General features: G+C 66.7%; 95 protein-coding genes, 3 tRNA genes, 1 pseudogene and 1 riboswitch (2 of these 100 running past the window's edge). Of the genes and pseudogenes, 69 read left to right on the plus strand and 30 right to left on the minus strand.

What is annotated here, in order from left to right; translation table 11 throughout:
* From Q8Z05_RS14270 to Q8Z05_RS14335, 14 genes are all read left to right on the plus strand, one after another.
* A protein-coding gene (locus Q8Z05_RS14270; protein ID WP_305940272.1) for an Ig-like domain-containing protein crosses the window boundary here: on the plus strand, positions 1 to 1731 show its 3' portion. The gene continues 4440 nt to the left of window position 1, outside the view; 1731 of the gene's 6171 nt are visible here — the last part of the coding sequence; the start codon falls outside the window, past its left edge; its stop codon occupies positions 1729 to 1731.
* A 175-nt stretch (positions 1732 to 1906) separates the two neighbouring features.
* The gene (locus Q8Z05_RS14275; protein WP_305940273.1) at positions 1907 to 8011 is read left to right on the plus strand and encodes an Ig-like domain-containing protein; all 6105 of its coding nucleotides are present in this window, start codon (positions 1907 to 1909) and stop codon (positions 8009 to 8011) included.
* A 100-nt stretch (positions 8012 to 8111) separates the two neighbouring features.
* The gene (locus Q8Z05_RS14280; protein WP_305940274.1) at positions 8112 to 9083 is read left to right on the plus strand and encodes an AAA family ATPase; all 972 of its coding nucleotides are present in this window, start codon (positions 8112 to 8114) and stop codon (positions 9081 to 9083) included.
* 53 nt (positions 9084 to 9136) lie between these two features.
* On the plus strand, positions 9137 to 10468 hold the full coding sequence (locus tag Q8Z05_RS14285; protein WP_305940275.1) for a DUF58 domain-containing protein: 1332 nt from the start codon (positions 9137 to 9139) through the stop codon (positions 10466 to 10468).
* A complete protein-coding gene (locus Q8Z05_RS14290; protein ID WP_305940276.1) occupies positions 10465 to 13002 on the plus strand; it encodes a transglutaminase family protein in 2538 nt (845 codons plus the stop codon). Before Q8Z05_RS14285 ends, Q8Z05_RS14290 begins: the two co-directional genes overlap by 4 nt.
* Positions 12999 to 14588, plus strand: coding sequence for an RDD family protein (locus tag Q8Z05_RS14295; protein WP_305940277.1), 1590 nt, complete (start codon positions 12999 to 13001; stop codon positions 14586 to 14588). Before Q8Z05_RS14290 ends, Q8Z05_RS14295 begins: the two co-directional genes overlap by 4 nt.
* Complete coding sequence (locus Q8Z05_RS14300; protein WP_305940278.1) at positions 14585 to 15613, plus strand: PP2C family protein-serine/threonine phosphatase; 1029 nt, start codon at positions 14585 to 14587, stop codon at positions 15611 to 15613. The genes Q8Z05_RS14295 and Q8Z05_RS14300 overlap by 4 nt, the downstream gene beginning before the upstream one ends.
* Positions 15600 to 17264, plus strand: a complete 1665-nt coding sequence (locus Q8Z05_RS14305; RefSeq protein ID WP_305940279.1) for an FHA domain-containing protein — start codon at positions 15600 to 15602, stop codon at positions 17262 to 17264. The genes Q8Z05_RS14300 and Q8Z05_RS14305 overlap by 14 nt, the downstream gene beginning before the upstream one ends.
* Positions 17261 to 18916, plus strand: a complete 1656-nt coding sequence (locus Q8Z05_RS14310) for a serine/threonine-protein kinase (protein WP_305940280.1) — start codon at positions 17261 to 17263, stop codon at positions 18914 to 18916. The genes Q8Z05_RS14305 and Q8Z05_RS14310 overlap by 4 nt, the downstream gene beginning before the upstream one ends.
* Before the next feature lie 44 nt (positions 18917 to 18960).
* Positions 18961 to 19665: a hypothetical protein gene (locus tag Q8Z05_RS14315; RefSeq protein WP_305940281.1), complete on the plus strand. Its 705-nt coding sequence runs from the start codon at positions 18961 to 18963 to the stop codon at positions 19663 to 19665.
* Positions 19662 to 24143, plus strand: a complete 4482-nt coding sequence (locus tag Q8Z05_RS14320) for an FtsK/SpoIIIE domain-containing protein (protein ID WP_305940282.1) — start codon at positions 19662 to 19664, stop codon at positions 24141 to 24143. Before Q8Z05_RS14315 ends, Q8Z05_RS14320 begins: the two co-directional genes overlap by 4 nt.
* Positions 24144 to 24278: 135 nt before the next feature.
* Positions 24279 to 24542: a hypothetical protein gene (locus Q8Z05_RS14325; protein ID WP_305940283.1), complete on the plus strand. Its 264-nt coding sequence runs from the start codon at positions 24279 to 24281 to the stop codon at positions 24540 to 24542.
* A gap of 148 nt (positions 24543 to 24690) precedes the next feature.
* Positions 24691 to 26982 carry an NAD-dependent DNA ligase LigA gene (gene ligA / locus Q8Z05_RS14330; RefSeq protein WP_305940284.1) on the plus strand — a complete coding sequence of 764 codons (2292 nt, stop codon included), beginning with the start codon at positions 24691 to 24693 and terminating at the stop codon, positions 26980 to 26982.
* Positions 26979 to 27791 carry an inositol monophosphatase family protein gene (locus Q8Z05_RS14335; RefSeq protein WP_305940285.1) on the plus strand — a complete coding sequence of 271 codons (813 nt, stop codon included), beginning with the start codon at positions 26979 to 26981 and terminating at the stop codon, positions 27789 to 27791. The genes ligA and Q8Z05_RS14335 overlap by 4 nt, the downstream gene beginning before the upstream one ends.
* An 8-nt stretch (positions 27792 to 27799) precedes the next feature.
* Here the strand turns inward: Q8Z05_RS14335 and Q8Z05_RS14340 are convergent, their stop codons facing one another.
* The gene (locus Q8Z05_RS14340) at positions 27800 to 29173 is read right to left on the minus strand and encodes an LLM class flavin-dependent oxidoreductase (RefSeq protein WP_305940286.1); all 1374 of its coding nucleotides are present in this window, start codon (positions 29171 to 29173) and stop codon (positions 27800 to 27802) included.
* Positions 29174 to 29455: 282 nt separating this feature from the next.
* Here Q8Z05_RS14340 and Q8Z05_RS14345 point away from each other — a divergent pair, with 282 nt between their 5' ends.
* Together Q8Z05_RS14345 and Q8Z05_RS14350 are read left to right on the plus strand one after the other, a co-directional pair.
* A complete protein-coding gene (locus Q8Z05_RS14345) occupies positions 29456 to 29959 on the plus strand; it encodes a GNAT family N-acetyltransferase (RefSeq protein ID WP_305940287.1) in 504 nt (167 codons plus the stop codon).
* Between the two features lie 47 nt (positions 29960 to 30006).
* Positions 30007 to 30390 (plus strand): RidA family protein, encoded by a 384-nt coding sequence (locus Q8Z05_RS14350; RefSeq protein ID WP_305940288.1) that lies wholly within the window; start codon positions 30007 to 30009, stop codon positions 30388 to 30390.
* Here Q8Z05_RS14350 and Q8Z05_RS14355 read toward each other — a convergent pair.
* Both Q8Z05_RS14355 and Q8Z05_RS14360 read right to left on the minus strand, forming a co-directional pair.
* On the minus strand, positions 30387 to 31049 hold the full coding sequence (locus Q8Z05_RS14355; RefSeq protein ID WP_305940289.1) for a response regulator: 663 nt from the start codon (positions 31047 to 31049) through the stop codon (positions 30387 to 30389). The two genes, Q8Z05_RS14350 and Q8Z05_RS14355, sit on opposite strands and share 4 nt — an antisense overlap.
* Positions 31042 to 32820, minus strand: coding sequence for a sensor histidine kinase (locus tag Q8Z05_RS14360; protein ID WP_305940290.1), 1779 nt, complete (start codon positions 32818 to 32820; stop codon positions 31042 to 31044). Before Q8Z05_RS14360 ends, Q8Z05_RS14355 begins: the two co-directional genes overlap by 8 nt.
* 191 nt (positions 32821 to 33011) lie before the next feature.
* Here Q8Z05_RS14360 and Q8Z05_RS14365 point away from each other — a divergent pair, with 191 nt between their 5' ends.
* The 4 genes from Q8Z05_RS14365 to gatB all read left to right on the plus strand — a co-directional run bounded on the left by Q8Z05_RS14365 (position 33012) and on the right by gatB (position 37995).
* Positions 33012 to 34487: a CitMHS family transporter gene (locus Q8Z05_RS14365; RefSeq protein WP_305940291.1), complete on the plus strand. Its 1476-nt coding sequence runs from the start codon at positions 33012 to 33014 to the stop codon at positions 34485 to 34487.
* A gap of 143 nt (positions 34488 to 34630) precedes the next feature.
* The gene (gene gatC, locus Q8Z05_RS14370; protein ID WP_028272567.1) at positions 34631 to 34927 is read left to right on the plus strand and encodes an Asp-tRNA(Asn)/Glu-tRNA(Gln) amidotransferase subunit GatC; all 297 of its coding nucleotides are present in this window, start codon (positions 34631 to 34633) and stop codon (positions 34925 to 34927) included.
* A 3-nt stretch (positions 34928 to 34930) separates the two neighbouring features.
* Positions 34931 to 36490, plus strand: coding sequence for an Asp-tRNA(Asn)/Glu-tRNA(Gln) amidotransferase subunit GatA (gene gatA, locus Q8Z05_RS14375; RefSeq protein WP_305940292.1), 1560 nt, complete (start codon positions 34931 to 34933; stop codon positions 36488 to 36490).
* Positions 36490 to 37995 (plus strand): Asp-tRNA(Asn)/Glu-tRNA(Gln) amidotransferase subunit GatB, encoded by a 1506-nt coding sequence (gene gatB / locus Q8Z05_RS14380; RefSeq protein WP_305940293.1) that lies wholly within the window; start codon positions 36490 to 36492, stop codon positions 37993 to 37995. Before gatA ends, gatB begins: the two co-directional genes overlap by 1 nt.
* Positions 37996 to 38076: 81 nt before the next feature.
* On the opposite strand, the gene Q8Z05_RS14385 is transcribed toward gatB, so the two are convergent.
* The gene (locus Q8Z05_RS14385; protein WP_305940294.1) at positions 38077 to 38985 is read right to left on the minus strand and encodes a LysR family transcriptional regulator; all 909 of its coding nucleotides are present in this window, start codon (positions 38983 to 38985) and stop codon (positions 38077 to 38079) included.
* Between the two features lie 147 nt (positions 38986 to 39132).
* On the opposite strand from Q8Z05_RS14385, the gene tdh reads away from it, so the two are divergent.
* The 4 genes from tdh (at position 39133) to hutI (ending at position 43832) form a co-directional block, all read left to right on the plus strand.
* A complete protein-coding gene (gene tdh, locus Q8Z05_RS14390; protein ID WP_305940295.1) occupies positions 39133 to 40179 on the plus strand; it encodes an L-threonine 3-dehydrogenase in 1047 nt (348 codons plus the stop codon).
* A 62-nt stretch (positions 40180 to 40241) separates the two neighbouring features.
* Entirely contained in the window at positions 40242 to 41450 is a 1209-nt protein-coding gene (locus tag Q8Z05_RS14395) for a glycine C-acetyltransferase (RefSeq protein ID WP_305940296.1), read from the plus strand.
* A 40-nt stretch (positions 41451 to 41490) separates the two neighbouring features.
* Entirely contained in the window at positions 41491 to 42618 is a 1128-nt protein-coding gene (locus tag Q8Z05_RS14400; protein WP_305940297.1) for an NAD(P)/FAD-dependent oxidoreductase, read from the plus strand.
* Positions 42619 to 42629: 11 nt separating this feature from the next.
* A complete protein-coding gene (gene hutI / locus Q8Z05_RS14405; RefSeq protein ID WP_305940298.1) occupies positions 42630 to 43832 on the plus strand; it encodes an imidazolonepropionase in 1203 nt (400 codons plus the stop codon).
* 21 nt (positions 43833 to 43853) lie between these two features.
* On the opposite strand, the gene Q8Z05_RS14410 is transcribed toward hutI, so the two are convergent.
* On the minus strand, positions 43854 to 44534 hold the full coding sequence (locus Q8Z05_RS14410; RefSeq protein ID WP_305940299.1) for a histidine phosphatase family protein: 681 nt from the start codon (positions 44532 to 44534) through the stop codon (positions 43854 to 43856).
* A 119-nt stretch (positions 44535 to 44653) separates the two neighbouring features.
* On the opposite strand from Q8Z05_RS14410, the gene Q8Z05_RS14415 reads away from it, so the two are divergent.
* A complete protein-coding gene (locus Q8Z05_RS14415; protein ID WP_305940300.1) occupies positions 44654 to 45421 on the plus strand; it encodes a CPBP family intramembrane glutamic endopeptidase in 768 nt (255 codons plus the stop codon).
* Positions 45422 to 45573: 152 nt separating this feature from the next.
* Here the strand turns inward: Q8Z05_RS14415 and Q8Z05_RS14420 are convergent, their stop codons facing one another.
* On the minus strand, positions 45574 to 46212 hold the full coding sequence (locus Q8Z05_RS14420; RefSeq protein ID WP_305940301.1) for a VOC family protein: 639 nt from the start codon (positions 46210 to 46212) through the stop codon (positions 45574 to 45576).
* A gap of 241 nt (positions 46213 to 46453) precedes the next feature.
* Here Q8Z05_RS14420 and Q8Z05_RS14425 point away from each other — a divergent pair, with 241 nt between their 5' ends.
* The 4 genes from Q8Z05_RS14425 to Q8Z05_RS14440 all read left to right on the plus strand — a co-directional run bounded on the left by Q8Z05_RS14425 (position 46454) and on the right by Q8Z05_RS14440 (position 51862).
* Entirely contained in the window at positions 46454 to 47770 is a 1317-nt protein-coding gene (locus Q8Z05_RS14425; RefSeq protein ID WP_305940302.1) for a bifunctional o-acetylhomoserine/o-acetylserine sulfhydrylase, read from the plus strand.
* Positions 47771 to 47861: 91 nt separating this feature from the next.
* Positions 47862 to 47977: riboswitch (SAM riboswitch) on the plus strand.
* A 12-nt stretch (positions 47978 to 47989) separates the two neighbouring features.
* The gene (metX, locus tag Q8Z05_RS14430) at positions 47990 to 49144 is read left to right on the plus strand and encodes a homoserine O-acetyltransferase MetX (protein ID WP_305940303.1); all 1155 of its coding nucleotides are present in this window, start codon (positions 47990 to 47992) and stop codon (positions 49142 to 49144) included.
* A 172-nt stretch (positions 49145 to 49316) separates the two neighbouring features.
* The gene (locus Q8Z05_RS14435) at positions 49317 to 50726 is read left to right on the plus strand and encodes an MFS transporter (protein ID WP_305940304.1); all 1410 of its coding nucleotides are present in this window, start codon (positions 49317 to 49319) and stop codon (positions 50724 to 50726) included.
* 17 nt (positions 50727 to 50743) lie between these two features.
* Positions 50744 to 51862, plus strand: coding sequence for a zinc-dependent alcohol dehydrogenase family protein (locus Q8Z05_RS14440; RefSeq protein ID WP_305940305.1), 1119 nt, complete (start codon positions 50744 to 50746; stop codon positions 51860 to 51862).
* A 13-nt stretch (positions 51863 to 51875) separates the two neighbouring features.
* Here the strand turns inward: Q8Z05_RS14440 and Q8Z05_RS14445 are convergent, their stop codons facing one another.
* A complete protein-coding gene (locus Q8Z05_RS14445) occupies positions 51876 to 52775 on the minus strand; it encodes a LysR family transcriptional regulator (protein WP_305943576.1) in 900 nt (299 codons plus the stop codon).
* A 160-nt stretch (positions 52776 to 52935) separates the two neighbouring features.
* Between Q8Z05_RS14445 and mmsB the strand changes: the two genes are divergently transcribed.
* From mmsB to Q8Z05_RS14460, 3 genes are all read left to right on the plus strand, one after another.
* Entirely contained in the window at positions 52936 to 53838 is a 903-nt protein-coding gene (mmsB, locus tag Q8Z05_RS14450; protein ID WP_305940306.1) for a 3-hydroxyisobutyrate dehydrogenase, read from the plus strand.
* Between the two features lie 31 nt (positions 53839 to 53869).
* Positions 53870 to 55354, plus strand: coding sequence for a CoA-acylating methylmalonate-semialdehyde dehydrogenase (locus Q8Z05_RS14455; protein ID WP_305940307.1), 1485 nt, complete (start codon positions 53870 to 53872; stop codon positions 55352 to 55354).
* Positions 55355 to 55934: 580 nt separating this feature from the next.
* On the plus strand, positions 55935 to 57182 hold the full coding sequence (locus Q8Z05_RS14460; protein ID WP_305940308.1) for an HNH endonuclease: 1248 nt from the start codon (positions 55935 to 55937) through the stop codon (positions 57180 to 57182).
* Between the two features lie 105 nt (positions 57183 to 57287).
* Here Q8Z05_RS14460 and Q8Z05_RS14465 read toward each other — a convergent pair whose 3' ends face one another.
* From Q8Z05_RS14465 to Q8Z05_RS14475, 3 genes are read right to left on the minus strand one after another with little or no spacing between them, the layout of a single operon-like run.
* The gene (locus Q8Z05_RS14465) at positions 57288 to 57854 is read right to left on the minus strand and encodes a hypothetical protein (RefSeq protein WP_305940309.1); all 567 of its coding nucleotides are present in this window, start codon (positions 57852 to 57854) and stop codon (positions 57288 to 57290) included.
* 13 nt (positions 57855 to 57867) lie between these two features.
* On the minus strand, positions 57868 to 59007 hold the full coding sequence (locus Q8Z05_RS14470; RefSeq protein WP_305940310.1) for a winged helix DNA-binding domain-containing protein: 1140 nt from the start codon (positions 59005 to 59007) through the stop codon (positions 57868 to 57870).
* A gap of 7 nt (positions 59008 to 59014) precedes the next feature.
* Positions 59015 to 59806: an SGNH/GDSL hydrolase family protein gene (locus tag Q8Z05_RS14475; protein WP_305943577.1), complete on the minus strand. Its 792-nt coding sequence runs from the start codon at positions 59804 to 59806 to the stop codon at positions 59015 to 59017.
* A gap of 148 nt (positions 59807 to 59954) precedes the next feature.
* Between Q8Z05_RS14475 and Q8Z05_RS14480 the strand changes: the two genes are divergently transcribed.
* Entirely contained in the window at positions 59955 to 60605 is a 651-nt protein-coding gene (locus Q8Z05_RS14480; RefSeq protein WP_305940311.1) for an alpha/beta hydrolase, read from the plus strand.
* A gap of 1 nt (position 60606) precedes the next feature.
* On the opposite strand, the gene Q8Z05_RS14485 is transcribed toward Q8Z05_RS14480, so the two are convergent.
* On the minus strand, positions 60607 to 60843 hold the full coding sequence (locus tag Q8Z05_RS14485) for an RNA-binding S4 domain-containing protein (RefSeq protein ID WP_305940312.1): 237 nt from the start codon (positions 60841 to 60843) through the stop codon (positions 60607 to 60609).
* A gap of 32 nt (positions 60844 to 60875) precedes the next feature.
* Between Q8Z05_RS14485 and Q8Z05_RS14490 the strand changes: the two genes are divergently transcribed.
* The 3 genes from Q8Z05_RS14490 (at position 60876) to Q8Z05_RS14500 (ending at position 64388) form a co-directional block, all read left to right on the plus strand.
* The gene (locus Q8Z05_RS14490; RefSeq protein ID WP_305940313.1) at positions 60876 to 61865 is read left to right on the plus strand and encodes a DMT family transporter; all 990 of its coding nucleotides are present in this window, start codon (positions 60876 to 60878) and stop codon (positions 61863 to 61865) included.
* Positions 61866 to 61989: 124 nt separating this feature from the next.
* Positions 61990 to 63375 carry a glycine--tRNA ligase gene (locus tag Q8Z05_RS14495; protein ID WP_043479986.1) on the plus strand — a complete coding sequence of 462 codons (1386 nt, stop codon included), beginning with the start codon at positions 61990 to 61992 and terminating at the stop codon, positions 63373 to 63375.
* A 2-nt stretch (positions 63376 to 63377) separates the two neighbouring features.
* Entirely contained in the window at positions 63378 to 64388 is a 1011-nt protein-coding gene (locus Q8Z05_RS14500; RefSeq protein ID WP_305940314.1) for a GNAT family N-acetyltransferase, read from the plus strand.
* 31 nt (positions 64389 to 64419) lie between these two features.
* Here Q8Z05_RS14500 and Q8Z05_RS14505 read toward each other — a convergent pair whose 3' ends face one another.
* Genes Q8Z05_RS14505 through Q8Z05_RS14515 form a run of 3 tightly spaced genes read right to left on the minus strand, consistent with a single transcriptional unit; the run spans position 64420 to position 66825 of the window.
* A complete protein-coding gene (locus tag Q8Z05_RS14505) occupies positions 64420 to 65268 on the minus strand; it encodes a lysophospholipid acyltransferase family protein (RefSeq protein WP_305940315.1) in 849 nt (282 codons plus the stop codon).
* A gap of 1 nt (position 65269) precedes the next feature.
* Positions 65270 to 66094 carry a DUF1295 domain-containing protein gene (locus tag Q8Z05_RS14510; RefSeq protein WP_305940316.1) on the minus strand — a complete coding sequence of 275 codons (825 nt, stop codon included), beginning with the start codon at positions 66092 to 66094 and terminating at the stop codon, positions 65270 to 65272.
* A gap of 2 nt (positions 66095 to 66096) precedes the next feature.
* Positions 66097 to 66825 (minus strand): alpha/beta hydrolase, encoded by a 729-nt coding sequence (locus Q8Z05_RS14515; protein WP_305940317.1) that lies wholly within the window; start codon positions 66823 to 66825, stop codon positions 66097 to 66099.
* A gap of 260 nt (positions 66826 to 67085) precedes the next feature.
* Here Q8Z05_RS14515 and Q8Z05_RS14520 point away from each other — a divergent pair, with 260 nt between their 5' ends.
* The 7 genes from Q8Z05_RS14520 to Q8Z05_RS14550 all read left to right on the plus strand — a co-directional run bounded on the left by Q8Z05_RS14520 (position 67086) and on the right by Q8Z05_RS14550 (position 74848).
* Positions 67086 to 68459: an FAD-binding oxidoreductase gene (locus Q8Z05_RS14520; RefSeq protein WP_305940318.1), complete on the plus strand. Its 1374-nt coding sequence runs from the start codon at positions 67086 to 67088 to the stop codon at positions 68457 to 68459.
* A 26-nt stretch (positions 68460 to 68485) separates the two neighbouring features.
* A complete protein-coding gene (locus Q8Z05_RS14525) occupies positions 68486 to 70015 on the plus strand; it encodes a YibE/F family protein (RefSeq protein ID WP_305940319.1) in 1530 nt (509 codons plus the stop codon).
* Between the two features lie 75 nt (positions 70016 to 70090).
* On the plus strand, positions 70091 to 71269 hold the full coding sequence (dusB, locus tag Q8Z05_RS14530; RefSeq protein ID WP_305940320.1) for a tRNA dihydrouridine synthase DusB: 1179 nt from the start codon (positions 70091 to 70093) through the stop codon (positions 71267 to 71269).
* On the plus strand, positions 71262 to 72551 hold the full coding sequence (locus tag Q8Z05_RS14535) for a deoxyguanosinetriphosphate triphosphohydrolase (RefSeq protein ID WP_305940321.1): 1290 nt from the start codon (positions 71262 to 71264) through the stop codon (positions 72549 to 72551). Before dusB ends, Q8Z05_RS14535 begins: the two co-directional genes overlap by 8 nt.
* A gap of 16 nt (positions 72552 to 72567) precedes the next feature.
* Positions 72568 to 74463, plus strand: a complete 1896-nt coding sequence (gene dnaG / locus Q8Z05_RS14540) for a DNA primase (protein ID WP_305940322.1) — start codon at positions 72568 to 72570, stop codon at positions 74461 to 74463.
* A gap of 113 nt (positions 74464 to 74576) precedes the next feature.
* Positions 74577 to 74649: transfer RNA gene (locus Q8Z05_RS14545), tRNA-Asn, on the plus strand.
* Between the two features lie 126 nt (positions 74650 to 74775).
* Positions 74776 to 74848, plus strand: a tRNA-Asn gene (locus Q8Z05_RS14550).
* 89 nt (positions 74849 to 74937) lie between these two features.
* Here Q8Z05_RS14550 and Q8Z05_RS14555 read toward each other — a convergent pair.
* From Q8Z05_RS14555 to Q8Z05_RS14565, 3 genes are all read right to left on the minus strand, one after another.
* Positions 74938 to 75351, minus strand: a complete 414-nt coding sequence (locus tag Q8Z05_RS14555) for a hypothetical protein (protein ID WP_305940323.1) — start codon at positions 75349 to 75351, stop codon at positions 74938 to 74940.
* Positions 75352 to 75417: 66 nt separating this feature from the next.
* Positions 75418 to 75597 (minus strand): hypothetical protein, encoded by a 180-nt coding sequence (locus tag Q8Z05_RS14560; RefSeq protein ID WP_305940324.1) that lies wholly within the window; start codon positions 75595 to 75597, stop codon positions 75418 to 75420.
* Between the two features lie 46 nt (positions 75598 to 75643).
* The gene (locus Q8Z05_RS14565; RefSeq protein WP_305940325.1) at positions 75644 to 76867 is read right to left on the minus strand and encodes a multidrug effflux MFS transporter; all 1224 of its coding nucleotides are present in this window, start codon (positions 76865 to 76867) and stop codon (positions 75644 to 75646) included.
* A gap of 184 nt (positions 76868 to 77051) precedes the next feature.
* On the opposite strand from Q8Z05_RS14565, the gene Q8Z05_RS14570 reads away from it, so the two are divergent.
* The 6 genes from Q8Z05_RS14570 (at position 77052) to Q8Z05_RS14595 (ending at position 82440) form a co-directional block, all read left to right on the plus strand.
* Positions 77052 to 77909, plus strand: a complete 858-nt coding sequence (locus Q8Z05_RS14570) for a phage holin family protein (protein ID WP_305940326.1) — start codon at positions 77052 to 77054, stop codon at positions 77907 to 77909.
* A gap of 54 nt (positions 77910 to 77963) precedes the next feature.
* The gene (locus Q8Z05_RS14575) at positions 77964 to 78587 is read left to right on the plus strand and encodes a CDP-alcohol phosphatidyltransferase family protein (protein ID WP_305940327.1); all 624 of its coding nucleotides are present in this window, start codon (positions 77964 to 77966) and stop codon (positions 78585 to 78587) included.
* Positions 78587 to 79492 (plus strand): DMT family transporter, encoded by a 906-nt coding sequence (locus tag Q8Z05_RS14580; protein ID WP_305940328.1) that lies wholly within the window; start codon positions 78587 to 78589, stop codon positions 79490 to 79492. The genes Q8Z05_RS14575 and Q8Z05_RS14580 overlap by 1 nt, the downstream gene beginning before the upstream one ends.
* Positions 79493 to 79602: 110 nt before the next feature.
* Positions 79603 to 80799, plus strand: coding sequence for a glycosyltransferase (locus Q8Z05_RS14585; protein WP_305940329.1), 1197 nt, complete (start codon positions 79603 to 79605; stop codon positions 80797 to 80799).
* A gap of 134 nt (positions 80800 to 80933) precedes the next feature.
* A tRNA-Ile gene (locus tag Q8Z05_RS14590) sits at positions 80934 to 81007 on the plus strand.
* A gap of 242 nt (positions 81008 to 81249) precedes the next feature.
* Positions 81250 to 82440: an acyl-CoA dehydrogenase family protein gene (locus Q8Z05_RS14595; protein WP_305943578.1), complete on the plus strand. Its 1191-nt coding sequence runs from the start codon at positions 81250 to 81252 to the stop codon at positions 82438 to 82440.
* A gap of 58 nt (positions 82441 to 82498) precedes the next feature.
* Here Q8Z05_RS14595 and Q8Z05_RS14600 read toward each other — a convergent pair.
* Positions 82499 to 82861: pseudogene (locus Q8Z05_RS14600) on the minus strand (M23 family metallopeptidase); the annotation flags it as partial.
* Between the two features lie 527 nt (positions 82862 to 83388).
* Here Q8Z05_RS14600 and rpsB point away from each other — a divergent pair.
* The 6 genes from rpsB to Q8Z05_RS14630 all read left to right on the plus strand — a co-directional run bounded on the left by rpsB (position 83389) and on the right by Q8Z05_RS14630 (position 88371).
* Positions 83389 to 84261 carry a 30S ribosomal protein S2 gene (gene rpsB / locus Q8Z05_RS14605; protein ID WP_305940330.1) on the plus strand — a complete coding sequence of 291 codons (873 nt, stop codon included), beginning with the start codon at positions 83389 to 83391 and terminating at the stop codon, positions 84259 to 84261.
* A gap of 134 nt (positions 84262 to 84395) precedes the next feature.
* On the plus strand, positions 84396 to 85232 hold the full coding sequence (tsf, locus tag Q8Z05_RS14610) for a translation elongation factor Ts (protein WP_305940331.1): 837 nt from the start codon (positions 84396 to 84398) through the stop codon (positions 85230 to 85232).
* 148 nt (positions 85233 to 85380) lie between these two features.
* Complete coding sequence (pyrH, locus tag Q8Z05_RS14615) at positions 85381 to 86118, plus strand: UMP kinase (RefSeq protein ID WP_028272131.1); 738 nt, start codon at positions 85381 to 85383, stop codon at positions 86116 to 86118.
* A gap of 111 nt (positions 86119 to 86229) precedes the next feature.
* On the plus strand, positions 86230 to 86787 hold the full coding sequence (gene frr, locus Q8Z05_RS14620) for a ribosome recycling factor (RefSeq protein ID WP_305940332.1): 558 nt from the start codon (positions 86230 to 86232) through the stop codon (positions 86785 to 86787).
* Complete coding sequence (locus tag Q8Z05_RS14625) at positions 86787 to 87707, plus strand: phosphatidate cytidylyltransferase (protein ID WP_305940333.1); 921 nt, start codon at positions 86787 to 86789, stop codon at positions 87705 to 87707. The genes frr and Q8Z05_RS14625 overlap by 1 nt, the downstream gene beginning before the upstream one ends.
* A gap of 79 nt (positions 87708 to 87786) precedes the next feature.
* Positions 87787 to 88371, plus strand: coding sequence for a DivIVA domain-containing protein (locus Q8Z05_RS14630; protein WP_305940334.1), 585 nt, complete (start codon positions 87787 to 87789; stop codon positions 88369 to 88371).
* Positions 88372 to 88436: 65 nt separating this feature from the next.
* Here the strand turns inward: Q8Z05_RS14630 and Q8Z05_RS14635 are convergent, their stop codons facing one another.
* Genes Q8Z05_RS14635 through Q8Z05_RS14650 form a run of 4 tightly spaced genes read right to left on the minus strand, consistent with a single transcriptional unit; the run spans position 88437 to position 92270 of the window.
* On the minus strand, positions 88437 to 89933 hold the full coding sequence (locus tag Q8Z05_RS14635) for a sodium/solute symporter (RefSeq protein WP_305940335.1): 1497 nt from the start codon (positions 89931 to 89933) through the stop codon (positions 88437 to 88439).
* A 7-nt stretch (positions 89934 to 89940) separates the two neighbouring features.
* A complete protein-coding gene (locus tag Q8Z05_RS14640) occupies positions 89941 to 90291 on the minus strand; it encodes a DUF485 domain-containing protein (protein WP_305940336.1) in 351 nt (116 codons plus the stop codon).
* The gene (locus Q8Z05_RS14645; protein ID WP_305940337.1) at positions 90288 to 91007 is read right to left on the minus strand and encodes a LytR/AlgR family response regulator transcription factor; all 720 of its coding nucleotides are present in this window, start codon (positions 91005 to 91007) and stop codon (positions 90288 to 90290) included. Before Q8Z05_RS14645 ends, Q8Z05_RS14640 begins: the two co-directional genes overlap by 4 nt.
* A 45-nt stretch (positions 91008 to 91052) precedes the next feature.
* Positions 91053 to 92270 (minus strand): sensor histidine kinase, encoded by a 1218-nt coding sequence (locus Q8Z05_RS14650; RefSeq protein ID WP_305940338.1) that lies wholly within the window; start codon positions 92268 to 92270, stop codon positions 91053 to 91055.
* Positions 92271 to 92469: 199 nt separating this feature from the next.
* On the opposite strand from Q8Z05_RS14650, the gene Q8Z05_RS14655 reads away from it, so the two are divergent.
* Together Q8Z05_RS14655 and Q8Z05_RS14660 are read left to right on the plus strand one after the other, a co-directional pair.
* The gene (locus Q8Z05_RS14655; protein ID WP_305943579.1) at positions 92470 to 92850 is read left to right on the plus strand and encodes a DUF485 domain-containing protein; all 381 of its coding nucleotides are present in this window, start codon (positions 92470 to 92472) and stop codon (positions 92848 to 92850) included.
* Positions 92847 to 94466: a solute symporter family protein gene (locus tag Q8Z05_RS14660; protein ID WP_305940339.1), complete on the plus strand. Its 1620-nt coding sequence runs from the start codon at positions 92847 to 92849 to the stop codon at positions 94464 to 94466. Before Q8Z05_RS14655 ends, Q8Z05_RS14660 begins: the two co-directional genes overlap by 4 nt.
* A 104-nt stretch (positions 94467 to 94570) precedes the next feature.
* Here the strand turns inward: Q8Z05_RS14660 and Q8Z05_RS14665 are convergent, their stop codons facing one another.
* A complete protein-coding gene (locus tag Q8Z05_RS14665) occupies positions 94571 to 95419 on the minus strand; it encodes a hypothetical protein (protein ID WP_305940340.1) in 849 nt (282 codons plus the stop codon).
* A 120-nt stretch (positions 95420 to 95539) separates the two neighbouring features.
* Positions 95540 to 96013 carry an Lrp/AsnC family transcriptional regulator gene (locus Q8Z05_RS14670; protein WP_305940341.1) on the minus strand — a complete coding sequence of 158 codons (474 nt, stop codon included), beginning with the start codon at positions 96011 to 96013 and terminating at the stop codon, positions 95540 to 95542.
* A gap of 196 nt (positions 96014 to 96209) precedes the next feature.
* Between Q8Z05_RS14670 and pdhA the strand changes: the two genes are divergently transcribed.
* The 3 genes from pdhA to Q8Z05_RS14685 are packed head-to-tail and all read left to right on the plus strand — an operon-like array spanning position 96210 to position 99777.
* Entirely contained in the window at positions 96210 to 97388 is a 1179-nt protein-coding gene (pdhA, locus tag Q8Z05_RS14675; RefSeq protein WP_305940342.1) for a pyruvate dehydrogenase (acetyl-transferring) E1 component subunit alpha, read from the plus strand.
* Positions 97388 to 98398, plus strand: a complete 1011-nt coding sequence (locus tag Q8Z05_RS14680) for an alpha-ketoacid dehydrogenase subunit beta (protein ID WP_305940343.1) — start codon at positions 97388 to 97390, stop codon at positions 98396 to 98398. Before pdhA ends, Q8Z05_RS14680 begins: the two co-directional genes overlap by 1 nt.
* An 8-nt stretch (positions 98399 to 98406) precedes the next feature.
* Complete coding sequence (locus tag Q8Z05_RS14685) at positions 98407 to 99777, plus strand: dihydrolipoamide acetyltransferase family protein (protein ID WP_305940344.1); 1371 nt, start codon at positions 98407 to 98409, stop codon at positions 99775 to 99777.
* A gap of 240 nt (positions 99778 to 100017) precedes the next feature.
* Here the strand turns inward: Q8Z05_RS14685 and Q8Z05_RS14690 are convergent, their stop codons facing one another.
* Positions 100018 to 100692 (minus strand): SACE_7040 family transcriptional regulator, encoded by a 675-nt coding sequence (locus tag Q8Z05_RS14690; protein WP_371745981.1) that lies wholly within the window; start codon positions 100690 to 100692, stop codon positions 100018 to 100020.
* A gap of 152 nt (positions 100693 to 100844) precedes the next feature.
* Here Q8Z05_RS14690 and Q8Z05_RS14695 point away from each other — a divergent pair, with 152 nt between their 5' ends.
* From Q8Z05_RS14695 to Q8Z05_RS14725, 7 genes are all read left to right on the plus strand, one after another.
* Positions 100845 to 102452, plus strand: coding sequence for a carboxyl transferase domain-containing protein (locus tag Q8Z05_RS14695; RefSeq protein ID WP_305940346.1), 1608 nt, complete (start codon positions 100845 to 100847; stop codon positions 102450 to 102452).
* 7 nt (positions 102453 to 102459) lie between these two features.
* Positions 102460 to 104664: an acetyl/propionyl/methylcrotonyl-CoA carboxylase subunit alpha gene (locus Q8Z05_RS14700; protein WP_305940347.1), complete on the plus strand. Its 2205-nt coding sequence runs from the start codon at positions 102460 to 102462 to the stop codon at positions 104662 to 104664.
* A 68-nt stretch (positions 104665 to 104732) separates the two neighbouring features.
* On the plus strand, positions 104733 to 105896 hold the full coding sequence (locus Q8Z05_RS14705; RefSeq protein ID WP_305940348.1) for an acyl-CoA dehydrogenase family protein: 1164 nt from the start codon (positions 104733 to 104735) through the stop codon (positions 105894 to 105896).
* A gap of 20 nt (positions 105897 to 105916) precedes the next feature.
* Complete coding sequence (locus Q8Z05_RS14710) at positions 105917 to 106735, plus strand: CoA transferase subunit A (protein ID WP_305940349.1); 819 nt, start codon at positions 105917 to 105919, stop codon at positions 106733 to 106735.
* Positions 106732 to 107505: a CoA transferase subunit B gene (locus Q8Z05_RS14715; RefSeq protein ID WP_371745861.1), complete on the plus strand. Its 774-nt coding sequence runs from the start codon at positions 106732 to 106734 to the stop codon at positions 107503 to 107505. The genes Q8Z05_RS14710 and Q8Z05_RS14715 overlap by 4 nt, the downstream gene beginning before the upstream one ends.
* Positions 107502 to 108041, plus strand: coding sequence for a MaoC family dehydratase (locus tag Q8Z05_RS14720; protein WP_305940351.1), 540 nt, complete (start codon positions 107502 to 107504; stop codon positions 108039 to 108041). Before Q8Z05_RS14715 ends, Q8Z05_RS14720 begins: the two co-directional genes overlap by 4 nt.
* A gap of 2 nt (positions 108042 to 108043) precedes the next feature.
* Positions 108044 to 108877, plus strand: coding sequence for an HpcH/HpaI aldolase/citrate lyase family protein (locus Q8Z05_RS14725; RefSeq protein ID WP_305940352.1), 834 nt, complete (start codon positions 108044 to 108046; stop codon positions 108875 to 108877).
* Positions 108878 to 108975: 98 nt separating this feature from the next.
* On the opposite strand, the gene Q8Z05_RS14730 is transcribed toward Q8Z05_RS14725, so the two are convergent.
* The 4 genes from Q8Z05_RS14730 to Q8Z05_RS14745 are packed head-to-tail and all read right to left on the minus strand — an operon-like array spanning position 108976 to position 112536.
* Positions 108976 to 109368, minus strand: a complete 393-nt coding sequence (locus tag Q8Z05_RS14730) for a universal stress protein (RefSeq protein ID WP_305940353.1) — start codon at positions 109366 to 109368, stop codon at positions 108976 to 108978.
* A complete protein-coding gene (locus Q8Z05_RS14735) occupies positions 109365 to 111017 on the minus strand; it encodes a tripartite tricarboxylate transporter permease (protein WP_305940354.1) in 1653 nt (550 codons plus the stop codon). The genes Q8Z05_RS14730 and Q8Z05_RS14735 overlap by 4 nt, the downstream gene beginning before the upstream one ends.
* Positions 111017 to 111529 carry a tripartite tricarboxylate transporter TctB family protein gene (locus tag Q8Z05_RS14740; RefSeq protein ID WP_305940355.1) on the minus strand — a complete coding sequence of 171 codons (513 nt, stop codon included), beginning with the start codon at positions 111527 to 111529 and terminating at the stop codon, positions 111017 to 111019. Before Q8Z05_RS14740 ends, Q8Z05_RS14735 begins: the two co-directional genes overlap by 1 nt.
* Positions 111526 to 112536, minus strand: coding sequence for a Bug family tripartite tricarboxylate transporter substrate binding protein (locus Q8Z05_RS14745; RefSeq protein WP_305940356.1), 1011 nt, complete (start codon positions 112534 to 112536; stop codon positions 111526 to 111528). Before Q8Z05_RS14745 ends, Q8Z05_RS14740 begins: the two co-directional genes overlap by 4 nt.
* 322 nt (positions 112537 to 112858) lie before the next feature.
* On the opposite strand from Q8Z05_RS14745, the gene Q8Z05_RS14750 reads away from it, so the two are divergent.
* Both Q8Z05_RS14750 and Q8Z05_RS14755 read left to right on the plus strand, forming a co-directional pair.
* Positions 112859 to 114466 (plus strand): sensor histidine kinase, encoded by a 1608-nt coding sequence (locus tag Q8Z05_RS14750; RefSeq protein ID WP_305943580.1) that lies wholly within the window; start codon positions 112859 to 112861, stop codon positions 114464 to 114466.
* Positions 114463 to 115140, plus strand: coding sequence for a response regulator (locus Q8Z05_RS14755; protein WP_305940357.1), 678 nt, complete (start codon positions 114463 to 114465; stop codon positions 115138 to 115140). The genes Q8Z05_RS14750 and Q8Z05_RS14755 overlap by 4 nt, the downstream gene beginning before the upstream one ends.
* Before the next feature lie 27 nt (positions 115141 to 115167).
* On the opposite strand, the gene Q8Z05_RS14760 is transcribed toward Q8Z05_RS14755, so the two are convergent.
* On the minus strand, positions 115168 to 115343 hold the final stretch of the coding sequence (locus tag Q8Z05_RS14760) for a lipase maturation factor family protein (RefSeq protein WP_305940358.1). It continues 1288 nt past the right edge of the window; the window shows 176 of its 1464 coding nt (coding positions 1289-1464); its start codon lies beyond the right edge, outside the window; its stop codon occupies positions 115168 to 115170.

Raw genomic sequence — 115343 nt, forward strand, 5'->3', positions numbered from 1 at the left:
CCTGACGCGCCGTCGGCGCCGTCCGCCACGGATGTCCGCAGCCGCACCGCCGTCCTCAAGTGGGCGCCGCCGTCGGACAACGGTGCTCCGATCACGGAGTACACCGTGCGTTCCAGCGGATTCACCCAGAAGTGCCCGACGACGACGTGCACCCTCAACGGGCTGACCAACGACGTCAAGTACGTCTTCACCGTTACGGCGACCAACGAGGTGGGCGAATCCGAGCCTTCGGTGCCGTCCAACGAGATCCGCCCTGACGAAAAGCCGTCCCCGCCGGAGGCCCCTGCCGTTAAAGCCGGTGACAAGGACATGGTGATCAACTGGCCGCCGGCCAAGACCGAGGGGTCCGCCGTCAAGAGCTACAACCTGGAGATCTCCCCGCCGCCGGCCAGCGGTATCGCCGTGAAGAACGGCGTGACCGGCCTGACCTATACCTGGCCCGGGCTGACGAACGGAGTGCGCTACAAGGTGCGCGCCCAGGCCGTGAATGAACTGGGCCCCTCGGACTGGGGTATTTACTCCGCCGAGGACAATCCGGCGGGTGTCCCGGCCGCGCCGGCCGCTCCCACCTCCGCTGTGGCGTCATCGGTGGGGACGCAAAACCAGTTGAAAGTTAACTGGACGGAGCCGAACACGAATGGTGACCCGATCCGGAATTACTACGTCACCATGGCCGGCGGCGGCATGGCTCCGCAGACCCAGGCCGTCCCGGGCACGGTGCGCACGGCAACGTTCACGGCGGCAAACTCGGAAACGGCCTACACCTTCACCGTGCAGGCGGAAAACAAGGCGGGAAAGGGCGAAGTGAGCGGTGAGTCGGCGCCACGGCGCGCCACTGGCAAACTCGGCCAGGTGACCGGTGTCTCCGTCACCGAGGCAGACACGGGCGGCGCAGGCCGGCAAGTCACCATTAACTTCAATCAGCTGACCGCCGGGCAACGGAACGGCTCCACGGCCAACGAGGTCAGCTACACGTTCAAGGCCTCCACCGGACAGTCCGGCCCGATTGCCCCCGGCCAGACCGTGGGCGGCTTCACTAACGGGAGCCAGACCCGGATCACCGTCACGGCGAATTCAAGCGTGGCACCGAGCTCCGACGCGAGTGCTCCGGCGGCGGCCACGCCGTACGGTTCGCCCGGCACGCCGTCCGCCTCCGGCACCAACGGCGGCATGAACCAGAAGTCGCTGACTTTGAACTGGAGTTCGCCATCCACCGCCACCAACGACGTCGCCTCCACCCGGATCAGCATCGACGGCAGTCCCAACTGGGAAACCGTTGCGGCGTCGGGCAGCCGCGTGATCAACACCGCAGGCTTTGAGGAAAGCCACAGCATCAGGGTCCAGACGTTCAACTCGCTGGGCCAGGGCGGCCCGGTTGCTGAAGCGAGCGCGAGGTCCGGCCAGCGCGGCGAGTGGACCACCACGCTCAGCTCTGCCGATCCGAAGTTCGTCCGGTCATGCACCTACACCCTGGGCGGCGCCAACTACCGGCCGGCGCCCTACTACGACTGCGACGGCATCAATGCCCACCGGGAACCGTGGGCGTATGTGGCCGACGCCGACCGTATGGTGGTGCGCTGCTACATCGTGCAAAGCGACCACTGGACCCCCAATCCGATCCGCACGTGGTACCGGCTTGAAGCGGGATCCACCCGCAACGTGGGCCGCTACGTGGTGGCAGGATCCACGACGCTGGGAGAACCCGGCAACGCGGGGGTGCCGCCGTGCTGAGCCCTGTTACGGACGGCTTTGCGGAAGGATGCGCAGGTCAGGCGGTCGGGGAGAGCTCCCCATCGCGGTCCCGCGGATGGTTGGGTAGGCTGTCGCGGGAAACAGAGAGCCCGGTACCGGGTCTTTGGAAACGCTGCCCTGGGGGCGGCCGCGATTTTGAGGGATTTGAAAACTTGTGACAACTCTGTTCGGCAGGCTGGGTCTCAGGGAGCGCCGCAGGAAGTTGGTTACCGGCACCGTTTTTGCGGTGGCTGGTGCTGCGCTGGTGGCCGGTGCGGTGATTTATCCGGGGTTTAAGACCACTGAGGTGGAATTGAACGACGGCGGCGTGTGGGTGGTCAGCAAGGCCAAGAATGCTGTGGGCCGGTTGAATTATCCCTCGCGGGTGCTGGATGGTGCGGTGACGCCTGCCAGCACTACCTTCGACATCCTGCAGAATTCCGGGAACATCTTCGTTGACGATGAAACCGGCTCCACCCTGAACCAGGTGTCCCCGGCCAGCATGCAGCTCGGCGGTGACAAGCAGCTGCCCGGCTCAGCCGATGTCAGCTTCGGTTCCAGTGTCATTTCCGTGACCGACCCTTCCAAGGGCAAGGTCTGGGCCCTCTCGCCGTCCACCGTCAACGGATTCGACGAGGAAGCCACCGAGCCCGCCCTGGTCGGTTCGGAAGGGCTGGTATCCGCAGTCGGTCCGGACAACAGGATTTACAGCGCCGATCCCAAGACCGGCGCCGTCACCATCACCGCGGTTGATGCCAATGGTGCGACCACCTCCACCGACTCCAGCACGTGGGACGGGCTGAAGGGTGCGGGGGATCTGCAGCTGGCTGTGGTGGGGGATGAGCCGGTGGTGCTTGATGCCGGGCGGGGGAAGCTGTTCCTGCCGGGCGGGCGTGAGTTGGCGTTGGCGGATGCGCGGGATGCGAAGTTGCAGCAGTCCGGGCCGGAGTCGGATGTGGTGGCGGTGGCGACGCCGAAGGCGTTGTTGAAGCAGCCGCTGGATGGTTCGACGGCGAAGGCGGTGTCGTTTGATGGTGAGGGTGTTCCGGCGGCTCCGGTGCAGCTGGGAGGGTGTGTCCATGCGGCGTGGTCGGGGGCGAACAAGTATGTCCGTGACTGTGTGAATGATGCTGATGACAAGACTGTGGACGTGCCTAAGGCGAGTGCGTCGCCGTCGTATGTGTTCCGGGTGAACCGGGACCTGGTGGTGCTCAATGATGTGAATTCGGGCAATGTGTGGCTGGTGAACCAGAACATGCTGCTGGTCAACAACTGGGACGACGTGGTCCCGCCCAAGAACCAGTCCGATGAGCAGGACCAGGAATCCGCGGACAACAACACCATCAACATCCTCCCGGACCGCACCAAGCCCAATCGGCCGCCGGAAACCAAACCCGACGTCGCCGGGGTCCGGCCGGGCCGCACCACCATCCTCAGCGTCCTTGACAACGACTCCGACCCCGACGGCGACGTCCTGACGGCGTCCGTCGGCGGCTCCGGCCCTGCCTCGGGCACCCTCCAGAACATCTACGGCGGCACTGCCTTCCAGATCACCGTGCCCGCCGACGCCAAGCCCGGCTCCGAAACCTTCGACTACAACGCTGCGGACGGCCGCGGCCTCTCCGCCGGCGGCCAGGTGTCCCTGAACATCGTCGGCCCGGACGAGAACAAGCCGCCGGTCTTCAAGCGCGGCGAACCCACCACCATGCTGGTGGAGCAGGGGAAAACCGTCAGCCAGAACATCCTCACGGACTGGACCGACCCCGACGGCGACGACCTCGTGCTGATGGACGCCAAGGCGGACAACGACCAGGACCAGGTCAAGGTCCGCCGCGACGGACTGCTCACCTACCAGGATTCCGGGGCAGCCCCCGGCAAGAAGACCGTCACGGTGTCCGTCTGGGACGGCCGCGACACCACCACCGGGCAGGTGGTGGTGAACGTGCAGCCGCCGGGCGCGTTGGTGCCGGTGGTCAACGCCGACCACGTCACCGCCGTCGTCGGCCAGGACCTGGTGATCGCACCGCTGAAGAACGACGTCGATCCCAACGGCGGCGCCCTCCGGCTCGCCCAGGTGGAAGCCTCCGGCCCCGCCGAACTCGGCCCCGTCACCGATGGCGGCACCTTCACCTTCCGGAGCGAGACCGCCGGCCCCGTCTACCTGACCTATATCGCCAGCAACGGTCCGCAGAGCAGCCAGGGCCTCATCCGTGTGGACGTGGAATCAGGCAAGGACACGGGCGACCCCGTGGCGGTCCATGACGTGGCACTCATGCCGACAGGCGGCAGCGTGCTCCTTGACCCGCTGGCCAACGACTCCGATCCCTCCGGCGGCGTGCTGGTGCTGCAGTCGGTCCAGCTCCCGGAAAACACCACGGCATCGGTCAGCGTGATCGACCACAGCGTGCTGCGGATCACCGACGTGCTCGGTACGAAGGAACCCTTCCTGTTCAAGTACACGATGTCCAACGGAAAGAAGTCCGCCACCGGCAGCGTCTCCGTGGTGCCCGTGCCGGCGCCCGCACTGGTCGAAGCACCCCAGCCGAAACCTGACGAAGTGAACGTCCGCGTCAACGACGTCGTCACCATTCCGGTGCTGGCCAACGACACCCATCCCCAGGGGCAGAAGCTGACCGTGGATCCGGTGCTGCCCCAGGCGGTGGCGGCCGAGGACGGCCAGAGCTTCGTATCCGAAAACACGCTGCGGTTCATCGCAGGTTCCACGCCCAAGACGGTCCGCGCCATCTACAACGCCGTCGATCCGCAGGGCCAGAAAAGCGCGGCTGCGGTGACCATCCATGTCCTGCCGCTGGAAGGCGCCGAAAACTCCCGGCCGCAGCCGAAGAACCTGACCGCGAGGGTGGTGGCGGCCGGTACCGTCCGGATTCCGGTGGAACTGGACGGCATCGATCCCGACGGCGACTCAGTCCAGCTGACCGGCATCGACAGTACCCCGAACATGGGCACCGCCATGGTGGGCAGCAACTTCATCGACTTCACCGCGGCCGGCGACGGCGCGGGCACGGACACCTTCCGTTATCGGGTGGTGGACCGGCAGGGCGCCGTCAACACCGGCACGGTCACTGTTGGCATCGCGCCCCGCGGCGACGCGAACCAGAAACCCACCCCCGTTGACGACGACGTGCAGGTCCGGCCTGGACGCCAGATTGCGGTGGACGCCGCCGGCAACGACACCGACCCCGACGGCGACCCCATCGGCATTGCCAGCGACGGCATCGAAGCGCCTGCGGAACTCCAGGCGACCGTCAGCAAGACGAGCGGGCGCATCATTCTGCAGGCTCCGGCCAGCGAGGGCACGGTCAATGTCCGCTATGCGGTGGCCGATGACCGCGGCGCCTCGGCCCAGGCCACCATCCGGGTGAACGTGCGCAACGACGTGCCGCTCCAGGCCCCGATTGCCCGGGACGACCGCGTGACCTCCGCTCAGACCCTTGGCAAGACCGCCGTTGACGTTCCCGTGCTGAAGAACGACGAAGACCCGGACGGCGTGGGCGAGAACCTGAAGATCGCTACCGATGCCACCACCGCCCGGCCAGGCACCGAGGGCAACATGGTGGTGGAGCTGACGGAGCAGCCGCAGCTCATCCCGTATACCGTCGAGGACGTGGACGGACAGAAGTCCACCGCCATCATCTGGGTGCCCGGCATCGGCCAGCAGGTGCCGACGCTGGCGAAGGACGAGGTCCTCGAGGTCATCGCCGGACAGTCCGTGACGGTGGACCTGAAGGAATGGGTGAAGGTCCGCGACGGACGGTCGCCCCGCCTGACGCAGACCGACCGGATTAAGCTGATCGGCTCCGACGGTGGCGACCCGGTGGCCGGAAACGGCGCGGCGATCAAATACACCGCCGGCCAGGACTATGTGGGACCGGGTTCCATCAGCTTTGAAGTCACCGACGGTACCGGTCCGGATGATCCTGCCGGGCTGAAGTCGACGCTCAGCATCCGGACCAAGGTGCTGCCGGATCCCGACCGGAACAACCCGCCCACCTTGCTGGGAAGCTCCGTGGACGTTCCGAAGGGCGAATCCGCCGAGACCGACCTGGGCAGGCTCACCTCAGACCCCGACCGCGACGACGTGGACAACATGACGTATGAGCTGGTGGGGGACGGCCCGGCCGGCTTCAACGCCCGCATCGACGGCAGGACCCTCAAGGCGTCGGTCGACGGCGCAACGGCCACCGGCACCGCAGGTGCCGTGCAGATCAAAGCCAAAGATCCCCGGGGACTCGAAGCCACCGCAACATTCCAGCTGGCCGTCACGGCCTCCAACCGGCCCAAGCCGGTGGCCAGCGACGACGTCGAGCCCAACGCGGCTGCCGGGAAGCCCGTATCCGTGAACGTCCTCGCCAACGACTCCAATCCGTTCCCGGAAACTCCGCTGAAAATCGTCACCGCCGCCACCGAGACCGGCAGCGGCGACGTCGAGGTGTCCGGTGGCGACGTGACCGTGACGCCGGCCTCCGGTTTCACCGGGACCCTGGTGGTGGCCTACACCGTCGAGGACAAGACGGGGGAGCGGTCACGGCAGGCTACGGCCCGGATCCGCCTCACTGTGAAGGATAAGCCGCTGGCACCTGCCACCCCGCAGGCCCAGAGTGTGGGCGACCAGACAGCCCTGCTGAACTGGACCGCACCGGCGGACCGCGGCTCACCCATTACCAAGTACACGGTCTACGGTGAGGGCGGCTTCCAGCAGGACTGCCCGGCCAATTCCTGCACCCTCACGGGCCTGACCAACAACACCAAGTACCACTTCCAGGTGACCGCCACGAACGAGTTCGGCGAGTCCGACAGGTCCCCTGCTTCGGCCGAGGTCCGTCCGGACGTCAAGCCGGACACTCCGGTTGCCCCGGCGCTGAAGTTCGGCGACAAGCAGCTCACGGTCACCTGGACGGCCCCGGCCAGCAAGGGTTCGCCCGTCAAGTCCTATGACCTGGAGATCTCCCCGGCGCCCGCCGGGCAGAACGCGCAGATCCAGAACCTGACCTCGCTCAGCTACGTCTGGAAGGGGCTGCAGAACGGAGTGTCCTACAAGGTCCGGGTCCTGGCGCGCAACGATGCCAAGGAGCCCTCCGAGTGGAGTGCCTACTCTGCCGCAGAAATCCCCGCCGGAGTCCCGGTCACCCCTGCAGCTCCCAGCGCGGCGGCGGCAGGTTCCGTCGGAACACAGAGCCAGCTCAGGGTGACCTGGACAGCCCCGAACAACAATGGCGACGCCATCTCGGCCTACACGTTGACCACGCTGCGGGGCGGCGCCGTCGTGGCTACGCAGCAGGTCTCCGGGACGTCGCAGAACGTCACGGTGGACAACTCCGAATCGGGCTATACGTTCACCGTGTCAGCCACCAACAAGGCCGGCACGTCCGGCACCAGCGCACAGTCTGCGGCCGTCCGCGCAGTGGGCAAGCCCGACATGGTGGGCCAACCGACCGCGACGTTGAAGGACACCAACGGCGACGGCGGCAAAATCGATGTCAGGTTCCCTGTGCTGACCGATGCCCAGCGCAACGGATCGACTCCCGGCGAGATCACCTACAAGTACCGGCTGACGTCCGGCGGCGGCAGCGGCAACATCGCAGCAGGCGGCGGCGTCGTGGCGGCAGCCAACGGCACGGATACCGCCGTGGTGGTGTGGGCGGTATCCTCCCGTAGTTCCACTGCGGGCGACGCCAGCCCGGCTTCCAACACTGTGAACCCGTACGGGCTGGCGTTTGCCCCCACCGTGACGGGCAGCAACAGCAGCGGCGTCGGGGACAGGACGGTTTCCTGGACCTGGAACCAGCCCAGCGGCAACGGCCGGGCAGTGACCGGCTACCAGTACAGCCTGGACGGCGGAAACTGGCAGGACACCGGGCAGCGGTCATTCTCGAAGAGCGTGGGCTTCAGCGAGACGCACACCTTGCGGGTCCGCGCCATCAGTGCCAACCAGCCGGGACGCATCGGCAGCGATACGTCCCGCAGCGGCGCAGAGCCGCCGCCCCCGGCGCCGACGTCGTGGGACATCCGGGCTACTCCGGTCCGAACCTGCACGGAGCCGAACAGCAGCACCGACAGCTACCGGAATACCAACCCGGACCAGTGCCTTAGCCCGGGCCGGTGGTTTGAGACCGGCTACACGGCACAGACGGACTACTACGTGGTCTGGAGCGGCCGGGTCTGGTACCACCTCACCTCGGGAGCGGCCGGCGGCAACTTCGCGCGCGGCGACACCACGTCGCTGGGCACCAACCCGCCGGGAGGCATGCCGCGGCGGTAGGGAGCGGTCATGACGGCACCACAAATAACAATTAGACTAATCGCTGGACTAAGCGGGCAGCGGCCCGAAGATTCACCCGAACCCGGAAGAGGATTCACCCATGACCATGACAACCGAGCAGGCCGACTGGTTTGCAGGCACGTTTGAGAAGCTCGTTGGCAACGTCGGCCAGGCCGTACTGGGCAAGTCCCACGTCATCCGCCTGACCTTCATGGCCATGCTCGCCGAAGGGCACGTCCTCTTCGAAGACGCACCGGGCACCGGAAAGACCTCCCTGGCGCGGGCACTCGCTGCCACCGTGCAGGGCTCCAACAACCGCATCCAGTTCACGCCGGACCTGCTTCCGTCCGACGTCACGGGCGTGACCATCTACGACCAGAAAACCCAGAAGTTCGAGTTCCACAAGGGCCCGATCTTCAACAACATTGTCCTCGCGGACGAGATCAACCGCGCCTCGCCCAAGACCCAGTCCGCCCTCCTGGAGGTCATGGAGGAGTCACGGGTGACCGTGGACGGCACCACGTACGAAGCCGGCCGGCCCTTCATGGTGATGGCCACCCAGAACCCGATCGAGCAGGCGGGAACCTACAGGCTGCCTGAGGCCCAGCTGGACCGGTTCCTGATCAAGACGTCCATCGGATACCCGGACCACGCGTCAACGGTGCAGCTGCTGGGCGGGGCCAACCTCAAGGACCGCTCCAAGGAGCTCTCCGCCGTCATCACCACACAGGCAGTGGCAGATATGGCCGACCTCGCAGCGACCACACACGTGGACACCGCGGTGCTGGAATACATCTCACGGCTGTGCGAGGAAACCCGCAACGCCCCCGAAACCCGGCTCGGCGTCTCGGTCCGCGGTGCCCTGGCCATGGTCCGGGCTGCGAAGGTCTGGGCAGCAAGCCAGGGCCGCAACTTCGTCCTGCCGGACGACGTGAAGGACCTCGCGGGCGTTGTCTGGACCCACCGCTTTGTGATGGACCCGGAAGCGGAATTCTCCGGCGCCACCGCGGAGGCCGTGCTGGCCCGTGTTCTGACGGACGTCGCTGCCCCGCAGCAGCGCGCCGCCGTCTAAAAGGTGCCCCTGCACCCTTCCGGCACATTCACCGCGCGAACAAAGGCACAGATATGTCCAGCAGCACTCCGTTGACCCGGCTTGCTGAACGCCTGAAAGGGCCGTTTTCAGGTGACGGGAAGGCCGCCCGGCTGCACCCCGCCGCCATGTGGTCCGAGGCCGTCAGCACCGCGGGCCTCGCCCTCGCACCCGCCTGGTCCACGGTCCGCGGGCTGTGGCTGAAGTACGTATGGCCGGTTCTTTCGGTGGTGAGCGTCCTCGGCTGGTCCGTCCTTGCCGCCTCTGTCCTGTTGTGGGGCGTGGGCCAGGCCTACGGCTGGCAGGAAGCGAAGGCCGCCGCAGTTGCGGCCTTCGTCCTGTTCGTCCTTGCCGTCGGATTCATCCTCGGCCGCTCCTCCTACGGCGTGGTGTTGGACCTCGCCAGGACCAGGGTGGCCGTGGGGGACAGCGCCGTCGGCAGCATCGCCGTCTCCAACACCTCCGCGCGTCCCCTCCTGCCGGCCGCGCTGGAACTGCCGGTGGGAGCCGCCACCGCCGTCTTCCACCTGCCACGGATGAAACCGCAGCAGGTCCACGAAGACCTCTTCACCATCCCTACCGCCCGCCGGGCCGTCATTGTGGTGGGCCCGGTGCGCTCGGTGCGGGCCGACCCCCTGCACCTGTTGCGGCGGCAGGTGCTCTGGACCGAGCCGGAAGACCTCTACGTGCACCCGCGGACCGTTGCCCTGGCGGGCTCCGCCGCCGGCTTCATCCGTGACCTTGAAGGCATGCCCACCACGGACCTGTCCAGTGCCGACGTATCGTTCCACGCCCTCCGCGACTACGTCCCGGGTGATGACCGGCGCCACATCCACTGGAAGACCACTGCGCGGACCAACAAACTCATGGTGCGCCAGTTTGAGGAGACACGCCGCGCCCACCTCGCCATCTCGCTGTCCATCAATACGGACGAGTACGACTCCGAGCAGGAATTCGAGATGGCCATTTCGGCCGCTGCGTCCATCGGCCGCCAGGCCATCCGCGAGCAGCGGGAACTGGATGTCCTCACCCAGAAGGGCCCGCTCCGGTGCGAGACCGGCCGGAACATGCTCGACGACATGACCCGGATCGTGGGATCCCCGATGCGGAAGACCGCCGTTGACCTCGCCCGGACACTGGCGGACACCGTTCCGAACGCCTCAGTGGTCTTCTTTGTCGTGGGCAGCCGGGTCACCCCCGCCCAGCTTCGTTCGGCAGCCGCCTCAGTGCCGCCGGGGGTCCGCAGCCTCGCTGTCCGCCTCCAGGCGGGCGCCGCGCCGGCACGCGCCAACATCGCGGACCTGACAGTCCTGACGTTGGGGGACCTGTCCGACCTTGCCATCATCCTCAGAAAGGCCGCTGCATGAGCTCCGCGCCTGCATTCCGCCAGCGCCGCCGGCCTGCGCCGTCCCCGTCGTCCGCCTTCAGGGACGGCCGGCCGGCCTGGCATTTCGCGCTCGACGCCGGCGCCCTGGTTGTCCTGCTGGGGCTCGGAGTCCTCGGGTTCAGCCTCAGCTTCGGCGGTGATCCCTATTACCTGATCGCCGGTTTCGGTGGCATCCTGCTCGGCCTCGGCATCGCCGCGGCAAACGCCCATTTCAGGCTCGGGGCGCTGATCACCGCCGCGGCAACGCTCGGCTCATACCTGGTCCTGGGAACCCTCTTTGCCGTACCGGACGCCGCCATCGCCGGGTTTGTCCCCACCTTCGAGTCGTTGCGGACCCTTCTGCTGGGCGTCGTTTTTGCCTGGAAGGACATGCTGACTGTCGGCGTCCCGGTTGGAACCGCCGGCGGCATGCTCATTGTCCCGTTCCTCAGTGCGCTCATCACGGCGCTGGCCGCAGGGCTGATGACGTGGCGGCTGAAGAGTCCCTACTGGCCGCTCCTGCCCGTCCTGGTGCTCTTCGTTACCGGCATCGCGTTCAGCACCAACGCGGGCTTCCTCAACGTGGAGCGGGGAATCTCCCTGACGGTGGTAGGCGTGGCATGGGCAACCTTCCGCCGGGACGCGCACCGCCGCAACGACACCCGCAAGGTGTCCGTCAACCGCCCGGAGGCGGATGCCGCAACTGCCCGCCGAGCCAAGGTCCGCCGGCTCGGATCCGCCGCCGGCGTCATCGCAGCCTGTGTTGCCATCACGGCCGTGGCGTCGCCCCTGGTCACCGCGAGCGACGACAGGACGGTCCTTCGCAATACAATCGTTCCGCCGTTCGACCCGAAGGACTACATCACTCCGTTGGCGAGCTTCCGTAACTTTGTCAAGGACAAGAAGGACGACAACCTGTTCGTGGTGAAGGGCCTGCCCCGGGACGGACGCGTACGCCTCGCCGCCCTGGACGCCTTTAATGGCACCAACTACAACATGGACCCGGACAGTTCCGGGAACTTCAGCAAGGTGGGGGATGCCAAGTCCCTGAATACGCTGGCTGACTCCGACGGCATCGTCCCCAGCAACGATTACACCCTGGACATCACCATCGAGGACTACCAGGGGTATTTCCTGCCCGGCGGACGCCGCACCACGGGCATCAGCTTCACCGGCGACTCCTCGGGAGCCGCCTCCGGGCTCTACTTCAACTCCGGAACGGACACCGCGGTGACCACCAGGGGCCTTGGGAAAGGCGATGCCTACAGCGTCCAGGTTTCCGATCCCGCCAAGCTTGAACATGGCCAGTTGACGCAGTACGACTTCGCCAAGGTGGCACTCCCGGATGCCTCGGAAGTGCCGCCCGTGGTCGGTTCCCAGGCCAACGACCTCTCCGCCGATGCACCCACCGCAATCGACCGCGTCCGGCAGATCGAAGCCCATTTCCAGAAGAAGGGCGCCTTCAGCAACGGCCTGATCGACGAAGGACAACTGCCCAGCGTCTCCGGGCACGGATCCGCACGAATCCGCAGCCTCCTGACCGCCAAGCAAATGCTGGGCGACGACGAACAGTATGCCGTGGCGATGTCCCTGATGCTGCGGCACCTCGGAATTCCGTCGCGGGTTGTGATGGGCTTCTATCCGGATCCGAAAAGCCCGGAGAACGGCGCCGGCGAAGTGAAGATCACCGGCAAGGACGTCCATGCCTGGGTTGAGGTGGCGTTCGACCGTGTTGGCTGGGTGTCCTTCGACCCCACGCCGCCCAAGGACAACGTCCCGATTCCGCCGGACCCCGAGAACAAATCCAAGCCGAAGCCCCAGGTCCTGCAGCCGCCGCCCCCGCCGCAGGAACCGGCTGACCTGCCCCCGGATTCTTCCCCCGACGCGCTGGACGCGGACGAGAAGAAGAACAACCCGTGGCTGTTCTGGGGACCCATCCTCACGGCAATCGGCATTGCGCTGATCCCCATCGGGATCCTGGCGCTGCCGCTGCTGCTCATCGCGTTGCTCAAGAGCCGGCGGCGCAAAGCCCGCTTCTCCGACGGCCACCCGGCCCAGCGCGTCGGCGGCGGCTGGAACGAAGTGGTCAGCCTTGCCACGGACATGGGCGCCGCAGTGGACACCCGGGCAACACGGCGGGAGTCCGCCGTCGTCCTTGGTGAGGCATTTCCCGGAACAGCCGGGACCACCACCCTGCTGGCGCACCGCGCCGACGCCTCGATTTTCGGTGCCGGCCAGCCAAGCGAAGCGGAGGTCCGGGAGTACTGGACCATCGTGGACGGCTCGCTGAAGGAAATGACGGCCACGGTGGGTTTCTGGAGGCGGCAGGCGGCCCGGTTCTCACCGCGATCGCTCCTGTCTGACGGCCGGACTGCCCTGCAGCTCAGGGGCCTGAGGCTGGTCCGGACAGCACCACCGGCCCCCGCAGGTAGGGTGGATAGCGGCCCGGCGCCGGCAAGTCCTGCCGCCTCCGGTCCGGACAACGAACAGACCGTGCTGAGGCGCAATCTGAGAGAGAACCGCAACGAACCATGACGCATGACGCCGAGCGCTGCCAGCGCTGCCAGCAGTTGATCCGTCCGGGAGCGACGTTTTGCCCGGCCTGCGGTGCTCCGCTGAGCAACCGGGCCGCCCGCAATGACCGGAACATCGATCACTCGCAGCGTGAACTCATGGCGCGGGCCGCCGCGCAGGGCAGCCCGATTCCCGGTAGTATCCCCGTAGCGCAGGCCCGGGCGGAAGCCGCCGGACCGGTGGCCACGGGCCAGGTCGCGCATGTACAAGGGGGAGGTGCCGGAATGGGTGGCAAGCTGGATGTGGTTCCCGCGGCGGCCGGACGGCGCCTCGGCGCCGCGGTGCTCGACTGGGTGGGGCCGGCAGCGTTGCTCGTGGTGATGCTGACCCTTGGATTCGCGAGTATCACGCGGACGCGGAGCGGCGGCTTCATCGTCTATGACACAGCCATGCTGGTGCTGCTCGGCAGCATCGCGGCCGGCATCACTGTGGTTTACATGCTGGTATTGCTCTCCGTTGAGGGCCGCTCCGGCAACAGCATCGGCAACCGGCTCATGGGAATCCGCAGCACGGACCAGGACGGCTACGCCCCCGGCGCGGGCGCGTTGTTCCTGCGCGGCCTCATCACGGGCGCGGGCCTGCTCCTGGCCGTGGTGGCTGCCGTATTGGTGGTGGTGTTCAAGTGGTTCGAAGCCGCACTGTGGATCCTTGGCCCCCTGGCACTGCTCGGTATCGCCTGGGCTTTCGTGGTGGTGGTGTCCAACACCTGGGACAAGAACGGCAAGCTCAGGGGCTGGCACGATGCCGCGGCCAAAACCCTCATGTTTGATGTCAACGCCGGCCGGAACCCGGTGACCACCGGAGGGATCCAGGGTCCGTACAGTTTCGCGCCGCTGGATCTTCCGCCCGTGCAGCAGGTTTCCTCACCCGTTGCGGGTGCGGCACCCAGGCCGGGCCAGGCAGTGCCCGGGCAAACCCCGGAACCGCAACGCGCCCCCAACCAGCCGGTCGCGATTCCGCAGCCGCCACTGAACCCGAACCAATGGCAGCCCCCCGCCATGCCGCAGCCCGCTCCCGCCCCGGTCCACGCGGCGGCACAGCCGCACCCGCATTCGCAGCCGCAGCCCGTGCCGGTCCAGACCAAGCCCCTGGCGGACCCCGAACCCCAGGTCCAGGTAACCCAGGTCCAGGAACCCCAGGTCAAGGCGTGGGTGCTCCACCCCGACGACGATCATGACCGGACCCGCATGCGTGGGCAAACCGTGCCCGCACCGGTGGCCGTGCTGCGGCTCAGGCTCGATGACGGCCGGGATTTCCAGCTGGACCAGTCGGTCCTAATCGGCCGGAACCCCAGCGGGCTCCCGGGGGAACAGGTTGCCCAGTTGCTGGCCGTGGCCGACCCCGGACGTTCCATCTCCAAGACCCACCTGCACCTGCGTGAGGACAACGGGGGAGTCTGGGTCACCGACCGCAATTCAACCAACGGCAGCGCCGTCACCACTCCGGACGGCATCCGAACTGCCTTGCAGGCCGGGGAACCCGCCTTTGTACGCCCAGGGTCCACCGTGCACTTCGGTGACCGCACCTTCCACCTAGGACAGGCATGAATCCCCAGCCGGCAGCAGCCACCTCCGCAACGGGCAGGGAGCCCGGACTCCAACTGAGCTGCGGCTACGGAACAGACCGTGGCCTCCGCCGGGAACTCAACGAGGATTCCTTCATCGCCTCCGACCCCGTATTCGCCGTGGCGGACGGCATGGGAGGCCACGAGGCAGGTGAGATCGCCAGCGGAATCTGCGTCCGGACGCTCGCCGGAATGCCGCAGCTGGCCACCGGCGAGCGGACCGCCACAGCCGCCGTCGTCCAGCAGTACCTGGTCAGCGCCGATGAGCGGATCCGCACCGCCACCGGGTCCCGGGCCGGCACCACCCTGTCCGGTGTGGTGCTGGTGGAACAGCAGGGTGTCCCGTACTGGCTGGTGGTGAACATCGGCGATTCCCGGACCTACCGGCTGAGCCAGGGTGAGTTCGCACAGGTCAGCGTTGACCATTCCGAGGTCCAGGAGCTTGTCGACGCCGGCGAAATCACCAGGGAACAGGCGGCCGTGCACCCCCGAAGGCATGTGGTCACCCGTGCCCTGGGCACCGGCGACGAAACCGAAGCCGACTACTGGCTGCTGCCCGTCGAGGAAGGCGACCGCATCATGGTCTGCTCGGACGGGCTGAACGCGGAGCTTACGGACGACCACATGTTCCGCATCCTGAGCACCGTGGGCCACCCGCAGGACGCTGTGGACGCCCTGATCCAGGCGGCGCTGCGCAGCGGCGGACGTGACAACGTCACCGTGATCGTCGTGGATGCCAAAAATGTGATGAACGACGCCGGGACGGACACCGCTCCCCGGCCCGCCGTGGGAGCTGAAGACGAGGACACCCTGCCCCGCACCCGCGTGACGGACAGGACTGACGTGCCGGACAGCACGGAAGTGGACACCGAGGAACTTCCCGAGGCTCCCGGTGCCGTGCAGCCCGCCGATGCGCCGGGTTCCGCGGAGCCGACGGCGGCGGACAACGCCGAACCCCTGCCTGACACCGCAGCCGACACCGAGGGCCGCCACGATGGGCTCAAGTAGCTACACCCCGGGGACCTGGCTGGGTGTTGTCCGTTCAGGCAGCGCAGTTCTGCTGCCGCCCGCGACGCCGCCCGCGCTCGTGGGCTCCCTGTGGGAGCTGCTGGCCCGCGAGACCGAGGTCCACGAGGTACTCCATGCGGTGACCAGCGCCTCCTCCGGCTCCCTGGCGCAGATCCCGTGGTTCGGCATTGTGGACTTCCGGGACTCACTGCGGGTGTTCCTCCGGGGCGACATCGAGCTGACAGCACATCTTGCCGCCGGTGCCGTGGAGCTGAATGGCCGCGACGTCACCACCTGGACCGAGCGCAGGCTCAGCGAACCCGAGTGGTACAGGATTGCGGTTCCCGGCGACGCGGCCGCCGCCGGCGAACTTCCGCTGGGCGAGGGCGTTGTGCTCCTGCAGAGCCTCACGGTGGGTTGCAGGGTCCCGCTCCCGGAGTCCCCGGTTGCGGACGTCCCTGTTATTGAAGTCCCTGTTGTTGAAGTCCCGGTCCTTCAGGTTCCGGTCCCGGAGGCCCCGGTTGCTGAGCCCGAACACGGGGTATCAGCCGAAACAGTGATGGGCATTCCCGAGGACGAACTCGAATACTCGGACGCCGAAATCACCGTCCTGCCGGAGTCGCCGGAGTCTCCGGGGACCGAAGCGCCTGAGGCAGTACCGGCGAACGAGCTGACGGGAAGCTACGACCACCTGTGGGACAAGACCGTGATGCGCCGGATCGAGGACGCCGCGGTCCGGGATGAGCCTGAAGACGTGGCTGCCGACGAGTCTGCTGCCGGGCGTGCCGCGGACCAGGGTAGTGCGGATGACGCTGCAGAAAAGACCGACGCTCCGGAGGCAGCAGCCGTACGCGAGCAACCGCCGGCCATGGAGGCCCCTGCACATGTCCCTGTGCAGCCCTCCGCTCCTGCCGTGCCCCTCATTCCTGCCCCGCTGCAGGGCGGGCTGATCGACTCCGTCCCCTGGAACACCGGCGGCGACAAGCCCGCCCGGCCGTCCGGGCCGCCGTCGTTCGTTCCGGCCCCTGCGTCCTCGGTATCAGGTGGCACACCGGACCGGTCCAGCCCGGCGGCGGTGCCGCCGGTGCCGGAAGGCGACCACGACGGCGAAACCATCATGAAGAGCGACCTCGCCGGGCTCGGAACCGCTCCGCACGAGCAGGCTGATGCGGGGGCAAACGGTCCCGCCACCGGTCCCATGGTCCTGGCGCGCGTCTGCCCCCAGGGCCACGCCAACCCGCCGACGCATTCGCAGTGCACCGGTTGCGGCGTGGCGCTGGCCGCCGACGCCGTGCAGGTCCGCCGGCCGCGGCTCGGACGCGTCCGGGTGTCCACCGGCGAACTGATCGACCTGGACCAGTCTCTGGTGATTGGCCGCCAGCCCTCGGTTTCCAGGGTGCAGGGCGGAGGCATGCCCCGGCTGGTGCAGGTGGCGAGCCCCGGCGGCGACATTTCCCGGTCGCACGTTGAGGTCCGCCTCGAAGGCTGGCATGTGATGCTGTGCGACCTTAAGGCCACCAACGGGACCGTCCTGGTGCGGGAAGGTCAACCGCCCAGGCGGCTCGCCCAGAACGAAATGGCCATCCTTCTTGACGGAGATATTGCAGAACTCGGCGACAACGTGTCGTTGCGGTTCGAGGAGATTGTATGAGTACCAAGCGGCCAGTAGCACCGCCGCCTGCCATTCCCGGATTCACGTATGTGAGCCTGCTCGGTTCGGGCGGGTTCTCCGACGTCTACCTCTATGAGCAGGACAGGCCGCGGCGCAAGGTGGCCGTGAAAGTGCTGCTCTCCGACCTGAAGACCGAGGGCGCGCGGCGCCGCTTCGAATCCGAAGCAAACCTGATGGCGCAGCTGTCCTCCCATCCGTACATCGTCACCATCTTCGAAGCCGAAGTGACCGACGACGGGCATTCCTACCTGGCCATGGAGTACTGCTCCCGGCCCAGCCTGGACGTCCGCTACCGCCGCCAGCGCTTCAGCGTGGACGAAGTCCTGGCCGTCGGGATCCAAGTGGCCTCCGCCGTCGAGACCGCCCACCGCGCCGGTATCGCCCACCGCGACATCAAGCCGGCCAACATCCTGGTGACTGACTACAACCGTCCGGCCCTGACTGACTTCGGCATTTCCGGCACGCTGGGCAGCGATACGGACGAGGACGCGGGAATGTCCATTCCCTGGTCCCCGCCCGAGCAGTTCCGGGACGGCCCGGTGGACGGTGTGAGGGTGGACGTGTGGGCACTCGGCGCCACGCTGTACACCCTCCTGGCCGGACGCTCCCCGTTCGTCCTGCCGGGTGCGGACAACTCCCAGCGTGAACTGATCTCCCGGATTACGAACTCACCCGTGCCCCGGCTGGGTCGGGCGGACGTGCCCGAATCGCTGGAACTGGCGCTGTCCACGGCGATGGCCAAGTCGGCTTCGTCGAGGTACTCCTCGGCCCATGCCTTCGCGCTGGCCCTGCAGCGGATCCAGGCGGAACTGAACCTGTCAGTGACGCCCTTCGAAGTGCTGGAGGACGCCCACGCAGAGGACAGCCACCCGGACGACGGTTTCGAGGAAACACGCGTCCGGAGCATCGCCTCCGTGGATCCCGACCAGACCGGGCATGCCCCGACGTTCCCGGCCAGGGTGCGTCCCGCGGCTCCGTCCGGGTTTACCCCCGCTATGCTTTCGGCTCCGCTTTCCGTTCCGGTCACTGGTCCCGTTCCGGGGCCTGCTGCCCGCCCGGACCACCACGACGACTGGTCGCAGGGCACCATGCTTCGGGGAAGCGTCGCCGCAGCGCCGCCGCATGGCGAGGCCGACGTGGCCGCCACAGTCCACCGGCCGGAGGCAGTGGAAGAGGCTGCTCCCGACGTCCCGGCTGACCACAGCAAGCGGAACCTTTGGCTGTCAGTAGCGGGCGGCGCGGTGCTGGTTGTCGCCGTCGTCCTCGGGGTGGTGCTGGGCGCGTCCCGGCCGGAGCCGGTAGTCGAACCCACCGGACAGGTTTCCACTCCGCCACCGGATGCCTTGGACAGCGGAACCGTTCCCGACGTTGAAGGTCTTGCCGGGGCGCGTGACGGCGGGGGTGGCAACATCATCGTCTTCAGGTGGACGAACCCGCAGGCAAAGGATGGTGACATCTACAAATGGCGAACCAAGACGGCAAAATCCGAGGGCACGTATGAAACCACACTGGCGACCAACGTCTGGGTTTCCGGTAATTCCCTGCCCGTCTGCGTGCAAGTCATCATTGTCCGTGCTGACGGCGCCGCCTCACCGGGAGGCCCTGACTCCATCGCTTGCCTGGAGAAGTAGTTGGTACATGAACAATCCCGCAACAGGCTGAGGAGGCACGGAAAATGGGGGATCTAGCAGTAGATTTCTGTGGCGAATGGTATGAGCCGACGGACGAGGACGTCTTCAACATCGGACGCGAGGGCGACCTCGAAGTCGACGACAACCCATACCTGCACCGGCGCTTCCTCCAGATCGCCCGCTACGACGGCATCTGGTGGCTCAGCAACGTGGGAAGCATGCTCTCGGCCACCGTGGCTGACGGCAGCGGCGGGATGCAGGCATGGCTGTCACCCGGCGCCCGGATTCCGCTTGTCTTCAGCCACACCAACGTGATCTTCACCGCGGGCCCCACCACGTATGAGTTCGCCGTCCATCTCAAGACACCCTCCTTCCGGCAGGAGGCCCCCGACGAAAAGAGCGGCGGAGACACCACCATCGGACCCGTGGTGTTCACCGACTCCCAAAAGGCGCTCATCGTCGCCCTCGCCGAACCCATGCTGCGGCGCGACGGCACCGGCTTCAGCGCCATCCCGTCGTCGGCCGCTGCCGCCAAGACCCTTGGCTGGGCGCTGACCCGGTTCAACAGAAAGCTGGACAATGTGTGCGACAAACTTGACCGCGTCGGCGTCGCCGGGCTCCGCGGCGGCGGCGGAAAGCTGGCCACCAACCGTCGTGCCCGGCTTGTGGAGCACGCCGTGACCTCGCACCTGGTGACAGCGGATGACCTGCACCTGATCGAGAAAATGAGGGGGGTCGACGAAGGGTGAAAATCCGACTGACACTGCGCCGCGACCCGGCCGACGCGAAGGACCTCGCCGTCACCGTCGACGGCCTGGCAACGGTGGCGGACATCGCCACCCAGCTGTGGGCTGCGGACCCTGAACGGCGCGGCACGCAGCCGCCGGAGAACCTGTCGCTGAGCATCGACGAGGCGTTCGTGGCCGGCGGCATGCGGGGCAACATCCTCAACCGTGCGGACAACCTGCTGGAATCGGGGCTCAGGCCGGGGTCCATCGTCTCGCTGGCACAGGTCAGCGAACAGTTCGCGGCACCGGGCGCCAACCGCGGGCCCGCTGCGGCGACCCTCCGAGTGTTGTCCGGTCCCGACGTCGGGCAGGAATTTTCCCTGCCCTTCGGCACCAGCTACATCGGCCGGGACCGGGACGTGGACGTCCGGCTTTCGGACCCGATGACCTCCAAGCGGCACGCCCGCATCACGGTGGGGGAGACCGTGGAGATCGTGGACACGAACTCCGCCAACGGGCTGATCATGGACGGACTGCCGGTCACCCGCGCCACGCTCAATTCCTCGGATTCGGTCACGCTCGGAGACACGACCGTCTCCGTGGTGAGCCTCGGGCACCACGGGGGTGCGCCGACGTCGCCGCTGGTGGACTTCAACCGCTCGCCGCGCGTGGTGCCGCGTTTCGCTCCGCCCAAGCGTGTACTGCCGGCCGGTCCAAAACGCCAGGAACACCAGCCGTTCCCCTACATCATGCTGATCGCACCGCTGATGATGGGCGCCATTCTGTTTGCCGTCACAGGCAACGTTCTCTCGGTCCTGTTCATGATGATGATGCCGCTGTTCATCATCGGCCATTACGTGGACCACAAAATGCAGAGCAAGCGCGAACGCAAAGAGCAGCTCAAGCAGTTCCGCGAAGCCATGGCCGCCTTCCGCAAGGACATCACCGAGCTGCAGAACATCGAACGATCCGTTCGCCTCCAGGAAGCTCCGTCGGTCAGTGACACTGTGGACTCGATCTACAAGCTGGGCCCGCTGCTTTGGACGCACCGGCCCGAGCACAAGGGGTTCCTGGGCCTGCGCTTCGGCCTGGGGACGTCGCCGTCCCGCATCCCGTTCGAAGAGCCGGGCAACAACGAAACCGAAGCCGAATACATGCAGGAAATCCAGGCCTGCCTCAAACAGTTCCAGGACATCGAAGGCGTGCCCATCGTCTCCCAGCTCCGCTCCGCCGGAGCCTTCGGGCTGGCCGGCGCCCGCGGCCTCGTAGACGACGTGGCCCGCGGCATGGTGCTGCAGACCGTCGGACTGCACTCCCCGGCCGAAGTGGTGGTCACGGCAATCACATCAGCCACATCGAGGGAACGCTGGAACTGGCTTCAATGGCTGCCGCACGTCGGTTCAGGGCACAGCCCGCTCAGCGGCGACCACCTGGCGGCGGGACCTGCCGGCGGATCCTCGCTGCTGGCCCGGCTGGAGGACCTGATCGACCAGCGCGAAGCCGGCGCACAGTCGCCGCGTCCCGTCCCGAGGCCCGGCATTGACGCCGAGAACGGCGAGATCCCCGGACCCGTCCTTCCGTCCGTGCTGGTCATCGTCGAAGACGACGCCCCGGTGGACCGCGGCCGCCTGACAAGGCTCGTTGAACGCGGCCCTGATTCGGGCGTGCACGTCATGTGGGTTGCCACGAGCGTCCAGTCGCTTCCGGCCGCGTGCCGCGACTTCATGGTGGTGGACGGCGATCACGGAACCACCACCGGCCAGGTCCGGCTTGGCCGCCACACGTACCCGGTCAGCTGCGAAAGCCTCGACGCCGAACTCGCCACCCAGCTTGCCCGGATGCTCTCTCCGGTCATCGACGTCGGAAAGCCCGTGGACGACGAATCCGACCTGCCCCGCGCAGTGTCCTACGTGAGCCTTATCGGCAAGGACTTCATGGACAACCCGCAGGCCGTGGCGGACCGCTGGAAGGAAAACAACTCGGTCCACGCCACCGCCGTCGCCAACCGCAAGGACAACGGCACCCTCCGTGCCCTGGTGGGCTCCAAGGGCATCGAACCGCTGTACCTGGACCTGAAAAACGAAGGTCCCCATGCCCTGGTGGGCGGCACCACCGGTGCCGGCAAGTCCGAGTTCCTGCAGTCGTGGGTCATGGGCATGGCCGCTGCCTACAGTCCGGACCGGGTCAGCTTCCTGTTCGTGGACTACAAGGGCGGTGCCGCCTTCGCCGACTGCGTCAACCTGCCCCACACCGTGGGCCTCGTGACCGACCTTTCCCAGCACCTCGTGCGCCGCGCCCTGACATCCCTCCGTGCTGAACTGCACTACCGGGAGCACCTGCTCAACCGGAAAAAGGCCAAGGACCTCCTGGGCCTCCAGCGCGAGGCGGATCCCGAGGCGCCGCCGTACCTCATCATCATCGTGGATGAGTTCGCGGCACTCGCCACGGAAGTCCCCGAATTTGTCGACGGCGTGGTGGATGTTGCCGCCCGGGGCCGGTCCCTGGGCCTCCACCTGATCCTGGCCACCCAGCGGCCCGCCGGCGTCATCAAGGAAAGCCTGCGCGCCAACACCAACCTCAGGGTGGCGCTCCGCATGGCCGATGAGGACGACGCCACCGACATTCTGGGCGTTCCCACTGCCGCGTATTTCGACCCCTCGATCCCCGGCCGCGGCGCTGCGAAGACCGGCCCGGGCCGGATCCAGGGCTTCCAGACCGGCTACGCAGGCGGCTGGACGACGGACAAGCCGCAGACCCCGCAAATCGACATCGTGGAGATGGCCTTCGGCTCGGGACCCGGCTGGGCGGCGCCGGCGCCTGAAAAGCCGGTGCGCGAGGAGCCTGCAGGGCCCAATGACATAGCCCGGATGACGGCCAACATCATCAAGGCAGCGGAGGCGCTTACCATCGCGCCGCCCCGGAAGCCGTGGCTCAACGAGCTGGCCAAAACCTACGATTTCTCCAAGCTCCCCAACCCGCGGACGGACGAACGGCTCCTCCTGGGCGTGGCCGACGATCCTGCCCGCCAGGACCAGCCCACCGTTTTCTATGAGCCGGACAAAGACGGCAACATGGCCATCTACGGAACGGGCGGTTCGGGTAAGTCGGCCGCGCTCCGTGGCATCGCCATCGCCGCGGCGGTCACCCCGCGCGGAGGCCCGGTCCACGTTTACGGCATCGACTGCGGCTCCTCGGGGCTGAAGATGCTTGACGGGCTCCCGCACGTCGGCGAGATCATCAACGGCGACGACGTCGAACGCGTCGGCCGTTTGCTGCGCTGGCTGCGGGACGTAGCCGACGACCGGGCCGCCCGGTACGCCGAAGTCCGGGCCTCCACGATCGTGGAATACCGCAAGCTGGCCAACGATCCGGACGAGAAACGGATCTTCATCCTGGTGGACGGCATGTCCAGCTTCCGCGAAGCGTACGAATACAGCCGCCTGTCCGCGCTCTGGGACATCTTCCTGCAGCTGGCAACGGACGGCCGGCCGCTGGGCATCCACCTGGTGGTCGCCGGCGACCGGCCCAACTCGGTCCCGGCCTCGCTGCTGGCTTCCATCCAGCGGCGACTGGTGCTGCGGCTCTCCTCCGAGGACGACTACATTTCGCTTGACGTGCCCAAGGACGTCCTGAGCCAGGCCTCGCCTCCGGGCCGCGGCCTGCTGGGTGCACACGAGGTCCAGCTGGCCGTGCTCGGCGGCAACTCCAACCTGGCCCTCCAGGCCCGCGAGGTGCACAAGCTCAGCGAGGCCATGCTGCGCCAGGGAGTGCAGAAGGCGCCGCAGATCGAACGGCTGCCCGAGCAGGTGGACCTGGACATCCTTCCCGCCGGGAGCCCGGACCTGCCGGTCATCGGCGTGGACGACGAGACGCTCCAGCCGGCTGAAATCATGGCCAAGGGACCGCTGCTCGTCGCGGGTCCCCCCGGAGCCGGCCGCACCGTGGCCCTGGTCACCATGGCCTATGCCCTGCGCCGGTCCAACCCCGGCACCGAGCTGGTCTACATCGGCTCCCGCCGGTCAGCCGTCGCATCGCTGAAGGTCTGGAACCGGTCTCTCGTCGGGGCCGACGACGTCGAAGAGGCAATCGACGCGCTGGTGGACTACTCCTCCGAGAACCCCGGCAGGCTGGCCATCTTCATCGAGGGCCTGACCGAATTCACGGACACCGGCGCAGAGTCCGGCATCGAGCAACTGGTCACCACGTCCATCAAGGCCGACCAATGGGTGGTGGGAGAGTCTGAGACCTCCACCTGGTCCTCCGCATGGTCGCTGTCCCAGCCGTTCAAGTCGGGCAGGCGCGGACTGTTGATCAACCCGGGCGACATCGACGGCGACACCCTGCTCAGCACATCTTTGGGCAAGATCAGCGCCGATTTCATCCCGGGCCGCGGCTACATCGTGGGCCGGGGCAAGGTCCGCAAGCTGCAGATTGCCTTGCCGCCGGAAAACCGCAGCCAGGCCGATCCCGACCTCAGCAGGGTGGGAGCGGCGAGGTGAACCTTCCATGGGGAGCGGTGCCCATCGACAGTGGTTTGGGCCGCGGGATAGTTTCTAGGTAATGGATCTTCCGGATGAGCCGGGGGCCGCTGGGGAGCCGATCGGATCGGGTCCGTTGACTGAAGGAGATAACTAATGGCTATTTGGGGTGCAGACATTGCCCAGCTCAAGGCGCTGGGAAGCAAGCTTCAGGCTGGTTCGTCCGAGATTGAGAAGGCGAAGTCGCAGCTGACGAAGGCTCTGGACAGCACTGACTGGAAGGGCCCGGACGCGGAGAAGTTCCGCAGCGAATGGTCCGGTTCGCATGTCACGAGCCTGACCAAGGTGGCGCAGGCGCTGGAGCAGGCCGGCAAGCAGGCAACCAAGAACGCTGCCCAGCAGGAAGAGGCTTCCCGCTAGGAACGCCGCACCGCTGAAGTGCTGGATCAAAGGTCCCGGATGCATCATTGCATCCGGGACCTTTGTTTGCTGCGCACGGGACTGCTGACCATGCCGGGAGCCGGAGCGCTGGCCAGACAATGTCGGAGATCTAAGGCAGGATAGGTCTGTGAGCACAGGGAACACGGCAGCAGACACTGAAACGCAACGCACATCCGGGGCAAACTCAAGTCAGGAAGGCGCCACCCGGGAAACGGTGCCTTCGGGGGCAGTGCGTGAGGAATACGAAAACCTGGTCGAAGAGGTCCGAAAGCACCGCTTCGCCTACTACCAGGAAGACACGCCCCTCATCTCGGATGCTGAGTTCGACGAACTGTTCCGGCGCCTCGAAACGCTCGAGGCCATGCACCCGGAGCTGGTGGCCAATGATTCACCCACGCAGGAAGTGGGCGGCGAGGTGTCCGCCGCCTTTTCCGCCGTCGAACACCTGCAGCGGATGTACAGCCTGGAGGACGTCTTTTCCCTCGAAGAACTTGAGGCGTGGATCGCCAAGGCGGAAGCCTCCGTGGCCAAACTGGGGAACGGAACCCCGGCCTGGCTCACAGAACTCAAGATCGACGGACTGGCGGTGAACCTGCTCTACCGCGACGGCAAACTGGTCCGCGCCGCCACGCGGGGTGACGGCTACACCGGTGAGGACATCACCCACAACGTCCTGACCATCAAGGAGATTCCACAGCAGCTGACGGGCGGGAACTATCCGGCCGAGATGGAAGTCCGCGGCGAGGTGTTTATTCCGTCAAAGGCCTTCGCCGAGTTCAACGAGGCCCTGATCGAAGCCGGCAAGGCCCCGCTGGCGAACCCCCGCAATGCCGCCGCCGGCTCGCTGCGGCAAAAGGATCCCGCGGAAACCGCCAAGCGCCCGTTGCGCATGTACGTGCACGGCATCGGCGCCCGCGAAGGCCTGGCAACCGTCAGCCAGTCCGACACCTACCGCCAGCTCGCCGAGTGGGGCCTGCCCACCAGTCCGTACTTCGAGGTCCTGGGCAGCCTCCAGGAAGTGCTCGACTTCATTAAGCGCTATGGCGACAAGCGGCACAGCCTGACGCATGAGATCGACGGCATCGTGGTCAAGGTGGATGACTTCGCCACCCAGCGTGCACTCGGGTACACCTCGCGGGTGCCGCGCTGGGCTGTCGCCTACAAGTACCCGCCGGAGGAAGTCCACACCAAGCTGCTGGACATCGCCGTGAACGTGGGCCGCACAGGCCGCGTCACCCCCTTCGGCATCATGGAACCCGTGAAAGTTGCCGGGTCCACGGTCGGAATGGCCACCCTGCACAACCAGGATGTCGTCAAGGCCAAGGGCGTGAAGATCGGCGACATTGTGGTGCTCCGTAAGGCCGGGGACGTCATCCCGGAGATCGTGGGGCCGGTGCTCGCGCTGCGGGACCAGCAGGACCCGCCCGTGCGCGATTTTGTGATGCCCACGGACTGCCCGTCCTGCGGGACGCCGCTTGCCCCCGGGAAGGAAGGGGACGTGGACATCCGCTGCCCCAACTCACGGTCCTGCCCGGCCCAGCTGCGTGAACGCGTCTTCCACGTGGCCAGCCGCGGCGCCTTCGACATCGAAGCGCTCGGCTGGGAAGCCGCCATCGCACTGACGCAGCCGGCCGAGCCGGAGACCCCGCCCCTGACCAGCGAAGCCACGCTCTTCCGGCTCGGGCGCGAAGACCTTGCCGACGTCCGGATCCGCCGTGAGAAACGCTCCAAGGGGGTGGCAACGGGCGAATTCGAACTCGTGCCGTATTTCTACACCAAGGGCACAGCCAAGACGCCGTCCAAGCCGACGGCCACCACGGAAAAGCTCTTCGCCGAACTGGAAAAAGCCAAGACCCAACCGCTGTGGCGGGTCCTCGTGGCGCTCTCCATCCGGCACGTCGGGCCGCGGGCGTCGCGGGCTCTGGCCACCGCCTTCGGCTCAATGGACGCCATCAGGCAGGCGTCGGAGGAGGACCTCGCCCACGTCGACGGCGTGGGCCCGGTGATCGCGGCCGCCCTGAAGGAATGGTTTGCCGAGGACTGGCACCGCGAGATCGTGGACACCTGGGCACAGGACGGCGTGCGGATGGAGGACGAGCAGGACGAGTCCACGCCGCGGACCCTCGAGGGGCTGACCATTGTGGTCACCGGCAGCCTCGAAGGCTTCAGCCGGGACGAAGCCAAGGAAGCGATCCTGATCCGGGGCGGCAAGGCCGCAGGATCCGTCTCTAAAAACACAAGCTACGTGGTGGCAGGCGAGAACGCCGGAACAAAGCTGGACAAGGCCGAGCAGCTCGGCGTGCCGGTGCTGGACGAGGACGGTTTCCGCGAGCTCCTGGCCAACGGCCCCGCCGTCGCCCCGGATGACGCCAGCGACGCTGATGACCCGGAGGACCGCCAGGAAGGGCAGGCGGAATGAGCGCCTCGCCCGCGGACCTGCTGGAAGTGGCCAAGGCGGCAGCTGCCGCCGGCGCCGCAGTGCTCGCCGCCCGCAACGCCGACGCACTGGACGTCAGCAACAAAGGGGACTCGGGGGACTGGGTGACGGCCTTCGACGTCGCCGCCGAGAACGCAGTCCGTGAGGTCATCGGCCTTGCCCGGCCACAGGACACCGTCACCGGCGAGGAAAACGGCACCCTCAGCCGGGACAACCCCAGCGGCTACCGCTGGTCCATCGACCCGCTGGACGGCACCACCAACTTCATCCGGAACATCGTGTACTACGGCACGTCGGTGGCGGTGGCAGATTCCGACGGCGCCTGGCTGGCCGGCGTCGTCGATGCTCCGGCCCTGGGCCGCGTCTACTACGCATCGCGCGGCGGTGGCGCGTGGCTGGAAGAGCAGGGGCGCCGGACCCAGCTCACCGGACCCGTTCCGGGCCGGGCCGGGCAGATCCTGGCCACCGGCTTCAGCTATGACCCCGGCGTCCGGGCCGAGCAGGCAGCGGCGCTCGGTGGCTTCATGGAGGGTTTTGCCGATGTCCGCCGGCTGGGATCTGCCGCCCTGGACCTCTGCCTCGTGGCGGACGGGACCCATGACGCCTTCGGGGAACGCGGACTCAACGAGCACGATTTCTCGGCCGGCGCCCTCATCGCCGAGGAAGCCGGCTGCTGGGTGCGCCGACCCCGCCTCACCAGCCCCCTCGACGGAGGACCTTCGGACGAGGAACGCCTCGCCGCGTGGACATGTGCCGGGACCCTTGAGCTGTCCGGCAAGTTTCCGCTCTAAGACAGGGCTCAGGCGTGCGCGCCGGCCAGCCCGGCGGCACCAGCCAGGCCGGCGGCGCCGGAGTACCGGTTGAGCGGCCGTTCCAGGCCGTAGTGCCCCCGCAGTGTGTCGGCCGTGTACTCCGTCCGGAACAAGCCGCGCTGACGGAGGACCGGCACCACATGGTCCACGAAGGCTTCCAGCCCTGACGGGAGCACGGCGGGCATGATGTTGAAACCGTCGGCCGCGCCGTTCTCAAACCAGAGCTGGATGGCATCTGCCACCTGCTCCGGAGTCCCCGAGAAGGTGCGGTGCCCGCGGCCGCCACCCAGGCGCCCGATCAACTGCCGCACCGTGAGCTTTTCGCGGCGGCCGAGCTCGACGATCAGGGTGTAGCGGCTCTTGGCACCTTGGATGGAATCCTCGTCGGGAAGGTCTGCGGGGAGTTGCCGGTCCAGCGGGAGCTCGTCCGGGCCGACACCCAGGGTTTTGGCCAGTTCGATCCGGGCATATTCCGGCCGGATCAGCTCGTCGAGTTCGCGTTCCAGTTTCTTGGCCGCAGCCTCCGTGCCGGCCAGCACGGGCACGATTCCGGGGAGGATCTTAATGCCCTCCGGGTCCCGGCCGGCCGCGGCGGTGCGGGCCTTGAGGTCGGTGTAGAACTCCTGGGCGTCCTGGAGGGTCTGCTGCGCGGTGAACACGGCCTCTGCATAGAGTGCTGCGAGGCCCTTCCCGTTTTCGGAGGAACCGGCCTGCACAATCAGCGGGTAGCCCTGCGGGGACCGCGGAACGTTGAGCGGCCCGCGCACCCGGAAATGCTTGCCCACGTGGTCGATCGGCCTGACCTTGTCCGGATCGGCCCACACGCCCGCCTCCTTGTCGGCCACCACGGCGTCGTCATCCCAGCTGTCCCACAGCTTGCCGGCTACGTCCAGGAACTCCGCCGCCCGTTCATAACGTGTGGCGTGCGCCGGCTGGTCGTCGATGCCGAAGTTTCGTGCTGCGTCGGGCCCTGCCGTAGTGACCACATTCCATCCGGCACGGCCGCCGCTGACGAAGTCGACGGAGGCGAAGCGCCTTGCGAGGTTGAACGGATCGTTATAGGTGGTGGACGCCGTGGCAATGAGGCCGATCTTCTCGGTCGCTGCGGCGATGGCGGTCAACAGCACCGTGGGCTCAAGCTTCCCGGCCGGCCGGCGGCCCACATTCCCGAAGATCACGGGCGAGTCTGCGAAGAAGATGGAATCGAAAGTGCCGCGCTCGGCAATCCGGGCGAGGTTGCGGTAGTGGTTGATGTCCAGGCTGGCCAGCGGATTGCTTGCGGGCAGCCGCCAGGAGGCCTCATGATGGCCGGTGCTCATGAGGAAGGCGTTGAGGTGCAGCGTGCGCTGAGGGGATGCCATGGGAGGGGTCCTGTCTGTCGGGGCGGTGTCGGTGGCCGGCGGCGGTGGTGCAAATCAACCACAGCCCGGCGGCGGTCGGCCAGCGCCGCCGACCACTGGAGCAACGCCCGGAAATACAGGGAAATACCCGGAAATACAGGGCCATGCGGGGCAACGCAGCGCAACGCCGCGAAACGGAGGGCAACCCAGGGCGATGCCGAGCCGCGAACGCGTAGTGATAGTTCAGTCACGGAAACGGACGTTTCGCGGGGACAGGCGTGTGCCCGCAACTACCATGGATAAGTGCATTCGCAGATCCTCATTCGCCCGGCCGTCCCGGCAGATTTCGACGCCGTGGCCCGCATTACGCGGGACGCCTACCTTGCCGCCGGCTACTTCGCGAGTGCGGACCACCCCTACATGCGTCAGATCCAGGACGTGGCCACACGGGCACGTCAGGCCACCATCTGGGTTGCCGAGCGTGCCGGTCGTATCGTTGGTTCGGTGACCCTCGCCGTCGCCGGTGAACCGTTTGCGGATATCGCGCTGCCCGACGAACTCGAATTCCGCATGCTCGTGGTTGACCCGGCCGTCCAGCGCAGCGGTGCCGGCAAGGCCATGGTCGAGGCGATCATCGAGCACGCGAAGTCGCTGGATGGAGTCAAGGCCGTGGCCCTGACCACCGGCCGCACCTGGGAAAGCGCCCACGGGCTGTACCGGAAAACAGGCTTCCAGCGCGTTCCCGGGCGGGACTGGTTCGTGCCGGACACCGACATAAAGCTGCTGGTTTACCGGCTCGACGTGTAGCCGCCCTAAAGTGGTGCCGACTCAAGGCACCATCGAAAGGCACACCCATGCGCAAGACATTCGGCTCCGGCTCCTCGTGGGAGCAGACCCTCGGCTATTCCCGTGCGGTGCAGGTGGACAACACCCTGTACATCTCCGCCACCGCGGCGAGCGGTGAGAACGGAATCGTGGGCGAGGATTTCTACAGCCAAACAAAGTTCATCCTCGAAAAGCTGGGCGCCGTCCTGGCCGAGGCCGGGTTCGCCTACGAGGACGTAGTGCAGTCGAAGCTGTACCTGACGGACATCAGCAAGTGGGAAGACGCCGGCCGGGCGCACGGTGAGGTGTTCGGCGAGATCCGCCCCACGCTGTCCCTGGTCCACGTGCTGCCGTTCCTCGACCCCAAGATGCTCGTGGAGATCGAACTGGTAGCCCAGAAGAGCGCCAGCTAGCTAGCCGGCAGGCCGTAGCGGTGTTCCGGGCGTCCGGTGGTGCCGTAGCGGAGCTGGATGTCGACGGCGCCGTCGTCCGCCAGCGAGGACAGGTACCGCTGGGCGGTGGCCCGTGATACCCCTACGCGTCCGGCCACTTCTGCTGCCGAGTACTGCTCTCCGGGTTCCAAGGACTCAAGAACGGCGGCCTCGGTCGCGGAGCGGGGCTTGGCTGACGCCGTGACGTCGCCCGGGATCAGCGAACGTTTGGCGCGCTCCACCGTGTCCTGGTCCAGCGCACCCGGCTGGGCCAGGATCCGGCGGTAGCGGGCGTAGGAGCGGAGCTGCTGCGACAGGGACTCGGCCGTGAACGGCTTCAACAGGTAGCCCAGGGCGCCGCGCCGGAACGCCACGCGCAGGGAGGCCGCGTCCGAGGCCGCACTCAGGATCATGGTGTCCACGTCCAGCTGGCCGAGCAGGTCAAGGCCCGACGCATCCGGCAGGTAAACATCCAGCAGCACCAGGTCCGGGCGCAGGCTGTGGATGGCCTGCAACGCCAGCGATGCCGAGCCCGCCGGCGGCAGCGCCATAAAACCCGCCACCGAATCCACATAGGCGGCGTGCAGCTTGGCGACGTGGAAGTCGTCATCCACAATCAGCACCCTGAGATCCTCAGCCATCGTTATCCTTTCCGATTACGTCGTTGTTTCCGGCAGTGCTCCCGGCAGTGGTTCCCGGCAGCGTCGCCATGAACACCGCGCCGGGCCCGCCGGGGGAGCCGGGCTCCAGGATCCGGACGTCGCCGCCGCGGCGCCGCGCCAGCTGCCTGGCGAGGGCCAGCCCCAAACCCTGTCCGCCGCCGGCACGCGCCGGCCGTGCCGCCGTCGTGAATCCCTCCGCGAAGACGGCTTCCGCTGCGTCCGCCACGGATCCGTCCGCACCTGTTTCGCCCGCCCCGTCCGCACCGGCGTCGGCAGGCGGGCCGGAAGCCAGACCGTCGCCTGAGTCCGCGACGACGATGTGCAGCGTGCCGCCGTCGGGCCCCGGCTCGTCCAGCAGCTCCACTTCCACCCAGCGGTCCGGCGCGGAGCCGGCGACGGCGGCGTTCACGGCGTTGTCGATCAGGTTCCCCAGCACCGTGGTGACATCCTGCGGCTCGGTGACCTGGCCGCGGACCAGGGTTTCCGGGCCGATCCGCAGCGTCACGCCGCGTTCGTCCGCTTCCACGCCCTTGGCGCCGACGAAGGCCTGCAGGTACGGGTCCTGGAGCAGCTCGGCCTGGTCCACCGGGAACTTCAGCGGACCGGTGGCGGCCAGCCGCGCCAGGTAATCGCGGGCCTGCTGGTGCTGCCCGATGCTCATGAAGCCGGCAATGGTGTGCAGCTGGTTGGCGAACTCGTGGCGCTGGGCGCGCAAGGCGGTGGACATGGTGCCCACGGCATCCAGCTGTCGGGTGAGGTGCTGCAGTTCGGTGCGGTCGCGGAGCATCACCACCCAGCCCAGGTCTTCCTGCCGGTGCAGCGCCTTGCGGGCACTGGCCACCAGCACGCGGGCACCCGCAATGATTTCGACGGCGTCCCCTTCAGACGCATCCGGCCGGGTCAGGGCCTTCAGCTGCTCCGGGACCGGGGCCCACTCCCACGGTGAACCGGCGAGATCCGGCCGGCCAAGCAGCCGCTGGGCGGCGGCATTGAAGACGCTGATCCTGCCGTCCGCCGCGACGCCGATCACGCCGTCGTCAACCCCCTGCAGGACGGCCACCTGGTCATGGACCAGCGTGCTGATCTCCTCCGGTTCCAGGCCCAGCGTCAGCCGCTGCAGGCGGCGGCGCAGCAGGAACGAGGCCAGGATCCCGGCCAGCAGCGAACCCGCCGCGGTCAGCGCGATCGGCGTGATGTCCCGGGCAAGGCTCTGGACAATGCTCTCGGTGGAATACCCCACGCTGACCTCGCCCACCACGGCCTCCGAACCGGGAGCGAAAACCGGCACCTTGGCACCGGCGGAGGGACCCAGCGTGCCGGTGTTCCGGGTGGTGACCTCCTTGCCGGCGAGGGCCTCGGAGGGATCCGTGCTGACTTTTTCGCCCAGCCGCTCGGCGTCGGGGTGGGCCAGCCGCAGGCCGGTTTCGTCCGTGATCACCACGAACAATGCTCCGGTGCGGGTCCGTGCACCTTCGGCCACGGCCATCAGCGGGCCGGCCAGCAGCACCGGAGCCGGGGGAGTGCCCGCCTCGCGGCTGATGGCCTGGACCTCCCGGCGGACCGCAGGGTCCGAGGCCACCGTCCGGGCCAGGGTGAGCGCCTGGTTCTCAGCTTCCCGGCCCAGCCGCTCGTAGGTCAGCCAGGCGTGCACGGCACCGCTGAGCAGCACCACGAGCACCACCACCCCGAGCTGGAGCAGCAGGGTCTGGGTGGAAAACCGCAGCGGCTGCCTGGGTGCCGGACGCTTCATTGCCCTCCTGACGGGGTGGCGGCTGCTGTGACGGTGTGCTGACGGGGTTGTTGAGCTAAATGAGCAAAATGCTCCCAATAAGCAGTATGCCAATCAATTGAGCCAAAGGCACGGCCGTGACGCGGGCCACTCTAACGTCTGTAGTGCGCATCACACCGGAGTGGTGCCACTGACTGACAAAGGAGCCGGCCGTGCTGGTATTACTTGGATTCGCCATGATCGCGGTATTCATGGTGCTGATCATGACGAAGAAGTTGACGCCAGTGCTGGCGCTGATCATCGTCCCCACCGTTTTCGGGCTGTTCGCCGGGGCAGGACTCGGCATTGGCGACATGGTGCTGGACTCCATGAAGTCCATGACCTCCACCGCAGCCCTGCTGATGTTCGCCATCATCTACTTCGGCCTGATGATCGACGTCGGACTGTTCGACCCGCTGGTGCGCTTCATCCTCCGCAAGCTGGGCAACGACCCCGCCAAGGTGGTGCTCGGCACCGCCCTGCTGGCTGCCGCCGTCTCCCTCGACGGCGACGGTTCCACCACGTTCATCCTCACCACCGCGGCCATGCTGCCCATCTACCTCCGGCTGAAGATGAGCCCCGTAGTCCTCACCTGCGTGGCCGGCCTGGCCAACGGCACCATGAACATCGTCCCGTGGGGCGGCCCCACGGCCCGTGCCGCCAGCGCCCTGAAGATCGACGTCAACGACGTCTTCGTCCCCATGATCCCCTCCCTGATCGCGGGCCTCGCCGTCGTCCTGGCCTTTGCCTGGGTGCTCGGCCTGCAGGAACGCAACCGCCTCCGCGCCACCCAGCCCGAAATCTGGGGCGTGCCCGATACCGCTGAAGCGTTCGACGGCGGCAGCGCCGCCGGCGGTTCGGGCTCCGGCCGCCGCGGTTCCGGCAGCTCAGCCGTTCCCGCAACGGGCGGCCCCGCAGGCATCTCACCTGAAGGCTCCTCCGTGGCCGTCCTGGAACGAACCGAACTGCTGGTGGACGACAGTGACACCGCCATGGCCGACACCGCACTGGACCCCAACCGTAAGACCCTGCGCCCCAAGCTGCAGTGGTTCAACCTGGGGCTGACCATCGCCGTCATGGGCATGCTCATCGCGGACCTCGTCCCCCTGCCGTACGTCTTCATGGTGGGCTCGGCCATCGCCCTGCTGGTCAACTTCCCCCACGTCAAGGACCAGGGCGCTCAGCTCGTGGCCCACGCTCCGTCAATCGTGGCCGTGGTCAGCATGGTCATGGCCGCTGCAGTGCTGACCGGCGTCCTCACCGGCACCGGCATGGTTGAAGCGATGTCCGCGTGGCTTGTGCAGATCATCCCCGCGGACATGGGGCCGCTGATGGCTGTCATCACCGGTGTCCTCAGCATCCCCATGACGTTCTTCATGAGCAACGATGCCTTCTACTTCGGCGTCCTCCCGGTCCTCAGCGAGACCGCTGCGCACTACGGCATCAGCGCGGCCGAGATGGCCCGCGCCTCCATCACCGGCCAGCCGTTCCACATGCAGAGCCCGCTGGTTCCTGCCATCCTGCTCCTGGTGTCCCTGGCCAAAGTGGACCTGGGCGACCACCACAAGAAGGTGCTGTGGCGCAGTGCCGTCGTCTCCCTCGTCATGCTGGGTGTCGGAATGCTGACGGGAGCCATCGGTATCGGTTAGGGTAAAGCTGCCTGCGGCTGGCTGCTTGCAGCCCGGCTGCGGGTCGGTGCTGCCCGTCTGACGCCCGCTGGGGGTCGTCAGGCGGGCACACTGTTGCAACGTAGACTATGGGGGAAACCAAAACTACATTGCAGGGGAGATCCATGGCTGCGATCAACCGCGACGACGTCGCGCATCTCGCGCGTCTCGCGCACATCGAGATGAGTGCTGAAGAGCTGGACCGGATGGCCGGCGAACTCGCCGTCATCGTCGATTCAGTGAAGTCCGTAAGTGAAGCCGCCGGTGATGACGTCCCGGCCACGTCCCACCCGATTCCGCTGACAAACGTGTTCCGCGAGGACGTTGTAGGCCACACCTTCACAGCCGAGCAGTCCCTGAGCGGTGCCCCCGACGCATACGAAGGCCGCTTCAAGGTTCCGGCCATCCTGGATGAGGACTGATACATGACTGACAACAACGTTCTGATCCGCCTCTCCGCCTCCGCGCTCGCCGAGAAGCTCGCGGCCGGCGAGGTCACCTCCGTCGAAGTTACCCAGGCCTACCTGGACCGCATCGCAGCGGTCGACGGCGGCCCCCGGGGAGTCCACGCCTTCCTGCACGTGAACACGGAGGAGGCGCTCGCCGTCGCCGCAGAGGTTGACGCCATCCGCGCCGCGGGCGGCGCCGGCGCTGCGGAACTCCACGAACTCGCCGGCGTCCCCATCGCCGTCAAGGACCTCATTGTCACCATCGGCCAGCCCACCACGGCCGGCTCCAAGATCCTCGAAGGCTGGTACAGCCCGTACGACGCCACGGTGGTCAAGCGCCTCCGCGACGCCAAAATGCCCATCCTGGGCAAGACCAACCTGGACGAATTCGCCATGGGTTCTTCCACGGAGCACTCCGCCTACGGACCCACCCGCAACCCGTGGGACCTGGACCGGATCCCGGGCGGCTCCGGCGGTGGCTCCGCTGCCGCCGTCGCCGCTTTCGAAGCGCCCCTTGCCCTCGGCACGGACACAGGCGGATCCATCCGCCAGCCCGGCGCCGTCACCGGCACCGTGGGCGTCAAGCCCACCTACGGCAGCGTTTCGCGCTACGGCGCTATCGCGATGGCGTCCTCGCTGGACCAGATCGGACCGGTCTCCCGCACCGTGCTGGACTCGGCGCTGCTCCACCAGGTCATCGGCGGCCACGATCCTCGTGATTCCACGTCACTGCCGGATCCGTTGGACGACCTCGTCGCTGCCGCCCGGACGGGCAATGTGGACGGCATGAAGATCGGCATCATCAAGGAACTCCACGGCGAGGGCTACCAGGCCGGCGTCGAGAACCGCTTCAACGAATCGCTGGAGCTGCTCAAGCAGGCCGGCGCGGAAATCGTTGAGGTGTCCTGCCCCAACTTCAAGTACGCCCTGGGTGCCTACTACCTGATCATGCCGTCGGAGGCCTCCTCCAACCTGGCCAAGTTCGACGGCGTCCGGTTCGGCCTGCGGGTCCTGCCCAAGGACGCGCCGCTCACCATCGAGCGCGTGATGGGTGCCACCCGCGCCGCCGGCTTCGGCGACGAAGTGAAGCGCCGCATCATCCTGGGCACCTACGCGCTCAGCGCCGGCTACTACGACGCCTACTACGGCTCGGCCCAGAAGGTCCGCACCCTGATCCAGCGTGACTTCGAGGCGGCGTTCGCGCAGGCCGACGTCCTGATCTCCCCGACGGCCCCCACCACGGCCTTCAAGCTGGGCGAGAAGCTGAACGACCCCCTGGCTATGTACCTGAACGACGTCGCCACGATTCCGGCGAACATGGCCGGCGTCCCGGGCCTGTCCCTGCCGGGCGGCCTGGCTGACGAGGACGGACTGCCCGTCGGTATCCAGCTTCTTGCCCCGGCCCGCCAGGATGCGCGCCTGTACCGCGTGGGCGCCGTGCTCGAATCGCTGCTCGAGGCACAGTGGGGCGGCCCGCTGCTGGACCGTGCTCCGGCCCTGACTGAAACTGTCCCGAGCCACGGAGGTTCACACTAATGACTGACGCAACCCTGAGCTTCGAAGAGGCCATGGAGAAGTACGATCCCGTCCTGGGCTTCGAGGTCCACGTGGAGCTCAACACCAAGACGAAGATGTTCTCCTCGGCACCGAACGTCTTCGGCGATGAGCCCAACACGAACGTCAACGAGGTGGACCTCGGCATGCCCGGCGTGCTGCCCGTGGTGAACAAGACCGCGATTGAGTCCTCCATCAAGATCGGCCTGGCGCTCAACTGCAAGATCGCCGAGACCTGCCGCTTCGCCCGGAAGAACTACTTCTACCCGGACACCCCGAAGAACTTCCAGACCTCGCAGTACGACGAACCCATCGCGTACGACGGCTACCTGGACATCGAACTGTCGGACGGCACCGTGTTCCGCGTCGAAATCGAGCGCGCCCACATGGAAGAGGACGCCGGCAAGCTGACGCACATGGGCGGATCCGCAGGACGCATCCAGGGTGCGGACTACTCGCTGGTGGACTACAACCGCTCCGGCGTTCCGCTCGTCGAGATTGTCACCAAGCCGATCCAGGGTGCAGGCAGCCGTGCCCCTGAGCTGGCCAAGGCCTATGTCGCCGCGGTCCGGGAGATCGTCAAGAACCTCGGCGTTTCGGACGCGAAGATGGAGCGCGGCAACGTGCGCTGTGACGCCAACGTGTCACTGCGCCCGCACGGCCGCGAACGCTTCGGCATCCGCTCGGAAACCAAGAACGTCAACTCGCTGCGCGCCGTCGAACACGCCGTCCGTTACGAGATCCAGAGGCACGCCGCCGTCCTGGACTCCGGTGAGCCGGTCGTCCAGGAAACACGCCACTGGCACGAGGACACCCGCTCGACGACGTCGGGCCGGGCCAAGTCCGACGCCGACGACTACCGCTACTTCCCGGAGCCGGACCTGGTTCCGATTGTTGCCTCCCGTGAATGGGTGGAGGAACTGCGTGCCACCCTGCCCGAGCCGCCCGCCGAGCGCCGCAAGCGCCTGCAGGCCGACTGGGGATACTCGGACCTGGAGTTCCGTGACGTGGTTAACGCCGGTGTCATGGACGAGATCGAGGAAACCATCGCCGCCGGCGCCACCGCCACCGTGGCCCGCAAGTGGTGGATGGGCGAGATCGTGGGCCGCGCCAAGAATGCGGACGTCGACCCCGGCCAGCTGGGGGTCAAGCCCGAAACCATCGTGGAACTGAACAGGATGGTGGAAGCCGGCAAGATCAACAACAAGATGGCCGCGGAAGTGCTCGACGGCGTGCTCGCCGGCGAAGGCACCCCGGCGGAGATCGTGGAGAAGCGCGGCCTGGCCGTGGTCTCCGACGACGGCCCTCTGCTGGAAGCCATCGACGCGGCACTTGCCGCGCAGCCCGGCGTCGCGGACAAGATCCGCGGCGGCAAGCTGCAGGCCATCGGTGCGATTGTGGGCGGCGTCATGAAGGCCACCCGCGGGCAGGCCGACGCCGGTCGCGTGCGCGAACTGATCCTGCAGCGCCTCGGCGTCGAAGGCTAAGCCACGCGATTTAACCCAACTGGGTCGCAGTTAATGTCGTTTAGAACGCTCATAACGACATCTACTGCGACCTAGTTGGGTTTAAGGGGAGACCAGGCCGGCCATGATGTCCTCCAGCGCCTCGCACACCATCATCACCGACGTGCGCTTGAGGTTTTCCGGCCGCGCCAGGATGTCGATCCGGCGCCGGGTGCTGATGCCCTGCAGCGGCCTCAGCACGATGTCCGGGTTCAGCACCGGCCGCGCGGTATGCCGCGGCAGCAGTCCGATCACGCTGCCCGTGGCCACCAATCCCGCAACCGTGGAGTAGTCGTTGATCCGGTGGACGATGTTCAGCTCCCTGCTGGACACGGCGGCGACGGCGGACAGCACGTCCGCGGGGGAGTAGCCGGCATGGCTGGTCACCCACGGTTCGCCCACGACGTCGTGCGCCGTCAGGGCCTCCTTGCCGGCCAGCCGGTGCCCGGCGGACAACGCCACGTCCAGCGGCTCGTGGGCCAGCGGGATGACCGCCACCCGTTCCTGCGGCCAGCGCGGGCTGTGGTCCATGCGGTGCGCCAGGACGACGTCGTAGCGGGCGGTCAGCGCGGGGAAGTCCTGCTGGGCCACATCTTCGTCGGACAGCAGGACGCGGGGCTTGTCTGGCGAGTCCAGCATTCGGGCCAGGGGCGCGAACAGCGCCTGCCCGGCGCTGTGGAAACCGCTCACCGTCACCGGCGCCACCGTGGAACCGTGGTACGCCCCGATCGCCATCCGGGCATCCGCCATGGCGCTGACGACGGCGGCACCGGCGTCTGCCAGTGCCTGGCCGGCCTCGGTCAGGACCAGGTTCCGGCCCTCCTTGCGGGTCAGCGGCACGTCCACGCTCCGCTGGAGTGCCGCCAGTTGCTGGGACACGGCGGAGGGTGTGACCAGAAGCGTTTCGGCCACCGCTTTGACGCTCCCGAGGGCGCCGAGTTCCCGGAGCATTTCCAGCTGATGGATTTCCATGCCTCACAGTCTATTGCTTAGCAAATCCTAAATCGTCGATTGAGAAGAATTCGGTTGTGCTAATGCTTCTTTGTGGTTCTAATGAAGGGAGTCAGCCCGATAACACCGCGGGCACCGCTAGACGCAATCCCGAGAGTTAGGAAGCCAATGAAGGCTCTGTACAAAGCCGGCGCACACGCCGGATTTGAGCTGGTGGACCGCCCCGAGCCGGAAACCGGCCCCGGGGACGTCAAGATCCGCGTGATGACCACCGGGATCTGCGGCACGGACCTTCATATCCAGTCCTGGGATGCCTGGGCCCAGGGCATGATCGAGGCACCCCTGATCGCCGGCCACGAGTTCTACGGCGAAGTAGTGGAAATCGGCGAGGACGTCCGCGACGTCAAGGTGGGCAACCGCGTCTCCGGCGAAGGGCACATTGTCTGCGGCATCTGCCGCAACTGCCGCGCCGGCCGCCGCCAGATGTGCATCCACACCGTCAGCGTGGGAGTGCAGCGGGACGGTGCCTTCGCCGAATTCGTGGTCATCCCCGAGACCAACGTCTGGGTCCACCAGGATCCGTCCGTCACTCCCGAACTCGGCGCCATCTTCGATCCCTTTGGCAACGCCGTCCACACCGCCCTGAGCTTCCCGCTCGTCGGCGAGGACGTGCTGATCACCGGCGCCGGGCCCATCGGGCTCATGGCCATCGCTGTGGCCCGCCACGCCGGCGCCCGGAAGATTGCCATTACCGACGTCTCCGCGCCGCGCCTGGAACTGGCCCGCCGGCTCGGCGTGGACCTCGCCATCGACGTCTCGAAGATGCGCGTCAGGGACGCCCAGCGCGAACTGGGCATGCGCGAGGGGTTCGACATCGGCATGGAAATGTCCGGGCACCCCACGGCCCTGCCCGAGATGATCGACAACATGAACCACGGCGGCCGGATCGCCATGCTGGGCCTGCCGAGCCAGTCCATCGACATCGACTGGGGCAAGGTGGTCACGCATATGCTGACCATGAAGGGCATCTACGGCCGGGAAATGTTCGAGACGTGGTACGCGATGAGTGCCATGCTGTCCTCCAACCCGGTGCTGCACGCCAACATCTCGGCGGTGGTCACGGACACCCTGCCCGCCTCGGACTGGGAGAAGGGCTTCGAGGTTGCCCGCGCCGGCGTAGGCGGCAAGGTTGTCCTTGACTGGACCGTCTTCTAGCCCTTTTCCCGTACTGACCGGCACCAGAACAAAGAATTCACCCCAGCTGAGGAGCGCACCCCATGTATTCAGCCATCAAGGACCAGCTGCAGAACGAGCTGGATGAGATCCGCACCGCGGGCCTGTTCAAGACAGAGCGCCACATCGATTCGCCGCAGGCCAGCCACATCAGGGCGGGCCAGATCGGCGAGCAGGGGGCAGACGTGCTGAACTTCTGCGCCAACAACTACCTGGGACTTGCGGACCACCCGGACATCATCGCGGCCGCGAAGGCCGCCATGGACGAGCGCGGCTTCGGCATGGCCAGCGTGCGCTTCATCTGCGGTACTCAGGACCTGCACCTGGCACTGGAGGCCCGGGTCTCCAAGTTCCTGGGCACTGAGGACACCATCCTCTTCTCCAGCTGCTTCGACGCCAACGGCGGTGTGTTCGAGTCCCTCTTCGGACCCGAGGACGCCATCATCTCCGACGCCCTGAACCACGCGTCCATCATCGACGGCATCCGGCTCTGCAAGGCCCAGCGGTTCCGCTACGCCAACCGTGACATGGCGGACCTGGAAGCCAAACTGATTGAGGCCACCACGCAGGAGAAACCGGCCCGCCGCAAGATCATCGTGACGGACGGCGTCTTCTCCATGGACGGCTACCTGGCCCCGCTCGAGGCCATCTGCAACCTGGCCGAAAAATACGACGCCCTGGTGATGGTGGACGACTCGCACGCCGTAGGCTTCATGGGCTCCACCGGCGCGGGCACGCCCGAGCACGCCGGTGTCAGCCACCGTGTGGATATCTACACCGGCACGTTCGGCAAGGCGCTGGGCGGCGCCTCCGGCGGCTACGTCTCCGGCCGCGCCGAAGTGGTGGCCATGCTCCGCCAGAAAGCCCGTCCCTACCTGTTCTCCAACTCACTCGCGCCGGCCATCGTGGCAGCCACGCTCAAGGCCCTGGACCTCGTGGAAAATTCCGCGGAGCTGCGCTCCACGCTGTTTGCCAACGCCGCGCTGTTCCGGACCCGGATGGCGGCCGAAGGATTCGAGCTCCTCGACGGCGAGCACGCGATCGTCCCGGTGATGTTCGGGGACGCCGTGATGGCCGCCAAGGTGGCCGACCGGATGCTCCGGCACGGCGTGTTCGTCACCGCGTTCAGCTACCCCGTGGTGCCCAAGGGAGCCGCCCGGATCCGGGTGCAGCTCTCCGCGGCGCACAGCAGCGAGGATGTCGAGGCGTGCGTCCGGGCCTTCGTCGAGAGCCGCGACGCGGTGGGCGCCTGAGGTACTGACGTGACGTCCTGACGGGTGCAAGGATGTAGTCATGTCAGCAAATTACGATGTGGTGATTGTGGGCGGCGGCATTGCCGGACTGTCCCTTGCCTCGGCCCTGGCCGGTAAATGTAGTGTGGCCCTCGTCGAGGCCGAACAGTCCCTGGCGTACCACACGTCAGCGCGTTCGGCCCGGCAACTGATCCCCAGCTACGGACCGGTGGTGGTCCAGGAGCTCACGCTCCGGACGCTCGGGCTGATCGCGGCCCGGGATGCGGAGTTGCCCGAGCCCGTCCTGTCTCCGCGCAGCTTCATGCTGATCGGCGACGAAGACACCGTCCGGGAGGAAGCCAGCGGGCACATGCACCGGATCTCCCATGCCGAGGCCCTGGAGCTGTGCCCCGCGCTGGATCCCGGCTTCTTCACCGCGGCCGGCCTGGACACCGGCTCGTTCGCCTGCAATGCGCCCGTGCTGCTGGAGGACCACCGGCAGCGGGCCGAGGCGGGCGGCGTGGACATCATCACCGGCGCCAAGGTCCATTCAGCCCAGCGGCTGGGGTCCAGCTGGGAGCTCGGGGCCGGCCAGGAAGGGTTCCAGGCCGGCGTCGTGGTCAACGCGGCCGGGGCCTGGGCAGATGAACTTGCCGTGATCAGCGGCGTGGAGAAGCTCGGCCTCCAGCCGTACCGCCGCACTGCGGCGATTGTCGACGTCGAGCATCCCCTGCCGGAGTCCTGCCCCATGGTTGCGGCGGCGGACGAATCGTTCTACTTCCGCAGGGAGGGCAACGACGTACTGATTTCGCCGTCGGAATCGGTGCCGAGCGGCCCCGAGGACGCGAAACCCTACCCGGGTGACGTCGAGGCGCTGGTGGCGCGGCTGAATGCGGTGACCACCCTGGGGATTCGGAGCGTCAAGTCCGCGTGGACCGGCCTGCGCACGGAAGCTGCCGACGGCGTCCCCGTGGTGGGGTTCGACGCCGAAGCCACCGGATTCTTCTGGCTCGCCGGACAGGGCGGTTACGGCTTCCAGACGTCCTCCGGCATTGCGGAACTGGCTGCGGAGCTGATCCTGGCCGGGCCGTCCACCGGGCAGAGTGCCTGGGACGGGGAGGCCGGGCTCAGTCCGGAATCCCGGACAGCGGCGGCCCTGGCTGCCACCCGCTGGTCCATCCGGCACTGAAGAATGGACCCATGAGCACCCTGATCACCAATATTGCCGAGCTGATGACCCAGGACGCGGAGCACCGCGTCCTCAAGGATGCCGCCGTGGTGATCGAAGGGGAGCGCATCTCCTGGATCGGTCCGGCCACGGCCGCTCCGGCCGCTGACGACGCCGTGGATGCCGGCGGCCGGGCGCTGCTCCCGGGCTGGGTGGATTCGCACACCCACCTGATCTTCGCCGGCGACAGGACCGCGGAGTTCGAGGCCCGGATGGCGGGCGAGAGCTACAGCGCCGGCGGCATCGCAGTGACCACGGGCGCCACGCGGGGGACGAGCGACTTCGACCTCACCCGGCTTGCCCTGGGCCGCGTGGCCGAGGCGGTCTCCCAGGGAACCACCTACCTGGAAACCAAGACCGGTTACGGCCTGGATGTCGAGAATGAGGCGCGCAGCGCGCGCATCGCCTCCACCGTCGCTGACGAAGTGACCTACCTCGGCGCCCATCTGGTCCCGGCGGGCGCGGATGCCGGGGAATACACGGACCTGGTGTGCGGACCCATGCTGGCGGCCGTCCGCCCCTACGTCAGCTGGGCGGACGTGTTCTGCGAGCAGGGGGCGTTCAACGAGGAGCAGTCGCGCCGCGTGCTGCGGGCCTGCCGGGACGCAGGACTTGGACTGCGCGTCCACGGCAACCAGCTCGGCGAAGGGCCCGGCGTGCAGCTGGCCGTGGAGTTCGGTGCGGCGAGCGTGGACCACGTCAATTACCTGTCCGCCGCGGACGTGGACGCACTGGCAGGCAGCTGGTCCGGGTGGCAGGGCTCCGGAACGCGCGGCACCGTGGCCACGTGCCTGCCCGCCTGCGACCTGTCCACCCGCCAGCCGTTGGCACCGGGCCGCGGGCTGCTCGACGCCGGCGTGCCGGTAGCCCTGGCCTCCAACTGCAACCCCGGCACGTCCTACACGAGCTCCATGGCGTTCTGCGTCACCACCGCCGTGTTGCAGATGCGGCTCAGCGTCCACGAAGCCGTCCGTGCCGCTACCTACGGCGGCGCGCTTGCGCTGCACCGGGAGTCGGGGAACGACGTCGACGGCGAACGGGCGGTGGGTTCCATCGCCGTCGGCCACCGCGCGGACCTGCACCTGCTCAATGCCCCTTCCGCCACCCACCTGGCCTACCGGCCGGGCATCCCGCTGACCCACGCCGTCTGGCGGGCGGGAGTCCGCGCCCGCTGACCTCCCTGGAGCAGGGGAGGGCTAGAACACCATGGGCGGTGCATCCAGCACCGTCTCGTCCACGCGGCGGTCCTCCCACTGGCTGAACGGCTTGTCCAGTTCATACTTGCCCACGTGCGTGCGCACCAGGGTCCGCACTTCGGCATTGTCAGGGTTGTTGAGGGACTCGAAATACTCCACGGACCAGTGGAACCAGCGCATGCAGAACAGGCGCATCGTGAGTCCGTGCGTCACGAAGAGCGCGTTGGGCGCGTAGTCCGGCCGTGCCCAGTGCCGGTGAAGCGTCTCCATGAAGGAGGAGATCCGGTCGTAGACGTCCGAGCCGGATTCGCCTTCCCGGAAGCGGTAGAAGAAGTGGCCGTACGCGTTCCGGAGTTCCTTCTGGTCCTCGATGTCCCCGGCGATCTGGAAGTTGGCCCAGTCCTGTTCACGGAGGCGGGGTTCCTCGATCACACGTTCAGTGAGCGGGCCCAGGTTGAGCGCCTCGAGGGTCTGGTACGCCCTGAGGTAGGGCGAGACGTAAACACACACCTGCTGCCCGTCCAGCTGCCGGCGGATCCGCTCGCCGGCTGCCTGGGCCTGCGCCACGCCGAGCTCCGTCAGCGGTATCCGGTAATCCGGCACCCGGTTGTAGATGGAGGTGTCGAAATTGGCGGCGGACTGGCCGTGCCGGATCATGATGATTTTGTCGGGCGCACTCATAAATTCCTAGCATAGGCCCCGGCCCGCCCGGCTGGCGGGAAGCGTCGTTCCATCACCAGGGGCGGGCGTCCGGCGGCGGCGGACAGGAAAGAACCAGCAAGTGAAGGCAAGATAGGAACATGCTGGTTCCCTCCCGCCGTCGTCTGCGGATCGAAGTCTGGATTGTCCTGGGTCTGTCGCTAGGGCAGTCCGCCGTGTATTCCGTGGTGCAGCTGCTGGACAAGATGACGCGCGCACCCCTGGCGGAGGGCACCTCCACCCTCAACCGCTCGCAGAGCAGCCGTGAATACTTCGACCTGACCTACCAACTCCTGGACATTGTGTTCGCACTGGTGCCGGTGGTCCTGGTGATCTACTTCCTGACCGAGCACCGTCCGGCGGGGGAGTCCGGCGCCTCTGCCTTCCGTAAGCTGGGGTTCAACTTTGCCCGTCCCGGCAAGGACCTGCTGCAGGGGCTGGGCCTCGCGGCGCTGATCGGTATTCCGTCCCTGGGGCTTTATGCCGCCGGCCGGGCCCTTGGCGTCACCACCGCCATCATCCCCAGCGCGCTGGACGCCTACTGGTGGACCATTCCCGTACTGATCCTGTCTGCCGTGCGGCACGGGATCGTCGAGGAAGTCATTGTGGTGGGGTACCTGCTGGACCGGCTCGGAAAATTCGGGTGGAGCGTGCCGCTGGCTATTTTCGCCAGTTCCATGCTCCGCGGCAGCTACCACCTCTACCAGGGCTTCGGCCCTTTCCTGGGCAACGCCGTCATGGGGGTGGTCTTCGCCTGGATCTACACCAGGACCCGCCGCGTGATGCCGCTGGTGATCGCCCACGCGCTGCTGGACATCGTGGCCTTCGTCGGGTTCAGCCTCTTCGGCAAGGCCATCGGGCTGGGTTGAGACGGGCTGGGTTGAGACGGGCTGGGTTGAGCCGGGTTAAAAGGATTCGGCCGCTATCGGTGGGTGACGTCGTTGGCACCCGCTGATAGCGGCCGAAGTTCAGGGGCAGCACGCAGCCCGTGGTCCGGAGCGGACCACACGGTGGAACAGGATCAGATGATTACTGCCCCGGAGGCGGTTTCGAAGGTGACGGAGAGGATTCCCGGCGTCCCCTTCGGGGCGACCCATTCAACCGCGACATCCTCCAAGGGCTTCTCGACCGGCTGACCGAGCCATTCCGTGACGCGTTCGGCCGAGCCCGCGATGGTGAGGCTGGACATCTTGACGTTGCTTGGGTAGGCGTTGGACGGGTGAAGCTCCGGGTCGCCTTCCCACTTGAGCATGTAAGGCACCTGCGGGTCTGCGATGAGGCCCAGGATGCCGATCTGCTTCCAGACGAGCTCGCGGCCGTCGGGGAACTTGCGGTTCCCGTTGACAGCCGAACGGCCAAGGCGTTCTTCGAAGGGAGCCAGGTCGTCCACTTCGACGCACCAGCCCATCCAGCCGCCCCCCGCCGCGGAGCGGGCACGTACGGCCTGCCCGAACGGCGCCTTGTCGGATGCCGGGTGGTCCAGGACCTCCACGACCTCCAGGTACTTGTGCCCGGCGAGCGGGATAATCATGTTGCGGGTGCCAAAACGGGGGTGTACCCCGCCCTTCACGGCTTCGACGCCGAGGGCGGTTGCAATACGTTCGGTGGTGGCAGCCAGGCCATCCTGTTCACAGGCGTAAGAGACGTGATCCATGCGCATGCCATCATCTTGGCACTTTGTGATGGAGCTCTCAGCTAAGGGTGCCCTAACCGTGGTGGGATGTCATTGCGGTCCCGCCTGAGGGCCCGAAATAACGCGGCCGACGTCCTTCGTCACAAACCTGTTCACACGCTATCAGCCGTTCCTACACTGATTCCGGGCCAGGACCGCCTGGCGGCACCGGCCCTGCCAAGGCAGGTCCTGCCCCGGCACAGGTGCCCTCCACAGAAGGAGCTTCCCGTTGTCCAACGCATGGTCATTCGAAACCCGTCAGATCCACGCCGGCCAGGAGCCGGACAGCGCCACCGGTGCCAGGGCACTGCCCATCTACCAGACGACGTCGTTTGTGTTCCCGAGTGCTGAAAGCGCCGCCAACCGTTTCGCGCTGGCTGAACTGGCACCCATCTATACGCGTATCGGCAACCCCACCCAGGACGCCGTGGAACAGCGCGTCGCCAGCCTGGAAGGTGGACTGGCAGCGCTCCTGCTCAGCTCGGGCCAGGCCGCGGAAACGTTTGCCATCCTCAACGTGGCCGAAGCCGGCGACCATGTGGTGGCCAGTCCCAGCCTTTACGGCGGCACCTACAACCTGCTGGCCCACACCCTGAAGAAGTTCGGCATCACCGTGACGTTCGTCGAGGATCCGGACAACCTGCAGCAGTGGGAGGACGCCGTCCGGCCCAACACCAAGCTCTTCTTCGCCGAGGTGGTGTCCAACCCGCGCCAGGATGTCCTGGATATCGAAGGCGTGTCCGGCGTTGCCCACGCGGCAGGTGTCCCGCTGATCGTGGACAACACCTTGTCCACTCCCTACCTCATCCGGCCGCTGGAATGGGGCGCCGACATTGTGGTGCACTCGGCCACGAAGTACCTTGGCGGGCACGGCAGCGCCATCGCCGGCGTGATTGTGGACTCGGGGAACTTCGACTTCGGCAAGGACCCGGCGAAGTTCCCCGGCTTCAACACCCCGGACCCCACCTACAACGGCCTTGTCTACGCGCGGGATCTCGGGGCGGAGGGTGCCTTGGGCGCGAACTTGTCCTACATCCTCAAGGCCCGCGTCCAGCTGCTGCGCGATCTGGGGTCCGCGGTTTCCCCGTTCAATGCCTTCCTCATCGCCCAGGGCCTGGAAACCCTGAGCCTGCGCGTTGAGCGGCACGTCGCCAATGCGGTGGGCGTCGCCGAGTGGCTGGAGTCCAGGGACGACGTCGAATCCGTCGCCTACGCGGGCCTGCCGTCCAGCCCCTGGTATGAGCGCGGCCGCAAGTACGGGCCCAAGGGCACCGGCGCCATCGTCTCGTTCACCATCGCCGGCGGGGCGGAGGCCGGCAAGCGGTTCGTGGACGCCCTGGAGCTCCACTCCCACGTGGCAAACATCGGCGACGTGCGCTCCCTGGTCATCCACCCGGCGTCGACCACGCACAGCCAGCTGACGGCGGAACAGCAGGCCGTGGCGGGCGTGACCCCCGGCCTGGTCCGCCTCTCGGTGGGGCTCGAACACATCGATGACATCATCGCCGACCTCGACGCCGGTTTCCGCGCCGCCAAGGGCGACTGACCGCCCTGACTCCCGGCGTCGTCGACGCCGGGAGTCACATTGCTGTCACAATCTTCGCCATTGCGGCGACGCATTTCGTAGACTCTCTACAGGTCATGAGTGCCAGCGACAGCCCCGGCTTGCTGGCCGGCAACCCTCCTTCCGCGGCGGGGTGCCCCGGGTGAAGACCTGGCCTGCCGGCCAGTTGGCGGCAGGCAAGCGCGAAGAAGAGGTCCTCACATGACGATTGCCGTCACCCGCAGCGGTGTACCCGGAACCAGCAGCCCCAACGAGCCGTTCACCGCCCCCGTCCCGGACGGTACCGTCAAGTTCCTGAGCGTCGGCGGACTCGACCTGGAAGCCGGCGGCCACCTCCCGGACGTCACGCTCGCCTACGAAACGTGGGGAACGCTGAACCCGGACCGTTCCAACGCCGTGCTGGTGCAGCACGCCCTGACCGGCAGCACGCATGTCACGAGGGGTGCCAGCGACGAGGAAGGCTGGTGGGAGCAGCTGGCCGGTCCAGGCGCCCCGGTTGATACGGACAAGTACTTCGTGGTCTCCATCAACATTCTGGGCGGATGTTATGGCTCCACCGGCCCGTCGACCCCGGCACCGGACGGGAAGCCGTGGGGTTCTCGCTTTCCCCTGGTGACCCTGCGCGACACCACGGCGGCCGAAGCCCGGCTGGCAGACGCACTGGGCATCGGAAGCTGGTACGCGGTACTGGGCGGCTCCCTCGGCGGAGCCCGCGCACTGGAATGGGCCGTGACCTACCCTGACCGCGTCCGGCGCTGCGGCGTGATAGCCAGCGGCGCCAGCAGCACCGCCGAGCAGATCGCGTTCGCGCAGGCGCAGACCCTCGCCATCCGCCAGGACGCCAACTTCAACGACGGAGACTACTACGGCAGCCCGGAACCGGAGGCCGGCCTGGCCCTGGCGCGCAGGATTGCGCACATCACCTACCGCTCCGCCGACGAACTCGCAGCCCGGTTCGGCCGCAGCCCGCAAGGCGGCGAAGCCCCGCTCCAGGCCGTGTCGCTCGGGGAGCGCGGCCGCTACCAGGTGGAGAGCTACCTCGATTACCAGGGCACCAAGCTGGTGCGCCGCTTCGACGCCAACAGCTACATCGCCATCACCGAGGCGCTCATGAGCCACGATGTTGGCCGGGGGCGCGGTCCGCTCACGGAAGCACTGGCGGAGGCCAAAGCTGAGTTCTTCATCGCCGCAGTGAACACGGACCGGCTCTACTTTCCTGCGCAGTCCCACGAACTCGCGGCAGCCCTCCCCGGTGATGTCCCCGTGCACGTCATCGATGCACCCATTGGCCACGACGGCTTCCTCACCGAGATCGGCCAGCTTAGCGCGCAGCTGAGGCAGAACTTCTTCGCATAGTCCGCCGGCGAAATGTGCGTTTTTGCAGAGCCGTTCTGCAGAAAATGGCGTTGAGCCTGCGGCAATGTGAGTCCATACTCTAGGGGACCGGCGCGCGTTGGTGGTGCACATCACACGCGGCCGCTACGGAATGGTCCACATGGTGTCGACGGAGACGCCGAAGGAGTTCACAATGAGCACGCACGACTCCGCCGCAAGGCGAGTAGATGAGACTGATGTCAAGGCTTCCGGGCTGAGGAAAGTGGTGACGGCCTCCATGGCCGGCACCGTCGTTGAATGGTATGAATTCTTCCTCTACGCTTCCGCGGCCACCCTGGTTTTCGGCAAGTTGTTTTTCCCCAATTCCGGTACGGAGCTGGACGGGATCATTGCCGCCTTCGTTACCTACGCTGTGGGCTTCGTGGCCCGTCCCATCGGTGGCATCGTGTTCGGCCACTTCGGCGACAAGTTCGGCCGCAAGCAGCTGCTTCAGCTCAGCATCATCCTGGTGGGTGTCTCCACGTTCCTGATGGGCTGCCTCCCCACCTTCCAGCAGATCGGCTACTGGGCCCCGGCATTGCTGGTGTTCCTGCGGTTCGTGCAGGGCTTCGCCGTCGGCGGTGAATGGGGCGGCGCCGTGCTGCTCGTGGCCGAGCACAGCCCCAGCAAGTCCCGCGGGTTCTGGTCCAGCTGGCCGCAGTCAGCGGTGCCCATGGGCAACCTGCTCGCCACCGGCGTACTGTTCACGCTGTCCTCGACGCTGTCCTCGGCCGACTTCCTCAGCTGGGGCTGGCGCGTCGCATTCTGGCTGTCCGCGGTGATCGTGATCGTGGGTTACTACATCCGCACCAAGGTCCAGGACGCGCCGATCTTCCTCGAGGCACGCAAGGAGGTTGTGGTTGAGAACAAGGGCTACGGCGTTGCCGAGGTCTTCCGCCGCTACCCGCGCGGCGTCTTCACGGCCATGGGCCTGCGGTTCGCTGAGAACATCCTCTACTACCTCGTGGTCACGTTCTCCATCACCTACCTGAAGGTGGTAGTCCAGACGGACACGTCCAGGATCCTCCTGCTGCTCCTGGTGGCGCACTTCATCCACTTCTGCGCCGTTCCGATGGTCGGCAAGCTCTCGGACGCTTTCGGACGCAAGCCCGTTTACATGGCCGGCGCAGTCCTCGGCGGCACGTGGGGCTTCTTCGCCTTCCCGATGATGGACACCAAGAACGATCTGGTCATCCTGGCCGCCATCACCATCGGCCTCCTGTTCCACGCGCTGATGTATGCCGGCCAGCCCGCGATCATGGCTGAGATGTTCCCGACGCGGATGCGCTACTCCGGTGTGTCACTCGGATACCAGGTCACCTCGATCGTCGCCGGCTCACTGGCCCCGATCATCGCCACGGCGCTGCTGAGCAACTTCAAGTCCTCCGTTCCGGTGGCGATCTACCTGCTTGGTGCGTGCCTTGTCACCCTGTTCGCTGTCTTCATGCTCAAGGAAACCCGCGGGATTTCGCTGCACGACGTGGATGCCGCGGATGCGCAGGGCACGGCGGACCTGCTGGCCGCTTCCAAGGCAAACAGCCAAGAGATGCCGGCCAAGAAGTAGCGGCAAGGAAGGTGTCCATGCGAGCAGCAGTCCTCTATTCCACCGTCCCCGCGGGAACCAGCTACGCCGAAGCCCGCCCGCTTGTGGTCCAGGAACTCGACCGGCCCGAACCCCGCGCCGGCGAGCTGGGAGTGGCCATCACTTACTCCAGCCTGTGCCACTCGGATCTTTCGGTGGTGGACGGCTCCCGGGTCCGGCCGCTGCCCATGGCGCTGGGACACGAGGCCGTGGGACGGGTCGTGGCAGTGGGCGAGGGCGTCCGGGACGTCTCGGCGGGGGACCATGTGGTGCTCGTCTTCGTTCCCAGCTGCGGCGACTGCCGGGCGTGCCGCTCCGGCCGCCCGGCCCTATGCCACCGCGCCGCCGAAGTCAACGGCTCGGGTGACCTGCTGCACGGGGAAGCGCTGCTGCGGACGCCGTCGGGCGAGCGGATCAACCACCACCTCGGCGTCTCGGCCTTTGCCGACTACGCCGTGGTGGCGCGCGAGTCCGTGGTGGTGATCGGCGACGACGTCCCGGACACCGTCGCGGCCATGTTCGGTTGCGCCGTGCTCACCGGAATGGGCGCCGTGCTGAACACGGCGGCGGCCACCTCAGGGCAGTCCGTGGCAGTCTTCGGGCTCGGCGCCGTCGGACTGTCTGCGGTGATGGCGGCGTCACTCGCGGGCGCTGCCGCCGTCATTGCCATCGACCCCAACGAAGACAAGCACCGGCTCGCCCTGGACTGCGGCGCCACGGCAGTGGGAACTCCCGACGACGCCGCCCGGCTGGTCGCCGAGGCAACCGGCGACGGCGTGGACGTTGCCGTCGAAGCAGTGGGATCCGCGGGGGTGATCGCCTCGTGCCTGGACCTCGTGACGCGGGGCGGCGCCGTCGTCTCCGTCGGTCTGCCCAAACCTTCAGCGGAACTGACGGTAAAGGCACTGCAATTCGCCGGAGCAGGGAAGCGGCTCCTCGGGTCCTACATGGGGGATGCCGTTCCGGAGCGGGACATTCCGCTGTACCTTGACCACTGGCGGGCCGGGCGGCTTCCGGTGGAGCTGCTGCACACGGACACCCGGCCTCTGGCGGAAATCAATGAGGGCCTCGATGCCCTCGCCGCGGGCCGGGTGGTCCGGCGGCTGTTCCAGGCCTAGGATCAGGCCAGTGTCAGGCCGCCAGGAGTTCCCGGCGGCCTGACACTTCCGCTTTAAGCGCCTCCACGACGGCCAGGACCGACGCCGAGCGCAGCGACTCGGGACGCGCCACCGCCCAGATGGGAAGCTGGCGCTGGAACAACTCGGGAAGCACGGGCACGAAGTCCGGATTAAAGGCCACCATGAAGTTCGGCAACAGTCCGATGCCCGCGCCGAGCCGGACCGCCTCCACCTGGGCGAAGATGCTGGTGGCCTGGAAGCTGAATTTCGGCGCGGGCAGCTGCGATGACCGGTGCCCGAGCTCCGCCACCTGCAGCGCTGACTCAACGTAGGAGACAAAGCCGTGCTCCCGGACGTCGTCCAGGGCGGCGGGAAGTCCGCGGGTCCGGACATAGTCCGGGCTGGCGTAAAGCCGCAGGAAGTAGTTCGTGAGGAAGATGGGCTGGGCGTTGGTGACCTCCATCCGGCCAACCACGACTTCCAGGTCCACGCCGGACCGGTTCTGGCTGGCCTTGCGGGTGGCACTGAGCATCTCGACGTTCAACAGCGGATTCTCCTGTTGCAGTCGGACCAGCGCCGGAGTCACGAATTCCGCCCCGAATCCGTCGGATGTGCTGATCCGGACCAGTCCGGACAGGGAGTGTCCGCCGTTGCTGATGGTGCCGGCCAGGGAGCCGAGCGTCGACTCAATCGCCTCGGCGGCGGCAACGGCCTGGCTGCCCAGTTCGGTCAGTTCCCAACCGTGCGGGCTGCGCTCCAGCGTCCTTCCGCCGAGCTGCTTGTCCAGTGCCAGGATCCGGCGCGAGATGGTGGTGTGCGTGGTGCCCAGCGTCTCGGCCACGGCGTTGAACCGGCCCAGCCTGGCCACTGTCAGCAGGATCAGCAGGTCATCGGGACTCGGCAGCCGGTTCAAATCCACTGGTTCTTGTCCATCGTTCAGCCTCCCGGTCAATGTGCATCCATGCACATGCACTCTGTAATTTTTTCCCTTGATTGCACTGTAACAGGGTGTGATCGTTGACACGGAACATCCAGCAATATCGGCTGGTACACGAAGCAAAGGAGCTTTTGCCATGGCAGTAGTCGCTTGGATCGGTCTCGGAAACATGGGTGGGTCCATGTCGGCAAACCTGGCAAAGGCCGGCCATGACGTCCGCGGATTCGACCTCAACCCCGAGGCCGTGGCTGCTGCCGAAGCCGGCGGCGTCAAGCCGGTGGCGAGCATTGCCGCCGCGGTGGACGGCGCCGACGTCGTCTTCACCATGCTGCCGAAGGGCGAACACGCCCGGGCCGTGTACCTGGGCGAGGACGGTGTTTTGGCCCATGCCGATACCCGCACGCTGCTGGTGGATTCCTCCACCATCGACATCGCGTCCGCGCAGGCACTGCACGACGCCGCCGCTGCCGCCGGCTTCCGCTTCGTGGACGCCCCGGTTTCGGGCGGTATGAGCGGGGCGAAGGCCGGGACGCTCACCTTCATGATCGGCGGTGAGGCGGGCGCCGTTGCCGACGCCACCGAATACATCCGTCCCATGGCCTCCAACATCATCCCCACCGGCGGCGCCACTACCGGCCAGGCCGCGAAGATCTGCAACAACCTCATGCTCTTCATCAACCTGGCCTCCACTGCCGAAGGCGCAGTGCTCGCCGAGCGCCTGGGCCTGGACAAGCAGGTCTTCTGGGACATCGCCTCGGTGTCTTCCGGCGACAGCTGGGCGCTGCGGACCTGGTACCCGGTGGCCGGCGTCGTGCCCACCGCTGCCTCCAACAACGACTTCGCGCCGACGTTCACCACCGAACTGGCCAACAAGGACATCGGCCTGGCCATCAGTGCCGCCCGCGACACCGGCACTCCGCTGGAAATCGGCGAGCACGTGCAGACCCTCTTCCAGCGACTCATCGACTCCGGGCAGTCCGGGAAGGACTGCTCGATGATCATCAAGCTCGTCGACGGCTCGCTCGAAGCCTCCAACTAACCGCAGCCGTTTTCACGAAAAGGACTTTCCCATGGAACGCATTCCGCACTTCATCAACGGCGCCCGGATCAGCGACGCCGACCGTTTCGGCCCCGTCTTCAACCCCGCCACCGGCGCGCAGGACAAAGAGGTGGCGCTTGCCTCGGCCTCGCGCGTGGAGGAAGCCATCGCCGCAGCCCAGGCCGCCCTGCCGGGCTGGCGGGCCACCAGCCTGGCCAAGCGCACCAACATCTTCTTCCGCGTGCGGGAACTCCTGACCCAGCGCAAGTCCGAGCTGGCGGCCATCCTGACCAGCGAGCACGGCAAGGTGCTTTCCGACGCGGAAGGCGAGATCTCCCGGGGCCTTGAAAACATCGAGTTCGCCACCGGGCTCGCGCACATGCTCAAGGGTGAACGGTCGGAGCAGGTTTCCAGCGGCGTGGACGTGCACTCGGTGCGCCAGCCGGTGGGCGTGGTTGCGTGCATCACACCGTTCAACTTCCCGGCCATGGTGCCGCTGTGGATGATCGGCAGCGCACTGGCCTGCGGCAACACTGTCCTCCTCAAGCCCAGCGAGAAGGACCCGTCGTCGGCCGTCTTCATCGCTGAAGTCTTCGCGGAGGCGGGCCTGCCGGCGGGCGTTCTCAACGTGGTCCACGGCGACAAGGAGGCTGTGGACGTCCTGCTGGAACACCCCGGGGTCAAGGCTGTCAGCTTCGTGGGCTCCACCCCGATCGCGCAGTCCATCTACAAGCGGGCGGCCGACCACGGCAAGCGCGTCCAGGCGCTGGGCGGTGCCAAGAACCACATGGTGGTCCTGCCGGACGCGGACCTGGACATGGCGGCCGATGCTGCCGTGTCAGCCGCCTACGGCTCTGCCGGGGAACGCTGCATGGCCGTCTCCGTGCTGGTGGCGGTGGGCAATATTGCGGACGACCTGGTCAAGGCCATTTCCACGCGCATGGCGGACCTCAAGATCGGTCCGGGTATGGACCCTGCTTCGCAGATGGGACCCCTGATCACCAAGGAGCACCGGGACAGGGTTGCCTCCTACGTGGCCGGTGCAGCGGACGAGGGCGCCACGGTTGTGGTGGACGGCCGCGAGCACGAATTCGACTCGGATGGCTTCTTCATCGGGGTCAGCCTGGTGGACCACGTGAAGCCTGGCATGAAGGTGTACGACGACGAAATCTTCGGTCCCGTGCTGTCGGTGGTACGGGCGGACAGCTACAGCGACGCCGTCAAGCTGGTGAACGACAATGAGTTCGGTAACGGCGTGGCCATCTTCACTCGCGACGGCGGCGCAGCGCGCCAGTTCGAGTTCGACGTCGAGGCCGGCATGGTGGGCGTCAACGTGCCCATCCCGGTTCCGGTGGGGACGTTCTCGTTCGGCGGCTGGAAGAACTCGTTGTTCGGGGACACCCACATGTACGGCCCGGACAGCATCCGCTTCTACACCCGCGGCAAGGTGGTCACCACCCGCTGGCCGGACCCGTCCACCTCGGTGATCGACCTCGGCTTCCCGCAGGTGGACTAGCGCGGGTCGCTTAAATCAGGTGTTGGCTGGATGGAGCCGTGGCTGCCCATCGAAGTAACAACCGCGGCTACCGCGGCGGCCATGGCTGGGACGTAGAACCAGCCGATGCTTGCGGAGCCGATGACTACGAAGACAACAAGAGCGACAGTCGTCGCGACCGATACTGGAGTCCGCGTGCGTCCTCTTGTCAGGAGAGGTAGCGCGGTCAGGGCTACGGGGGTGAGCAACGGCACCAAGATGGATGGCCCTACTGTTTCAACCAGGGTCGGATGGCTAACCTGCTCTGGCCCGCCAGACGTTAGTTTTACCTGGGTGTACATGGGAACCAGTAAGAGAACCAAGGAAGCCATTATCGCGAGTGAGAGAGCAAGAACCTGGCAAACATTCTTAGAATCCAGATGACGTTTCATATGACTCTCCAGCTGTAGCTGTATAGGTCAACGAAAGCACCGTTGGGGTGATTCCACTAGAGGACAGTACGCCAATAAGGAGACATGCCCTGGCTGGTCAGCCAAGGACCGACGCAGGGCAGACTTCCCCGGGGCACTAAATTGTCGGTGGTCACTGCCAGACTTCTGTCATGGAAGGCAACTGGGGGCCGGGACTGGCTCCGGACGAGACCGGCCGCGGGGTCACGGTCAGGGACCTCATCGGTCTCTTGGCCGTGATCCGCCCCTCCAACGACAGTGCCGCCCTGGTTGACCAGCTTCGGGATCTGGAAGAGCTGAAGTCGGCCGCTGCCGCAATGCAGGCCCGCGACTCGGTCGCGTTCGATGTCCAGCAGCGCTGCGCCCAGACTGAGGCCGGGCTTCCGGCAGATGAACTCGGCAAAGGCGTCGCCGCCCAGATCGCTTTGGCCCGTGGTGAATCGCCCGCCCGCGGCGGACGCTTGCTCGGCATGGCGAAAGCCCTTGTAACGGAGATGCCCCACACCTTGGCGGCCCTCCGGACCGGGCAGCTAAATGAGTGGCGCGCCACCCTGCTGGTGAAGGAAACCGCCTGTCTGTCTGCGGCGGACCGGTGCGCCGTTGATGAACGGCTCGCCGCGGACACATGTACCCTGGCCGGCGCTGGCGACCGGACGATTATCGCGGCAGCACGGACAGCGGCCTATCGGCTGGACCTTCACTCCGTGGTCAACCGTGCCCGCAACGCCGTTGCAGACCGGCACGTGAGCCTTCGTCCGGCTCCGGACACCGTGTGCTGTTTGACCGCACTGCTCCCGGTTATTGCCGGCGTAGCCGTCCACGCAGCCCTCACCAGACACGCCGACACGTTACGCTCCGACGGCGACACACGCTCCCGCGGCCAGCTCATGGCCGATGACCTCGTCGACCGGATCACGGGCACCTCCGGGGGGATTGGCGGCATCGAGATCCAGCTCGTGATGACCGACCGCACTCTCTTCCAAGGGGACAGCGAACCTGCGCGCGTGGCCGGGTACGGAGTCGTCCCTGCAGGATGGGCCAGAGCGGCGGTTGCAGGGTTGCCGCAAGGTGGGGGCGGCCAGTGCGCGATCCGCCACCACGACCACATTGTTGCGTGGCACCACGGAGGACCCACCAGCCACAGCAACGGCAGCGGCCTCTGCGAATCCTGTAACTACGCCAAAGAATCTCCCGGTTGGCATTCCGAACCAGGGCCTGGGCCACGGCACACCCTGCAGGTCCAGACTCCGACGGGGCATTCGTACCGGTCGACCGCCCCGCCGCTGCCCGGGGCATCATCACCCGGCACGCCAGTGCCGCTGAGCCGTCGCCAGAGACGCGAACTTCTGCACCGCGCGAAGATCCTGAAACGCACTCGTCTCAGCCCACTGGCAGCCTGAAAAAACAGGCCAGCCTGAAGCATCGGGCCGGCCGCCGGAAACGGCCCAGCATCCCGAAACGGCCCAGCATGAGGAGTCGGTGCGACGGCTGCTATGCGACGGCGACTAACCGTTCATGATCTCGTCACGCCGGGCCATGTATTCCTCCATGGCGATTTCGCCGTTGCTGTACTGCTGGTCGAGCTCGGCCAGTTTCCGCGCGCGGAAACCCTGGGGGGCCGACGGCGGCGGGGGAGTTGCCGGGGCGGACGGCTGCTGCGGTTCCTGGCGTGACTGGTTGGCCGGATACTCAGGGCTGTCCTCGTAAGGGACCTGCCCGGGGCCGCCCGGAGCCGGGTAGCCCGGGTTCTGGTAGCCCGGATTCTGGTAGCCCGGGTTCTGGTAGCCGGGGGCCGGGAAGCGGGGGTCCTGATACGGCTGGTCGAGCGGAGGCTGCTGCCGGCCGCCGAGCTGCCGGAAGCCGCCGCCGAAGTAATCCTGCTGGGTGTAACCGTCACGCGGCTGGTTATTCGGGCGCCCCGGCTGCTGCCCGGGAAACTGACCCGGGAACTGGCCGGGATACTGGCCGTTGAAGTCCTGGTTCTGGTTCCTGCCCACGCGCTTCCGGTACATGCGCATGGCGAAGGGAATCAGGAACGACAGGACGATGATCCAGAAGAACACGTTGTTCACGGGGGAGGGCCTCTCAGAAGTGTCCTTTCAGTTTAACCCCCGCCCCCGCCGCAGGCACTCCCAGGAACGTCCCGTACTCGGCCACTGCCGCATCAATCGCGCTGTTGCCGGCAGGCCCGGGCTCCCGATCGGTGCGGATATCCAGCTCACAGCGTCCGGGACGCAGGACATGGCGCCACGAGCCGATCATCCTGCCCTCCCTAAGCACTACATGCATCGGCGTGCTGCCGTCAGGACGGGCCGGGGCACGGCCGCCCAGGAAATACCGTGACTGTGAATAGCCCATGATGTATTCGTCGTAGCACTGAACCAGGTCGATCCGGGGGTGCCCGCCCTGCCCTGTACCGGGCCCGGGAGGCACCTCGGCCCAGCTGAAGTAGAACTCCAGACCGTCAAGGACGGTTGTTTCGAGCTCGCCGGGATCGGCTTCCAGCGCCAGGCCGAGGCCCAGCCGGATGTCGGTGACGGTGAGCCCGGACCAGTCGGCACAGTCCTTCACGGTTGCTGGTCCGCGGCTGCGGAAATAGCGGCGGACCAGTTCGGCCAGCGCGGCAGGACGGTCGACGGGCCCTCCCGTTGACGGCGGGACGCGTTCCTCGAAAAGCGCGTAGGTCTGCTTCAACGCGCCGCTGGTACTGCGCACGGGTGTTCCGCTCGTCAGGACGCCACTGACCTCGGCGTGCATGACCAGGTACGCGAGCTCCAGGCCTTTGCCGGCAAATCCGTGCCGCTGCAGTTCCGCGGCGAGCTGCTCCCGGGTTTTATGGGAGCCGCCGGTCACCGCGGCACCCAGGACGCGCGCGCTCCGGGACGCCGAGTCCGCATCAATGCCCGTCTCGCGGTAGATGGCCCCGTTTCCCCGGTGCAGCCGGGGCGCGGAGAGCGTCAGCAGCCAGCGAAGGTCATCCCGGTGCACGAAATGCCAGGTGGGCCGCAGGATATGCGTTCGGAGGATCCGGCCGTCGGCCACTGCCTGTTCGACGTCGGCGGCGGTGGCTCCCGCCGTGCGCTGCGCCAGCGACCACCGGGCATAGGCAAATTCCTGCGACTGGACGGCGAGCAGGTTCTTCAGGGCGGCTTCGGCGGAAAGCGCGCAGGGAGGACGGAGCTGCTGCTGTCGCAGCCGCAGCCGAACGACGTCGTCGGCGTCCACCCGCGCACTACCCCCGTTCGGACTCGAATCCCGGCGCTTCGCCCGAGCCCAGCGGCATCGCGGGACCGAACACCGGACCGGGCGTCGGCCGCTTGGCCGTGACGCCGTCGCCGGACGATTGATGGCGCAGCCGGCGGACAACCCAGGGAACGAAGTATTCGCGCGCCCACACCAGGTCTCCGGACCGCGCCTGCCGCCAGCTTCGCTGGGGCAGCGGCTTGGGGGAGAGCGGCTCCAACGTGTGGTTGATGTTGAGCGAATCAAGCACCATCGCCGCGATCGTGTGGTGGCCCAACGGGGAGAAATGCAGCCGGTCCTGGTCCCACATCTGCGGATTGCCGAGCTGGCGAAGCGACCACATGTCTGCAATGACGGCGTCGTGCCGGGCGGCCACGGTCCGGAGGTTCTCGTTATAGATCGCGATCTTGCTGCGGACCCGGCCCAGGACGGATGACCCGGTGTCCGGTCCGTTGAACAGCACCACCGTGGCGCCGCCCAGGCTGAGGATGTGCACCACCGAATCCAGCTTTTCGGCCAGCGCGTCAGGGTCTCCGCCGGGCCGGATGAGGTCGTTGCCTCCGGCCGAAAGCGTCACCAGGTCCGGCCTGAGGGCAAGGCAGGGGGCCAGTTGCTGGTCAACGATCTGTTCAAGCAGCCGGCCGCGCACCGCCAGGTTTGCGTAGGCAAAATCTGTGTGGCCCCGGCTCAGTTCCTCGGCCACGCGGTCCGCCCAGCCGCGGTGCCCGCCGGGGCTTTCGGGTTCCGGGTCGCCGATGCCCTCGGTGAAGGAGTCTCCCATGGCAACGTAGCGGCCCCAGGGGTGGGCATCAACGGTGTCCTGCGGGTTCGGAATGGCTTCAGTTTCGCTCACGTTTCCATCCTGCCTCGTGAAGCCAAAGCTACGCCACCGTAGGTTGTTACCGGGCGGTAACTGCAAGAATGGTTCCATGACTGAAGCCGAAGTTTCCACTGCCCCTGTTGTCCTGTGGTCCACTCCTGACGAAGAGCGCTCGGGGAAGCCCCTGCTGGTCCTGCTGCACGGCTACGGTGCGAATGAGGAGGACCTGCTCAGCCTGTCCGAGCTGCTGCCCGGGGAATTCGCCGTGGTATCCGTCCGGGCCCCCATTGCCATGGGTCCGGGCTTCACGTGGTTCCCGCTGACGGACTCCGCTGAGTATTCGCTGGATGCGGTCAAAGACGCCGCCGCCTTTGTGCTGGACTGGCTCGACGGCGTCAAAGGCGACCACCCGTCCGTCACGTTGCTCGGGTTCTCGATGGGGATGGCGATGGCCACCACGCTGCTACGGCAGCGCCCAACGGACTTTGCCGCCGTCGTCGGGCTTTCCGGCTTTGCGGTGAACGCCGGAGGGGACCCGACTTTCCGCGACGACGAACTGGACGGCAGCGTCCCGCTGTTCTGGGGCCGCGACCAGCAGGACCCCGTCATCACCCAGGACAAGATCGAATACACCATGGGCTGGGTGCGGAAGCACGTGAAGCTGACGAAGGTCCTCTACACAGGGATGTGGCACGGGATCAACCAGCAGGAGATCGGCCACGTTTCCGAGTTCCTCACCCACGAGGTGCTGAAGAAGTAGCTCAGGAGCCTGCGGGTGTCAGGATCCGCACGGTCCGGCCGTTGACGGTGACAGTGTCGCCGTGGTGCAGCTGCCGTCCGCGGCGGTCATCGATCTCGCCGTTGACTTTGACCAACCCGTTCTTGATCAGCTCCGTGGCCTCAACGCCGTCCTCCACGAGGTTGGCGAGCTTCAGCAGCTGGCCCAGGCGGATCATGTCGTCGCGGATGGGGATCTCTTCGATTTCCGGGGTGCTCATACAGCAATGATGCCTGACGTAAGGTGAATCCAGTGACCCATTCACCCCGTCTCCCTCTCATTGCAGGACTGCCGATGGCCGTGGCCGCCGGACTCGCCATCCCCGTCCAGGGCCGGATCAACGGCGCGCTGGGCGCCCGGTTGAACGACGGCATAGCCGCCGCTGTGGTGAGTTTCACCACTGGCCTGGTGGTGATGATTGTGGTCTCGCTGGTCCTGCCGCGGGGACGCCGCGGACTGGCGCAGATCCTGCCGGCGCTCCGCGAACGCCGTTTTCCACCGGTCTACGCAATGGCCGGCGGCATCGGCGCCTTCTTTGTTTTTGCCCAGTCCTTCACTGTGGGCCTGCTCGGGGTGGCGCTGTTTACCGTGGCCACGGTCACCGGGCAGACGCTGAGCGGGCTGCTGGTGGACCGGCTCGGCATCGGCCCTGCCGGCAAGAAGTCCGTCACCGGAATCCGGGTCCTCGGCACCGTGCTGACCATCGCCGCCGTCGCGTGGGCGGTGTCCCCGCGGTTTGGCGGCGCGGGCGACGGCGGTGCGGACCCGGGCCGGCTGCTCCTACCGGTGATCCTGCCCGTCCTGGCCGGTTTCCTGATGAGTTTCCAGCAGGCCATGAACGGGACCGCCACCGTGCACTACGGCACGCCCATTGCGGCCACCCTGGTGAACTTCGTCTCCGGCGCCACGGTGCTGTGGCTGGCCTGGCTGATCAAGGTGGCCGTTGCCGGGCCCGGCAACGGCCTGCCCCCGGAGTGGTGGTACTACCTCGGCGGCCCGATGGGCTGCGCCTTCATCGGGCTTGGCGCGCTGCTGGTCAGGAGCCTGGGGGTCCTGGTCACCGGACTGGGCATGATTGCCGGCCAGCTGCTGGGTTCGCTGGGCCTGGACCTGGCCTTTCCCGCACCCGGCACGGTGGTTGCCCTGCCCACCGTCCTCGGCACGATCCTGACCCTCGGCGCCATTGTGCTGGCCACGCTTCCGTGGCCGCGCGGCGCCCTCAAGCGGCAGCCGGGCCGGTAGGCTAGGACACGCAGCTTCCTGCACATCTTTCCTTCGTACCGCCCCGCCCGGCAACCAGCCGGGGACTGGGGCCTAGAAACCGCGCGGACCGCACCCAGCGGCCCTGTAGAAATTGGAGTTCCCCATGGCAGCAAAATCCGTTCTCGACCAGGTCATCTCCCTCTCCAAGAGGAGGGGCTTCGTTTTCCAGGCCGGTGAAATCTATGGTGGCTCCCGTTCTGCCTGGGACTACGGGCCCCTCGGCGCCGAGCTGAAGGAAAACATCAAGCGCCAGTGGTGGCAGTCCGTGGTTCGCGGCCGCGAGGACGTGGTGGGCCTGGATTCCTCCGTGATCCTGCCCCGCCAGGTCTGGGAAGCGTCCGGCCACGTGGAGGTCTTTTCCGATCCGTTGGTGGAGTGCCTCTCCTGCCACAAGCGCTACCGTGCCGACCACCTCGAGGAAGAGTATGAGGAAAAGAAGGGCCGTCCGGCCGAGAACGGCCTGAAGGACATCGCCTGCGCCAACTGCGGCACCCGCGGCGAATGGACCGAGCCCCAGGAGTTCTCCGGCCTGCTCAAGACCTTCCTCGGCCCGGTGGCCAACGAGGAAGGCATGCACTACCTGCGCCCGGAAACCGCGCAGGGCATCTTTGTGAACTTCAACAACGTGCTCACCACGTCCCGGAAGAAGCCGCCGTTCGGCATCGGCCAGATCGGCAAGTCCTTCCGCAACGAGATCACACCCGGAAACTTCATCTTCCGCACGCGTGAATTCGAGCAGATGGAGATGGAATTCTTCGTCGAGCCGGGCACGGACGAGCAGTGGCACCAGTACTGGATGAAGGAACGCATGGACTGGTACACGGGCCTGGGCCTCAAGGCCGAGAACCTCCGCTTCTTCGAGCACCCGCTGGAGAAGCTGAGCCACTACTCCAAGGGCACCACGGACATCGAATACCGCTTCGGCTTCCAGGGCTCGGAGTGGGGCGAACTCGAAGGCATCGCCAACCGCACGGACTTCGACCTCTCCACGCACTCGAAGGCGTCCGGCCATGACCTGAGCTACTTCAACCAGGCCACCAACGAGCGCTACACGCCGTACGTGATCGAGCCCGCGGCCGGCCTGACCCGGTCCTTCATGGCGTTCCTCATTGACGCCTACACCGAGGACGAGGCCCCCAACGCCAAGGGCGGCGTGGACGTCCGCACCGTGCTGAAGCTGGACCCGCGCCTGGCTCCCGTCAAGGCCGCCGTGCTGCCGCTGAGCCGCAACGAGGACCTGTCGCCGAAGGCCAAGGCCCTGGGCGCCCAGCTGCGCAAGAACTGGAACATCGACTTCGACGACGCCGGCGCCATCGGCCGCCGCTACCGTCGCCAGGACGAGATCGGCACCCCGTTCTGCATCACCGTGGACTTCGACACCCTCGAGGACCAGGCCGTCACCATCCGTGAACGCGACACCATGAGCCAGGAGCGCGTCTCCCTGGACAAGGTGGAAGGCTACCTGGCCGCGCGGCTGATCGGCGCCTGAGCATGGCCATCGAATACCGTGAATGGCGCGAGGGCGATGACCTGGCGCTGCTCGAACTCTGGGGAGGCCCGGAGACCGAGCAGGCCCGGCAGTTCCGCGGCACCCTGGCGCCTTCGGGCAACTCGCCGTGGCGCCGGTGCATCGTGGCCGAGGACGTCGTCGACGGCGTGGCCATCCCGGTCGCCGCTGCTGTGGTCCACGAGGCATCCCTGCACCCCGAGCGGCTCTGGGCCTACATCGAGGTTGCGAAGGACCACCGCCGCGCCGGCGTCGGTTCCACCCTGCTGACCATGCTCCGGCACGAAGCCGGCCAGGCGCCGTCGGGCGTTTCCCGGCTCCGGACCAAAGTGGAACCGGGCACGCCCGGAGCCGCTTTCGCCGAGGCCGCCGGCCTGGCCCCGATCCAGCGCTCACGGCTCGTGGTGGTGGAGCCGGGGGCACTCAAGCTGCCGGTGTTCGGCGACGGGTCCGAGGCCGCGGCGTCCGAACAGATCGAGGACCTGGCCACCGGCTCCGTGGAGCTCAGCGACGTCGTGGGCCGGTACTACACCGCCGTCCACGGCTGGGACAGCCCGGGCGAACTCAGCGTCGGCACGGTGCAGCGCCTGTTCCTGGACGAACTCAGCGGAGCGCACGGCGCCATTGTGCTGCGGGCGCCGAAGGCCAGCGCTTTCGGCCAGGGCGTTCCCGCCAGCAGGAAGGGCAGGCTCGAAGCGTTCGCCATCAGCTATGCGGAGTTCGTACCAGGCGGGGAGAACCCGGCAGCGGGCGGCGAAGGTTCCGCAGCGGGCCAGCCCACGGACGTGTTCGTCGGCCATGAGCCGAAGCTGTCGGACGAGGAAGCCCGCGCCGCAGTGCGCGACCTGCTGGCACTCATTGCGTTCCAGCACCCGGTGGTGCTGGAACTGGACGACTCGATGACCGCGCTGCGCGCCGTCGTCGACCCTTTGCTGGAGAGCGGCAAGGCCACCCTCCGGGGTACCGAAACCCTGGTAGTTTCCGACCCCGCCTAGGCACCGGGGAATACCGGCCCGCAGTAGTCCGCTACTGCGGGCCGGCCTGCTTAACCCGCCTGCCGCCCGCCCGGCGCGGCCCCTCGGCCCGGTCCAGCTGCCGGCGTTCCGCTTCCGTGGGGGCGCCGCCGCCCAGGTGCGCGGGCATCCACCAGGCCCCGCGCGGCGGTGTGAGCGGGAAGTCCGCGATGGCCGTGTCGATCCCGGCCTGCAGCACCCTCCGGAGTTCTTCGGTGGCAGGCTGGGCGTCCTGGGCGGGGCCGGGCAGGTGGGCGGGCAGCAGCGGCCGGCCCACATGGATCCGCACCGGCGCCCGCCAGGCGCGGCGCGGTGAGAAGCCGTGACGGCGGGTCATCAGCCGGTGCGCTCCCCACACCGAGACGGGGATCAACGGCACGCCGGCTTCAGCCGCCATCCGGACCGCTCCGGTCTTGCAGTCGCGGACCGTGAAGCTGCGGCTCACGCCCGCTTCGGGAAGGACCGCGATGATTTCCCCTTCGCGGAGTTTCGCGACGGCGGCGTCGTAGGCGCCGCTGCCCGGGCCGTAGGGCACCACCACGTGCCCGGCGGCGCTGATGGCGGGACCTGCGAACCAGTGGTCGGCTGCGCCCTGCGTGACCAGGTAGCGCATCTCGGCCCGGCTGTTCCACCACAGCGCCAGTTCGGCAAAGGCAAAATCGAGGTACCCGAAGTGGGTGATGGCGACGACGGCTCCCTGGCCCGGAACCACCCTGCGGGATGGTCCGTTGAGCGCTCCCGGCGGCGGCAGGTGTTCCCGGCCCGTAATGATCACACGAATCCCGAAGAGCCGGTGCAGCGCCAGGCCGGTGCGGACTATGAAGCGGTAGAAGCGGTCATTGGGCTGCGGCCGCCACGGCATGTCAGCGTCCGCCCGGCTGACCGCCAGCCGGACGGCGAGGCGGCCATGGGATAAAGCCCGACGTCGATTCGACGTATTCCTTGTAGCCCGGCCGCGCGGACATCGCCTTCTCCGTGAGCGGCTTCCCCGTCTTGCCTGCCAGTGCCCACACCATCAGGGCCGGGGACAGGATTGTCAGCACTCCGGGCCAGGAGTCGGCGGCAATAAGGAACAGGCCGGTCCAGACGGCGGCGTCGCCGAAGTAGTTGGGGTGGCGGGTGTAGCGCCACAGCCCCGTGTTCAGCACGGTTCCCTTGTTGGCCGGGTCCTTCTTGAACTGCGCAAGCTGCCAGTCACCCACGGTCTCGAACACAAAACCCACGACCCACAGCACCACGCCCAGGAGGGCAAGCCAGCCCAGGGCGCCGGTGGCAAACATCCCTACCTGCACCGTGAGGGAGACGAAGAACATTACGACGCCCTGGGGCAGGTAGACGCGGCGCAGGGCGTACACATTGCGGGAACCGGGGGCGTCGCTGAGCATGGCCTCGTAGCGCGGGTCTTCATGGCCGCCGCGGGCGCGCCAGCCGATGTGCGTTCCGAGGCGGAGCCCCCACAGCCCCGTCAGCAGGACGAGGAGGAGGCGCCGGCCGTCGTCGCCCGTTCCGGCGGACAGCAGCCACGAGACCGCAGCCACGGCAACGAAGCCGGGTCCCCAGGCCACGTCCATCACCGAGTGCCTCTGCTGGGCCACGGCCACGGCGAAGGTGACCGCCAGGACCCCTGCCACGGCCAGGGCAGTCCAGGGCAGGCTGGCCAGGAAGTCGTTCACCGGAAAATCGGCCATGGTCAGAGCACCACCGGAATGCCGGGGGAGGTGGCGGGCAGCAGCGCATCAAAGCGTGCCGCGCCGCCCGGTTCCGCGCCGGTGGTTTCGGCGAAGGCCTTGAGGACGAAGCCGGTGGCCAGTGCGTGCCACAGCCGGACCTTGCGGAACATGAAATGCCCTGCACCGGCCAGCGAGACGTACTGCAGCTCGTCAGCCCGGTCCGCGGCACGCCGGGCAAACTTGAGTGATTGGGCGGGGCTTGTCCAACGGTCCCTGGAGCCGTGGACAATCAGCACCTTGCGACCGGCCAGGTTCCCGGCCGGCGTCTCAGCGTTCAGCCAGGGGGCCAGGGCCACAACGGCGTCCACCTGGGGATCGTCGGCAGCGCAAATTGCAGTAAGGCCGCCCATTGAGTGCCCCAGCAGGTACACAGGAACTCCGGGGTGCTCCTCATGGATCCGGGCGAGCGCCCACCGGGCATCCTGTAGCGGCGACATGTCCGGTCCGTTCCAGCCGCGTACGCTGTTCCGCAGCGTCCAGACTGCAAGCCCGTGTTTCGCGCCGGCCCGGTGCAGTTGCTTTGCGAAAGGCACCATCCGGGCGGGGCTGAGGTGGCGGGCCTCCACTGGCTCGTAGCTGTGCGAGCGACCGCCGTGCAGGACCAGGGCCACGCCACGCGTGGCGCCCGCAGCCTCCTGCACGGTGAGTACAGGCTTGGTACTTCCTTCGACATTCCTGCGATTACCCATGCGGGCCTCCAGACTCCTCGTCCTACAGTTATAAACCCACGGGTCCGGGTGTTTAGTTCCCCGCCCGGCATTCCGGCTTACACAGGGCATTCGAAGCCGCCGGGCGGGAAGATGGGCGATCGGCCGCAACCAGCAATTTGCCCTTGACGGCGCCTGCCGAGAGGAGTAGGCCGGACGCGTAAGCTCCGGTCTCCGAACCCGGATGGGAGGCGACGTGGGCGGCCGGATCCACAATCGACGAGGATCGGCGGTACTGGAAAATGAACGCACAATCGCTCGATGCGCTGCGGGAACAGGTGCGGGGGCAAGTGATCACGCCGGACGACCCGGACTACGACTCTGCCCGCGCGGTCCACAACGGAATGATCGACAAGCGGCCCGCTGCCGTGGTGCGGGTATCCCAGGTGGCGGACGTCATCGCTGCCGTCAACTACGCCAGGGACAACGGCATGCCCGTCGCCATCCGGGGCGGCGGCCACAGCGGACCCGGATTTGGTACAGCGGACGATGCGGTGGTCGTCGACTTTTCCGCCACCAGGGGCGTCCGGGTCGATCCGGCCGGCAAAACGGCAAGGACGGAGGCCGGCGCAACGTGGGCCGACTTCAATCACGCCACGCATGCCTTCGGGCTGGCCACCACCGGCGGCATCGTCGGTTCAACCGGCGTATCGGGGCTGACCCTCGGCGGAGGCATTGGGTACCTGGACCGGAAATACGGCCTCAGCTGCGACAACCTCCTCTCCGCCGACGTCGTCACCGCAGAGGGGAAGTTCCTCACGGCCAGTGAAACCGAGAACGAGGATCTTTTCTGGGCGCTGCGCGGTGGCAGCGGCAACTTCGGCGTCGTGACTTCGCTGGAATTCCGCCTGCATCCCGTGGATATGGTTCACGCCGGCATCATCATCTACCCGCTGGAGCACGCCGAAACCGTCGCGAAGTTCTACCGCGAGTACATTGCTGCGGCCCCACGGGAGTTCGGCGCTTTCCTCGCTTTCCACCAGGGGCCGCCTGTTCCGTTCCTTCCCGAGGAGTGGCACGGGAAGCCGGTCTGCATTGTCGTCGGTATGTGGACAGGCGACCCGGCCGAAGGACCGGCCCGCTGGCAGCCGTTCCTCGACGCCGCGCCGGTGGCGGGGTCGATGGTGGGGCCGATGCCCTACCCTGCCCTGAATTCGGCCTTCGACGGGATGTACCCCAAGGGGCTGCTCGCCTACTGGAAGGCGGCCTTCCTGACGGAACTCAACGACGGCGCCATCAACGCCCATGCGGAGTTCGGAAAGCGGGTGCCCAGCGTACAGACCGCGGTGCACATCTACCCGATCGACGGCGCCGTGCACGATGTGGGAATTGCGGACACGGCCTTCCCCAACCGGAACGCCAGGTTCTCCCCGGTCATTGCATGCCATTGGGCGGATCCCGCGGAAAGCGCGGCGAACATCGCCTGGGTGCGGGACTTCGCGGCGGCGCTGCAACCCTACTCAGAGACGGCGGGCTACATCAATTTCATGGACGGCGATGACTTGTCGAAGGTCGCGGAAAACTATGGACCCAATTACGGCCGCTTGCAGGAGATCAAGGGCAAGTACGATCCGGGCAACCTGTTCCGTGTCAACCAGAACATCAAGCCCCAGTAGAGTGCAGGGATGAGGTTTTACTGCTGATGGGTGCCGGACACTCGCACGGTCACACAGATCATTCGGAGCCGACACCCCGGGCCCTGGCGGCGCGCAAACGGGCCAACTGGCTTTTGGCGGCGGTGCTGATTCCGCTGACGCTCCTGACCCTGGCGGCCATGGCCATGATGTGGCCGTCCGGGAACAAGGAGGACCTGAAGCTGGCCAGCCCGTACGCGGCGGCGCCGGGGGTGACGTTCGACACCGGCACGATCCAGCGGGTGGTGGTGGAAAGCTGCACGCAGGGCAGCGCCCAGGGCGGCGCTGCCCAGCCCGGAACGGGACAGGACAGCACGGGACAGGACAGCACGGGACAGGACAGCACGGGACAGGGCACGGCCCAGCAGGGGAGCGAGTGCACCTTCGCCTTCACCGAACCGGACAAAGGGGGCAACCCGGTCAAGGTGGTGATCAACCCGGACGTGGTGAAATCGCACGGCGTCAAAGTGGGGGACGACATCCGCTACCTGAACCTTTCCAACGCCCAGGGTGCGTCGGCGGGGCAGGGTGCGCCCGCCTATATCTTTGTGGACTTTGTCCGCACCTTGCCCATCATCCTGCTGGCCGTTCTTTACGCCGCCGTGGTGATCGCCGTGGCGCGCTGGCGCGGGCTGCGGGCGCTGATCGGCCTCGTGGGAGCCTACGCCGTGCTGGTGACGTTCATGCTGCCCGGCCTGGTGGAAGGGAAGCCGCCGCTGTTGCTTGCCCTGGTGGGTTCCACCGTAATCATGATCGGGGTCCTCTACTTTGCCCACGGCTTCTCGGCACGGACCTCCACAGCTTTGCTGGGCACCATGTTCGGACTGGGCATCACGGCGCTCCTGGCTGCCTGGGCTACCGACGCGGCAAACCTGGCCGGCGTCGGCAGCCATGACGCCGCCACGCTGGCGAACATTTCGGACAACATCTCCATCTCCGGCATCATCCTGTGCGGGCTGATCATTTCCGGACTCGGTGTGCTCAACGATGTCACCATCACCCAGTCCTCCGCGGTGTGGGAACTCTACGAACTGGCGCCGGAGACAAGCGCCCGCCAGCTCTTCTCCTCCGCCATGCGGATCGGCCGCGACCACATTGCGTCCACCGTCTACACCATCGCCTTTGCCTACGCGGGTGCGGCGCTGCCCATCCTCATCATCGTGATGCTGTACGACCGCCCCCTGGGCGAGGCGCTGACCAGTGCGGAACTGTCCGAGGAAGTCATCAGGACGCTCGTCGGTTCCGTGGGGCTGGTGCTGGCCATCCCCGTCACCACGCTGATCGCGGTGCTGGTGGTCAAGGCCACGGGGATCAGGCAGCCTGCCGTTGCCGAAGGGGGCGGCACCGCCTCCGGGCGGGCGCCTGTAACGCCCGACGACGTCGGGGACACCGGCGCGCTCGCAGCGGCGGTGTCGGTCTCGCGCGGCCAGCGGACGCGCGCCGCCGGTGTGCCCGCCCCGCGTGACGCCGGGCGGGAACCCGGCGGAGCGCCCCCGCCCGGCAGCCGGCGCGCCCGGCGCGCCGCGGAAGGGGAATAGCCGGCACCCGCCGCCGTCGGACGGGCGTTTCGACGGGCGGCTCGCCGATTTGCCCGGCTTTGCGACAATGGACAGGTGACTGTCGTAGCAACGCCCCCCGCCCCCAAGCTGGAACTCCCGCCCCTGAAGCTGGGACCCCTCACGGTGGACACCCCCGTGATCCTGGCCCCCATGGCGGGCATCACCAACTCCGCTTTCCGCAGGCTCTGCCGTGAATACGGCGGGGGAATGTATGTGGCGGAGATGGTCACCTCCCGCGCCCTCGTCGAACGCACGCCCGAGTCGCTGCGCATCATCTCGCATGACGACGATGAAAAAGTCCGGTCCGTCCAGCTCTACGGCGTGGACCCCGTGACTGTCGGCGCCGCAGTGCGGATGCTCGTGGAGGAAGACCGCGCCGACCATATCGACCTGAACTTCGGCTGCCCGGTCCCCAAGGTGACCCGGCGCGGCGGCGGTTCCGCACTGCCGTGGAAGATCGACCTGTTCACCTCGATCGTGCAGACGGCCGTCAAAGAGGCGTCCAAGGGAAACGTCCCGCTCACCATCAAGATGCGCAAGGGCATCGACGAGGACCACCTGACGTACCTCGACGCCGGCCGGATCGCGCGCGATGCCGGCGTCGCCGCCGTCGCCCTCCACGGCCGCACCGCGGCGCAGTTCTATTCCGGCCAGGCGGACTGGTCCGCCATCGCACGCCTGCGCGAGGCGCTGCCGGACATCCCGGTGCTGGGCAACGGCGATATCTGGTCCGCGGAGGACGCCGTCCGCATGGTCCGCGAGACCGGCGTCGACGGCGTGGTGGTGGGCCGCGGCTGCCAGGGCAGGCCTTGGCTCTTCGGGGACCTCCAGGCGGCCTTCGAGGGCAGCGACACCCGCCACAAACCGAACCTGCAGCAGGTGGCGGAAGGCGTCTACCGGCACGCGGAACTCATGGTGGAGACCTTCGGCGACGAAGGCAAGGCCCTGCGTGAAATCCGGAAGCACATGGCGTGGTACTTCAAAGGCTATGTGGTGGGCGGGGAACTGCGCACCAGGCTGGCCCTGGTCACCAGCCTGGAAGTCCTGCGCGACACGCTGGCCGAGCTGGACCAGGATTCCCCCTACCCCGGAGTGGACGCCGAGGGCCCCCGCGGCCGTGCCGGTTCCCCCAAGAAGCCGGCGCTGCCCAAGGACTGGCTGGAATCCCGGGCGCTCAACGCCGAACAGTCCCAGGACATCGCCGCCGCGGAACTGGACGTGTCAGGTGGCTGAAACACGGACCACAGCACCCGTGCTGCCGGGTTACGAGGCCCATGACTCCGCCCGGTGGGTGGAGGAACCGCCCAAAACTACGTACCGCTCCGACTTCGAACGGGACCGGGCGAGGGTCCTGCACTCGTCCGCGCTGCGCCGGCTCGGCGCCAAGACCCAGGTGGTTGCCCCGGACACCGACGACTTCGTCCGCACCCGGCTCACGCACAGCCTTGAAGTGGCCCAGGTGGGCCGCGAACTGGGCCGGGCGCTGGGCTGCGATCCCGACGTCGTGGACACCGCCTGCCTCAGCCATGACCTCGGGCACCCGCCGTTCGGGCACAACGGGGAGTCCGCGCTGAACGAGATGGCGCACGCCATTGGCGGGTTCGAAGGCAATGCACAGACGCTCCGGCTGCTGACCCGGCTGGAACCCAAAGTGCTGGCCGCGGACGGAACACCGGCAGGGCTGAACCTCACCCGCGCCAGCCTGGACGCGGCCGCCAAATACCCGTGGTCGGCACTGAACGCCCCGGTGATCCACGGGCAGCGGACCAGCAAGTTCGGCGCCTACGAGGACGACCTTCCCATCTTCGACTGGATCCGCGAGGGTGCACCCGAGCGCCGGTCCTGCCTGGAAGCACAGGTCATGGACCTCGCGGACGACATCTCGTACTCCGTGCACGACGTCGAGGACGCGATCGTGGCAGGGCACTTCCAGCTGCGCTGGATGGACAACCCGGACCACCGCGCCCGCGTGGTGGGGTACGCCAAGCAGTGGTACCTGCCGCACAACGATCCCGCAGCCATCGACGCCGCCCTGGCCCGGCTCGAGGCCACGGACGTCTGGGTGCGCGAAGCGGACGGCAGCCGCAAGGCGATGGCCGCCCTCAAGAACATGACCAGCCAGCTGATCGGGAGGTTCTGCCAGAGCGCGCTGGAAACCACGCGGGCGGTCTACGGTCCCGAAGACCTCACCCGGTACAACGCCGAGCTGATGGTGCCGGATGAAACCGTGATGGAAATCGCCGTCATGAAGGGCCTGGCCACCACCTTCGTGATGACCACCGAGCACCGCCAGCCCATCTATGAGCGCCAGCGCGAGGTCCTGCACGCCCTGGTGACCGCGCTGAACGCCACCGGAGACCGCCACCTGGAGCCGATGTTCGCCGCTGACTGGCGGGACGCGGCCGACGACGGCGCCCGCCTGCGCGTAGTCATCGACCAGGTCGCCTCGCTCACCGACGGGTCGGCGCTGGCCATGTACGAACGGCTGGTCGGCAGCCTGCCGTCGCTTTGGTAAGGACTAGGATGGCTCTGTGGCCGGGCTGATCAAACGCGAAGATATTGACGAAGTACGCCAGCGCACGGACATCAAGGAAGTCGTCGACGGCTACGTGACGCTCAAGGGCGCCGGGCTGGGATCATTCAAAGGCCTGTGCCCCTTCCACGACGAGCGTTCGCCGTCGTTCACCGTCCGTCCCCAGGTGGGCAGGTACCACTGCTTCGGCTGCGGCGAGGACGGCGACGTCATCTCCTTCGTCCAGAAGCTGGACCACACGTCCTTCCATGAGGCCGTGGAGAAGCTGGCCGCCAGGATCGGCTTCGAACTGCGCTACGAGGACGGCGGCACCGGCCCGAACCGCGAAGAAGTGGGGAAGCGCCAGCGCCTTTTGGACGCCCACAAAGTGGCTGATGAGTTCTTCCGGGCCCAGCTACTGACTCCAGGTGCAGCCGAGGGCCGCAACTTCCTGCACGGCCGCGGCTTCGACCGCGCAGCCGCCGAGCAGTTCGGCGTCGGCTACGCCCCGCAGGGCTGGGACGTGCTGCTCAAGCACCTCCGCGGCAGGGGATACACGGACGCTGAGCTCAAGCTCACAGGTATGTTCTCTGCCGGGGGACCCGGAAACCAGCAGAGGATCTACGACCGCTTCCGCGGCCGCCTGATCTGGCCCATCCGCGACATCGCAGGCGACACCATCGGTTTCGGCGCCCGGAAGCTCTACGAGGACGACCAGGGCCCCAAGTACCTCAACACGCCCGAAACAACGCTCTACAAGAAGTCCCAGGTGCTCTACGGCATCGACCTCGCCAAGCGGACCATCGCCAAGGAGCGGCAGCTCGTGGTGGTGGAGGGCTACACCGATGTCATGGCCTGCCACCTGTCCGGCATCACGACGGCGGTGGCCACCTGCGGCACCGCGTTCGGCGCCGACCATATCAAGATTGCCCGGCGGCTGCTGTCCGACGACGGCACCGGGGGAGAGGTCATCTTCACGTTCGACGGCGACGCAGCCGGCCAGAAGGCTGCCCTGCGGGCTTTCGAGGAGGACCAGCGCTTCGTGGCCCAGACGTACGTTGCGGTCGAACCTACCGGAGCCGATCCCTGCGACCTGCGCCAGGCCCGCGGCGATTCCGCGGTGCGGGACCTGATCAACAGCCGGCGTCCGCTCTTTGAATTCGCGATCAGGGCCTCCCTCAAGCGCCACAACCTGGACACGGTGGAAGGCCGCATTGCGGCCCTGCGGGAGTCCGCGCCGGTGGTGGCCCAGATCCGCGATGCGGGAATCCGCCCCGCCTACGCCCGCGAGCTTGCCGGCTGGCTTGGCATGCCGGTTGAGGAAGTCAGCCGTGCGGTGGCTGTGGCCGCCAAGCGGGCCCAGGGCGAAGCCCCGCCCAACCAGGCCGCAGGCCCCGGCGTTGCCGACCTGCCGGCGTCGGGCGTGGTCCCGTCTTTCAACCGGCCGGACCCCCGGGACCCTGTGGCGTCCATGGAGCGGCAGGCGCTGGAGGTGGCGCTCCAGGAGCCCGCCATGCTGGCGGGGGAGACGTGGGAGCGCTTCAGTGCGGCCGGCTTCAAGACACCCGCCTACCAGGCCGTCCACGACGCCATGCGGGCCTCCGGGCCCGGCCTCGCCGGCGATCCCGTCCGGTGGGTCGAACAGGTGATGAACGAGGTGCCGGAGCCGCTGCGCCCGCTGGTCTCCGAGCTCGCGGTGGTTCCGCTGCCGGCGAGCAACGCTGAAGGGGTGCTGAAGTACTGCCGCGACATCCTGGCGCGGCTGTTCGAACTGCAGATCACCAGGGTCAAGGCGGACAAGATGGGGCAGTTGCAGCGGTTGGATGCCTCGGCCCACCCCGATGAATTCCAGCGGCTGAACCGGGAATTGATGATGCTGGAAATGGAGCGCCGATCGCTGCGCTCCGATGCCTGAGAGCACCATCGCGAAAAGGGCGCCCGGGGTGCCGGCCCGCCCGCTTCCGCTGCCGATTCCACTTCTGATTTCGCTTCCAGCCGGTGTGTTTGCTAGGCTAGTACCCGCTTCATTCCTCCTTAGCTCAATTGGCAGAGCATTCGACTGTTAATCGAAGGGTTGCTGGTTCAAGTCCAGCAGGAGGAGCGCGCAGTCCCCGTTCCGGGTCACCGGGACGGGGACTTTTTTATACCCGGGCGGGGTATTTGGGAGAGTAGGGGAAGCCGATTTCACATTGGGGCAAAACCTTTGCTAATGTCATACCTGCTTCATTCCTCCTTAGCTCAATTGGCAGAGCATTCGACTGTTAATCGAAGGGTTGCTGGTTCAAGTCCAGCAGGAGGAGCGGACGGGCCCCGTGGCCGGCGAACAGCCGGTTGCGGGGCCTTTTTTATTCCAGTCTTCTTTATTCCGGTTCAGACTTTTTGTCCAGGTTCAGACGAAGTCCATCTCCACCTGCAGGAAGCGCTCGGCCTCGTCGATGGCGGCCCGGAACGCTTCCGCTTCCGTGGGGGACTTCCGGGGCTCCCGCGGGTGCCATTCATGCGGCGCCGAGTGCACCCTGGTGAAGCCGCTATTGGGCGGTGCATAGAAGATGCCAAACCGCTGGACGGGCCATTCCGGGGACGTTTCGGGGGCCACGAGGAGCGCGGCGTTGGACGCGGGGTTGAACCACTGCGCGATGGGGCGGCGCCGGTCCTCAGTGAAAAGTCCCGCGGCGTAGAGCGCTGCCGACTGGGGACTTGTCTGAGAACACAGCCGTTCCCACCACAGAGGCAGGATGCCGGCGTCGTCGCATCGCTGCCACGTGGCCGGAAGGGGAGGATGATGCTTCTGCCAGTCGGGCACAGAACAACTTTATCGCGCGGGCAATTGCCGGAACAGGGGCACAAAGCCCGTGCCCCCGGCAGCTTGTCAGGGTCGGTTCCAAGGGCCGGGATTGACCCGGTAGAGCAGCGCGGAGCCGGCGATCGCCCCGAGGATGATGCCCATGGCCGGGTTCCCCATCGCCCGCCCGGCGAAGTAACCGGCGACGGCGCCAAGCACCGCGCCGAGGAACAGTCCCCTGCGGTTGCGGTGCGGTCTTGTGGCCATGGGTCCAGCGTACCGGGGCGGCTTCGGCGCTGGCGGATGGCGGGCGCTAGTGGATGGAGGGAACCGTGCGCGGGCGGACCACCAGCCACAGCGCCGCCGCGGCCAGCAGGATGCTGGTGGCCTGGACGCCGCCCATGACGGTTGCCGAAATTTCGCCGAACCAGCCCACCACCGGGGAAACGAGGCCGGCCATCATGAAGGTCGCGGCTCCCAGCAGCGATGCGGCGGTTCCTGCCTGGGCTCCGTGCTTGGAGAGGGCCAGGACCTGGACACAGGGGAACGTAAAGCCGGTACCCAGGATGTAGAACCACAGGGGTACCATCACGCCCCAGAGCCCGAGGCCGAACTGGTCGAAAACAACGATCAGCAGCGCCATCAGGAACATCCAGGCCGTGGAACAGGCCAGGATCCACTGCGGCGGAACCCGCTTGATCACCCGGGAGCTGGTCTGCACACCGGCCACGATGCCTAGCGAGTTGATGCCGAAGAGCAGGCCGTACTGCTGGGGGGTGAACCCGTAGATGTTCTGGAAAAGGAAGGGGGAAGCGGAGAGGTAGGCGAAGAGCCCGGCAAAGTTCATGCCGCCAAGCATCAGCAGGCCCACGAACATCCGGTCCGAAAAGAGCAGTTTGTAGCGCTGGCCCGCCGTCAGCCCGGACTGGCCCCGGAGTTCCGGGGGCAGGGTTTCGCGCACCAGGAGGATGGCGGCGATGATCACCAGCGTGCCGTACCCCGCCAGGAAGTAGAAGATGCCCGGCCAGGGCATGATCAGCAGGAGCTGGGAGCCGATGACCGGCGCCAGGATCGGGGCCAGGCCGTTGACCAGCGCCATCCTGGAGAACATGCGCACCATGGCGTACCCCGAGAAGAGGTCCCGCACCATGGCCATGGCCACCACGCCGCCGCCGGCCGCACCAATGCCCATGAGCACCCGGAAAATCCCCAGCGTGGCCAGGTCCGTGGACAGGGCTGCGCCGAGCGAGGCGGTGATGTGCAGCGCCGTGGCAAGGATCAGCGGCAGCCTCCGCCCGAACTTATCGCTCAGCGGCCCCACCACCAGCTGTCCCAGGGCGAAACCCACGGTAGTGCCTGTCAGCGTGAGCTGGACTTCAGCTTCGGACACCCCGAGGCTCGCCTCGAGGGCGGGAAATGCCGGCAGGTAGAGATCGATCGTAAAAGGACCGAGCGCCGTCAGGGAGCCGAGGAGGAGGATGTACAGGATTTTCCGGTCGCGGCTCAGGGAGTCGCCCGGATTGGCGGGAATGCTCACAGGGACCAATCCTAGGGCTCCCGGATCACACTTTTACAGCGTTGCAGGGCGCGCCACGGGTTATTACCCGAAGAAGGGCCCGAAGCTGAATGATAGTTTTGTCAACGGGGAGTGTGTGAAGCCGCGCAGGCCCCCGGAATCCAACGGAATCCGAATCAAAGATGGAACCAGTTAGGCGGGATCGATGAGCGGACGACACAGCGGCCGGACAACAAGCGGACTGAGCATTGGAGCGCTGCCCAAAACGCTGAGGCTTGTTGCCAAACTGGCACCCCGGCAGCTCAACGACGAGATCGCCCTCGCGAAGATCGAAGTCAAGCGCAAGGGCATCCAGGTCGGGGTGGCTGCCGCGTTCCTCGCTGTGGCGCTGGTGTTCGTCGCCTTCCTCATCACGGGGCTCATCGTGGCCGCCATCATGGGGCTCGCCACCATCATGCCTGCCTGGCTGGCAGCCCTCCTGGTATGCGCGGTCTTCCTTGTCATCGCCCTCATCGGCGCCCTGATCGGCATGCGCAAATTCAAGAAGGCCATGCCGCTGGTGCCGGAAGACACCATCCGCGGACTCAAGCACGATCTCGGCATCGTGAAGGAAGGCTCGGAATTCAACCCGGCCGTCCTTGATCCGAACTCCGCGGAGGCCAAAGCCGCCAAAGCCGCCAAGGATGCGAAGGCGGCCAAGGAAAAGGCCGAAAAAGAAGCCAAGGCCGCTGCCGAAAAGGTTGACGTGCCCGCCCCCACGGAAGCTGAACTGCGCAGCCGCCTGGACAAGCGCCGCCGGCACCTGACGGGCGTCCGCGACGAACTAGGCGAGGAGCTTGACGTCAAGACGCAGGCGCAGCTGCTGCTGGCTGCGACGGAAGCCCGGCTGAAGTCCGGCAAGGCCCGCGCCGGCCACCAGATGGAATCCCTCAGCCACTCCGCATCCACCTTCCTGAACCGCGCCGGCGAAAGCCAGGCCGGGGCGCGCTGGAAGCCGCTGGCCGCGCTGGTCGCATCTGCGACTGTCCTCGTCGTTCTCCTTCGCAAGCTCTTCAAGGGCTAGGACTTACCGGCGCCACACCCAGGCAGCCGAAGCGGGAATCGAAGGAGGTGAGGGATGAAGTTCATTAACGCAGGAGCGCGTCCGGGCCAACGGCACGTAGACAGTGACGCCGTTTTCACCATCCCGAACATTCTGACGGTCGTCCGCTTCATGGGCGTGCCGCTGTTCATCTGGCTGGTCCTCGGGCAAAAGGAGTACGCCCTCGCCACGATCGTGCTGGTGGTCATGGGCAGTACGGACTGGGTGGACGGATACATTGCCCGCCGCTTCAACCAGACGTCCAGGCTGGGCCGGATCATGGATCCGATAGCCGACCGGATGGCGCTCATTGCCGTGGCCGTCACCCTCGTCATCGCCGGCGTCGTGGAATGGTGGTACCTGACTGCCCTGGTGGTCCCGGACGCCATCCTGATGGCCGTTTCGCTGTACTACTTCCGCAGCCACCCCGACCTCCCCGTCAGCCGCATCGGAAAAATCCGCACAGCGCTCCTGCTCGTGGGCACCCCGTTGCTGGTGCTCGCCAAACTGCCCATCCCGCTGATCGAGGTATATTTCGTGGCGGCATGGATCTTCCTTGGCCTCGGCCTCATCGGCCACTGGGTGGCCGCCTACAACTACTTCCGGGCCATCATCCGTAAGGGCAGGCTCAAGGCTGCGAACGACGGCGGACACGGCTGATGGTGTGGCTCGCCGTCTTCCTGGCGGTGCTGGGTGCCTTTTGCCTCGCCATCGGAGCGCAGCGCCAGGGAAGTGCGGTTAAGGCGGATACCGGCGGGCTGGCGCTCAGCTCCCACGGCTTCCTCCGGCTCGTCCGCAACCCGCGCTGGGTTTTCGGATTGCTGCTGCTTGGCGCCGGCATGGCCATGAACGCTGTCGCCCTCGTCTCGGCGCCGCTGACGGTGGTGCAGCCGATCGGGGCCATCGCACTGGTCATCACCACTGTGGTCAATGCCAAGGATCAGGGCCTGAGCATCAACCGGGCCACGGTGGTGGCCATCTCGGCCTGCGTCACCGGCTCCGCGGCCTTCGTCCTGCTGGCCGTAAACGCAACGCAGGAAAACCATCACGTAAGTTTCGACGACGAACTCACCATCGTCCTGCTGCTCACCCTCGCGGTGGGGCTGTTCGGCACGCTGGCGCTGGTGTTCAAGCACCGCATGAGCGCCTTCATCTACATCCTGGGGGCGGGGGTACTTTTCGGCTTCGTGGCAGTGCTGACACGCATCATCGGCAAGCACCTGCTCGACCCCAACGGGCTGGCACTGCTCAACGTGCAGTGGTATTCCGTGGTGGCCATCGTTGCCGCGGGCGTGCTGGGCTCATGGTTTGTCCAGTCGGCGTACTCAGGCGGTCCGCCGGACCTTGTCATCGCCGGGCTGACGGTCATCGACCCCATCGTGGGAATCGCCATCGGCATCGCCATCCTCGGCGAACTCCGTCCGGATGTCCACGCCGTGCTGGCGATTGCGATGGGGGCGGCCGCTTCCCTTGCTATCGTGGGGGTAATCGCCCTCTCGCGGCATCATCCCGAAGTGACCAAGCGCAAGAAGGACGCGCGCAAGGCCGCAGGGCGGGTGTCCTAGGGGGCGAGTGATACCCAGACTTCACCAGAAGTCCCGGCGCGACTGCGCCGAGGGCCAGCCGGCCGCCACAGCCAGCGCTGACCGCACCGTGACCACCAGGAGCTCTCCACGTGACCATGCCCGACAGCCAGCAACCACTTACTATCCTGATTGCTGCGGACACTTACCCGCCCCACGTCAACGGAGCCGCGCAGTTCGGATACCGGCTGGCGAAGGGCATGACGGCGCGGGGACACGACGTACACGTGCTCGCGTGCCGGCAGGACAAGGGCAAGAGCTTCACCGAGTTCCGGACGGAGGGCACTGTCCACCGGATCCGCTCCCACTCAGTGCCCACGCACGAGTACTTCCGGATCACGTTCCCCTGGGAGATCAAGAAGGAAATCAGCCTCCTGTTCGACCGCGTCAAGCCGGACGTAGTGCACATCCAGAGCCACTACATGATCGGCGAGCATGTACTTTACGAAGCCGAACGGCGCGGAGTGCGGATCGTGGCCACCAACCACTTCATGCCGGAGAACCTCAACCCCTTCCTGCCGTTCCCGCAGTGGTTCAAGGACATCGTGGGACGCATCTCCTGGAAGGACATGGGCAAGGTCATGGGGCGGGCCGACGTCGTCACCACGCCCACGCCGCTGGCCGCCAAGGCAATGCACCAGCACGCGTTCCTGCGCAAGGTCCTGCCGCTCTCCAACGGCATTGACTCGGCTGCGTACGAACTCCGCGAGGGCGAAGTGATCGAGCGGCCCCCGCACCCCACGGTGCTGTTCGCGGGCCGCCTGGCTGAAGAGAAGCACGTCGACGTCCTCATCGACGCCGTGGCGAAGACTCCCGCGGAGCTGAACGTCCACCTGGAGATTGTCGGGGGAGGCGAGGTCCGTGCCGCCCTCGAAGCGCAGGTGGCCCGGCTGGGACTGGAACCGCGCGTGAAGTTCCTGGGCCTGGCCAGCGATGCCGAACTTCGCGAGGCCTACATCAAGGCGGACCTGTTCTGCATGCCGGGAACGGCCGAACTCCAGTCCCTGGTCACCCTGGAGGCCATGTCCGCTTCCACCCCTGTGCTGCTGGCGGATGCCATGGCGCTGCCGCACCTGGTGCGCGACGGCGAGAACGGCTACCTTTTCACGCCCAACGACAGCGACGACATCGCCGCCAAGATCACCAAAGTGCTGCAGCTGCCGGCTGAGGACCTGGCGGCGATGGGCAAGGCCAGCCGCTGTATGGTGGAACCGCACAGCATCCAGGGGACCCTGCAGACGTTCGAAGACCTTTACCGCGGGTCCACCTACGACGACAAAGTGGTCTAATCCCTGCGGGGAGTTCGTGTGCGCCGCCGGCTTCCGGAGTGCTGGTGCGCGTATCAGGCCATTACTATTGCTAGAGTGTTTTTGCCCCGGAACTGCCGAGGCTCCGTGTGGAGCCGGCAGTCCGCAGGGCGCACGGGGCTATAGCTCAGCTGGTTAGAGCGCGGGACTCATAATCCTAAGGTCCTCGGTTCAAGTCCGAGTAGCCCTACAAGATTTCCAGCCGCCGGCGCAGCCGGGCCGGGGAATCCAGTGCCAACAGCACCTATGCCAGGGAGCCGCGGCCGATGTTCAGACATCGGCCGCGGCTCTTTCTGTTGCCGCTGCGGGCTCGGCAAGGCACGGTTTTCGCTTGCCCGCCGCCGCGCCCTGCGGTATGTTACTCATGAGTAACTTAAGCGCATGCGCGACACCCGCCCCTACTGGTCGCCGCTGATCACCGTGAGGAACACCATGTCCAAAGCTGCAATCGACATCAACAACCTGCCGTACGCCGACGGCGACTTCTTCGCCTTCGAGCAGCTGCTCAGCGCCAAGGAACGCGACCGGCTGGCCGAAGTCCGGGATTTCCTGGCCCGCGAAGTCAAGCCGATCGCGGTGGACTGCTGGAACCGGGCCGAGTTCCCGATGGACCTGATCCCCAAGCTGGCTGAGATCGACCTCGTCAGCCCCGTGCGGCGCCAGGGATACTCCAACCTGTTCGCCGGTATCCTGCATGCCGAAGCCACGCGCGCCGACACCTCCATCGCCACCTTCCTGGGCGTCCATGACGGACTGTTCACGGGCTCCATCGAGGCTCTTGCCTCGCAGGAACAGCAGGACGCCTGGCTGCCTGACATCTATTCGCTGAAAAAGATCGGCGCCTTCGGCCTCACTGAACCGCTGGGCGGCTCCGATGTTGCCGGCGGCACCCGCACCACCGCCCGCCGCGAGGGCGACAGCTGGGTCCTCAACGGCGCCAAGCGCTGGATCGGCAATGCCACGTTCTCCGACTGGGTTGTCATCTACGCCCGGGACGTCGCCGACAACCAGGTCAAGGGGTTCCTTGTTGATACCCGGACCGAGGGTTACAGCGCCGCGAAGATTGAAAACAAGATCTCCCTGCGCACCGTCCAGAACGCCGACATCACGCTCGAGAACGTCGTGGTGCCGGACTTCTTCAAGCTCGCCAACGCCAACAGCTTCAGGGACACTAACAAGGTCCTGAAGGTGACCCGTCTTGCCGTGGCGTGGCAGGCCGTCGGACAGCAGCTTGCGGCCTTTGACGTCGCCCGCCGTTACGCCGTGGAACGCAGCCAGTTCGGCCGGCCGATCGCTTCCTTCCAGCTGGTCCAGAACCAGCTCGTGCAGATTCTTGGCAACGCCGTCAGCTCCATGGGCATGATGGTCCGCCTGTCCCAGCTTGAGGACGCCGGGGAGGCCAAGGACGAGCAGTCCGCCCTCGCCAAGGCCTTCACGACGGCGCGGATGCGCGAAAGCGTGGCCATCGGCCGCAGCCTCCTGGGCGGCAACGGCATCGTCACGGACTTCGAGATGGCCAAGATCTTCTCCGACGCCGAGGCGATCTACTCCTACGAAGGCACCCACGAGATCAACACCCTGGTCACCGGCCGCGCCATCACCGGGATTTCCGCGATCGTGTAGCCGTCCCGGGCGGCCGTTCGAGGGCGCCCGCCGCTGATCCCATCGCGGCCCTTCATCCTCAGTCCGGCGCACCCACGGGCAGCAGAATGGAGGGCCGCAGGTCTGTGACAAGGGACAGCGGGTTGATGTAGTCCTCCCCCCGCCGCACACCCCAGTGCACGCACTGCGTCATCGCGCAGTGCCCCGCCACCACCGTTCCGAGGACATCCCCCTTCGATACCGCCGCGCCGGCCGGCAGGCTGCTCTCCACCGGCTCAAAACTGCTGCGCAGGCCGTTGCCGTGGTCGATGGTGATCACGGGCCGGTCCACCACTACGCCCACGAAGCTGACGGTGCCGGACTCCGGCGCGGTGACAGGGGCGCCGTCGGCCGCCGCCTGGAGGTCCACGCCGCGGTGCCCGCTCATCCAAATGGCGGCAGGGACGGCTCGGGCTTTCATCCCTTCAGCTTCCAACCCCCGGGTGACGGCCGGAAGGGATGCCCCTGGCTATGTGGACAAGCCGGGCGGCACGCTATGCGGGACGCTTTGTTGGCGCGCATTGCGGGCGTGGGGGCGGGCGCGGCAGGGCCTGGAACTGGTCTGATTCGGCGGGGCCGCTGTAGTACACTTGGTGGAGCAGTTTGCTGTGCCCTCAACGATGCCCGGCCGGCGGTTCATGCCATCTTCTGGTCGCTTGGTCCATCCGGTCGTTCTAGTCAGCACGTCTCATTCAGAGGTGCGGGGGAGCAGCGGCTGACTACGCGTATCCAGCCCTCCTCAGAAGAAGCTCCACGCTTCCGGTGCGGAGGACTGCGCCTCCTGCGGTCCCTGCCATATGGCACGGATGGGAAGCGCAGTGGATGCCAGGAGTAACGCCCGCCTGGGCGAAGCTAATCAACCGTCAACTATTGGCAGGGTAAGAGAGCCATGGGCTCTCTCATGAATGACCTGCCGGAAGGAGCGTCGGCATGCCCGTCGTAACTATGCGCCAGCTGCTTGACAGCGGCGTCCACTTTGGACACCAGACCCGTCGTTGGAACCCGAAGATGAAGCGCTTCATCTTCACGGAGCGCAACGGCATCTACATCATTGACCTGCAGCAGTCGCTGTCCTACATCGACCGCGCCTACGAGTTCGTGAAGGCCACCGTTGCACACGGCGGCACCGTTCTCTTCGTCGGCACCAAGAAGCAGGCGCAGGAATCCATCGCCGAGCAGGCCACCCGCGTTGGCCAGCCGTACGTCAACCAGCGTTGGCTCGGCGGTATGCTGACCAACTTCCAGACGGTCTCCAAGCGTATCCAGCGCATGAAGGAACTCGAAGAGATCGACTTCGACGACGTCGCCGGCTCCGCGTACACCAAGAAGGAACTGCTGCTCCTTCGCCGTGAACTCACCAAGCTGGAAACCAACCTCGGCGGTATCCGCAACCTGACCAAGGCACCGTCCGTGCTCTGGATCGTGGACACCAAGAAGGAACACCTCGCCGTTGACGAGGCCAAGAAGCTGAACATCCCGGTTGTTGCCATCCTGGACACCAACTGCGACCCGGACGAAGTCGACTTCCCGATCCCGGGTAACGACGACGCCATCCGCTCCGTCAACCTGCTGACCCGCGTTGTTGCCGACGCCGTTGCCGAGGGTTTGATCGCCCGTAACCAGCGCGCAACCGGCACCACGGAAGCTCCGGAAGAGCCGCTGGCCGAGTGGGAGCGCGAGCTCCTCGAAGGCAGCAAGGCTGAAGAAGCTCCCGCCGCTGCAGAGGCTCCCGCCGCAGAGGAAGCCCCGGCAGCTGCCGAGGCAACCGAAGCTGCAGCCGGCGAAGCCGACGCTGCCAAGTAGGCAGACAAGTAAATCTGGACCATCCCCGGCACTGTCCGCAGTGCCGGGGGTTTCTGACAGGATGGCCGCTCACTCGGTGAGCTGCCGTCCTGTCAGTCCGTACACCACACAAATTTCTAGACAGAGGGGTTCACATGGCGAACTACACTGCCGCTGATATCAAGGCTCTGCGCGAGCGCACCGGCGCCGGCATGATGGATGTCAAGAAGGCTCTTGACGAGGCCAACGGTGACGCTGAAAAGGCCATCGAGATCATCCGCATCAAGGGCCTGAAGGGCGCTACCAAGCGTGAAGGCCGCTCCACCGCTGAAGGCCTGGTTGCTGCCAAGGTTGCCGGCGGCGTCGGCGTGATGATCGAGGTCAACTGCGAGACCGACTTCGTCGCCAAGGCTGACAAGTTCATCCAGCTGGCCGACAAGGTCCTGGCCGTAGCGGTCGAGTCCGGCGCAGCCGACATCGAGACCCTGCTGGCCACCGAAGTTGACGGCAAGCCGCTGTCCGAGGTTGTTGTCGAAGAAGGCGCAATCCTCGGCGAGAAGGTTGTTGTCCGCCGGATCTCCCGCATCGAGGGCGGCACGGTTGACGCCTACCTGCACAAGACCTCCAAGGACCTCCCGGCCCAGGTCGGCGTCCTGTTCGCTGTCGACGGCGAAGGCGAAGCTGCAGCGACCGCTGCACACGACGTCGCCGTCCACATTGCCGCAATGGCTCCGAACTACCTGAGCCGCGAAGACGTTCCGGCTGAGCTGGTTGAGTCCGAGCGCCGCATCGCCGAGGAAACGGCAAAAGCTGAAGGCAAGCCCGAAGCTGCCATGACCAAGATTGTGGAAGGCCGCGTGACGGGCTTCTACAAGGGTGAAGTCCTGGTTGACCAGGCATTCGCCAAGGATGCCAAGAAGTCTGTGGCGCAGGTCCTCGAAGAGGCCGGCGTCAAGGGCACTGCCTTCGCGCGTTTCCGCGTCGGTTCCTAGTTAGTCACGCAAAGGGGTGGTCACTTCGGTGGCCGCCCCTTTTGCATGCAACCGCAGCGTTTCAGGCTGCGTTTACGGCCGGAGGAAATAGCACCTTTGGCCATCCGGCACGATAACCTAGCTCAGAGCTCATTTACGGGAAGGCACCATGGAAACCGTCAACAATTCTGTCCAGTCAGAGAAGAGCCGGCGTCGCGTCCTCCTGAAACTTTCCGGCGAGGTCTTCGGCGGCGGCAAGCTGGGTGTGGACCCGGACACCGTCCGCGGAGTCGCCAAGCAGATCGCCGCAGCAGTTCCCGACGTCGAGGTTGCGATCGTCGTGGGCGGCGGTAACTTCTTCCGCGGAGCCGAACTGTCCCAGAGCGGCATGGACCGCTCCCGCGCCGACTACATGGGTATGCTGGGCACCGTGATGAACTGCCTCGCCCTCCAGGACTTCCTGGAACAGGCGGGAGTGGAAACCCGCGTGCAAAGCGCCATCACCATGGGGCAGGTGGCTGAGGCCTACATCCCGCGCCGCGCCATCCGCCACATGGAAAAGGGTCGCGTCGTGATCTTCGGAGCCGGCGCCGGGCTGCCTTACTTCTCCACCGATACCGTGGCTGCCCAGCGTGCGCTGGAAGTGCACGCCGACGTCGTACTGATGGCAAAAAGCGGGGTGGACGGCGTCTACACGGCGGACCCCAAGAAGGATCCCGGCGCCGAGAAACTTGACCGCCTGAGCTATGACGACGCCCTGCGCCGCGACATCCGCGTGATGGACCAGACCGCCATGACCATGTGCAAGGACAACAACCTCACCATGGTGGTGTTTGGCATGGAAGGCGAAGGCAACGTCACCCGGGCCATCCGCGGAGAGCAGCTGGGCACCGTAGTCACCCCCTAGCAACGGCTAGGATGATTTGAGGAAGGCCGGCCCGGTGGGCGGGCCGCAAAGACGGAACGAACCGTGCATTGTTCCGGCCAGCCGGAATGCACCAATTTCTGAGGAGAGACCGTGATCGAAGAAACCTTGCTCGAAGCCGGGGACAAGATGGACAAGGCAGTCGAGGTAGCCAAGGAAGACTTCGCCTCGATCCGCACCGGACGGGCAAACCCGGGCCTCTACAACAAGGTGCTGGTGGACTACTACGGCTCACCCACCCCGCTGCAGCAGCTGGCCTCCTTCGCGATCCCGGACGCCCGGACCATCCTGATCACCCCGTTCGACAAGACCGCCCTGCGCGATATCGAACGGGCCCTCAGCGACTCTGAGGTGGGCGCCAACCCGTCCAACGACGGCAACGTCATCCGGATCACCATTCCGGAGCTGACCAAGGAACGCCGCAAGGAATACGTCAAGATCGTCAAGGCGAAGGGCGAGGACGCCAAGGTGTCCATCCGGAACATCCGCCGCAAGGCCAAGGAAACCCTGGACAAGCTCGTCAAGGACGGCGAAGCGGGCGAGGATGAGGGCGCGCGCGGCGAGAAGGAACTCGACGCCATCACAAAAGCACACGTTGACGGCATCGACGATCTGCTCAAGCGCAAGGAAGCCGAGCTGCTCGAGGTCTGATGGATCAGGCACAGCAGGGGCCCGGACCCAGGGTCCGGGTCCGGGGGAAGCAACGCGCCAACCCAACGCCCAAGGCGGGAAGGAATCTTCCAGCCGCCACTGTGGTGGGTCTCGCGATGCTTTTCGCCGTTTTGGGGGGCCTCCTGTTCCTGCCGCTCGGCTTTGTCCTGGTCACCACCGCGTTCGCCGTGTTTGGCGTCTGGGAGATCTTCCGGGCCCTTGAGGTTAGCGGCACCCGCCTGCCCATCGTTCCGGTGATGGTGGGCACGGTGGGAATGCCGCTCGCTGCGTACTTCGGCGGGCTGGAGAGCCTGCTCTTTGCGCTGGTGGCAAGCAGCGTGGCCGTGCTGCTGTGGCGGACCATCGAGAGCGCCGCAGGGTCGGCCCGCAGCATCTTTGCCGGCGTTTTCACCATGGCGTGGGTACCGTTCTTCATCAGCTTCGCGATCCTTCCGCTGCACGGGACGGGAAGCGTGGCGCCCGTGGGCCTTTGGCCGGGCGGAGTGATTCCGGCCGGAGCATGGCAAATCGCCACGATGCTCCTGCTGGTTGTTTCCAACGACACGTTCGGCTACCTCGTGGGAGCCTCCTTCGGGAAACATCCCATGGCGCCCAAGATCAGCCCCAAGAAATCCTGGGAAGGGTTCGCAGGCTCCATCGCCGGCGCCACTGCCGTCGGCGTCCTGGCCTGCCTTTTCCTGCTGGACAAGCCGTGGTGGGTGGGCGTGGTGCTCGCCGTCGGCATGGTGGCCGCATCCACCATCGGCGATCTGGCCGAATCCATGGTCAAAAGGGAACTCGGCATCAAGGACATGAGTAGCATCCTGCCCGGCCACGGCGGCGTGATGGACCGCCTGGACTCAATCGTCTTCGCCTCCCCGGCGGCATTTATCCTGTTCACAGCCGTTTCCGGGGCCTGAGGCTTCCTGCCCGGCAACAACTCGGCGCCTTAGACTGGTGCGGAGCAAAAACAGCTGATCAGCACTGAAGGAAAGCAACGTGACAGTGGACATTCAACGGCAGATCCCTGCGTCATTTGACCGCGTGCAGCGGAACGAATACGGCTACAACGCCAAGCAGGTGGACCAGTTCCTCCAGCGCGCACGGATTTCGTTCGAGAACCCGAGGGCGGCCGCCCACGTCATCAAGAGCGCCGACGTCCGGGCCGTCTGCTTCGATCCCGTCAAGGGCGGCTACGCCGCGGCGGGCGTCGACGCAGCCCTGGACCGCCTGGAAGATGCCTTCGCCCGGCGCGAACGTGATGAGCTCATCGCAGCGCGCGGCGAGGACGCGTGGCTCCGTGAAATCGGCAAGCTGTCCGGCCTCCTGCGCGGCCGGCTGCACCGCCACGACGGCGAACGGTTCCGCCGGCCGGCGGGCGGCCGGGTCCGAAGCTACAACACTGTGGACGTGGACAACCTGTGCCACGACCTCATCGGCTACCTCGAGCATGACCAGCCGCTCAGCGTTGACAACGTCCGCCGCGCGGTTTTCCGTCAGGCCAAGGGCAAGGACGGTTACGAAGAAACTCAGGTGGACGCCTTCCTGGACCGCGTGGTCGAGCTCATGGCGGCCATCGACTGACGGCTGCGGGCGTTCGCCGTCGGGGCAATCCCTGGCGTTCACCAGCCTCTGGCGTTCAAAGGCCCCTAGTGTTCAAGGGTGCCTTGGCGTTCGGTGGCCAGCGGGCGTTCCGGCGTGTGCAGCCTGGTCATCACCTTCGTCAGCGTCCGCGGCACGCGGCCCTTGGTGGCACGGGAGACCAGGACCATCACGGCGAAGGCGGCCGGGACCGTCCAGGCGGCCGGCTGTGCCAGCCACTGCGGCATTGCGGCGCCGGATGCGGCCGGACCGGACAGGGCTCCGGCAACCAGGGCGCCGCCGCACAGCACCCCGCCGGTCACCATGCCGGCGATGGCACCGGCATCCGTGAGGCCCCGCCACCAGATTCCAAGCAACAGGGCCGGACAGATCGTGGAGGCAGTGAACGCGAACACCAGGCCCACGCTGCCGGCCAACGCCAGGGAGTCGGTCATGAACGCAAAGCCCAGCGGCACGGTTGCCGAAACCAGGGCTGCCAGCCGGAAGCCGCGGACACTCCCGCCCAGCACGTCCTGGCTGATGACGCCGGCCAGGGAGACCACAAGCCCGGACGTGGTGGACAGGAACGCGGCGAACGCCCCCGCCACCACCAGCGCCGAGAGCATGTCCCCGGCCGGTCCGCCAATCAGCCGGCCTGGCAGCAGCAGGACCAGCGCATCCGACCGGCCGCCCTGTGCGAGGCCGGGGGCGAACATGCGGCCCAGCAGTCCGTAGGCGGTGGGAAAGAGGTAGAACACGGAGAGCAGCCCCAGCACGATCAGGGTGGTGCGGCGGGCCGACTGCCCGTCAGGGTTGGTGTAGAACCGCACCAGGACGTGCGGCAGCCCCAGCGTGCCAAAGAGCAGCGCCACCAGCAGCGAGATGTTCTGGTAGGGCCCGGTGGGAGCCAGCCCTGTGGGGTTCGTGTTGGCTTCGGCCAGGGCCGGTGTCCCGTTGCCCGCCAGCACGAGGGCGATGAACACAATGGGCACCGCCAAGGCCGTGAGTTTCAGCCAGTACTGGAACGCCTGCACAAAAGTGATGGAGCGCATCCCTCCGGCCACCACCGTCAGGCACACCACAATGACTACCGCCACGGATCCCACCCAGGACGGCAACCCGGTGGTGATGCGGATTGTCAGGGCCGCGCCGTGTAGTTGCGGCACGATGTAGAGCCAGCCCACCACCACCACCACCAGGCTGGTGACGCGGCGGACAGCACGTGAATCGAGTCGCACTTCCGTGAAGTCCGGGATGGTGTAGGCGCCCGAGCGCCGGAGCGGTGCGGCAACGAACAGCAGCAGCATCAGGTATCCCGCGGTGTAGCCGATAGGAAACCAGAGTGCATCCGTGCCGGAGAGCAGCACCAGCCCGGCCACACCCAGGAAACTGGCGGCGGACAGGTACTCACCGCCAATTGCTGACGCGTTCCACCACGGGCGGACTGTCCGGGATGCCACGTAGAAGTCGCCCGTCGTGCGTGAGATCCGCAGCCCGTAGAACCCGATGACGGCGGTGGCCACGGAAACGGCCACCAACGCCGCGATGCCCACCACCGGGTTCAACGCCGCCTCACTTGTCCTCCGCCAGGTCCCGGTACCGGGCCTCGTTGCGGGCGGCCGTCCGGATGTAGAGCCACGCACTGAGCCCGATCACCGGGTAGATCCCGGCGCCGAGGAGAAACCAGCCGAAGGGGATGCCCGCGATCTTCGCCTCCGCCAGCCCGGGAACCAGCCCCAGCATGAGCGGAAACGCCAGCAGGATCAGCAGGAACCCCGCGGCCACCACGAGCGCCAGGCGCAGCTGGGAGCGGATCAGGGACCGGACAAACACCTGGCCCACATCGGACTCCTCGGCGGCTACCCGGGAATCCATCACCGGCTTTGCCGCAGACCGCGGGGCCGTCACCCTGACGCGGGTCATGCCTGCGGCCGGATCCGGGTGGTTTCGAGCTTCTCCCGGACAGACGGCAGGTGGCGGCGGCTGATGGGCAGTTCGGCCCCGGCCACGGTGACGGTCGGCCGGGCTGAGGCGAGCTTCATGTGGCTCACGTGGTTGAGGGCGATGAGGTAGGACCGGTGGGTGCGAAGGAACCCTGCCTCGGCCCACTGCTGCTCCAGATCGGCCAGCGGGACGCGGATGAGGTAGCTGGCATCCGCTGTGTGCAGCCGGGCGTAGTCGCCCTGTGCCTGGACGTACGTGACGTCGTCGCGCCGGATCATCCGCGTGGTGCCGCCGAGGTCCACCGTGATCATTTCCGGCGGTGCTCCGCCGTCCTTCATGAGTTCGCTGATGCGGCCCACCGACCTGGCCAGGCGTTCCGCGCGGACGGGTTTCAGCAGGTAGTCGACGGCGGCAAGTTCGAACGCTTCCAGGGCGCAGTCCTCGTCGGCGGTAACGAACACGACAGCCGGCGGATTGCTGCTGCGTGAAATGGCCCGGGCAATGTCCAGGCCTGACAGGGCGGGCATGTGGATGTCCAGGAACACGGCGTCCACCGTCTCGGCATCAAGGACCCGGAGGGCCTCGGCGCCGGAGGACGCCCGGTGGATGGCCCCGATCCGGTCGTCCCGGCCCAGCAGGAAGGCCAGTTCCTCAACAGCGGGCAGCTCGTCGTCGGCGACGAGGACGTTAATCATGGTTCTAGATTATCCCGGCGCTCCGGCTGGTGAGGCCCGTGGCGCTCAGGCGTCGTGGCCGGGCTGCGACTTGGGAACGCGCATGGTGATCAGTGTTCCCTCGCCGGGTGCCGTTTCGATAACCAGGCCGTTGTCCTCGCCGTACACCTGGCGGAGCCGGGCATCCACGTTCCGCAGCCCCACATGGTCACCGTCGCTGTGTCCGGCCAGCATGGACCGCAGCTGTTCGGGATCCATCCCCACGCCGTCGTCCTCGATGGTTACCTCGGCGAACGCGCCGGAATCATTTGCCGCAATGGTGATATGCCCCGGACCTTCCTTGGCCTCCAGGCCGTGCCGGACGGCATTTTCCACCAAGGGCTGCAGGCTGAGGAACGGGATCACCGTGCTCAGCACCTCGGGGGCGATCCGCAGGCTCACCTGCACGCGGTCGCCGAAGCGCGCCCGTTCCAGCAGCAGGTAGCGGTCGATGCACCGGAGCTCTTCGGCGAGGGTGGTGAAGTCCCCGTGGCGGCGGAACGAGTAGCGGGTGAAGTCGGCAAATTCCACCACCAGTTCCCGGGCCCGCACAGGGTCCGTGTTGATGAAGGACGCAATCGCGTTCAGGGAGTTGTAGATGAAGTGCGGGCTAATCTGGGCGCGGAGGGCCCGGACTTCGGCCTCCATGAGGAGGGTCCGGGAGGCGTCGAGTTCGGCGAGTTCAACCTGGGCCGCCACCCAGTCGGCCACTTCGCCGGTGGCCCTGACCAGCCCGGCGCCCGCGGACGGCGCAAAGGCCGCCACCACGCCCACCACCCGCGCGCCGGCCTTGATGGGGGCAATGACCACTGCGCGTTCTACGTCGGGCGTGATCGGGCCGGAGGCGGTGTCTCCGGCGAGCATCAGCAGCTCGCCTGCCGGGATCACCGCCGTGTGGCCGCCGTCGAGCACTTTCGCGGCGAGTCCCATCAGGGACGGTTTCAGTTCTTCCGCGGCGCCGTCCCAGGCGAGGACCCCCGATGTGTCGGTGATGGCCAGGGCATCGCAGCCCAGGATGGTGCGCAGCTGCCTGCTGGCTTTCGCCGCGCCCGCGGGGTTCAGCCCGGTGCGCAGGTGCTGGCCGGCCCGTGACGCCGCGTGCAGGGTCTTGTAGGTGGCCCGTTCCGCATCGGTTCCCAGTTCCCGGAAGGACCGCAGGACTTTGAGTCCCACGAAGACGACGACGGCGATCGCCATCGCGATCACGGCAACGGCCGCGGCGGTGAACAAGGGGGAGTCCGGCATGGTGCCCAGCGTAGCCTGCCCGGCGGAGCCGCGGGGCGCCGTTTGGCGCAGCATCGGGACCGCTGAGCGACGGCCCGGCGGGCTTCTCTGGATTGTAAGCCGCATCACGGGGCACAGTGATTGCAGTCACATTGGCTGGGACTGTCTGTGGGGGACAGGGGCAGCAGGTGTGGACAGCAAGTCTCAATGAGGAGGAATGATGGGTAACGATGCCCCAACTCCGGACGCAGCGGCGTCCGTGGACTTCAAGCAAGTCCAGTCGACCAAGCAGTTCCAGGAACTGCGCAAGCGTCACCGCAGCTTTGTCTTTCCGATGGCCGTTGCGTTCCTGCTCTGGTACTTCGCATACGTCCTCCTGGCCGATTATGCCGTCGGCTTTATGTCCACCAAGGTCTGGGGCAACATCAACATCGGGCTGATCATGGGCCTGCTGCAGTTTGTGTCCACGTTCGCGATCACCGGCTGGTACGTGAGCTACTCCAACCGGCGCCTCGATCCCATCGCCGCAGAAATCCGGCACGAAATCGAAGGCCACGAGTTCGATAAGAAAGGCAACAAAATCAGCGGGGTAACCAAATGACGCTCATGATTCCGGCCGCCGTTGACGTTGCGGACCTCAAGGAAACCACCCTGCTGAACATGGGCATCTTCGGCCTGTTCGTGGCGGTCACCATGATCATTGTGATCAAGGCCAGCCGCAACAACAAGACGGCCGCAGACTACTACGCCGCCGGACGGTCGTTCACCGGCCCGCAGAACGGCACCGCCATCGCCGGCGATTACCTCTCCGCCGCCTCGTTCCTGGGCATTACCGGCGCCATCGCGATCAACGGCTATGACGGCTTCATGTACTCCATCGGCTTCCTGGTCGCCTGGCTCGTCGCCCTGCTGCTCGTCGCCGAACTGCTCCGCAACACCGGCAAGTTCACCATGGCCGATGTCCTCTCCTTCCGGCTGAAGCAACGCCCGGTCCGCATCGCGGCAGCCATCTCCACCCTTGCTGTCTGCTTCTTCTACCTTCTGGCGCAGATGGCAGGAGCCGGCAGCCTGATCTCCCTGCTCCTGGGCATCAGCGACTGGGGCGGACAGGCGCTGGTCATTATCGTCGTCGGCGCCCTGATGATCATGTACGTACTGATCGGCGGCATGAAGGGCACCACCTGGGTCCAGATCATCAAGGCCATGCTCCTGATTGCCGGCGCTGCCGTGATGACCTTCTGGGTCCTCGCCATCTACGGCTTCAACCTCTCCGACCTCCTCGGCGGCGCGGTGGAGGCTTCGGGCAACCCGAACATCCTCAACCCCGGCCTGCAGTACGGCAAGACCGAGACGTCCAAGCTTGACTTTATGTCCCTGGGCCTGGCCCTCGTGCTCGGCACCGCGGCCCTGCCCCACGTCCTGATGCGCTTCTACACGGTGCCCACCGCCAAGGAAGCCCGCAAGTCAGTGGTCTGGTCCATTTGGCTGATCGGCCTGTTCTACCTGTTCACCCTGGTCCTGGGCTACGGTGCTGCAGCACTGGTAGGCGCCGAAACCATCAAGGGGGCTCCGGGCGGCGTCAACTCGGCCGCACCGCTGCTGGCGTTCCACCTCGGCGGTCCGCTGCTGCTCGGCTTTATCTCGGCGGTCGCGTTCGCCACCATCCTGGCCGTCGTGGCCGGCCTCACCATCACGGCAGCGGCGTCGTTTGCCCACGATATCTACGCCAGCGTTATCGCCAAGGGCAAGGCCGACGCCGACACGGAGGTCAAGGTTGCCCGGCGCACCGTCGTGGTCATCGGGCTCCTGGCCATTGCCGGCGGTATCTTCGCCAACGGCCAGAACGTGGCGTTCCTCGTGGCGCTCGCCTTCGCCGTGGCTGCTTCGGCGAACCTGCCCACCATCGTGTACTCGCTGTTCTGGCGTAAGTTCACCACCCAGGGCGCCATCTGGAGCATGTACGGCGGGCTGGGCTCGGCGATCATCCTGATTGCCCTGTCGCCGGTGGTCTCGGGCGCCAAGACGTCCATGATCCCGGGCGCCAACTTCGCGATCTTCCCGCTCAGCAACCCCGGCATCGTTTCCATCCCGCTCGCGTTCTTCCTGGGCTGGCTCGGTTCGGTGCTGGACAAGAAGCTGGAAGACACCACCAAGCAGGCCGAAATGGAAGTCCGTTCCCTGACCGGCGTCGGTGCCGAGAAGGCAGTGGACCACTAGGCCCCGGGCCGACAAAAACAACAGGAGCTCCCGTCAATGACGGGAGCTCCTGTTGTGTCTTGTGGTGTTGCGTCCTGTGGTGTTGCGTCGCTGCGGCGTGGCGGTCAGGCCTTTGGGCGGAGTTTGATGTTGATCATCTTCATGTCCTTGTTCCCGTCGAAACGGTATGCGAGGTCCACGTCCTTGCCGTCGCAGCTGATGACCCCGGCGACGTCGGCGGCGTTGTTGCCGTTGTCGCTGCTGACCTTGAAGTCGTTGTACGTCGGCTCGCAGGTCTCGTCCAGTTCGAGGCTTTGGACGCCGGCGGCGAATTCCTCCTTGGAGAGCTTGTCCTGGAGGGCCGGGTCCAGGAAGTCGTCATAGGCGGTGTCAGTGTCGCCGGCAATGACGAGCTGCGTAAAGTCCTCCGCCAGGCCCTTGGCTTTGCTGGTTGCGCCGCCCACGAGGTTGACCACTAGTGCGACTCCCACGATGGCCAGCAGCAGAACACCGCCCACGATGCCCAGGATGATCCACAGCTTCTTGCGGCTCTTGGCAGGCGGGTGCTGGCCGGGGACGCCATAGGGCCCGGGATCGGTGTATTGCGGAGCGCCGTAGGGGGAGCTTCCGTACTGCGGGTGAGCGGGCTGGGAGCCGTCGTACTGCGGGGTGCCGGGCTGCGGGGTTACGTCCTGCGGCTGACCCTCGCGGGGATCGCCGGGTTGCGGCTGACCGTGCCGGGGCTGACCGTACTCGGGTTCGCCGTAATGCGGGATCGGCTGCTGTCCCGGAATTCCATGCTCGCCCGGAGCCCCGTGCTCATCGGGAGTCTTGTGCCCGGGGGACCCGTAGTGCGGTGGCGGCATCTGCGGTCCGGAAGGGTCGTATGGCGGGACGGGAGGAGGCTGCCGCCGGCGCCGCTCGCCGCCTGCATCCGGTTCGTCAGGCTGGTTCGGTTCCTGAGGATTGCCCAAGATCAAGCCTTTCCGGCAGCCGGCCTGGCCACTGCCTGATTGCACGGGCCGTTCCCGGCCGCGATTCGTTCAACTCGACCCAGCCTATAACCCCCGGCATCATCAGCCGGAAGCGGCACGTCACGCTTCGGCGGGGCCCCGCTCCAGTAACGGCTGGATCCGGAAGGGGATGAGCTCTCCCATGGCGAGCGCCGTATCGGTCCGGTCCACCCCGTCACACGCCAGGATCTTGCCGTTGATCCGGAAAAGGTCTTCGGCGTCCAGCGCCACCACCCGCAGCAGGAGGTCGGCCGAGCCGGTCAGGCCGTAGCCTTCCAGGATTTCCGGGATGCCGGCCAGGTCCACTGCCAGCTGTCCCAGCTTCTGCTGCTGCACATGGACGGAAATAAACGCCATCAGCGGGTATCCCAGTGCCGCCGGATTAATGCGCCGCTCGAAGGACAGGAAGACATGTTTCTTCTCCAGCTGGGCCATCCGGGCCTGCACGGTGTTGCGCGAGAGCCCGAGCTTCTGCGCCAGGGCCACCACCGTTCGTTTCGGATCCTTCGCGAGGGCTGAGAGGAGCCGGGTGTCAGTGCCATCCAAAGCTTGCATAATGCGCAAGATTAGCACGGCCTTAGAGGCTGTTACAGGGCATTCTGCTCAGTTTCTGTTGCGGTGGTTGTACCCAATGAGCATTGTGAGTATCGTCACAATTATCCGGGGCAACGGCGCCCGGGCGGCTGGCGTGCACGGGGATCACGAGTTCCTTGAGCGCCGGTGACACGACGTATGAAGGTTGCGTGCAACTGTGTTTACAGACGAGTTGGGTCAGGGCGGCAATGCTGCAGGCGGCCCGGACAGCAGTGCAGGACATCACCACGGGGCGGGCGGCAGCATGGTCCAACTGATCACTCCCGGGGGTGAGCGAGTCAGTCATCCGCAGTACGACGCCTGGGTTCGGGAAGTCACTGATGAGCAGTTGGCGTCCCTGTACGAGGATATGGTGGTCATCCGCCGGATCGATACCGAAGCCACCGCCCTCCAGCGCCAGGGGGAGCTTGGCCTGTGGCCGCCGATGCTGGGGCAGGAGGCTTCCCAGATAGGTTCCGCGAGGTCGCTCCGGGACGATGACTTCGTGTTTTCCAGCTACCGCGAGAACGGCGTCGCCTACTGCCGCGGCGTGGACCTGGCGGACATCCTCACGGTCTGGCGGGGCAATGCGTCCTCAGGCTGGGACCCTTACACGGTTAACATGGCCACTCCCCAAATCATTATCGGCGCCCAGACCCTCCATGCGACCGGCTATGCCATGGGCATTCAGAATGACGGCGCCGACTCCGTGGCCATCACATATTTCGGCGACGGTGCCACCAGTGAGGGCGACGTCAACGAGGCGATGGTCTTCGCCGCCAGCTTCCAGTCCCCGGTGGTCTTCTTCTGCCAGAACAACCACTGGGCCATTTCCGAACCGGTCCGGCTGCAGTCACACATCAGGATCGCCGACCGTGCCGCCGGGTTCGGCATCCCCAGCGTCCAGGTGGACGGCAATGACGTCCTGGCGGTGATGGCGGCCACGCGCGAGGCAATCGAACGGGCCCGTCACGGCGGAGGGCCCACGTTCATCGAGGCAGTCACTTACCGGATGGGACCGCACACCACTGCCGACGACCCCACACGGTACCGGGATGCCAACGAACTTGAGGACTGGGCGGCCAAGGACCCGATTGCCAGGGTCAAGGGCCTGCTGGAACGCAAGGGGCTGCTGACGGAGCAGTTGGAGGCCCGGGTGGCTGCCAAGGCCGACGCCGTGGCCCGGGAAATGCGGGCCGGGTGCATCAACATGCCGGATCCGGAGCCGATGGATATCTTCAAGAACGTCTACAGCACCCCCAACTCCTGGCTGGACCGCCAGGAGGACCACTACTCCCGCTACCTGGCTTCCTTCGGCGATCCCGCAGGAGCCAACTCAGAAGAAGGTGCTCGCTGATGACGCAGATGACCTTTGCCCGGGCAATCAATTCCGGGCTCCGCAAGTCCCTCGAAAACGACCCCAAGGTGATCCTGATGGGCGAGGACATCGGCACCCTCGGCGGTGTCTTCCGTGTGACCGACGGGTTGCAGAAGGACTTCGGCAAACACCGCGTCGTGGACACTCCGCTCGCCGAGTCCGCGATCATGGGCACCGCCGTCGGCCTTGCCTACCGGGGTTACCGGCCGGTGGTGGAAATCCAGTTCGACGGGTTCATCTATCCCGCCTTCGACCAGATTGTGTCCCAGGTGGCCAAGATCCACTACCGCACGCAGGGCGCCGTGAAGATGCCCATCACCGTCCGCGTGCCGTTTGGTGGCGGCATCGGTTCGCCGGAACACCATTCGGAGTCTCCGGAGGCGTACTTCACCCACACGTCCGGCCTTCGCGTGGTCAGCCCCTCCACGCCGCAGGACGCACACACCATGATCCAGCAGGCCATCGCCCTCGACGATCCGGTACTGTACTTCGAGCCGAAGCGCCGCTACCACGACAAGGGCGAGGTGGACGAGTCCATCGAACCCGGCGCCGCGCTGTCCATGGAAAAGGCGCGGGTGGTGATCGAAGGCACGGACGTGACGCTCGTTGCGTACGGTCCGCTGGTCAAGACCGCCAAGGACGCCGCCCTGGCCGCGGCGGACGAGGGCGTCTCCATTGAGGTGATCGACCTGCGCTCGCTGGCCCCGGTGGACTTCGCAACGCTGGAGGCCTCGGTGCGCAAGACGGGACGGCTGGTGATCACGCACGAGGCCGGTCAGTCCGGCGGGCTCGGAGCCGAAGTGGCCGCGAGTATCACCGAACGCTGCTTCTACCACCTTGAAGCCGCCCCGGTCCGCGTCACGGGCTTCGATATCCCGTACCCCTACTCGAAAGTTGAAATGCACCATTTGCCAGGTCTGGACAGAATCCTTGACGGTGTGGACCGTGCCCTGGGCCGTCCCAATTCCCTCAGCGGGCTGGAAGGATGAGCGCCGCCATGATCAAGGAATTCAGGCTCCCGGACCTCGGTGAAGGGCTGACGGAATCAGAAATCCTTAGCTGGAAAGTGGCCGTGGGCGATACCGTGGCCCTGAACCAGGTCATTGCCGAAGTGGAGACCGCCAAAGCGGTCGTGGAACTGCCGTCGCCGTTCGCAGGTGTGATCACAGCCCTCCACGAAAAGGCGGGAACCGTGGTGGAGGTTGGCAAGCCGATCGTTTCGTTCGAGGTTGAGGGCGACGACGGCGGCCCCGCGGCCGGAGGTCCGGCCCAGGCGGAGGCCGCCAAACGGGAACCCAACCTCGTGGGGTACGGCGCCGTCGTCGAAAGTTCCGGCCGTCCGGCACGGCGTGCCCGCACGTTCGCTTCGCCGGTGGCGGAGCCCGCCACAGCCCCGGCACGCGCAGGGGCTGCCCCGGCCGCGGAGCCGGCCACAGCCCCGGCGGCCGGACGCGTCGACACCGCAGCCCCTGCCGAACGTCCGCGGTCCACGCCGCCTGTCCGGAAGCTGGCCAAGGACCTCGGTGTTGAGCTCACGGAAGTGGCCGGCACCGGCGCCGGAGGTCTGATCACCCGCGACGACGTGCGGAACTTTGTCGGCGGGGGAGACGTTCCGGCGGCTGCCCGCGCCCTGGCCGGAGCGGGCACCGGCACCGGCGCCCCGGGAGAACGCGAAACCCGGACGCCCATCAAGGGTGTCCGTAAGCTGACCGCTGCGGCCATGGTGTCCAGTGCTTTCACGGCACCGCACGCCACGGAATTCCTGACCGTCGATGTCACCCCCACCATGGAGCTGCTGGCCCGGCTCAAGGCAAGCCGGGCTTTTGAAGGCCTCAAGCTCACTCCGCTGACACTCGTGGCCAAGGCTTTGCTGATCGCCCTCCGCCGCCAGCCGTCGCTGAACTCGCGCTGGGAGGAGGCCAGCCAGGAGATCGTGCAGTTCAACTACGTGAACCTCGGAATTGCCGCGGCGACTCCCCGCGGACTGACCGTGCCGAACATCAAGGACGCGGACCGCATGTCCCTGACCGAGTTGTCCACGGCCATCACGGCCCTGACCGAGACCGCCCGGTCCGGCAAGACCAGCCCGGCCGAGCTCTCCGGCGGCACCATCTCCATCACCAACATCGGAGTGTTCGGCATTGATGCCGGCACGCCCATCCTCAATCCGGGCGAAGCAGCCATCCTCGCCATGGGTGCCGTCCGGAGGATGCCGTGGGAATACAAGGATGAAGTGGCACTGCGCCAGGTCATGACACTGAGCCTGTCCTTCGACCACCGGCTGGTGGACGGCGAACAGGGGTCCCGCTTCCTGGCGGACATCGGGGCCATCCTGGCGGACCCGGGCATGGTCCTGGCCATGGTCTAGCAAATCCGCACGAATTGCCGGCTGCCGGTTCCGGAAGGAACGGGCGGCCGGCAGTGTTGCTTCTACTCGCCGGGCACGGGGCTGGCGGTCACCAGGAGGGCACGGGGGGGCGGCCGTCGTGGGGCACTTTGAGGCCAATTTACGACGGCGGCGCCGCAGTTTTCGGCGTGTCCGTGTCTAAGTGCCCCGGTTACGCCGCGAGCCGGGTCGCCGGGGAACGGGCGGCCGGCAGTGTTGCTTCTACTCGCCGGGCACGGGGCTGGCGGTCACCAGGAGGGCGGCGAGGGCCATGCTCTCCAGCAGCGGCCTTGCGGACTTGGCCGCGACCCGCCGGCCGTGGCTGCGGACCGAATGCGGCGTGGAGTTGATGAGGCCGAATGCGGCGTGTGCGCGCATCCGGAGCTCGGCGGTGTCCGTGCCCGCGTGCAGCGCCTGCAGCACCTCCACCCACAGTTCCACGTAGTTGCGCTGCAGCGTGCGGACCTCGGCCTGGTCGTCGTCGGACAGGTTGCTGAAGTCGCGGTCCTGGACCCTGATGACGTCGGGATTGCTCAGGGCGAAATCCACATGGAACTGAACCAGCCGGGCCAGGGCGGCGGCCGGATCAGCGGCGTCCGCAACCACGCGCCGGCCGCCCTCCAGCAGCTCCTGGCTCACGGTGAGCAGCAGGGCCCCGAGGACCGCCTGTTTGCCCGCGAAATGCCGGTAGACGGCCGGGCCGCTGACGCCGGCGGCGGCGCCCAGGTCTTCCAGCGAAACACGGTTGAAGCCGTTGAGGGCAAAAAGCGTGGCCGCCGAGGACAGCAGCGCCTGCCGCCGGCTTTCTTTCGCCCGGCTGCGCTGGGTGGTCTGGACCCGCTCGGTTGCTGCCTCGACCCGTTGGTCCGCCGGGCTGCCGGGGCTGCGCTCAGTGATCGGCACATTTCCTCCTTGGAACTGCAAATCCTAGCAAGGCGGGCGCGTGTTGGACATCACAGTTAATAGAGACTAACCTAAATCTCAGTTATGCGGTACTAACCGAATCGCTCAGGACGGCCCCGCCGGGCGTCCGGGAACGGAAGCAGTCAATGGAGACAATCGCCAGCCTGGTGGACACCGGCAGCGCCGCCTACGCCGCGAACCGCGAGGCCCAGCTGGGGCTGGCCCGCGAGCTGAAGGAACGCCTCGCCACGGCAGCGCTGGGCGGGCCGGAGAAGTCCCGGGAGCGGCACGTGGCACGCGGCAAGCTGCTGCCCCGTGAGCGCATCGACCAGCTGCTCGACGACGGCAGCCCGTTCCTCGAGATCGCGCCGCTCGCCGCCAACGGCATGTACAACGACGATTCCCCGGGTGCCGGCGTCATTGCGGGGATCGGTCTGGTCCACGGCCGCCAGGTGCTGGTCATCTCCAACGACGCCACGGTCAAGGGCGGCACCTACTATCCGATGACGGTCAAGAAGCACCTCCGGGCGCAGGAAATCGCGCTGGAGAACCGGCTGCCCTGCATCTACCTCGTGGACTCCGGAGGGGCCTTTCTGCCGAAACAGGACGAGGTCTTCCCGGACAAGGAACATTTTGGCCGGATCTTCTTCAACCAGGCGAAGATGTCCGCGGCAGGGATCCCGCAGATCGCCTCCGTGATGGGTTCCTGCACCGCCGGCGGCGCCTATGTCCCCGCGATGAGCGACGAAACCGTGATTGTCCGCAACCAGGGCACCATCTTCCTGGGCGGGCCGCCGCTGGTGAAAGCCGCGATCGGCGAGATCGTCACTGCCGAGGAACTTGGCGGCGGGGACGTCCATTCGAAAATCTCCGGCGTCACCGACCACCTGGCCGAGAACGATGAGCATGCCCTCCAGATCGTCCGGGACATCGTCTCCACCCTGCCCCGCCCGGCCGCCCCCGCCTGGGACATTGACACCGCCGTCGAACCGGCCGCGGATCCGGAGGAGCTCTACGGCGCCGTCCCCACCGACGTCAATGCCCAGTACGACGTGCGTGAGGTGATCGCCCGGCTGGTGGACGCAAGCCGCTTCCACGAGTTCAAGAAGAACTACGGAACCACCCTGGTGGCCGGCTTCGCGAAGCTGCACGGCCATCCGGTGGGCATCGTGGCCAACAACGGCGTGCTCTTCAGCGAGTCTTCGCTCAAGGGCGCCCACTTCATCGAGCTCTGCGACCAGCGCGGCATCCCGCTGATCTTCCTGCAGAACCTGTCCGGTTTCATGGTGGGCAAGGACTACGAGCAGGGCGGCATCGCCAAGAACGGCGCCAAGATGGTCACGGCCGTGGCCACCGCGCGCGTGCCCAAGCTGACAGTGGTGATCGGCGGCTCCTTCGGCGCCGGGAACTACTCCATGTGCGGGCGGGCCTATTCGCCGCGCTTCCTGTGGATGTGGCCGGCGTCGCGGATCTCCGTGATGGGCGGCAACCAGGCTTCCAGCGTGCTGGCCACCGTGAAGCGGGACCAGTATGAGGCCCGCGGCGAAGAATGGTCCGCCGCGGACGAGGAGGCCTTCAAGGCACCCATCAAGCAGCAATACGAGGACCAGGGCAGCCCCTACTACTCCACCGCCCGTCTGTGGGATGACGGCGTGATCGACCCCGCGGACACCCGCACCGTCCTGGGACTGGCGCTCGACGTCGTCTCCCGCACCCCGCTGCCGGAGACCTCCTTCGGCCTCTTCCGGATGTGAGCCAGAAATGACTACCCCCTCATCGCCCCCGAAGCCGCTCTTCGGCACCGTGCTCGTCGCCAACCGCGGCGAGATCGCCTGCCGCGTGATCCGCACCCTGCGCGCGCTCGGCATCCGTTCGGTGGCCGTCTACAGCGACGCCGACGCCGGTGCGCGCCACGTGCGTGAAGCCGACCAAGCCGTGCGGATCGGCCCGGCGGCCGCTGCCGAGAGCTACCTCAAGATTGAGGCAATCGTCCGTGCCTGCCGCGAGACGGGCGCCGAGGCCGTGCACCCGGGGTACGGCTTCCTCAGCGAGAATGTCGACTTCGCCCGCGCGCTGGAGAAGGCGGGCATCACCTTCATCGGCCCCGGCGTTGAGTCCCTCAATGTCATGGGCGACAAGATCCGCTCCAAGAACCACGTCACCGGCTACGGCGTGCCCGTGGTCCCGGGCATCGCCGAACCCGGAATGACGGACGCGCAACTGATCGAGGCCTCTGCCGCCGTCGGTTTCCCGCTGCTGATCAAGCCCTCCGCCGGCGGCGGCGGAAAAGGCATGCACATCGTCGAACGCCCGGAGGAGCTCGAGGCCACCCTGGCCACCGCCCGCCGGGTCGCGGCCAGCGCCTTCGGCGACGACACCCTCTTCCTGGAACGCCTGGTGCTGGCACCGCGGCATATCGAAGTGCAGGTCCTGGCGGACAACCACGGCAATGTGATCCACCTGGGGGAGCGCGAATGCTCCCTGCAGCGCCGCCATCAGAAAGTCATTGAGGAAGCGCCCTCGCCGCTGCTCGAGTCCCTGCCCGACGGCGCCGCTGTCCGTGCGCGGATCGGCGAGGCGGCCTGTAACGCGGCCCGCAGCGTCCATTACAGCGGCGCAGGCACGGTGGAGTTCCTGGTCTCCGACAACGCCCCGGACGAGTTCTTCTTCATGGAGATGAACACCCGCCTGCAGGTGGAACACCCGGTCACCGAGATGGTCACCGGCATCGACCTGGTCGAATGGCAGGTGCGCATCGCCGCCGGCGGGGAACTCACCGTCCGCCAGGACGACGTCGTGCTTGACGGACACTCGGTGGAAGCACGCGTCTACGCCGAAATCCCGGAACGGAACTTCCTGCCGTCCACCGGCGAAGTGGTTGTCCTGGACGAGCGCGGGGAAATCTTCACCGCCATGGACGATCCGGACTCCTTGACTCCGGCGGCCGCCGATCCGGACATCCGCATCGACTCCGCCCTGCTCAAGGGACTCGAAATTTCCAGCGATTACGATCCCATGGTGTCCAAAGTGATCGCCTGGGGCAGGGACCGCACAGCTGCGCTGGACAAGCTCGACACGGCACTTTCGCGCTACACGGCGCTGGGCATCGACACCAACGTTGAATACCTGCGGCTGCTGATCAACGACGCCGATGTCCGCGCCGGCCGCCTCGACACCGGCCTGATCGAACGAAAAATGCCGGACTTCACCTTCCGGCTGGTCGCGGACGCCGAGCTCATCGCCGCCGCCATGCAGTTCTGGGTCCTGGCGGAGGCCCCGGTCACGGTGCGGTCCCCCTGGGATACCACCACCGGCTGGCGCCTCGGTGCATCCGCGCCGTGGCGGATGAGCTTCGGAACGCCCGGCGGGGGAGTGGCCACCGTGGCCGTCACCTGGTTGAGCAACCTCGATCTGGGCCACGCCCTTGTCCGCGTCAACGATGGTCCCGCGCACAAGGTGATTGTGATCGGTCTGTCCGGTGACGACGTCTACCTGGAAATCGATGGTGAAGAAGTCCGGTACGCGCTGGGTAGTTTCTGGAACTCCTACCCTCCACAGGGCAATCCGCAGACGATCTTCCTCGGCAACGAGGGCTGGTCCTGCCGGCTCGAGGTGCTGACCCGCGAGTCCCGGCTGGCCCGCGTCCTGGCTGCGGTGCAGCGCGAGGAGGGCGCCGCGGACCCGGCAGTGCGCTCGCCGATGCCCGGCACGGTGGTCTCCGTCTCCGTCAGCGACGGCGACCATGTGGAGGCCGGCCAGGTCCTGCTCTCGGTGGAGGCGATGAAGATGGAGCACCAGCTCGTTGCACCGCTCGAGGGCACGGTCCACATCAGCTCCGCGTCCGGCGACCTGGTCAAGGCGGACCAGGTGCTTGCCACCGTCCACCCCGCGGCGCCGCCATCGGCGTCGGACGCAGCCGAGGACGCGGTGGAGGAATCCGTCATCGCCATGGGCGCGGCAGAGTAGCCGTCCCGCATCTTCACCTTCAGTACACCAACAGACCCGTTACAGACTTAAGACAAGGAAATCCCAACATGGCTGATTTTGAGCTCAGCGAGGAATACCAGGACCTCAGCAACACCGTCCGCGAATTCGCCGACGAAGTGGTGGCACCGGTTTCCGCAAAACACGACGAGGAACACAGCTTCCCCTACGAGGTGGTCTCCCAGATGGCGGACATGGGCCTGTTCGGCCTGCCGTTCCCGGAAGAGTTCGGCGGCATGGGCGGGGACTACTTCGCCCTCGCCCTCGCCCTGGAGCAGCTGGGCCGGGTGGACCAGTCCGTGGCCATCACGCTGGAAGCCGGCGTCTCCCTCGGCGCCATGCCCGTGTACCGGTTCGGCACCGACGCCCAGAAAGAGGAATGGCTGCCCTCCCTGGCGTCCGGCAAGGCGCTCGCCGGGTTCGGCCTGACCGAACCCGAGGCCGGCTCCGACGCGGGCGGAACCAAGACCACCGCCCGGCTCGAAGGGGGTGAGTGGATCATCAACGGCAACAAGGAGTTCATCACCAACTCCGGCACGGACATCACCAGCCTTGTCACCGTGACGGCCGTCACCGCCAAGCACGAGCGCGAAGACGGCAGCATCAAGAAGGAAATCTCCACCATCCTCGTGCCCACCGGCACCCCCGGGTTCAAGGCCGAGAAGGCCTACAACAAGGTGGGCTGGAACGCCTCGGACACCCACCCGCTCACGCTCAAGGACGTCCGCGTACCGGAGGCGAACCTCCTCGGCGAGCAGGGCCGCGGCTACGCGAACTTCCTGTCCATCCTGGACGAGGGCCGCATCGCCATCGCCGCACTCGCCACCGGAGCGGCCCAGGGCTGCGTGGACCTGTCCGTGAAATACGCCAAGGAACGCAGCGCGTTCGGGCAGAACATCGGCAAGTACCAGGCCGTCGCGTTCAAGATCGCCCGGATGGAAGCCCGGGCCCACACGGCGCGGCTGGCCTACTACGACGCGGCCGCCAGGATGCTCGCCGGGAAGCCGTTCAAGACCCAGGCGGCCATCGCTAAGATGGTCGCAGGCGAGGCAGCCATGGACAACGCGCGGGACGCCACCCAGGTGTTCGGCGGCTATGGCTTCATCAACGAATTCACCGTGGCACGCCACTACCGCGACTCCAAGATCCTTGAAGTGGGGGAGGGCACCACGGAGGTCCAGCTGATGCTGATCGCCCGCGAACTGGGACTGTAGCCGGCCTGAAAGGATCACTGATGATTAACAAGGTTGTTGCCAGCGCAGAGGAGGCCGTCGCGGACATCCCCGACGGCGCCTCGCTCGCCGTCGGCGGTTTTGGACTGTGCGGCATCCCGGTTGCCCTCATCGATGCCCTCCACCGGCACGGGACCACCGGCCTGGAAACTGTCAGCAACAACTGCGGCGTGGACGACTGGGGGCTGGGGATCCTGCTGAAGGACGGCAGGATCCGCCGCACCATCAGCTCGTACGTCGGTGAGAACAAGGAGTTCGCCCGGCAGTACCTCTCCGGCGAACTCGAGGTGGTGCTCACCCCGCAGGGCACGCTCGCGGAAAAACTGCGCGCCGGCGGCGCCGGCATCCCGGCGTTCTACACACCGGCGGGCGTGGGAACCCAGGTGTCCGACGGCGGCCTCCCGCAGAAGTACGACGCCGACGGGACCGTCGCCATCGCCTCCGCACCCAAGGAAGTCCGCACCTTCAACGGTGCCGACTATGTGCTGGAGGAATCGCTCACCCCGGATTTCGGCCTCGTCCACGCCTGGAAGGGCGACCGGCACGGGAATCTCGTCTTCCACGCCACGGCCATGAACTTCAACCCGCTCTGCGCCATGGCCGGGCGGATCACCATCGCCGAGGTTGAGGAACTGGTGGAGCCCGGCGAGCTTGATCCGGAGCACGTCCACGTTCCCGGCATTTTCGTCCAGCGGGTTGTCCTGGCAGCCCAGGGCGAGAAGCGCATCGAAAAGCGGACGGTCGCGGTGGCCGCCGCCGGCACCCAGGCAACCGGCCAGCAGGCAACCGACCAGCAGGCAACCGACCAGGCAGGAGCATGACCGTGGAATCGAACAGCACGCCGGACGCACCGCCCCGCCCCGAAGCCGTCCGCCACGAATACCGGCCGCCCGCCGTCGGGCATCCGGAGGGGACCCTGCCCGATACGAAAGGCTGGACCCGCAACGAACTCGCCGCCCGGGTGGCCCGCGAACTCCACAACGGGCAGTACGTCAACCTCGGCATCGGGATGCCCACGCTGATCCCCAACTACATCCCCGCCGGCGTCGAAGTGGTCCTGCACTCCGAGAACGGCATCCTGGGCGTGGGGCCGTACCCCGCTGAAGACCAGGTGGATCCGGACCTGATCAACGCCGGCAAGGAAACCGTCACCGTCAACAAAGGCGCCGCATTCTTCGACTCCGCGTCCTCCTTCGGCATGATCCGCGGCGGACACGTTGACGTTGCCGTGCTCGGCGCCATGGAAGTGGCCCAGAACGGTGACCTGGCCAACTGGATGATTCCCGGAAAGATGGTCAAGGGCATGGGCGGTGCCATGGACCTGGTGTTCGGGGCCAAGAAGGTAATCGTGATGATGGAGCACGTGGACCGCAACGGCAAGCCCAAGATCGTGCAGCAGTGCACACTACCGTTGACCGGCAAGGGGTGCGTGGACCGGATCATCACCGACCTCGCCGTGATCGACGTCGTCACCGAAAACGGATCCTCCCGGCTCGTGCTGCGCGAACTGGCCCCCAACGTGACCGCCGAGGAAGTGGCTGCGGCCACCGGAGCGGAACTCTTCGAAGAAGACCAGGAACTGACCGTATGACCAGTGCTGACGAGGTTTCGACGGGCCCAACCACCGGCCGGCCCAGGGTGGTTGAACAGCGCGGCCTTTACTTCGACGAGCTGGAGGAAGGCGTCGTCTACGCCCACCGCCCCGGACGGACCGTCACCGAGACGGACAACGTCCTGTTCACCACCATGACCATGAACACCCAGGCGCTGCACCTGGACGCTGCCTGGAGCGCCGGGCAGCCGTTCGGCCAGCGGCTGGTGAACTCCATGTTCACCCTGGCCACCGTGGTGGGGCAGTCGGTCCCGCAGCTGACCCAGGGGACCATCATCGCGCAGTTGGGACTGACAGATGTGTCGTTCCCGCACCCGCTGTACCACGGCGACACCCTGTACACGGAGACTGTCATCACCGGCAAGCGGCCGTCGGCGTCGCGTCCGGGGCAGGGCATCGTGACCATGCAGCACACGGGCAGGAACCAGGACGGCACTGTGGTGGCACTTGCCTCGCGCAGCTGCCTGATGTGGACGCGGGAGGCGCACGAAGCGGCCGGAAAGGGGACAATCTAAACATGACTTTCCTGATGGGGCCCGCCCTGCTCTTCTGTCCTGCCGACCGGCCCGAGCGCTACCAGAAAGCCGCGGAACGTTCCGACGCCGTCATCGTGGACCTGGAGGACGCCGTCGCCCCTGCCGACAAGCAGCGGGCCCGGGGCGCGATCCTCGCCCAGCTCGGCGCCACCGGCGACGTTCCGGAGCTGGACCCCAGCCGGACGATCATCAGGATCAATCCGGCGGGAACGGACGAGTTCGAGAAGGACCTGCACTGCCTCAAGCACACCCCGTACCGCCACGTGATGCTGGCCAAGGCCGAAAACGCCGAGCAGCTTAAGGCGCTTGAGGGCTACAGCGTCATTGCCCTGTGCGAAACGGCCGCCGGAGTCATCAACGCCGCCGCCATCGCCGCCGAACCCAACGTGGTGGGCCTGATGTGGGGTGCCGAGGACCTGCTCGCGTCACTCGGAGGCACCTCCAGCAGGAACGACGACGGCGGCTACCGGGCAGTGGCGCTGCACGCCCGGTCCACCGTGCTGCTGGCGGCGGCGGCTTTCGGCAAGGAAGCCATTGACGCCGTCTATGTCAACATTCCGGACCTTGAAGGGCTGGCGGCGGAGTCACGCGACGCTGTCGCCTCCGGGTTCGGTTCCAAGGCCTGCATCCACCCCAGCCAGGTGGCTGTGGTCCGGGGAGCATACGCGCCCGCCGAATCAGACGTTGCCGCGGCCAAGGAGCTCCTGGAGGCCGCCGCTGCTGCCGGTAGCGGCGTTTTCCAGTTCAACGGAAAGATGATCGACGGCCCCATCTTGAAGCACGCGGAGTCAACCCTGCGGCGGGCCGCCCGCTAGCTGTCCTAGCCCGCTTTCGCCGCCAGGAATAGGACTGAACCACAGCAGAGGCCGGGTGTCGAATGACTCCCGGCCTCTGGCATGTTGAGCTGTACCGCTTAGCCGGCCTTCACGGCGAGAACAGGGCAGTCCGCTTCAAGGAGTATCCGCTGGGACGTGCTGCCCATGATCAGCTTGCCGACGGGCGTGCGCCGCCGCAGCCCGATCACAATCAAATCGGCCCGGTGTGCCTCCGCCGCTTCCAGGACCTCATTGGCGGCGTCGTGGCCGCGGACCGGCTGGAGGATGATGTGCTCGATCCCTTCCTTGCCGAGGCGCTGGTCGATGCCCTCGATTTCGGCTTCCCCGGCATACCGCTTGTCCACCAGGGCATCGCCCCGGGAGGAATTGATGACCACCAGCTTGGACTGTGCCTTCCGTGCCTCCTTGATGGCCTGGTCAAAGGCCGCTTCGCCCTCCGGGGTTGGTACGTAGCCCACAACGATGGTCATGGTTTCTCCTTATCGTGCTGGATGGTGTCACGGGGGACAGTGTCATGGGGAACCGTGCTGCGGTGCGCGGCGTCGCCGTCGTCGGTGGTGCTGTGGGTCCCGGGTGCGGACGGATCCTGGCGCTGCCCCGTGTGGTCTGCAGCTGCAGGCGGGACTGCAGCTGCGGGCCGGCTCCGGCGGATCAGCTTGAACAGCAGCGGCCACAGGAGAATGAGCGCCACGATGATGTAGACGGTGACGGCGATCGGCTCGCTCCAGAGGCCGGCAGGGTCGCCGGCGCTGAGCTGCAGCGTCTGGCGGAGCTGCTTTTCCAGGCGCGGTCCGAGGATGACACCGAGGATGAGCGGCAGGACGGGAAGCCCGAAGCGCCGCATCATGAAGCCCAGCGCGCCGAGCGCCAGCAGGAGGACCAGATCGAACGCCTGCAGGTTCACCGAGTAGGCGCCCAGCGTGGCGAAGAACAGGATGCCGGCGTAAAGGTAAGGCCGGGGGATCTGCAGGAGCTTCGCCCACATCGGTGCCAGCGGCAGGTTGATGATCAGCAGCAGCAGGTTGCCGATGAAGAGGCTGGCGATGAGTGCCCACACCAGCGGCCCTTCGCTTTCGAACAGCTGCGGCCCGGGCTGGATGCCGTACTGCGTGAACGCTGCCAGCATCACTGCGGCCGTGGCATTGGTGGGCAGGCCCAGTGCCAACATGGGCGTCAGCGTGCCTGCAGCTGCAGCGTTGTTGGCTGCTTCCGGACCGGCCACACCCTCGATTGCGCCTTTGCCGAACTCTTCGGGGTGTTTACTGAGGCGCTTTTCCGTGACGTAGGAGAGGAACGTGGGAATCTCGGCGCCGCCGGCGGGCAGCGCACCGAAAGGGAAGCCGAAGGCAGTGCCGCGGAGCCAGGGTTTCCAGGACCGCTTCCAGTCCTGCTTGCCCATCCACGGGCGCCCCACAGGAATAACCTGCAGGGGGTTGCGGCGGAGGTGCGCGGCCACCCAGAGTGCCTCGCCCACGGCGAATATGGCTACAGCCACCACCACGATGTCCAGACCGTCCGCCAGGAGCGGCACGCCGAAGGTGAGCCGGGCCTGGCCGGTGACGACGTCCAGGCCCACCAGGCCGATGGCGAGGCCAAGGCCCAGGGATGCGAACCCCCGGAGGCGCGAGGAGCCCAGGACTGCGGTGACCGCCAGCAGGGCCAGGACCATGATGGCGAAGTAGCTCGGAGCACCCAGGCTGACGGCGAAGTCCACCACGATCGGAGCGCAGACTGCCAGGAGGGTGGTGCCGATGGTGCCGGCCACAAACGAGCCGATGGCCGCCGTGGCAAGTGCCTGTGCGGCCCTGCCGGCTTTCGCCATCTTGTTGCCTTCGATGGCGGTGACCACCGACGACGATTCGCCGGGCGTGTTAAGCAGGATGGAGGTGGTCGAGCCGCCGTACATGCCGCCGTAGTAGATGCCGGCGAACATGATGAAGGCGCTGGTGGGTTCCAGTGCGTACGTGACCGGAAGCAGCAGTGCCACGGTCATGGCCGGGCCGAGGCCCGGGAGAACCCCGACGGCGGTACCCAGGACGACGCCGATGACGGCGTAGAGGAAATTCATGGGGGTCAGGGCGGTGGCAAAACCGTCCATCAGGGAGGAAAAGACATCCATCAGAGAATCCCTTCCAGGAGACCGGCGGGCAGCGCAATGCCGAGGCCAAGGTAGAAGCCATAAAAGGTCAGGAGGGACAAGGCCACGGAGATGAGGCCGTCACGGATGTACCTCCGGCCACCCAGGGCCCAGACGCTGCCCCAGAACAGGATGGTTCCCGAGATAACCCAGCCTGCCCAATCGATCAGCAGGATGTTGGCAACGAAGGCTCCCACCAGCGGCAGGATGGTCTTCCAGTCGGCGGGGTGGGTGAGGTCCACGTCCTCGCCGCCTTCGGCTTCGCCCTGGCCGCCGCGGAGCACGTTGACGGCCAGCAGGACAGAGCAGACCAGCAGCAGGCCGCCCACAATGAACGGCAGGGTTTTCGGTCCTACGGGATCAGACTGGGAATAGGGGGTGACGATGCGGGCCGCGTCCGCGATGACCAATGCCCCGGCCGCCCCGAGCAGGAGGGCAACCCCCAGCTCGGAGCGGCCTTTGAGCCGTGAGGCCAGTGTTGGTGAGGAGCTCACGCCAGGCCAAGCTTCGTGAGGACGTCCGCCACCCGCTTGTCCTGCTCGGCCAGGAAGCTTTCGAACTCAGCGCCGGTGATGAAGGCGTCGCTCCAGCTGTTGGTCTTCAGGGCTTCTTTCCAGGCTGCCGTGCCGTGCATCTTTTCGAGCGCGCCGATCAGCTTGGCCTTGTCAGCGTCGGTGATGCCCGGAGGGGCCACGATGCCGCGCCAGTTGGTGAACACCAGGTCGATGTTGGATTCCTTCAGAGTGGGGGCATCCACGCCTTCGAGCCGCTTCTCGCCGCTGGTGGCCAGGACGCGGACCGCGCCTGATTCGATCTGCTTGAGGTACTCACCTGCACCGGAGGCCGCGAAGCCCACCTTGTTGCCCAGGATGGCCGGGAGGAGGTCTCCACCGCCGTCGTAGGACACAAAGTTCACTTTGGTGGCGTCGATGCCCAGGGCGCCGGCAAGCTGCATGGGTAGCAGGTGGTCCGGGCCGCCCGGCGAGGAGCCGCCGCCGACGCTGATGGAACCGGGGTCAGCCTTCCAGGCGGCAACCAGGTCGTCGATGGTCTTGTAGGGCGAATCCTTGCTGACCATGATGGCGCCGGGCTCTTCAATGAGCTTGGCCAGGGGAGTGGTGGCCGTCAGCTTGGACTCGGACTTGTTGGTGTAGCTCGCGCCCACCACGCCCAGGCCCATCAGCATGGTGAGGTCGCCGTTGCCCTTTTCGTTAACGATGCGGGCGAGGCCAACGGTGCCACCGGCGCCGGCAAGGTTGAAGACTTCGGGGTTTGTGGCGATTTTCTCGTCTTCGAGGACCTTGGCCGCCACGCGGGCGGTGGTGTCGTAGCCGCCACCCGCAGTGTTGGGGACCATGATCTGGAGGCCGGTCAGCGGGCCGGCAGGGGCGCCGGAGGTGGCACCCTCGGTGGAGCTTTTCCCGGTGGCACCGCAGCCGGTGGCCATCAGGGCGATGCCGGCGGCGACGGCGGCAATACGCAATGCGCGGATCTGGCGCATGGTGTTCCTCTTCTCAGTAAAGTTCTCGGTAAAGCGGGTCAGCAAACTGACCGGTGATTTGATGCTAGGTCCGAAAGTGACGACCATCACTCTTGTGTACGCAGAGAAAGTTAAGTTCATTTCGTTCACGTTTCCGGTTCTCCACCGTCGCACCGTCTGCCTTGGAACCGGCCCGGGTTCCGGCATTCAGCCGTGAGGTATAGTTCACCCCACCGCGGCGGATCGGGAGCCCCGCGGATGCACGCCGGCCCCCTTGTTTCACGAAGCCGGCCGAACGATCACTCTGAAATAGGAAAGACGGCACGTGACTCGACGAAGAGGAATGTCCCTCGCCGGGCAATACCTGGTCCTGCAGTTGTTAATTGTCCTGGCCGTCCTCGTGGCCGTCGTCGCCATCTCCCTGGCACAATCAGCCGCCGCCTTTGAACGGATCGAAGGACGCCGCGCACTGTCGGCCGCGGAAGCACTGGGCAACAACCCCACGGTCCGCGCACTGCTGCCTTCGGCAGAGCCGCGCGGCGGCTCTGCCCTGCCCGCGGTCGCGGAGTCGGTCCGTACCGTCTCCGGATCCGCGCACGTGGCCCTTGCCAGAGCGGACCGCACGGTGGTGGCCTCCTCGGACCCCGGACTGCTGGGCCTTCCGCTGGAACTTGGCGAGAGCCTCGTGATGGAGGGACGCGCGTGGACCGGCGTGGTGGACGGCAATGCTGCTCCGGTTCTGTCTGCCCACGTCCCGGTCCTGGACGACACCGGGAAAATGATCGGCATCGCCTCCATCAGCCGGAGCTACCCCTCCACCTGGGAGCGGCTGGGCGATGCCGTCCCCAACCTGCTCACCTACCTGGGCGTGGCCAGCGTGCTGGGCGTGGCAGGCTCGCTGCTGCTGGCCCGCCGCGTCAAACGGCAGACCCTGGGCATGGAACCCAGTGAAATCACCGGGCTGGTGGAGAACCGGGAAGCCATGCTGCACGGCCTGAAGGAAGGCGTGGTGGCTCTCGACCCGCACGAACGCGTTACCGTGGCCAATGACAGCGCCCGCGAACTGCTTGGCTTGCCGGCAGACTGCGTAGGCAAGGTCCTTGCTGTCCTGCCGGTGGATCCGGCGTTGAAGGACGTCCTGACCCGGGAGCAGCCCGGGCCGGACCAGCTGGTGCTGGTGGGAGAGCGGCTGGTGGTGCTGAACCGTGTGCCCATCCGTTCACGGGGCCGCGACATCGGTTCCGTCACCACGCTGCGCGACCGGACCGAGCTCTCGTCCCTGGAGCGGGAACTGGGCGCCACCCGGACCGCCACCGATACCCTGCGCGCGCAGGCCCATGAGTTCGCCAACCAGCTGCACGTGATTTCCGGCCTGATCCAGATCGGCGAGTACGATTCCGTGGTGCAGTTTGTTAATGGCGCCACCGTGGACAGGACCCGGCTCAACGATGAGGTGACCAGCCGCATCCAGGATCCGGCGCTGGCCGCCCTGCTGATCGCCAAGTCCAGCCTCGCCACAGAGCGGGGAGTCACCCTCCAGCTCGACCCGAAGTCCGCGCTGGAGCGGGTTGACGACGAGCTCTCCCGGGACCTGACCACCGTGGTGGGCAACCTCGTGGACAACGCCCTCGACGCCGTCACCGGAGCCGCGGAGGCGTCTGTCCGGGTCCTCGTCGAGGATGGTCCGGAACAAGTGGTTCTCACAGTCCGGGACAACGGCCCGGGCATTGACGCTTCGGCCACAGAAGAAATCTTCCGGCAGGGCTTCACCACAAAAAAGCCGGGCCCCGCGGGCGGCAGGGGCTTTGGCCTGGCACTCTCGCGCGTCGTGTGCCGGCGCAGCGGCGGCGAGCTCGCCGTTGCCAACGACGGCGGTGCGATCTTCACCGCGAGACTGAAAAGAGCGCCGCTGAAACGAACGCCCACCAACGAAAAGGTGGCCAGGCCATGATCAACGTCCTGATCGTCGACGACGACTTCATGGTGGCCAAAGTCCATGCCGGCTTTATCCAGCGCACGCCGGGATTCGCCGTCGTCGGCGTTGCGCATACCGGAGCCCAGGCGATGGCGGAAACCGCCCGCCTGCAGCCTGACCTGGTCCTGCTGGACATCCACCTGCCCGATATCAACGGGCTGGACCTCATGACCAAGCTGCGGGAAGCGGCGCCTGAACTGGACGTGCTGGTGATCAGTGCAGCCCGCGAGGTGGAGACGGTCCGCCGTGCGCTGCGCGGCGGGATTGTCCACTACCTGATCAAGCCGTTTTCGCAGACGGACCTGCAGGAACGCCTGGAGCACTATCGCAGCGCCTACCAGGGCCTGGACCTCGCCAAGGACGTTGCTGAGCAATCGGACGTCAACCGTGTCTTCGGGCTGGAAAGCGCCGAACGCACCGAGCAGCACCTTCCCAAGGGTTGCAGCCCGGAAACCCTCAAGCGCGTGGTGGACGTGCTCAACTCCACTGAGGCGGACCTATCGGCGGCCGAGGTGGCCGACCTGCTGGGCACGTCCCGGGTCAGCGCCCGCCGGTACCTCGAATACCTGCACGACGAGTCCAGGGTGGAGGTACGGCTCAAGTACGGTGCGGGCCGTCCAGAGCGCCGTTATGCGCTGAAGCCGGTGTGACACCAGCCCGGCGCCAATGCCCCGGCGTCAGCGCCCCGGCGGCAGGGACAACGGCGGAATGGCCTCATACAGCCTGGTCCTGATCCATCGCTGTCCCGTCTCCCGGTATTCCGCCCTGCTGGCGAAGCGGTACAGGTAGCTGTGGACACGCACCCAGCGGGGGCGGGCGCCGTCGAACGGGTCCTTGCGCAGGAGCCGCAGCA

This window comes from Arthrobacter oryzae (genome assembly GCF_030718995.1).
Lineage (GTDB): Bacteria > Actinomycetota > Actinomycetes > Actinomycetales > Micrococcaceae > Arthrobacter > Arthrobacter oryzae_C.

Bases quoted from the DNA above. Each gene is read 5' to 3' on its own strand.
- mmsB (WP_305940306.1), top strand. From the start codon at position 52,936: ATGGCAGTAGTCGCTTGGATCGGTCTCGGAAACATGGGTGGGTCCATG.
- Q8Z05_RS14730 (WP_305940353.1), bottom strand. From the start codon at position 109,368: ATGACCATCGTTGTGGGCTACGTACCAACCCCGGAGGGCGAAGCGGCC.
- Q8Z05_RS14720 (WP_305940351.1), top strand. From the start codon at position 107,502: ATGACCAGTGCTGACGAGGTTTCGACGGGCCCAACCACCGGCCGGCCC.
- Q8Z05_RS14505 (WP_305940315.1), bottom strand. From the start codon at position 65,268: ATGCCGTGGCGGCCGCAGCCCAATGACCGCTTCTACCGCTTCATAGTC.
- Q8Z05_RS14410 (WP_305940299.1), bottom strand. From the start codon at position 44,534: ATGAGTGCGCCCGACAAAATCATCATGATCCGGCACGGCCAGTCCGCC.
- Q8Z05_RS14420 (WP_305940301.1), bottom strand. From the start codon at position 46,212: ATGCGCATGGATCACGTCTCTTACGCCTGTGAACAGGATGGCCTGGCT.
- Q8Z05_RS14475 (WP_305943577.1), bottom strand. From the start codon at position 59,806: ATGGGAGACTCCTTCACCGAGGGCATCGGCGACCCGGAACCCGAAAGC.
- Q8Z05_RS14570 (WP_305940326.1), top strand. From the start codon at position 77,052: ATGAGCGGACGACACAGCGGCCGGACAACAAGCGGACTGAGCATTGGA.
- Q8Z05_RS14495 (WP_043479986.1), top strand. From the start codon at position 61,990: ATGGCAGCAAAATCCGTTCTCGACCAGGTCATCTCCCTCTCCAAGAGG.
- Q8Z05_RS14660 (WP_305940339.1), top strand. From the start codon at position 92,847: ATGACGCTCATGATTCCGGCCGCCGTTGACGTTGCGGACCTCAAGGAA.
- Q8Z05_RS14510 (WP_305940316.1), bottom strand. From the start codon at position 66,094: ATGGCCGATTTTCCGGTGAACGACTTCCTGGCCAGCCTGCCCTGGACT.
- Q8Z05_RS14640 (WP_305940336.1), bottom strand. From the start codon at position 90,291: ATGACCCGCGTCAGGGTGACGGCCCCGCGGTCTGCGGCAAAGCCGGTG.
- metX (WP_305940303.1), top strand. From the start codon at position 47,990: ATGACGATTGCCGTCACCCGCAGCGGTGTACCCGGAACCAGCAGCCCC.
- Q8Z05_RS14335 (WP_305940285.1), top strand. From the start codon at position 26,979: ATGAGCGCCTCGCCCGCGGACCTGCTGGAAGTGGCCAAGGCGGCAGCT.
- Q8Z05_RS14715 (WP_371745861.1), top strand. From the start codon at position 106,732: ATGACCGTGGAATCGAACAGCACGCCGGACGCACCGCCCCGCCCCGAA.
- Q8Z05_RS14315 (WP_305940281.1), top strand. From the start codon at position 18,961: ATGGGGGATCTAGCAGTAGATTTCTGTGGCGAATGGTATGAGCCGACG.
- Q8Z05_RS14525 (WP_305940319.1), top strand. From the start codon at position 68,486: ATGGGTGCCGGACACTCGCACGGTCACACAGATCATTCGGAGCCGACA.
- Q8Z05_RS14300 (WP_305940278.1), top strand. From the start codon at position 14,585: ATGAATCCCCAGCCGGCAGCAGCCACCTCCGCAACGGGCAGGGAGCCC.
- Q8Z05_RS14580 (WP_305940328.1), top strand. From the start codon at position 78,587: ATGGTGTGGCTCGCCGTCTTCCTGGCGGTGCTGGGTGCCTTTTGCCTC.
- Q8Z05_RS14670 (WP_305940341.1), bottom strand. From the start codon at position 96,013: ATGCAAGCTTTGGATGGCACTGACACCCGGCTCCTCTCAGCCCTCGCG.
- Q8Z05_RS14340 (WP_305940286.1), bottom strand. From the start codon at position 29,173: ATGGCATCCCCTCAGCGCACGCTGCACCTCAACGCCTTCCTCATGAGC.
- Q8Z05_RS14695 (WP_305940346.1), top strand. From the start codon at position 100,845: ATGGAGACAATCGCCAGCCTGGTGGACACCGGCAGCGCCGCCTACGCC.
- Q8Z05_RS14655 (WP_305943579.1), top strand. From the start codon at position 92,470: ATGGGTAACGATGCCCCAACTCCGGACGCAGCGGCGTCCGTGGACTTC.
- tsf (WP_305940331.1), top strand. From the start codon at position 84,396: ATGGCGAACTACACTGCCGCTGATATCAAGGCTCTGCGCGAGCGCACC.
- pyrH (WP_028272131.1), top strand. From the start codon at position 85,381: ATGGAAACCGTCAACAATTCTGTCCAGTCAGAGAAGAGCCGGCGTCGC.
- Q8Z05_RS14485 (WP_305940312.1), bottom strand. From the start codon at position 60,843: ATGAGCACCCCGGAAATCGAAGAGATCCCCATCCGCGACGACATGATC.
- Q8Z05_RS14625 (WP_305940333.1), top strand. From the start codon at position 86,787: ATGGATCAGGCACAGCAGGGGCCCGGACCCAGGGTCCGGGTCCGGGGG.
- Q8Z05_RS14460 (WP_305940308.1), top strand. From the start codon at position 55,935: ATGGAAGGCAACTGGGGGCCGGGACTGGCTCCGGACGAGACCGGCCGC.
- Q8Z05_RS14395 (WP_305940296.1), top strand. From the start codon at position 40,242: ATGTATTCAGCCATCAAGGACCAGCTGCAGAACGAGCTGGATGAGATC.
- tdh (WP_305940295.1), top strand. From the start codon at position 39,133: ATGAAGGCTCTGTACAAAGCCGGCGCACACGCCGGATTTGAGCTGGTG.
- Q8Z05_RS14650 (WP_305940338.1), bottom strand. From the start codon at position 92,270: ATGCCGGACTCCCCCTTGTTCACCGCCGCGGCCGTTGCCGTGATCGCG.
- Q8Z05_RS14290 (WP_305940276.1), top strand. From the start codon at position 10,465: ATGAGCTCCGCGCCTGCATTCCGCCAGCGCCGCCGGCCTGCGCCGTCC.
- Q8Z05_RS14725 (WP_305940352.1), top strand. From the start codon at position 108,044: ATGACTTTCCTGATGGGGCCCGCCCTGCTCTTCTGTCCTGCCGACCGG.
- Q8Z05_RS14350 (WP_305940288.1), top strand. From the start codon at position 30,007: ATGCGCAAGACATTCGGCTCCGGCTCCTCGTGGGAGCAGACCCTCGGC.
- Q8Z05_RS14560 (WP_305940324.1), bottom strand. From the start codon at position 75,597: ATGGCCACAAGACCGCACCGCAACCGCAGGGGACTGTTCCTCGGCGCG.
- Q8Z05_RS14385 (WP_305940294.1), bottom strand. From the start codon at position 38,985: ATGGAAATCCATCAGCTGGAAATGCTCCGGGAACTCGGCGCCCTCGGG.
- Q8Z05_RS14440 (WP_305940305.1), top strand. From the start codon at position 50,744: ATGCGAGCAGCAGTCCTCTATTCCACCGTCCCCGCGGGAACCAGCTAC.
- Q8Z05_RS14700 (WP_305940347.1), top strand. From the start codon at position 102,460: ATGACTACCCCCTCATCGCCCCCGAAGCCGCTCTTCGGCACCGTGCTC.
- Q8Z05_RS14280 (WP_305940274.1), top strand. From the start codon at position 8,112: ATGACCATGACAACCGAGCAGGCCGACTGGTTTGCAGGCACGTTTGAG.
- Q8Z05_RS14355 (WP_305940289.1), bottom strand. From the start codon at position 31,049: ATGGCTGAGGATCTCAGGGTGCTGATTGTGGATGACGACTTCCACGTC.
- Q8Z05_RS14325 (WP_305940283.1), top strand. From the start codon at position 24,279: ATGGCTATTTGGGGTGCAGACATTGCCCAGCTCAAGGCGCTGGGAAGC.
- Q8Z05_RS14295 (WP_305940277.1), top strand. From the start codon at position 12,999: ATGACGCATGACGCCGAGCGCTGCCAGCGCTGCCAGCAGTTGATCCGT.
- gatC (WP_028272567.1), top strand. From the start codon at position 34,631: ATGGCTGCGATCAACCGCGACGACGTCGCGCATCTCGCGCGTCTCGCG.
- Q8Z05_RS14480 (WP_305940311.1), top strand. From the start codon at position 59,955: ATGACTGAAGCCGAAGTTTCCACTGCCCCTGTTGTCCTGTGGTCCACT.
- Q8Z05_RS14310 (WP_305940280.1), top strand. From the start codon at position 17,261: ATGAGTACCAAGCGGCCAGTAGCACCGCCGCCTGCCATTCCCGGATTC.
- Q8Z05_RS14575 (WP_305940327.1), top strand. From the start codon at position 77,964: ATGAAGTTCATTAACGCAGGAGCGCGTCCGGGCCAACGGCACGTAGAC.
- Q8Z05_RS14305 (WP_305940279.1), top strand. From the start codon at position 15,600: ATGGGCTCAAGTAGCTACACCCCGGGGACCTGGCTGGGTGTTGTCCGT.
- Q8Z05_RS14415 (WP_305940300.1), top strand. From the start codon at position 44,654: ATGCTGGTTCCCTCCCGCCGTCGTCTGCGGATCGAAGTCTGGATTGTC.
- Q8Z05_RS14750 (WP_305943580.1), top strand. From the start codon at position 112,859: ATGTCCCTCGCCGGGCAATACCTGGTCCTGCAGTTGTTAATTGTCCTG.
- hutI (WP_305940298.1), top strand. From the start codon at position 42,630: ATGAGCACCCTGATCACCAATATTGCCGAGCTGATGACCCAGGACGCG.
- Q8Z05_RS14455 (WP_305940307.1), top strand. From the start codon at position 53,870: ATGGAACGCATTCCGCACTTCATCAACGGCGCCCGGATCAGCGACGCC.
- Q8Z05_RS14705 (WP_305940348.1), top strand. From the start codon at position 104,733: ATGGCTGATTTTGAGCTCAGCGAGGAATACCAGGACCTCAGCAACACC.
- Q8Z05_RS14685 (WP_305940344.1), top strand. From the start codon at position 98,407: ATGATCAAGGAATTCAGGCTCCCGGACCTCGGTGAAGGGCTGACGGAA.
- Q8Z05_RS14755 (WP_305940357.1), top strand. From the start codon at position 114,463: ATGATCAACGTCCTGATCGTCGACGACGACTTCATGGTGGCCAAAGTC.
- Q8Z05_RS14285 (WP_305940275.1), top strand. From the start codon at position 9,137: ATGTCCAGCAGCACTCCGTTGACCCGGCTTGCTGAACGCCTGAAAGGG.
- Q8Z05_RS14520 (WP_305940318.1), top strand. From the start codon at position 67,086: ATGAACGCACAATCGCTCGATGCGCTGCGGGAACAGGTGCGGGGGCAA.
- Q8Z05_RS14515 (WP_305940317.1), bottom strand. From the start codon at position 66,825: ATGGGTAATCGCAGGAATGTCGAAGGAAGTACCAAGCCTGTACTCACC.
- Q8Z05_RS14710 (WP_305940349.1), top strand. From the start codon at position 105,917: ATGATTAACAAGGTTGTTGCCAGCGCAGAGGAGGCCGTCGCGGACATC.
- Q8Z05_RS14360 (WP_305940290.1), bottom strand. From the start codon at position 32,820: ATGAAGCGTCCGGCACCCAGGCAGCCGCTGCGGTTTTCCACCCAGACC.
- rpsB (WP_305940330.1), top strand. From the start codon at position 83,389: ATGCCCGTCGTAACTATGCGCCAGCTGCTTGACAGCGGCGTCCACTTT.
- Q8Z05_RS14500 (WP_305940314.1), top strand. From the start codon at position 63,378: ATGGCCATCGAATACCGTGAATGGCGCGAGGGCGATGACCTGGCGCTG.
- gatB (WP_305940293.1), top strand. From the start codon at position 36,490: ATGACTGACGCAACCCTGAGCTTCGAAGAGGCCATGGAGAAGTACGAT.
- gatA (WP_305940292.1), top strand. From the start codon at position 34,931: ATGACTGACAACAACGTTCTGATCCGCCTCTCCGCCTCCGCGCTCGCC.
- Q8Z05_RS14595 (WP_305943578.1), top strand. From the start codon at position 81,250: ATGTCCAAAGCTGCAATCGACATCAACAACCTGCCGTACGCCGACGGC.
- Q8Z05_RS14435 (WP_305940304.1), top strand. From the start codon at position 49,317: ATGAGCACGCACGACTCCGCCGCAAGGCGAGTAGATGAGACTGATGTC.
- Q8Z05_RS14400 (WP_305940297.1), top strand. From the start codon at position 41,491: ATGTCAGCAAATTACGATGTGGTGATTGTGGGCGGCGGCATTGCCGGA.
- Q8Z05_RS14745 (WP_305940356.1), bottom strand. From the start codon at position 112,536: ATGCGCCAGATCCGCGCATTGCGTATTGCCGCCGTCGCCGCCGGCATC.
- Q8Z05_RS14735 (WP_305940354.1), bottom strand. From the start codon at position 111,017: ATGGATGTCTTTTCCTCCCTGATGGACGGTTTTGCCACCGCCCTGACC.
- Q8Z05_RS14645 (WP_305940337.1), bottom strand. From the start codon at position 91,007: ATGATTAACGTCCTCGTCGCCGACGACGAGCTGCCCGCTGTTGAGGAA.
- Q8Z05_RS14680 (WP_305940343.1), top strand. From the start codon at position 97,388: ATGACGCAGATGACCTTTGCCCGGGCAATCAATTCCGGGCTCCGCAAG.